Annotated in this window: 97 protein-coding genes, 1 pseudogene and 1 riboswitch (1 of these 99 running past the window's edge); of the genes and pseudogenes, 45 read left to right on the top strand and 53 right to left on the bottom strand. The window is 68.5% G+C overall.

Annotated features, from left to right (window positions below; all coding sequences use genetic code 11):
• Together J7654_RS02040 and J7654_RS02035 are read left to right on the top strand one after the other, a co-directional pair.
• Positions 1–112 carry the 3' end of an ABC transporter ATP-binding protein gene (locus J7654_RS02040; protein WP_209737773.1) on the top strand. Its footprint begins 680 nt before the window's first position, so the window shows 112 of its 792 coding nt (coding positions 681–792); its start codon lies off the left edge, out of view; its stop codon occupies positions 110–112.
• The gene (locus J7654_RS02035) at positions 109–930 is read left to right on the top strand and encodes an ABC transporter permease (RefSeq protein ID WP_209737771.1); all 822 of its coding nucleotides are present in this window, start codon (positions 109–111) and stop codon (positions 928–930) included. The genes J7654_RS02040 and J7654_RS02035 overlap by 4 nt, the downstream gene beginning before the upstream one ends.
• Before the next feature lie 67 nt (positions 931–997).
• Here the strand turns inward: J7654_RS02035 and J7654_RS02030 are convergent, their stop codons facing one another.
• A complete protein-coding gene (locus J7654_RS02030) occupies positions 998–1,429 on the bottom strand; it encodes an Lrp/AsnC family transcriptional regulator (protein WP_209737769.1) in 432 nt (143 codons plus the stop codon).
• Positions 1,430–1,551: 122 nt separating this feature from the next.
• On the opposite strand from J7654_RS02030, the gene J7654_RS02025 reads away from it, so the two are divergent.
• Together J7654_RS02025 and J7654_RS02020 are read left to right on the top strand one after the other, a co-directional pair.
• On the top strand, positions 1,552–2,637 hold the full coding sequence (locus J7654_RS02025) for a saccharopine dehydrogenase family protein (RefSeq protein ID WP_209737767.1): 1,086 nt from the start codon (positions 1,552–1,554) through the stop codon (positions 2,635–2,637).
• A gap of 139 nt (positions 2,638–2,776) precedes the next feature.
• Entirely contained in the window at positions 2,777–3,763 is a 987-nt protein-coding gene (locus J7654_RS02020) for a DUF808 domain-containing protein (RefSeq protein ID WP_209737765.1), read from the top strand.
• 12 nt (positions 3,764–3,775) lie between these two features.
• Here J7654_RS02020 and J7654_RS02015 read toward each other — a convergent pair whose 3' ends face one another.
• From J7654_RS02015 to J7654_RS01995, 5 genes are all read right to left on the bottom strand, one after another.
• The gene (locus tag J7654_RS02015) at positions 3,776–4,246 is read right to left on the bottom strand and encodes a nuclear transport factor 2 family protein (RefSeq protein ID WP_209737763.1); all 471 of its coding nucleotides are present in this window, start codon (positions 4,244–4,246) and stop codon (positions 3,776–3,778) included.
• Between the two features lie 79 nt (positions 4,247–4,325).
• Positions 4,326–4,814, bottom strand: a complete 489-nt coding sequence (gene cynS, locus J7654_RS02010; RefSeq protein ID WP_209737761.1) for a cyanase — start codon at positions 4,812–4,814, stop codon at positions 4,326–4,328.
• Positions 4,815–4,880: 66 nt separating this feature from the next.
• Positions 4,881–5,795 carry an ABC transporter ATP-binding protein gene (locus tag J7654_RS02005; RefSeq protein ID WP_209737759.1) on the bottom strand — a complete coding sequence of 305 codons (915 nt, stop codon included), beginning with the start codon at positions 5,793–5,795 and terminating at the stop codon, positions 4,881–4,883.
• A 73-nt stretch (positions 5,796–5,868) separates the two neighbouring features.
• Positions 5,869–6,711 (bottom strand): nitrate ABC transporter permease, encoded by an 843-nt coding sequence (ntrB, locus tag J7654_RS02000; RefSeq protein WP_209737757.1) that lies wholly within the window; start codon positions 6,709–6,711, stop codon positions 5,869–5,871.
• A 3-nt stretch (positions 6,712–6,714) separates the two neighbouring features.
• Positions 6,715–8,094: a CmpA/NrtA family ABC transporter substrate-binding protein gene (locus J7654_RS01995; RefSeq protein ID WP_209737755.1), complete on the bottom strand. Its 1,380-nt coding sequence runs from the start codon at positions 8,092–8,094 to the stop codon at positions 6,715–6,717.
• Between the two features lie 181 nt (positions 8,095–8,275).
• Here J7654_RS01995 and J7654_RS01990 point away from each other — a divergent pair, with 181 nt between their 5' ends.
• The gene (locus tag J7654_RS01990) at positions 8,276–10,156 is read left to right on the top strand and encodes a sigma 54-interacting transcriptional regulator (RefSeq protein WP_209737753.1); all 1,881 of its coding nucleotides are present in this window, start codon (positions 8,276–8,278) and stop codon (positions 10,154–10,156) included.
• Positions 10,157–10,313: 157 nt separating this feature from the next.
• Here the strand turns inward: J7654_RS01990 and J7654_RS01985 are convergent, their stop codons facing one another.
• From J7654_RS01985 to J7654_RS01975, 3 genes are read right to left on the bottom strand one after another with little or no spacing between them, the layout of a single operon-like run.
• Positions 10,314–11,099: an ABC transporter ATP-binding protein gene (locus J7654_RS01985; protein WP_209737751.1), complete on the bottom strand. Its 786-nt coding sequence runs from the start codon at positions 11,097–11,099 to the stop codon at positions 10,314–10,316.
• Positions 11,096–13,102, bottom strand: a complete 2,007-nt coding sequence (gene fhuB, locus J7654_RS01980) for a Fe(3+)-hydroxamate ABC transporter permease FhuB (protein WP_209737750.1) — start codon at positions 13,100–13,102, stop codon at positions 11,096–11,098. The genes J7654_RS01985 and fhuB overlap by 4 nt, the downstream gene beginning before the upstream one ends.
• Positions 13,099–13,971, bottom strand: a complete 873-nt coding sequence (locus J7654_RS01975) for an ABC transporter substrate-binding protein (RefSeq protein WP_209737748.1) — start codon at positions 13,969–13,971, stop codon at positions 13,099–13,101. Before J7654_RS01975 ends, fhuB begins: the two co-directional genes overlap by 4 nt.
• Before the next feature lie 390 nt (positions 13,972–14,361).
• Here J7654_RS01975 and J7654_RS01970 point away from each other — a divergent pair, with 390 nt between their 5' ends.
• Together J7654_RS01970 and ade are read left to right on the top strand one after the other, a co-directional pair.
• Positions 14,362–16,521, top strand: coding sequence for a TonB-dependent siderophore receptor (locus tag J7654_RS01970; protein WP_209737746.1), 2,160 nt, complete (start codon positions 14,362–14,364; stop codon positions 16,519–16,521).
• Between the two features lie 86 nt (positions 16,522–16,607).
• Positions 16,608–18,314, top strand: coding sequence for an adenine deaminase (gene ade / locus J7654_RS01965; protein WP_209737744.1), 1,707 nt, complete (start codon positions 16,608–16,610; stop codon positions 18,312–18,314).
• Positions 18,315–18,405: 91 nt separating this feature from the next.
• On the opposite strand, the gene thiD is transcribed toward ade, so the two are convergent.
• From thiD to thiC, 6 genes are read right to left on the bottom strand one after another with little or no spacing between them, the layout of a single operon-like run.
• Positions 18,406–19,203 (bottom strand): bifunctional hydroxymethylpyrimidine kinase/phosphomethylpyrimidine kinase, encoded by a 798-nt coding sequence (thiD, locus tag J7654_RS01960; RefSeq protein WP_209737742.1) that lies wholly within the window; start codon positions 19,201–19,203, stop codon positions 18,406–18,408.
• Positions 19,200–19,832 (bottom strand): thiamine phosphate synthase, encoded by a 633-nt coding sequence (locus tag J7654_RS01955; RefSeq protein ID WP_209737741.1) that lies wholly within the window; start codon positions 19,830–19,832, stop codon positions 19,200–19,202. Before J7654_RS01955 ends, thiD begins: the two co-directional genes overlap by 4 nt.
• A complete protein-coding gene (locus J7654_RS01950; RefSeq protein WP_209737739.1) occupies positions 19,829–20,602 on the bottom strand; it encodes a thiazole synthase in 774 nt (257 codons plus the stop codon). The genes J7654_RS01955 and J7654_RS01950 overlap by 4 nt, the downstream gene beginning before the upstream one ends.
• A 1-nt stretch (position 20,603) precedes the next feature.
• Positions 20,604–20,804 carry a sulfur carrier protein ThiS gene (thiS, locus tag J7654_RS01945; RefSeq protein WP_209737736.1) on the bottom strand — a complete coding sequence of 67 codons (201 nt, stop codon included), beginning with the start codon at positions 20,802–20,804 and terminating at the stop codon, positions 20,604–20,606.
• Positions 20,801–21,772, bottom strand: coding sequence for a glycine oxidase ThiO (gene thiO / locus J7654_RS01940; protein WP_209737734.1), 972 nt, complete (start codon positions 21,770–21,772; stop codon positions 20,801–20,803). Before thiO ends, thiS begins: the two co-directional genes overlap by 4 nt.
• Positions 21,769–23,601, bottom strand: a complete 1,833-nt coding sequence (thiC, locus tag J7654_RS01935; RefSeq protein ID WP_209737732.1) for a phosphomethylpyrimidine synthase ThiC — start codon at positions 23,599–23,601, stop codon at positions 21,769–21,771. The genes thiO and thiC overlap by 4 nt, the downstream gene beginning before the upstream one ends.
• A gap of 87 nt (positions 23,602–23,688) precedes the next feature.
• A riboswitch (TPP riboswitch) is annotated at positions 23,689–23,807 on the bottom strand.
• A gap of 207 nt (positions 23,808–24,014) precedes the next feature.
• Here thiC and J7654_RS01930 point away from each other — a divergent pair.
• The 9 genes and pseudogenes from J7654_RS01930 to J7654_RS01895 all read left to right on the top strand — a co-directional run bounded on the left by J7654_RS01930 (position 24,015) and on the right by J7654_RS01895 (position 35,095).
• Positions 24,015–24,773 carry an ABC transporter ATP-binding protein gene (locus tag J7654_RS01930; RefSeq protein ID WP_209737730.1) on the top strand — a complete coding sequence of 253 codons (759 nt, stop codon included), beginning with the start codon at positions 24,015–24,017 and terminating at the stop codon, positions 24,771–24,773.
• Entirely contained in the window at positions 24,766–25,467 is a 702-nt protein-coding gene (locus J7654_RS01925) for an ABC transporter ATP-binding protein (protein ID WP_209737728.1), read from the top strand. Before J7654_RS01930 ends, J7654_RS01925 begins: the two co-directional genes overlap by 8 nt.
• Before the next feature lie 23 nt (positions 25,468–25,490).
• Positions 25,491–26,366: pseudogene (locus J7654_RS18450) on the top strand (branched-chain amino acid ABC transporter permease); the annotation flags it as partial.
• Between the two features lie 87 nt (positions 26,367–26,453).
• Positions 26,454–27,407 carry a branched-chain amino acid ABC transporter permease gene (locus J7654_RS18445; protein ID WP_342451461.1) on the top strand — a complete coding sequence of 318 codons (954 nt, stop codon included), beginning with the start codon at positions 26,454–26,456 and terminating at the stop codon, positions 27,405–27,407.
• 96 nt (positions 27,408–27,503) lie between these two features.
• Entirely contained in the window at positions 27,504–28,715 is a 1,212-nt protein-coding gene (locus tag J7654_RS01915) for an ABC transporter substrate-binding protein (protein WP_209737724.1), read from the top strand.
• 61 nt (positions 28,716–28,776) lie between these two features.
• Entirely contained in the window at positions 28,777–29,460 is a 684-nt protein-coding gene (locus tag J7654_RS01910; protein WP_209737722.1) for a helix-turn-helix domain-containing protein, read from the top strand.
• Positions 29,461–29,465: 5 nt separating this feature from the next.
• Positions 29,466–30,449: a bifunctional Delta(1)-pyrroline-2-carboxylate/Delta(1)-piperideine-2-carboxylate reductase gene (gene lhpI / locus J7654_RS01905; RefSeq protein WP_209737721.1), complete on the top strand. Its 984-nt coding sequence runs from the start codon at positions 29,466–29,468 to the stop codon at positions 30,447–30,449.
• Positions 30,450–30,460: 11 nt separating this feature from the next.
• A complete protein-coding gene (locus J7654_RS01900; RefSeq protein WP_209737719.1) occupies positions 30,461–33,772 on the top strand; it encodes a molybdopterin-dependent oxidoreductase in 3,312 nt (1,103 codons plus the stop codon).
• 42 nt (positions 33,773–33,814) lie between these two features.
• Positions 33,815–35,095 carry an NAD(P)/FAD-dependent oxidoreductase gene (locus tag J7654_RS01895; RefSeq protein ID WP_209737718.1) on the top strand — a complete coding sequence of 427 codons (1,281 nt, stop codon included), beginning with the start codon at positions 33,815–33,817 and terminating at the stop codon, positions 35,093–35,095.
• Between the two features lie 28 nt (positions 35,096–35,123).
• Here J7654_RS01895 and J7654_RS01890 read toward each other — a convergent pair whose 3' ends face one another.
• Both J7654_RS01890 and J7654_RS01885 read right to left on the bottom strand, forming a co-directional pair.
• On the bottom strand, positions 35,124–36,122 hold the full coding sequence (locus J7654_RS01890; protein ID WP_209737715.1) for a sensor histidine kinase: 999 nt from the start codon (positions 36,120–36,122) through the stop codon (positions 35,124–35,126).
• A 195-nt stretch (positions 36,123–36,317) separates the two neighbouring features.
• Positions 36,318–36,935 (bottom strand): DUF6766 family protein, encoded by a 618-nt coding sequence (locus J7654_RS01885; RefSeq protein ID WP_209740129.1) that lies wholly within the window; start codon positions 36,933–36,935, stop codon positions 36,318–36,320.
• 223 nt (positions 36,936–37,158) lie between these two features.
• Between J7654_RS01885 and J7654_RS01880 the strand changes: the two genes are divergently transcribed.
• A complete protein-coding gene (locus J7654_RS01880; RefSeq protein WP_209737713.1) occupies positions 37,159–37,788 on the top strand; it encodes a pyridoxamine 5'-phosphate oxidase family protein in 630 nt (209 codons plus the stop codon).
• A gap of 121 nt (positions 37,789–37,909) precedes the next feature.
• Here the strand turns inward: J7654_RS01880 and recQ are convergent, their stop codons facing one another.
• From recQ to J7654_RS01840, 8 genes are all read right to left on the bottom strand, one after another.
• Positions 37,910–39,763 carry a DNA helicase RecQ gene (gene recQ, locus J7654_RS01875; RefSeq protein WP_209737711.1) on the bottom strand — a complete coding sequence of 618 codons (1,854 nt, stop codon included), beginning with the start codon at positions 39,761–39,763 and terminating at the stop codon, positions 37,910–37,912.
• 69 nt (positions 39,764–39,832) lie between these two features.
• The gene (locus tag J7654_RS01870; RefSeq protein ID WP_209737709.1) at positions 39,833–40,759 is read right to left on the bottom strand and encodes a pseudouridine-5'-phosphate glycosidase; all 927 of its coding nucleotides are present in this window, start codon (positions 40,757–40,759) and stop codon (positions 39,833–39,835) included.
• Positions 40,760–40,767: 8 nt separating this feature from the next.
• Complete coding sequence (locus J7654_RS01865) at positions 40,768–41,886, bottom strand: carbohydrate kinase (RefSeq protein ID WP_209737708.1); 1,119 nt, start codon at positions 41,884–41,886, stop codon at positions 40,768–40,770.
• A gap of 82 nt (positions 41,887–41,968) precedes the next feature.
• A complete protein-coding gene (locus J7654_RS01860; RefSeq protein WP_209737705.1) occupies positions 41,969–42,475 on the bottom strand; it encodes a hypothetical protein in 507 nt (168 codons plus the stop codon).
• The gene (locus tag J7654_RS01855; protein WP_209737703.1) at positions 42,472–43,299 is read right to left on the bottom strand and encodes a DUF3100 domain-containing protein; all 828 of its coding nucleotides are present in this window, start codon (positions 43,297–43,299) and stop codon (positions 42,472–42,474) included. Before J7654_RS01855 ends, J7654_RS01860 begins: the two co-directional genes overlap by 4 nt.
• A 306-nt stretch (positions 43,300–43,605) precedes the next feature.
• Entirely contained in the window at positions 43,606–45,147 is a 1,542-nt protein-coding gene (locus J7654_RS01850) for an aldehyde dehydrogenase family protein (protein WP_209737701.1), read from the bottom strand.
• A 30-nt stretch (positions 45,148–45,177) separates the two neighbouring features.
• Complete coding sequence (locus J7654_RS01845) at positions 45,178–46,068, bottom strand: NAD(P)-dependent oxidoreductase (protein WP_209737699.1); 891 nt, start codon at positions 46,066–46,068, stop codon at positions 45,178–45,180.
• A gap of 129 nt (positions 46,069–46,197) precedes the next feature.
• Positions 46,198–47,106, bottom strand: coding sequence for a LysR family transcriptional regulator (locus tag J7654_RS01840; protein ID WP_209737697.1), 909 nt, complete (start codon positions 47,104–47,106; stop codon positions 46,198–46,200).
• 144 nt (positions 47,107–47,250) lie between these two features.
• On the opposite strand from J7654_RS01840, the gene hglS reads away from it, so the two are divergent.
• Positions 47,251–48,645, top strand: a complete 1,395-nt coding sequence (hglS, locus tag J7654_RS01835) for a 2-oxoadipate dioxygenase/decarboxylase HglS (RefSeq protein WP_209737695.1) — start codon at positions 47,251–47,253, stop codon at positions 48,643–48,645.
• Positions 48,646–48,730: 85 nt separating this feature from the next.
• Here the strand turns inward: hglS and J7654_RS01830 are convergent, their stop codons facing one another.
• A complete protein-coding gene (locus tag J7654_RS01830; RefSeq protein ID WP_209740127.1) occupies positions 48,731–49,627 on the bottom strand; it encodes a LysR family transcriptional regulator in 897 nt (298 codons plus the stop codon).
• Positions 49,628–49,744: 117 nt separating this feature from the next.
• Between J7654_RS01830 and amaB the strand changes: the two genes are divergently transcribed.
• The 4 genes from amaB (at position 49,745) to J7654_RS01810 (ending at position 54,886) form a co-directional block, all read left to right on the top strand.
• Positions 49,745–51,307 (top strand): L-piperidine-6-carboxylate dehydrogenase, encoded by a 1,563-nt coding sequence (amaB, locus tag J7654_RS01825; RefSeq protein WP_209737693.1) that lies wholly within the window; start codon positions 49,745–49,747, stop codon positions 51,305–51,307.
• Complete coding sequence (locus tag J7654_RS01820; protein ID WP_209737692.1) at positions 51,304–52,524, top strand: pyridoxal phosphate-dependent aminotransferase; 1,221 nt, start codon at positions 51,304–51,306, stop codon at positions 52,522–52,524. Before amaB ends, J7654_RS01820 begins: the two co-directional genes overlap by 4 nt.
• A gap of 247 nt (positions 52,525–52,771) precedes the next feature.
• Positions 52,772–54,079 (top strand): flagellin N-terminal helical domain-containing protein, encoded by a 1,308-nt coding sequence (locus J7654_RS01815; protein ID WP_209737689.1) that lies wholly within the window; start codon positions 52,772–52,774, stop codon positions 54,077–54,079.
• 213 nt (positions 54,080–54,292) lie between these two features.
• Positions 54,293–54,886: an exopolysaccharide biosynthesis protein gene (locus J7654_RS01810; RefSeq protein ID WP_209737687.1), complete on the top strand. Its 594-nt coding sequence runs from the start codon at positions 54,293–54,295 to the stop codon at positions 54,884–54,886.
• A gap of 45 nt (positions 54,887–54,931) precedes the next feature.
• Here J7654_RS01810 and J7654_RS01805 read toward each other — a convergent pair whose 3' ends face one another.
• From J7654_RS01805 to cyoA, 9 genes are all read right to left on the bottom strand, one after another.
• On the bottom strand, positions 54,932–55,321 hold the full coding sequence (locus J7654_RS01805; protein ID WP_209737685.1) for a response regulator: 390 nt from the start codon (positions 55,319–55,321) through the stop codon (positions 54,932–54,934).
• Between the two features lie 96 nt (positions 55,322–55,417).
• Positions 55,418–56,011: an SCO family protein gene (locus J7654_RS01800; protein WP_209737683.1), complete on the bottom strand. Its 594-nt coding sequence runs from the start codon at positions 56,009–56,011 to the stop codon at positions 55,418–55,420.
• A gap of 71 nt (positions 56,012–56,082) precedes the next feature.
• Positions 56,083–56,613 carry a response regulator transcription factor gene (locus J7654_RS01795; RefSeq protein WP_209737681.1) on the bottom strand — a complete coding sequence of 177 codons (531 nt, stop codon included), beginning with the start codon at positions 56,611–56,613 and terminating at the stop codon, positions 56,083–56,085.
• Positions 56,610–57,929, bottom strand: a complete 1,320-nt coding sequence (locus tag J7654_RS01790) for an ATP-binding protein (protein WP_245195598.1) — start codon at positions 57,927–57,929, stop codon at positions 56,610–56,612. Before J7654_RS01790 ends, J7654_RS01795 begins: the two co-directional genes overlap by 4 nt.
• Complete coding sequence (locus J7654_RS01785) at positions 57,926–58,615, bottom strand: SURF1 family protein (RefSeq protein ID WP_209740125.1); 690 nt, start codon at positions 58,613–58,615, stop codon at positions 57,926–57,928. Before J7654_RS01785 ends, J7654_RS01790 begins: the two co-directional genes overlap by 4 nt.
• A gap of 86 nt (positions 58,616–58,701) precedes the next feature.
• Entirely contained in the window at positions 58,702–59,103 is a 402-nt protein-coding gene (gene cyoD / locus J7654_RS01780) for a cytochrome o ubiquinol oxidase subunit IV (RefSeq protein WP_209737677.1), read from the bottom strand.
• Positions 59,100–59,735, bottom strand: a complete 636-nt coding sequence (gene cyoC, locus J7654_RS01775) for a cytochrome o ubiquinol oxidase subunit III (RefSeq protein ID WP_209737674.1) — start codon at positions 59,733–59,735, stop codon at positions 59,100–59,102. The genes cyoD and cyoC overlap by 4 nt, the downstream gene beginning before the upstream one ends.
• Before the next feature lie 5 nt (positions 59,736–59,740).
• Positions 59,741–61,744 (bottom strand): cytochrome o ubiquinol oxidase subunit I, encoded by a 2,004-nt coding sequence (gene cyoB, locus J7654_RS01770; RefSeq protein WP_209737672.1) that lies wholly within the window; start codon positions 61,742–61,744, stop codon positions 59,741–59,743.
• 57 nt (positions 61,745–61,801) lie between these two features.
• Complete coding sequence (gene cyoA / locus J7654_RS01765; protein ID WP_417281927.1) at positions 61,802–62,992, bottom strand: ubiquinol oxidase subunit II; 1,191 nt, start codon at positions 62,990–62,992, stop codon at positions 61,802–61,804.
• 180 nt (positions 62,993–63,172) lie between these two features.
• Between cyoA and J7654_RS01760 the strand changes: the two genes are divergently transcribed.
• The 4 genes from J7654_RS01760 to J7654_RS01745 all read left to right on the top strand — a co-directional run bounded on the left by J7654_RS01760 (position 63,173) and on the right by J7654_RS01745 (position 68,033).
• Complete coding sequence (locus J7654_RS01760) at positions 63,173–64,504, top strand: MFS transporter (RefSeq protein WP_209737670.1); 1,332 nt, start codon at positions 63,173–63,175, stop codon at positions 64,502–64,504.
• 121 nt (positions 64,505–64,625) lie between these two features.
• A complete protein-coding gene (locus tag J7654_RS01755; RefSeq protein WP_209737668.1) occupies positions 64,626–65,795 on the top strand; it encodes a winged helix-turn-helix domain-containing protein in 1,170 nt (389 codons plus the stop codon).
• A gap of 318 nt (positions 65,796–66,113) precedes the next feature.
• Entirely contained in the window at positions 66,114–66,335 is a 222-nt protein-coding gene (locus J7654_RS01750) for a hypothetical protein (RefSeq protein ID WP_209737666.1), read from the top strand.
• Between the two features lie 36 nt (positions 66,336–66,371).
• Positions 66,372–68,033, top strand: a complete 1,662-nt coding sequence (locus J7654_RS01745; protein ID WP_209737664.1) for a GMC oxidoreductase — start codon at positions 66,372–66,374, stop codon at positions 68,031–68,033.
• A 28-nt stretch (positions 68,034–68,061) separates the two neighbouring features.
• On the opposite strand, the gene J7654_RS01740 is transcribed toward J7654_RS01745, so the two are convergent.
• Positions 68,062–69,504, bottom strand: a complete 1,443-nt coding sequence (locus J7654_RS01740) for a DUF6056 family protein (protein ID WP_209737662.1) — start codon at positions 69,502–69,504, stop codon at positions 68,062–68,064.
• A 202-nt stretch (positions 69,505–69,706) separates the two neighbouring features.
• Positions 69,707–71,452: a hypothetical protein gene (locus tag J7654_RS01735; protein ID WP_209737660.1), complete on the bottom strand. Its 1,746-nt coding sequence runs from the start codon at positions 71,450–71,452 to the stop codon at positions 69,707–69,709.
• Between the two features lie 258 nt (positions 71,453–71,710).
• Between J7654_RS01735 and J7654_RS18410 the strand changes: the two genes are divergently transcribed.
• On the top strand, positions 71,711–71,839 hold the full coding sequence (locus J7654_RS18410) for a hypothetical protein (protein WP_280842349.1): 129 nt from the start codon (positions 71,711–71,713) through the stop codon (positions 71,837–71,839).
• A gap of 91 nt (positions 71,840–71,930) precedes the next feature.
• Here J7654_RS18410 and J7654_RS01730 read toward each other — a convergent pair whose 3' ends face one another.
• The 7 genes from J7654_RS01730 to J7654_RS01700 form a co-directional block, all read right to left on the bottom strand.
• Entirely contained in the window at positions 71,931–72,596 is a 666-nt protein-coding gene (locus J7654_RS01730) for a sugar transferase (protein WP_245195597.1), read from the bottom strand.
• Between the two features lie 609 nt (positions 72,597–73,205).
• Complete coding sequence (locus J7654_RS01725; protein WP_209737656.1) at positions 73,206–74,201, bottom strand: glycosyltransferase family 2 protein; 996 nt, start codon at positions 74,199–74,201, stop codon at positions 73,206–73,208.
• Entirely contained in the window at positions 74,191–75,246 is a 1,056-nt protein-coding gene (locus tag J7654_RS01720) for a glycosyltransferase family 2 protein (protein ID WP_209737654.1), read from the bottom strand. Before J7654_RS01720 ends, J7654_RS01725 begins: the two co-directional genes overlap by 11 nt.
• A gap of 322 nt (positions 75,247–75,568) precedes the next feature.
• Complete coding sequence (locus tag J7654_RS01715; protein ID WP_209737652.1) at positions 75,569–76,798, bottom strand: glycosyltransferase family 4 protein; 1,230 nt, start codon at positions 76,796–76,798, stop codon at positions 75,569–75,571.
• Positions 76,799–77,082: 284 nt separating this feature from the next.
• The gene (locus J7654_RS01710; protein WP_209737650.1) at positions 77,083–78,057 is read right to left on the bottom strand and encodes a glycosyltransferase family 2 protein; all 975 of its coding nucleotides are present in this window, start codon (positions 78,055–78,057) and stop codon (positions 77,083–77,085) included.
• Positions 78,058–79,209 (bottom strand): UDP-galactopyranose mutase, encoded by a 1,152-nt coding sequence (glf, locus tag J7654_RS01705; RefSeq protein ID WP_209737648.1) that lies wholly within the window; start codon positions 79,207–79,209, stop codon positions 78,058–78,060.
• Between the two features lie 55 nt (positions 79,210–79,264).
• Positions 79,265–80,569: an O-antigen ligase family protein gene (locus J7654_RS01700; RefSeq protein ID WP_209737646.1), complete on the bottom strand. Its 1,305-nt coding sequence runs from the start codon at positions 80,567–80,569 to the stop codon at positions 79,265–79,267.
• Positions 80,570–80,934: 365 nt separating this feature from the next.
• Here J7654_RS01700 and J7654_RS01695 point away from each other — a divergent pair, with 365 nt between their 5' ends.
• From J7654_RS01695 to J7654_RS01685, 3 genes are all read left to right on the top strand, one after another.
• Positions 80,935–81,711, top strand: a complete 777-nt coding sequence (locus J7654_RS01695) for a family 16 glycosylhydrolase (protein WP_209737644.1) — start codon at positions 80,935–80,937, stop codon at positions 81,709–81,711.
• 65 nt (positions 81,712–81,776) lie between these two features.
• Positions 81,777–84,086: a GumC family protein gene (locus tag J7654_RS01690; RefSeq protein WP_209737642.1), complete on the top strand. Its 2,310-nt coding sequence runs from the start codon at positions 81,777–81,779 to the stop codon at positions 84,084–84,086.
• Positions 84,087–84,159: 73 nt separating this feature from the next.
• Positions 84,160–85,626, top strand: coding sequence for a lipopolysaccharide biosynthesis protein (locus J7654_RS01685; protein ID WP_245195596.1), 1,467 nt, complete (start codon positions 84,160–84,162; stop codon positions 85,624–85,626).
• A 221-nt stretch (positions 85,627–85,847) separates the two neighbouring features.
• On the opposite strand, the gene J7654_RS01680 is transcribed toward J7654_RS01685, so the two are convergent.
• Complete coding sequence (locus J7654_RS01680; RefSeq protein WP_209737639.1) at positions 85,848–87,740, bottom strand: peptidoglycan-binding protein; 1,893 nt, start codon at positions 87,738–87,740, stop codon at positions 85,848–85,850.
• A gap of 206 nt (positions 87,741–87,946) precedes the next feature.
• On the opposite strand from J7654_RS01680, the gene J7654_RS01675 reads away from it, so the two are divergent.
• A complete protein-coding gene (locus J7654_RS01675) occupies positions 87,947–88,855 on the top strand; it encodes a glycosyltransferase family 2 protein (RefSeq protein ID WP_209737637.1) in 909 nt (302 codons plus the stop codon).
• A gap of 10 nt (positions 88,856–88,865) precedes the next feature.
• Here the strand turns inward: J7654_RS01675 and J7654_RS01670 are convergent, their stop codons facing one another.
• Positions 88,866–89,624 carry a hypothetical protein gene (locus J7654_RS01670; RefSeq protein ID WP_209737635.1) on the bottom strand — a complete coding sequence of 253 codons (759 nt, stop codon included), beginning with the start codon at positions 89,622–89,624 and terminating at the stop codon, positions 88,866–88,868.
• Positions 89,625–90,535: 911 nt separating this feature from the next.
• Between J7654_RS01670 and rfbC the strand changes: the two genes are divergently transcribed.
• The 4 genes from rfbC to J7654_RS01650 are packed head-to-tail and all read left to right on the top strand — an operon-like array spanning position 90,536 to position 93,999.
• Entirely contained in the window at positions 90,536–91,096 is a 561-nt protein-coding gene (rfbC, locus tag J7654_RS01665) for a dTDP-4-dehydrorhamnose 3,5-epimerase (protein WP_209737633.1), read from the top strand.
• Between the two features lie 10 nt (positions 91,097–91,106).
• Positions 91,107–92,183 (top strand): dTDP-glucose 4,6-dehydratase, encoded by a 1,077-nt coding sequence (gene rfbB, locus J7654_RS01660; protein ID WP_209737631.1) that lies wholly within the window; start codon positions 91,107–91,109, stop codon positions 92,181–92,183.
• Positions 92,180–93,058, top strand: coding sequence for a dTDP-4-dehydrorhamnose reductase (gene rfbD / locus J7654_RS01655; RefSeq protein ID WP_209737630.1), 879 nt, complete (start codon positions 92,180–92,182; stop codon positions 93,056–93,058). The genes rfbB and rfbD overlap by 4 nt, the downstream gene beginning before the upstream one ends.
• Positions 93,055–93,999, top strand: a complete 945-nt coding sequence (locus tag J7654_RS01650) for a glycosyltransferase family 2 protein (protein WP_209737629.1) — start codon at positions 93,055–93,057, stop codon at positions 93,997–93,999. Before rfbD ends, J7654_RS01650 begins: the two co-directional genes overlap by 4 nt.
• 61 nt (positions 94,000–94,060) lie before the next feature.
• Here J7654_RS01650 and J7654_RS01645 read toward each other — a convergent pair whose 3' ends face one another.
• The 3 genes from J7654_RS01645 to rfbA are packed head-to-tail and all read right to left on the bottom strand — an operon-like array spanning position 94,061 to position 96,546.
• Positions 94,061–94,810, bottom strand: coding sequence for an ABC transporter ATP-binding protein (locus J7654_RS01645; RefSeq protein WP_209737628.1), 750 nt, complete (start codon positions 94,808–94,810; stop codon positions 94,061–94,063).
• Positions 94,811–94,814: 4 nt separating this feature from the next.
• Complete coding sequence (locus J7654_RS01640; RefSeq protein ID WP_209737627.1) at positions 94,815–95,651, bottom strand: ABC transporter permease; 837 nt, start codon at positions 95,649–95,651, stop codon at positions 94,815–94,817.
• Positions 95,652–95,667: 16 nt separating this feature from the next.
• Positions 95,668–96,546: a glucose-1-phosphate thymidylyltransferase RfbA gene (gene rfbA, locus J7654_RS01635; protein WP_209737626.1), complete on the bottom strand. Its 879-nt coding sequence runs from the start codon at positions 96,544–96,546 to the stop codon at positions 95,668–95,670.
• Between the two features lie 194 nt (positions 96,547–96,740).
• Here rfbA and J7654_RS01630 point away from each other — a divergent pair, with 194 nt between their 5' ends.
• Entirely contained in the window at positions 96,741–97,100 is a 360-nt protein-coding gene (locus tag J7654_RS01630; RefSeq protein ID WP_209737625.1) for a GtrA family protein, read from the top strand.
• Positions 97,097–98,044: a glycosyltransferase family 2 protein gene (locus tag J7654_RS01625; RefSeq protein WP_209737623.1), complete on the top strand. Its 948-nt coding sequence runs from the start codon at positions 97,097–97,099 to the stop codon at positions 98,042–98,044. Before J7654_RS01630 ends, J7654_RS01625 begins: the two co-directional genes overlap by 4 nt.
• A gap of 78 nt (positions 98,045–98,122) precedes the next feature.
• Here J7654_RS01625 and J7654_RS01620 read toward each other — a convergent pair whose 3' ends face one another.
• The gene (locus J7654_RS01620) at positions 98,123–99,088 is read right to left on the bottom strand and encodes a glycosyltransferase family 2 protein (protein WP_209737621.1); all 966 of its coding nucleotides are present in this window, start codon (positions 99,086–99,088) and stop codon (positions 98,123–98,125) included.
• 317 nt (positions 99,089–99,405) lie between these two features.
• On the opposite strand from J7654_RS01620, the gene J7654_RS01615 reads away from it, so the two are divergent.
• Entirely contained in the window at positions 99,406–100,194 is a 789-nt protein-coding gene (locus J7654_RS01615) for a Crp/Fnr family transcriptional regulator (RefSeq protein ID WP_209737619.1), read from the top strand.
• A 6-nt stretch (positions 100,195–100,200) separates the two neighbouring features.
• On the opposite strand, the gene J7654_RS01610 is transcribed toward J7654_RS01615, so the two are convergent.
• From J7654_RS01610 to selD, 3 genes are all read right to left on the bottom strand, one after another.
• Positions 100,201–101,910: a methyl-accepting chemotaxis protein gene (locus J7654_RS01610; RefSeq protein ID WP_245195595.1), complete on the bottom strand. Its 1,710-nt coding sequence runs from the start codon at positions 101,908–101,910 to the stop codon at positions 100,201–100,203.
• A 181-nt stretch (positions 101,911–102,091) separates the two neighbouring features.
• Complete coding sequence (locus tag J7654_RS01605; protein ID WP_209737617.1) at positions 102,092–102,538, bottom strand: hypothetical protein; 447 nt, start codon at positions 102,536–102,538, stop codon at positions 102,092–102,094.
• 120 nt (positions 102,539–102,658) lie between these two features.
• A complete protein-coding gene (gene selD, locus J7654_RS01600; protein ID WP_209737615.1) occupies positions 102,659–103,705 on the bottom strand; it encodes a selenide, water dikinase SelD in 1,047 nt (348 codons plus the stop codon).
• 220 nt (positions 103,706–103,925) lie between these two features.
• On the opposite strand from selD, the gene fdnG reads away from it, so the two are divergent.
• The 7 genes from fdnG to selB are packed head-to-tail and all read left to right on the top strand — an operon-like array spanning position 103,926 to position 113,831.
• Positions 103,926–107,006 carry a formate dehydrogenase-N subunit alpha gene (gene fdnG / locus J7654_RS01595; protein WP_209737613.1) on the top strand — a complete coding sequence of 1,027 codons (3,081 nt, stop codon included), beginning with the start codon at positions 103,926–103,928 and terminating at the stop codon, positions 107,004–107,006.
• Between the two features lie 14 nt (positions 107,007–107,020).
• Positions 107,021–107,977 carry a formate dehydrogenase subunit beta gene (gene fdxH / locus J7654_RS01590; protein WP_280842348.1) on the top strand — a complete coding sequence of 319 codons (957 nt, stop codon included), beginning with the start codon at positions 107,021–107,023 and terminating at the stop codon, positions 107,975–107,977.
• Positions 107,974–108,690 carry a formate dehydrogenase subunit gamma gene (locus tag J7654_RS01585; RefSeq protein ID WP_209737611.1) on the top strand — a complete coding sequence of 239 codons (717 nt, stop codon included), beginning with the start codon at positions 107,974–107,976 and terminating at the stop codon, positions 108,688–108,690. Before fdxH ends, J7654_RS01585 begins: the two co-directional genes overlap by 4 nt.
• A 55-nt stretch (positions 108,691–108,745) precedes the next feature.
• A complete protein-coding gene (gene fdhE / locus J7654_RS01580) occupies positions 108,746–109,666 on the top strand; it encodes a formate dehydrogenase accessory protein FdhE (protein WP_209737609.1) in 921 nt (306 codons plus the stop codon).
• A gap of 4 nt (positions 109,667–109,670) precedes the next feature.
• Positions 109,671–111,083, top strand: a complete 1,413-nt coding sequence (gene selA / locus J7654_RS01575) for an L-seryl-tRNA(Sec) selenium transferase (protein WP_209737607.1) — start codon at positions 109,671–109,673, stop codon at positions 111,081–111,083.
• Positions 111,070–111,843 carry a tetratricopeptide repeat protein gene (locus J7654_RS01570; RefSeq protein ID WP_209737605.1) on the top strand — a complete coding sequence of 258 codons (774 nt, stop codon included), beginning with the start codon at positions 111,070–111,072 and terminating at the stop codon, positions 111,841–111,843. Before selA ends, J7654_RS01570 begins: the two co-directional genes overlap by 14 nt.
• Positions 111,840–113,831, top strand: a complete 1,992-nt coding sequence (gene selB / locus J7654_RS01565; RefSeq protein ID WP_209737603.1) for a selenocysteine-specific translation elongation factor — start codon at positions 111,840–111,842, stop codon at positions 113,829–113,831. Before J7654_RS01570 ends, selB begins: the two co-directional genes overlap by 4 nt.
• Positions 113,832–114,065: the final 234 nt, after the last annotated feature.

Genomic DNA, 114,065 nt, shown 5'->3' with positions numbered 1-114,065 from the left:
TCCGACCTCGCCCGACTTCGCGCGCGTGCAGCGCGCGCTGCGCGAGATCATTGCCGACGAGGTGCGGCGCGCCATGGGCGAGCAGCCCGGCATGGCGGGAGCGGCCGCATGAGCGAGGACGCCGCGCCCCTCCCGCGCGCCGGGGCGCGCGATGGCGCGGGCCGGCTCCGGGGGATGGCGCTGGCGCGGCGCTTCGCCGTGCCGACGCTCTCCGTGCTGGCCGGCCTCCTCGTCTGGCAGCTCGCCAGCATGACGACGACGCCGCTTTTCCTGCCCTCGCCTTTGCGCACCCTGGAGGCGCTGGTGGCGCTGTGGCGCAGCGGCACGCTGGTGGATTCCGTCCTGGCCTCGGCCCGGCGCATCTTCATCGGCTGGGCGGCCGGCGTGGCGGTGGGGGTCGTGCTCGGCCTGCTGATGGGCACCTTCCGCCCCGTGCGCCAGGCGTTCGAGCCCTATATCGAGTTCTTCCGCTTCGTGCCGCCCACCGCCTTCGTGACGCTGGCCGTCATCTGGCTGGGGCCCGGCGATGCCTCCAAGATCGCGCTGATCTTCTACGCCACCGTGTTCATCGTAACGCTGAACACGATGGCGGGCACGATGGCGACCTCGCCATTGCGCATCCACGCCGCCGCCTCGCTCGGGGCCGGGCCGCTGACCATCCTGACGAGCGTCATCGTCCCCTCGGCGGTGCCCTACATCGTCACCGGCACGCGCATCGCCATGGGCAACTCGTTCCTCACCATCGTCGTGGCGGAGATCGTCGCCGCGCAGGTGGGCCTCGGCGCGCTGATCTGGAACGCGCGCAACTACGCGCGCACCGACTGGGTCTTCGGGGGGATCATCGTCCTCGGCCTTCTCGGCTTCGCCTTCGACCGCCTGCTGCGGCTGGTGGCGGTGCGCGCGTTGAAGCGCTACCAGCTCAACCTGTAGGCCGGCACCCTTCGCCGACGACGCTGCGTCGCGCGTGGCGAGCGGCCGAGCGCGATGGTGCCGCCCGCTACCGGTCGATCTTGGTGGCGAGGATGATGGAGGTCTGCGTCCGCTCCACGCCGTCCAGCTCTCCTATGCGGTCCACCACGCTGTCGAGCGCGGCGACCGAGCCGGCGGCCACCATCGCGATCAGGTCCACCTCCCCGCTGACCGAATGGAGCGTGCGCACCTCGCGCATCTCCTTGAGCTGCGCGATCGTGCGGGCGGCGTGCTTGGGCTTCACCGTCATCAGGATATGGGCGCGGATGAGGGCGCGCTCGGCCGCCTCGCTGATGCGCACCGCATAGCCGGCGATCACGCCCTCCCGCTCCAGCCGCTCGATGCGCGCCTGCACCGTGGTTCGCGAAAGGCCGAGCCGGCGGGCCAGCTCCGCGACGGGCGCGCGTGCGTTCTCCGCCAGAAGCGCGATCAGCAGCTCGTCTTTTTCGGTTCTGGACAATTCGTCGATTTTCCTCGTCGTTTCGTGCAAAGATGATAGTGTATATTGCCAGATTCGCAGTTTGAAGCGCAAAGCCGTTCGTGGCCTTCTCCCGGCTCCATTGCAGAGAAGGGGCTTTCCCAATGAAACAGATCGCAGTCGTCGGCGCCGGGAAGATCGGAAGCACGATCGCGCTCATGCTGGCGGAGACGGGGGATTACGCGGTGGTGCTGGCCGACCGCGACGCCGCGCAGCTCGAGCGCGCCGAGAAGCACGAGGCCATTGCGACCCGTGCCGTGGACATCGCCGATGAAGGCGCGCTGCGCGACCTCCTGTCCGGGGCCTATGCGGTGCTCAGCGCCGCGCCCTTCCACCTGACGACCGCCATCGCCGAGGCCGCGGCGAAAACCGGCACGCATTATCTGGACCTCACCGAGGATGTGGCCTCCACGCGGCGGGTGAAGGAACTGGCCCGGGAGTCCCGCTCGGCCCTCATCCCGCAATGCGGCCTTGCGCCCGGCTTCATCTCCATCATGGCCAGCGATCTGGCGAGCCGTTTCGACACGCTCGACACGGTGCGCCTGCGCGTCGGGGCGCTGCCGCAATATCCCTCCAACGCGCTGAACTACAATCTGACCTGGAGCACGGACGGGGTCATCAACGAGTATATCGAGCCCTGCGAGGCCATCGTGGACGGGCGCCTCACGCAGGTGCCGGCCATGGAGGAGCGCGAGGAGTTTTCCCTGGACGGCGTCGCCTACGAGGCCTTCAACACCTCTGGCGGCCTCGGCACGCTGTGCGAGACGCTGGAGGGCCGCGTGCGCACGCTCAACTACCGGACGATCCGCTATCCCGGCCACGCCGCCATCATGAAGGTGCTTCTCAACGATCTGGGCCTGCGCCATCGCCGGGATGTTCTGAAAGACCTGCTGGAGCATTCCCTGCCCACCACCCCGCAGGACGTCGTCATCGTCTTCGCCACCGTGACGGGGCAGAAGGGCGGGCGGCTGACGCAGGAGACGCACGCCCACAAGATCTATAGCGGGCTCGTCGCCGGCCTGCCGCACAGCGCGATCCAGATCACCACCGCCGCCGGCATCTGCACCGTCCTCGACCTCCTGGCCGCCGGCGCGCTGCCGCAGGCGGGGTTCGTTCGCCAGGAGGAGATCGCGCTCAAGGACTTCCTCGCCAACCGGTTCGGCCAGCGCTACGCCGCCCGGGCGGCCTGAGGGGGAGGCCGTGGGGGCGGGATCGCCCGCCTCCACGAAAGGCCCTCGCCGCGATTGTGCCGGGGCGATGCGGGACCGGCCTATCCAAGGGGCATGGCAGCCTCTATGTCTGGCGCGGACCTCAACTCGGAAGAATCTCATGAGCATCGGACTGATCGCTCTTCTGGACGATGTCGTCGCGCTGACCAAGGTCGCGGCGGCCTCGCTGGACGATGTGGCCGCGCAGGCCGCCAAGGCGGGCGCCAAGGCCGCGGGCGTCGTCATCGACGACGCGGCGGTGACGCCGCGCTACGTGGTGGGCTTCACGGCGGACCGCGAGCTGCCCATCGTCTGGCGCATCGCGCGCGGCTCGCTCATCAACAAGCTGGTCTTCCTCCTGCCGGGCGGCTTGCTGCTCAGCAGCTTCGCGCCCTGGGCGATCACGCCCCTCCTCATGCTCGGCGGCCTGTATCTGGCCTATGAAGGCGCCGAGAAGGTCTATGAGATGATCGTGCCGCACAAGGCGCAGGCGCATGAGGCCAAGATCGGAACCGTCGCGCCGAACGCGCAGACGCTGGAGGACGAGCGGGTGGCGAGCGCCATCAAGACCGACTTCATCCTCTCGGCCGAGATCATGGCGATCACCCTCTCGGGGCTCGCCGCCGACACGGTCTGGATGCAGGCGGCCGTCATGGCGGTGGTCGCCATCGGCATCACCGTGGCGGTCTACGGCGCCGTGGCTCTGATCGTGAAGGCGGACGATGCGGGTGTGGCGCTCGCCAGGCGCGGCAGCGGCGCCCTGGCCGCCCTCGGGCGCGGGCTCGTGCGCGGCATGCCCGGCTTCCTCAAGGGGTTGGCCCTCCTGGGCACCGCGGCCATGGTCTGGGTCGGCGGCGGCATCATCGTCCACAGTCTGGCCGGCTACGGGCTCGCCGGCCCCGAGCACCTGATCCAGGCTGTCGCGGCGGCCGCCGGCGGCGCCCTTCCGGCCGCGTCCGGGGCGGTGGAATGGCTGGTGACGGCCATCGGTTCGGGCATTGTCGGCCTGCTGGCGGGCTTTGCCCTGATCCCCATCGTCGGCAAGCTGCTCGCGCCGCTCTGGAAGGCGGTGACGGGGCTGCGCTCGGTGCAGGAGAAGCAGGCCTGAGGCCGGCGGCGTCTAGAGACCGAGCGCGGACAGGCCGGGGAAGCCCGCCGGGCGCACCGGCCCGTCCCACAGGAACCTGCGCTCGCCTTCGGCGATCGGCACGTCGTTGATGGAGGCCTCGCGGCGGCGCATCAGCCCGGCCTCGTCGAACTCCCACTGCTCGTTGCCGTGCGAGCGGAACCAGTGCCCCTGCGCGTCGTGCCATTCATAGGCGAAGCGCGCGGCGATGCGGTTCTCGTGGAAGGCCCACACCTCCTTGATCAGCCGGTAATCGAGCTCGCGCTCCCATTTGTGCGTCAGGAACGCGACGATGGCCTCGCGCCCGGACAGGAACTGCGAGCGGTTTCGCCAGACGCTGTCCTGCGTGTAGGCCAGCGAGACGGCGAGGGGATCGCGCCCGTTCCAGGCATCCTCGGCCTTGCGGGCCTTGATCGCCGCCGTCCGGGCGTCGAAGGGCGGAAGCGGGGGTCTGTGCTCTGCCATGGGCCCGTGTCGCGTTCGAGGGGGGCGGCCGGCCCGGCAGGACGCGCGCCGGCCCGTTCGGCCGCCGGAATTGCGGCGATCAGTCCTCCTTGTAGCCGAGGGCGGGGAAATTGCCTTCGGGCTGGTGGTAGCGATAGGGCAGGAACTTGCCGGACATGGTGATGCGCACGCGGTCGCCGGCCTCGTTCGGCTCGCGCTCCATCTGGAGGTCGAAGTCGATGGCCGACATGATGCCGTCGCCGAACTCCTCGTGGATGTATTCCTTCATGGTCGGCCCGAAGACCATCATCGCCTCGTGGAAGCGGTAGAGCGTCGGGTCGGTGGGCGGCACGAGGCTCTGCTCGCCGCGATAGGGCACTTCGCCCAGCATCTTTTCCTCGTTCTCGGTGAGGCCGAACAGGGCGGCGGCCTTGGCGGCCTGGGGCTTGGGCAGACGCATCTGCCCCATCAGCGCGGTCATGAGGTAGAGCTGGGAATAGCCGCCGATCTCCTCCGCGATGGCCTTCCAGGTGAGGTTCTTCTCGCGCTTGACGTCGAAGATCTTCTCGACGAGCTCGGTGCGTTTCATGGGAACGGTCCTTTCGATGCAAAGAGGGGTGGGGCGGCGCGCCTCGCCGCCCCATGGTTGGGGAGGTCAGGAGGCGGTGCGCCCGGTCTCGGTTTCGATGGCTTGGGCCAGCGCCGGCGCGGCGTCCGAGACCGGCTGGACGAGCGGCGGGGACCGGGCATCCCATTCGAGCCCGTTTTCCAGCTCCTGCGCGAAGGTCGCCGAGCGCGTGACGAGGAAGTCCATCAGATGGTTGCGCAGCTCGTAATAGCCCGGCAGCCGGTGCAGCTCGCCGCGCAACCGCTCGCGCGGCAGCGTGTTCTTCACCACCTCCGCCACACGCGCGCCCGGCCCGTTGGTCATCAGCACGATCTTGTCGGCGAGGTAGATCGCCTCGTCGACATCGTGGGTGATCATCAGGACGGTCTGGTCCGAGGTCACGCAGATGCGCCGCACCTCGTCCTGCAACGTGCCGCGCGTCAGGGCGTCGAGCGCGGAGAAGGGCTCGTCCATCAGAAGTGTCTTGGGCTCCAGGCTCAGCGCGCGGGCGATGCCCACGCGCTGCTTCATGCCGCCCGAAAGCTCGGCGGGCCGGCGGTTCGCCGCAGCCCCAAGCCCCACCAGCTCGATGAAGCGCATGGCGTGCTCGCGCACCTTCGCGCGGCTCCATTTCGGATGTCGTGCCGAGACGGCGTAGGCGACATTGCCCAGAACGCTCATCCAGGGCAGCAGCGCGTGGCCCTGGAAGATGACGGCGCGGTCGAGCGAGGGACCGTCTATCTCCTTGCCGTCCACGATGACCACCCCGGCCGAGGGCGTGTCGAGCCCGGCGAGGATGTTGAGGACGGTGGTCTTGCCGCAGCCCGAATGGCCGATGATGCAGACGAACTCGCCCCGGTCGATGGAGAGCCAGAGATCCTCGAAGATCGTCAGCTCGCCCTCCCCCTTGCGGGGATAGCGCCTGGCGATGCCTTCGATGGAGATCAGTCTGTCGCCGGGCATGGGGGCTCCTGTCCGGTTGGCGTTCGGGCGCGCCTGGCGCGTCAGGGATAGGACGTTGCTCATCGCCGCCGCCTCATTCCGGGAAGGTGACGAGGCGCGCGGCGCCCGCCAGAAGCTGGTCGAGGATCATGCCGATCGTGCCGATGGCCAGGATCGCGACGATCACGTTGACGATGGAGAGGTTGTTCCACTCGTTCCACACGAAATAGCCTATGCCGGTGCCGCCCACGAGCATCTCGGCCGCGACGATCACCAGCCAGGCGATGCCGATGGAAATGCGCATGCCGGTGACGATGGTGGGCGCGGCCGCCGGCAGGATGACGGTGAAGGCGCGCTTCAAGGACGAGATTTCCAGCGTGCGCGCCACGTTCAGCCACTCCTTGCGCACATTCGCCACGCCGAAGGCCGTGTTCACCAGCATCGGCCAGATGGAGCAGATGAAGATGACGAAGATCGCCGAGGTGGCGGAATCCTGGATCGTGTAGAGCGCCAGCGGCATCCAGGCCAGCGGCGAGACCGGCTTCATGATCTGGATGAAGGGGTTGAGCGCCCTGGAGAGAAGCGGCGACATGCCGATCGCGAAGCCGAGCGGCACGGCGACGAGGAAGGCAAGCGAGAAGCCCAGGAGCACGCGCCCCAGCGAATAGGCGAGCTGGAGGCCGATGCCCTTGGAGTTCGGTCCCCGGTCGTAGAACGGATCGGACAGATGGCCGGTGAGCGTCTCGAACAGGTCGAGCGGCCCCGGCATGGCCGAGGCGCCTTCCGTCACCTGTGCGCCCATGAGAGCGGCATATTCGGGGTCGAGCCCCTCCACGCCCGTCCCACCGCCGCCGACGGCGAAGTGCCAGGCGAGAAGCAGGGCCGCCAGGATGGCGAGCGACAGCGCGCCCGCCTTCAGGTTCAGCGAGGCCGCCACGGCTCAGCTCCGGCGGATGGCGAAGGAGGAGAGGTAGCCTTCCGGGTCGGCCGGGTCGAAGGTCTTGCCCATCACCTCGAAGCTCCGGGAGTTTTCCGCCGGGGCCTCGAGCCCGGCCTCCTCCATCAGGCGCCGGGCGTCGGTGGCCAGATAGACCTCGCGGGCGATGCGCTGGTAGTCGATTTCGCCGGAAACCTGCCCCCAGCGCTTCATCTGCGTCATGATCCAGACCGCGAAGCTCTCCCACGGGAAGGAGGTGAAATCGATGCGGTGCGGGTCGCGCTGCACCTGGCCCAGCCCGTCGGCATAGGTACCGGTCAGCACCTGCTCCACCACCGTCGCCGGCTGGTTCAGATATTCGCTCGGCGCGATGGCGGCTGCGATCTCCGGGCGGTTGTCGAGGTTCGAGGCGTAGGCGCTGGCCTCCAGGATGGCCCGCAGGAGCGCGGCATAGGTGTTGGGCGCCTCGCGGGCGAAGGCGGCCTTGGCGGTGAAGGCGCAGCAGGGATGGCCGTCCCACATCTCCTTGGACAGCATGTGGATGAAGCCGACGCCGTCATAGACCGCGCGCTGGTTCATCGGGTCCGGGGCCAGGAAGCCGTCGATATTGTCGGCGCGCAGATTGGCGACCATCTCCGGCGGCGGCACGGCGCGGATCGAGACGTCCGCGTCCGGGTCGATGCCCGCCTCGGCCAGATAGTAGCGCAGGAGGTAGTTGTGCATCGAATAGTCGAAGGGCACGGCGAAGCGCATCCCGGCCCAGTCCTTCGGGTCGCGCCGGTCCTGATGCTTGAGCGCCAGAGTGATCGCCTGGCCGTTGACGTTCTGGATGGCGGGGATGGCCATCGGCACCGGACTGGAGCCCACGCCCATGGAGATGGCCAGCGGCATGGGCACCAGCATCTGCGCCGCGTCGTATTCGTCGTTCAGCGTCATGTCGCGGATCACGGCCCAGCCGGCGGTCTTCACCACGCTGACATTGAGTCCCTGCCGCTCGTAGAAGCCCATCGGGTGGGCCATGATGATCGGGGTGGAGCAGGTGATGGGGATGAAGCCGACATTCAGGTCGGTCTTCTCCAGCGGCCCGGTGCCCTGCGCCAGCACCTCCGAGATCATGCCCACGGGCAGGAACTGCGCCAGCGCGGCCGCCGCCGTCGAGGCGCCCACCGCCTTCAGGAAGGCGCGACGCGAGCGGTCCTGCGGGAAGAGCGCGCGCATCAGGCCGTTTTCCACCACCCGCGTGATGCGGGCCTCCTCCTGCGAGGCGACGGCGGTGGCCTCCAGGCGCAGGGCGCGTTCGTGCTCGCCCTGGCTCGCATGGCGCCCGCAGGAGCAGGCCGAAAGGCGCGTCGCGGCTTGGAAGGGATTGTCGAAGAGACCCATGGGTGCGGCCGTCCTGTTCAAGGGTGGGACTATCCACCCATCAGCAAGCGGCGTGCCAACTCGCCACGAACCGGGCCGGGGCCGGCGGGGCGGGGCTCGCGTCAAACACCCTCCCGCCCCTCTGGCGCAGATCACGAGATTTCGTTTCGTAAAATCACGACTTTCCGTTATTTCCCGGCAGATGAACGCCCTGCCTCCCCTCGCGCCTCCCTCGCTGGCCATCCTTGCCGTCGATCCCGCCGCCGACCGCGTGGTGGGCGCCAACGGTGCCGCCGAGGGCCTGCTCGGGCTGGCGGAAGGCAGCCTTGCGGGCCGCCGCTTCTCGGCTCTGCATCCCGGCCAGCTTCCCGCCCTGATCGTGTTCTCCGAAGCGGTGCTGTCGCTCGGGCGCTACTGGACGCGCGGCCTGACCCCGCGCCATTCGGGCGAGGTCGACCTCAAGGTCGAGTATCGGGGCGACCGGATCGAGGCGCCCGACGGGCGGGCGCTCCTGCTTATCACCCTCATCGACCTGGCCGAGCAGGAGCGGCACGCGACCGATACGGCGGCCAACCGGTTCCAGACCTCGGGCATCGCGGAGTGGCAGCGCGTCGATCGCATCTTCCGCGACATCGAGCGGGAGAACCAGCTCATCCTGCGGGCCGCCGGCGAAGGCATCTACGGCGTCAACGCCGATGGCAAGACCACCTTTCTCAACCCCGCCGGCGAGAAGCTGCTGGGCTGGCGCGCCGAGGAGCTGGTGGGGCACGACATGCACGAGAACGTCCACCACCATCACGCGGACGGGCGCCGCTACCCCAACGAGGCCTGCCCCATCTACGCGGCCTTCCGCGACGGCGCGGTGCACACGGTCGACGACGAGGTGTTCTGGCGCAAGGACGGCACGTGCTTTCCGGTGGAATACACCTCCACGCCCATCCGCGAGCGCGGCGAGGTGGTGGGGGCCGTCATCGTCTTCCGCGACGTGACCCAGCGCCGCCGCGCCGAGGAGGAGCTGCGCCGCGCGCTGGCCGAGAACGACGCGCTGCGCGAGCGGCTGGAGCGCGAGAATGCCTATCTCCAGGAGGAGATGCGCCTGGAGTTTCGCGACCACGGCATCGTGGGCAAGAGCCCGGCGGTGGAGACGATCCGCCAGCGCATCCGCCTCGTCGCGCCCTCCGACGCCGCCGTTCTCGTCACCGGCGAATCGGGCACGGGCAAGGAGCTCGTCGCCCGCGCCATCCATGAGGCGAGCGGGCGGGGGGACCGGCCGCTCATCCGCGTCAACTGCGCGGCGGTGCCGCGCGAGCTGTTCGAGTCGGAGTTCTTCGGCCACGCCAGGGGCGCGTTCACCGGGGCGCTGCGCGACCGCATCGGCCGGTTCGAGCTGGCGGATGGGGGAACGCTGTTCCTGGACGAGGTGGGCGAGATCCCGCTCGAGCTTCAGTCCAAGCTCCTGCGCATTCTGCAGGAAGGCCAGTTCGAGCGCGTGGGGGAGGAGCGCACGCGCCATGCCGACGTGCGGATCGTGGCCGCCACCAACCAGGATCTGGAACGGGACGTGGCGTCGGGCCGCTTCCGCTCCGACCTCTATTTCCGGCTGAACGTCTTTCCGATCCACTCCGCGCCCTTGCGCGAGCGCCGGGAGGACATCCCCCTTCTGGTGCGCCATTTCCTCGACAGGCCCGGCCGCAAGGGCGCCTCGGCGGCGCTTCAGGTGCGCTCGGGCGACATGGAGCGGCTGATGGCCTATCACTGGCCCGGCAATGTCCGCGAGCTCCAGAACGTCCTGGAACGGGCCGTGATCCTGGCGCGGGAGGGGGTGCTGACGATCGACATGCCCGACCAGACCCCTCCCGGCGCGCCTCCCGTTCCCTCCGCGGCGCCGCCGCGCCCCGCGCGCCTCCGCACCGAATCCGACCGGCGGGCGGCCGAGCGGCGGGATATCGAGTCCGCCCTCTGCGCCTCGGCCGGCAAGGTCTCCGGCCCCGGCGGGGCCGCGGAGCTGCTCGGCCTTCCTCCCACGACCCTCGCCTCGCGCATCCGCACCTTCGGCATCAAGCCCTGGACGTTCCGGGGCTGAGGGGCCAGCTGCGGCCGAAAGGATTGCCCGCGCGTCGAGGCGGGGCACTTATCGCTGCGGCGAGGGACGGCCCTGCGGGTCTTTTCCGCCGCCGCTGCGTCACGGACGATGAAAAATTCCTCGCAGGCGCTCCGCCGCCGAATTCTCAAACGGTCTCTCAGGTCGGAACGGCCACGCCCACATCGTGGGGCGGATGGGCGAGAATCCGCATGTCCAGCCCGTAGACGGCGCGCAGCGATTGCGGCGTCATGAACCGGCCGACACTCTCGTCCACGGCCAGCCTGCCGCCCCGAAGGGCCACGATCCGGTCGCAGAAGCGCGCGGCCATGTTGACGTCGTGAAGCACGATCACCACGCAACGCCCGCCCTCGCGGCTCAGGCTGCGCACCAGCGTCAGCACCTCGATCTGGTGGGCGATGTCGAGCGCGGAGGTGGGCTCGTCGAGCAGGAGGCATTGCGCATCCTGCGCCACGAGCATGGCCAGCCAGACGCGCTGGCGCTCGCCGCCCGAAAGCGTGTCGAGGTCGCGCTCGGCCAGCGCGCTCGTGCCGGTCCTCTCCATCGCCGCGCGCACGCGCTCCCCGTCCTCGGTGCCGAAGCGGCCGAACGGGCCGTGCCAGGGGTAGCGGCCGAACGCCACCACCTCGCGCGCCGAGAGCCCGGTGCCGGTGGCCGGGTGTTGCGGCAGATAGGCGATGCGGCGCGCCAGATCGCGCGAGGCCCAGCGTTCCAGCGGCTTGCCCTGATAGCGCAGCTCGCCGCCCGTGGGCGTGAGCTGGCGCGCCAGAAGCTTGACCAGCGTGGACTTGCCCGAGCCGTTCTGGCCCACCAGCCCGATCACCTCGCCGCCCGCCAGCTCGACGGAAAGAGGATGCAGGATGGGGGTGCCGGCGATCTCGTAGCCGACATTCTGAAGCGCGAAGCCTTGCGCGCAGGCACTCATGCCGTTCGCCTTTGCAGGAGCCAGAGGAGGATGGGTGCGCCGACCAGCGAGGCGACGAGCCCGGTGGGGAGCTGGAAGGGAAAGGCGACCGAGCGCGCCAGCCAGTCGGCCGCAACGAGGATCGCGGCGCCCGCCAGCGCGCTTCCCAGGAGCGAGGGCACCGCATGGCGCACGCCCGCGAGCCGCACGAGATGGGGCGCCAGAAGGCCCACGAAGGTGATCGGCCCGACGATGACGGTGGCCGCCGCCGTGGCGGTGGCCGCCAGGAGGATGAGGATCGCGCGCGCCGCGCCCAGGGGCACGCCGAGGCTGGCGGCGCCCTGCGCCCCCAGCGGCAGAAGGTCGAGCCACCGCGTGAGGCAAAGGGCAAGGGTGATGGCGAGGGCGGCGAGGACGAGCGAGAGGATCGCGCCCGAGGGCTGCACGGACTGAACCGCCCCCGTCATCCAGGCCAGCAGCAGGAAGGCGCGCGGATCGCCCGCGGCCGAGACGACGCCGATCAACGCGTCGAGGAGCGCCGAGAGGGCGATGCCGGCCAGAAGCAGGCGCTCGGGCTGGAAGCCGGTGCGGCGCGCCAGAAGCAGCATCAGGACGAGGACGAGCGCCGAACCGCCGAGCGCGGCCAGCGTCGCGCCGCCGGTGGAGACCGAGCCGACGGTGAACAGTGCGATCGCCATCGCGAAGGTCGCGCCGGCGCTGATGCCGAGGATCTCCGGGCTTGCCATCTCGTTGCCGGTCAGGCGCTGGAGCAGGAAACCGGCGGTGGCCAGAAGGACGCCGGCCCCGGCCACGGCCGACAGGCGCGGCCAGCGCCAGGGCAGGATGTCCGGCATTTCGGAAAGCGTGAGAACATGCCAGCCGCCGCCCGGCGCACGGCCGACGAACAGGCCGAGAAGCACGAGGGCGGCAAGCCCGGCCGTTAGAACGAGGGGCAGCCGCCCTGCCAGCCCCGGGCCCTTGCTCCACAGAGCCCGGCCGGGCGGGATGGCAGAGCGGGCGCGCAGTTGCGTGCGCACGCGCGGCAGCAGCCACAGCAGGATGGGCGAGCCCAGGAGGGCGGTGACGGCGCCCGTGGGCAGGAAGTCGGCCGCCGCGCCCGCCAGGAGCTGCACCGCGAGATCGGTGACGAGCAGCACGAGCGCGCCGATGGCGGTGGCGAAGAAGAGCCGGGCGCGGAAGGAGCGCGCGCCCGCCAGTTGCGCCAGGATGGGGGCGACGAGCCCCACGAAGCCGATGACGCCGACGGCGCTGGCGGTGAAGGCCGCCAGCAGCACCGCCAGCGCGAGCGCGCAAAGGCGCAGGGCAGCCAGCGGCAGGCCGAGCGAACGGGCGGTCTCCTCCCCCAGATCGAGCAGCGACAGCGGCCGCACGAGAAGGAGCGCGAAGGGGGCCAGAAGCGCGAGGCGCAGCGACAGGTCGATGGTGGGCTGCCAGCTCTGCTGGCTGAGCGAGCCCGAGCCCCAGATGAAGAGGCTGGCGAGGTAGCGGCTCTCCACCAGGGTCAGCGCGGCGGCCAGCGCCCCGCAATAGAGGCTGACGAGGAGGCCGGAGAGGATCACGGCCACGGGGGAGAAGTCCTGCCGGCGGCTGAGCGCGAAGACGAGGCTGGCGGCAAGGCCCGAGCCGGCCAGCGCCACGAGGTCGCGCCCCCAGCCAAACAGGGCGGGAAGGAACACGGTGGCGATCGCCAGCGCAAGGCGCGCGCCCGCGTCGATGCCGAGGGTCGTGGGCGAGGCCAGCGGGTTGCGCAGTGCCTGCTGGAGAAGCGCGCCGGAGGCCGCCAGCGCGCCCCCGCACAGGATCGCCATCGCGAGCCGGGGCAGGGTGGAATAGACGAGCACCATGCGCTCGATGTCGTAGGCGTCGGCGGGGCGGGCGAGGAGCGGCAGCGCCGGGCCGAGAAGCAGTCCGCCGAGGAGAAGCGCGGCGAGGCCGAGCAGGATGGTGAGCCACGCGGCGCCGCGCGAGCGCCCCGAAAAGGGGCGGCCGGGTGCGAGGGTCATGCCGCCTGGCCTTCGAGCGTTTCGACGAGGAGCCCGGCCAGACGCCGCGCCGCCGGAACGCCCCCGAAGGAGAGGACGGGAGGCAGGACGGGGATCGGCCCCCGGTCGCGGCGCAGCGGCAGCGAGCGCCAGAGCGGGCTCGCCTCCAGCACCACCCGGACATCGGGCGGCAGGTGGTCTGCGATGGCGAGCGCCTCGCCCGCCTCGGCGAGGCGCTCTATGCCCACGCTGGCAAAGCCCCACACATTCGCGCCGCCCTGCCATGCGTTGCGAAGGCCGAGACGGTCCAGAACGTCCTGGTGAAGGCCGGGGCGGGCGTAGACGCGCACATGGCGCGGGTCGAGGAAGGACATGAGCAGCAGCGGGCGCTCGCGGAACGGCGCGGCGCGGGCGGCGCATTCGGCGAAGACGGCCTCCGTCTCCTCCAGATAGAGCCGCGCCTCCCGCTCGCGCCCGACAAGGGCGCCGATCCGCGTCATCGCCTCCATGGCCTTGGGCAGCGGCGAGCCGCCTTCCGAGAAGAGGGAGAAGCGCTCCACGGGCGCGATGCGGCCGACCTGCGGCTCCGACATGGCCGTGTAGTCGGTGGTGAGCACGAGGTCGGGCTCAAGCGCGGCGAGAAGCTCCAGATTGGGCGAGACGCTGGCGCCCAGATCCACCGTCTCGGCCGGAAGCGGGGGCTCCACGACCCAGAGGTTCCAGTCGCGCGCATCCGTGATGCCGACCGGCGTCACGCCAAGGGCGATCAGCGTCTGCGCGAGCGCATAGTCGAGCGAGGCGACCCGCAGGCCGCGCGCGCGCGCCGGAACCGCGCCGCCGAACGCCAGCGGCGTGCCGGCCAGCATCCCGAGGAAGCTGCGCCGCTTCATGGCCGCTGCGGGACCGGTTCGTATGGGGAGAGGGGCACGGTCACGCGGGACTCGGGAGGCTTTGGGAACGAAGGGCAGATACACCCGATCGCTAATATCATGATCCATAAAGTCAAGTTTATATCGGACGAGAGGGCCGGGCCGGGGAAAACGGAGCCGACCGTTGCGCGCGGGTGACGCCGCCGGGGCGATGTCTGTGGCGAAGCGGCAACGGCCCGTTAAGATGCGCGCGGCTCGCGGCTTAGAGCGATTTTAAGCCGATCGCCAAGTGGTTGAACCGGAATGGAAATCTGCGCCGATCCAGGGTTTTCGGCGGGGGCCGGCTATTGTTGACTATCAAACTCGCCTTTTCGTAGATCGCCGCCATCATCCGCTGCAGGAACCCTTTGCATGTCCCCCACCTCGCTCTCGCTGGCCGTTCTGCGGCACGGCCTTCTGTGCTGCTCGTGCCTGGGCCTTCTCGCCCCTGTCGCCGCCAGCGCCCAGGGCGTGGTCGAACTCGAGACCGTGGTCGTAGAGGGGGACGGGACGGCGGCGTCCTCCGCCGGCACGGGCGCCGGCGGCGGCCTGACGAGCCAGGGCTATGTGGCCCGCTCCACCACCACGGGAACCAAGACGGACACCGACATCCGCAAGGTGCCGCAGTCCGTGGGAACGGTATCGCGCGAGGAGCTGGAGGACCGCAACGTCCAGTCGCTGGTGGAGGCGGCGCGCTACACGGCGGGCGTGCGCGCCGGGCAGTTCGGCTTCGATTCGCGCTTCGACACCTTGTTCGTGCGCGGCTTCAATGTGGGCGACAGCGGCTTCTACCGCGACGGGCTGCGCAGCCTCGGCGGCTCGTTCTCGGTCTTCCGGCACGAGCCCTACACGTTGCAGGGCGTCACCATCCTGAAGGGCCCCAGCTCCGTGCTCTACGGGGCCGGCTCGCCGGGCGGCCTCGTGAACGTCATCTCCAAGCGCCCGACGGAGGCGCCCTTCCGCGAGGTCGAGGCGCAGGTCGGCTCCTACGACCGCTTCCAGACCAATTTCGATGCCTCCGGCCCGCTGGCCGGCAACGACAACGTCCTCTACCGCCTGACCGGCCTCTGGCGCTCGGCCGACACCCAGTTCGTCGCCGCCCGCGACGACCGGATCTCCATCGCCCCCGCGCTCACCCTGCGCTCGGACGATCGCAACACGCAGCTCACCCTCCTGGGCGAGTTCACCGACCTGACCTCGGCCGGCGCTGTGGGCTGGTACACCACGCCGCAGGCGCGCATCAGCCCCTACGAACATGGCGACCCGGCCTATCGCGATCTCGACGGCCAGCAATGGCGGATCGGCTACGAGTTCGAGCACCGCTTCGACGAGGCGCTGACCTTCCGCCAGAACCTGCGCTACCAGAATGTCGAGACCGACATGAAGTGGGTCAGCATCCTTGGCATCGCGCCCGACGGCCTGACCGCCTCGCGCTATAGCGGGCGCATCCTGGACGAGGCGAGCGGCGTTTCCGTCGACAACCAGCTCCAGGGGAATTTCGAGACGGGCGCGATCGCCCATACGCTGCTGGGCGGGCTCGACTATTCCTATGTGGACACCGACTACGGCTTCGCCTCGGGCCTGGCGCCGGACCTCGACCTCGTCAGCCTCAACTACGGCCGGCAGCCGGTGACGCCCGTGGGCTCGGTTCCCGTGCAGCGGAACCAGAAGCAGGACCAGATCGGCCTCTACCTCCAGAGCCAGAGCGAGTACGACCGCTTCGTCCTCACGCTGGGCGGGCGCTACGACTGGCTGGGCACCGAGACGGTCAACTTCGACACCCCCTCGCTGAGCCGCGACCACGACGACGAGCAGTTCACCGGCCGCATCGGGCTCGCCTATCTCTTCGACAACGGCATCTCGCCCTATGCGAGCTACTCCACCTCCTTCGCTCCGACGCTGGGCGCCTCCTTCGACGGCACGCCCTACGATCCCACCGAGGGCAGGCAGGAGGAGATCGGCGTGCGCTACATGCCCGACGACCTCAACCTCTCCGTGGGCGCGGCGCTCTTCCGCATCCGCCAGACCAACGTGCTGACGCCCGACCCCCTCAACCCGCTGTTCCAGGTGCAGCTCGGGGAGGTCGAATCGAAGGGCTTCGAGCTTCAGGCGACGGCCGGCGTGACGGATGCGTTCAAGCTGACGGCGGCCTACACCTATCTCGACATGGAGATCGTCGCGGGCGAGGATGCGGGCAATGTCCCGGCCGGCACGCCTGAGCACCAGTTCTCGCTGTGGGGCGATTACGACGTGTTGAGCGGGCCGGCGCAGGGCCTTGGCCTTGGCCTCGGCGCCCGCTTCATCGGAACGAACTGGGCGGACAACGCCAACACCTACCGCAACGAATCGCGGGTGCTGATCGACGCGGCCGTCTCCTACGACTTCAGCCATATCGATCCGAAGCTTCAGGGCGTCAGCGCGCAGATCAACGCGAAGAACATCTTCGACGACCGCAAGCCCCTCTGCAACGGCGGCTATTGCTACCAGGAGGAAGGCCGCAACGTCATCGGCTCGCTGCGCTACCGGTTCTAGAACCGGGCCTTCCCGGCCGGCGGGGGGGCCTTGCCAGCGCGGCGCGGCCTCACGACAATGGCGCCGTCAGGAAGAGGAATCGTCCAATGCCGGGAGCCGCCGGGCTTGCAAGAATGATCGAGGCGGGGCGCGGTGAGGCCCCGGCCGATCTGGTGATCCGCGACGTGCGCCTCCTCGACGTCGTCACCGGCGCCGTGACGGCCTGCGACATCGCGGTCGTCGGCGAGCGGATCGTGGGCACGCTGGATCGCTACGAGGGGCGCACGGTGGTCGAGGGGCGCGGCCGCTTCGCCGTGCCGGGCTTCATCGACACCCATCTCCATATCGAATCCTCGCTGCTCACCCCCTTCGAGTTCGACCGCTGCGTCCTGCCGCACGGCGTCACCACCGCCCTTTGCGATCCGCACGAGATCGCCAACGTGCTGGGGGCCGAGGGGCTGCGCTATTTCCTCGACTGCGCGCGGCACACGGCGATGGACGTGCGCGTGAACCTCTCCTCCTGCGTGCCGGCCACGCCCTTCGAGACGTCGGGCGCGGCGCTGGAGGTGGAGGACCTCCTGCCGTTCCGCACCCATCCCAAGGCGCTGGGCCTTGCCGAGGTGATGAATTTTCCCGGCGTCATCGCGCGCGATCCCGGCCTCCTCGCCAAGCTGGCGGCCTTCCAGGACGGGCATATAGACGGGCACGCGCCGCTCCTGTCGGGGCGCGACCTCAACGCCTATCTGGCGGCCGGCATCCGCACCGATCACGAGACGACGAGTGCGGGCGAGGCACGCGAGAAGCTGGCCAAGGGCATGGCGATCCTGATCCGCGAAGGGTCCGTCTCCAAGGATCTCGACGCGCTGGCCGAGGTGCTGGACGAGAACACGTCGAGCTTCATGGCGCTGTGCACCGACGACCGCAACCCGCTGGACACGGCCGAGGAGGGCCATCTCGACTCCTCCATCCGCCGGCTCGTCGCGAAGGGCTGCCCCCTCCATCACGTCTACCGGGCGGCGAGCCATTCGGCGGCGCGCATCTTCGGCCTGAAGGATCGCGGCCTGCTGGCGCCCGGCTGGCGGGCCGACATCGCGCTTCTGGACGACCTTGAGGCGTGCCGCGTGTCGGACGTGGTGGCGGGCGGGCGGCTGGTGACGCCCGGGCTCTTCGCCGCGCGCGGCACCGTGGAGCCCGTCGGCCTCGCCTCGGTCCGCTCGCGCCGGATGGAGCCGGCCGATTTCCACGCCGCGCCCAAGGCCGGCCGGAACGAGACGCCGGTGATCGGTGTCCGGCACGGGCTGATCCTCACCTTCCGCGAAAGCGCGGTGCTGGAGGTGGGGGAGACCGGGCTGCTGCCCGACCTGTCCGCCGACGTCATCAAGCTGACGGTGGTCGAGCGGCACGGGCGCAACGGCAATATCGCCACGAGCTTCGTCACGGGCTTCGGCCTCCAGCGCGGGGCCATCGCCTCCTCGGTCGGGCACGACAGCCACAACATCACCGTGGTGGGCGTCGACGATGCGGACATGGCCCTGGCCGTGAACCGGCTGATCGAGCTGCAAGGCGGTTTCGTGGTGGTGGAAGAGGGCCGCGTGAGCGCCGAGCTCGCGCTCCCGCTCGCGGGCCTGATGAGCCTTCGCCCCTACGAGGAGGTCACGGCCAGCCTGCGCGCGCTGCGCGAGGCCGCCTCGGCGCTCGGCTGCACCCTGCAGGAACCCTTCCTCCAGATCGGCTTCCTCACCCTGCCCGTGATCCCGCATCTCAAGATGACCGATCGGGGCCTCTTCGACGTGGACAAGTTCGACTACGTCTGACCGCTGCGGCGGGAGCGCGCGCGGGTCCGGGGGCGAGGAACGCGGCGGGCGATCCTGTTCGCCGGAAACCCGCGTCCCGCCCTGTGCCCGCTCACCAGAGCGCGTGGAAATGGTGGAGCGGGCCGTGTCCCCGGCCGACGTCGAGGCGGTCGCCCGCCGAAAGCGCCTGGTGGACGTAGGTCTTCGCCTCTCGCACCGCCTCCTCCACCGTCCGCGAGGGGAGGCGCGCGGCTATGGCGGCCGAGAGGGTGCAGCCGGTGCCGTGATCGTTGCGGGTTGCCAGGCGCGGCGCGGTGAGCTCCAGCGTCTCGCCCGCGCCGAGGAGAAGGTCGGTGCTCTGCGCGCAGTCCGGCAGGTGCCCGCCCTTCAGGAGCACCCATTCCGGCCCGAGTTCGGCGAGCGCCCCGATCCGGCGCCGCATCTCCTGAAGCGTCCAGTGCGGATCGATGCCGAGGAGAACCCCGGCCTCCGGCAGGTTCGGCGTGATGACCGTGGAAAGGGGCACGAGGCGCTCGCGGATCGCGGCGACGGCCTCCGGGCGCAGGAGGTGGTCGCCGCTCTTGGCGACCATCACCGGGTCGAGCACGATGTTGGCGGCGCCGTGATGGCGCAGGCACTCGGCGATGGCCTCGGCGATCGGGGCGGTCGCGACCATGCCGATCTTCACCGCGTCCACGCGCACGTCCTCGAAGACCGCGTCGATCTGCTGCGCCACGAAATCGGGATCGAGCGCGACGAAGCCGCGCACGCCTTGCGTGTTCTGCGCCACGACCGCGGTGACGGCGGCCATGGCATAGGCGCCGAGCGCGCAGAAGGTCTTGATGTCGGCCTGGATGCCCGCGCCCCCGGTCGGGTCCGTGCCGGCGATGGAGAGGATGTTGGGGATCATCGCGCCGTCTCCCGCGCGAGGCGCTCGCGCCGCTCCCGCGTCACCGCGATCCATTCGCGGGTTCGCGCTTGCGGGTCGGCGTTCAGCGCGATGTCGGTGACGACGCAGGCGATGTCCGCCCCGTGCGCGAAGACGCCCGGCGCGCGGGCCGGGTTGAGCCCGCCAATGGCCACCAGCGGCATGTCGCCGATGCGCTTCTTCCACTCGGCGATCCGCTCCAGCCCCTGCGGTGCCCATGGCATCGTCTTCAGGATGGTGGGCCAGATCGGGCCGAGCGCGACATAGTCCGGCCCGGCCGCAAGGGCGGTTTCCAGCTCCTCCTCGTCATGGGTGGAGAGGCCGAGCCTGAGCCCCGCCCGCTCGATCGCGCTGCGATCGGCGCTCGCCAGGTCCTCCTGCCCCAGATGCACGAAGCGGCATCCTTCCTCGATGGCGAGGCGCCAGTGGTCGTTGATCACGAGGGTGCAGCCATGCGCCTCGCAGATGTCCCGCGCCCTTCGGATTTCGCCGCGCAGGCGCGCCTCGTTCTCGTCCTTGATGCGCAACTGGACGAGCCGGACGCCCAGCGGCACGAGGCGGGCCGCCTGGTCGGCGCTGTCCACGATGAGATAGAAGGGGTCGAGCGTCACGAGAACACCGCCTTTCCGATGAGGGGCGTGGACGGGACGGCCATGTCGCGTGGCTCCAGGAGGCCGGCGGAAAAGCCCGCCCGCCCGGCCTCGACCGCATCGGCGAAGGCGCGCGCCATCGAGACGGGGTCGGCGGCGGCGGCCACCGCCGTGTTCAGGAGAACGGCGTCGAAGCCCAGCTCCATCACGGCGGCGGCGTGGGAGGGCCGGCCGATCCCGGCGTCGACGATGAGGGGCACGTCCGGGAAGTGGGCGCGCATGGCGCGCAGCGCCGCCGGGTCCGTGGGGCCGGCGGCCGAGCCGATGGGCGCGCACCAGGGCATCAGAACGCGGCAGCCGGCCTCCACCAGCTTCTCGGCCACCACGAGGTCGCCCGTCGTGTAGGGAAACACCTCGAAGCCCTCCTGCGTCAGGATGCGGGCGGCTTCCACCAGCGCGAACACGTCCGGCTGGAGCGTGCCGTGATGGCCGATGACCTCTAGCTTCACCCAGTTCGTCGAAAAGACCTCGCGCGCCATCCGCGCGGTCAGCACCGCTTCGGAAACGCCGTGGCATCCGGCCGTGTTGGGCAGGATGCGCACGCCCGGCGAGGCGATGCTCTCCAGGAAGGTGCCGCCGGTCGCTCCCCCGGCGCTCTCGCGCCGAAGCGACACGGTGACGACCTGCGCGCGGGAGGCCTCGATCGCCCTGGCGAGGATGGCGGGCGAGGGGTAGCGCGCCGTTCCCAGGAGCAGGCGCGAGCGCAGCGGGACACCGTAGAGGCTCAGCATGTCAGCCGCCCTCCATCGGCGAGAGGATCTCGATCCGGTCCCCGTCCCGCAGCATTTCGCGCGCGCGGTCCGGCTTGTGGACGATCCGGCCGTTCACGGCGGTCGCCAGCCAGGGGCCCTCGTAACCCAGCGCCGAGAGCAGCGCGGCAAGGTCCGCGCTGTCGACCCGGTGCTCCTCTCCGTTCACGATCAGCGTTCTCATGAAGCTCTCCCCGTCAGACATTCCACCGCCTGCCGCGCCAGGGCGGGCGCGAGCAGGAAGCCGTGGCGGTAGAAGCCGTTGATGTGGATGGTGCGGTCCTGCCGCGTCACGCGCGGAAGATTGTCGTCATAGGCCGGGCGCACGCCCGCGCCGGTCTCGCACACGCGCGCCTCGCCGAAGGCGGGGTGCAGCGCATAGGCCGTGTTCAGAAGCTCCATCAGGGAGCGGGCCGAGACCGGGCCGGCATCGTTCGCCTCGATCATCGTCGCGCCGACCATGAAGCGGCCTTGCCCGCGCGGCACGACATAGATCGGGTGACGCGGGTGGAGCAGCCGCACGGGGCGCGCGAAGGCGATCTCCGGCGTTTCCAGATACAGCATCTCGCCGCGCACGCCGCGCAGTCCGGGGCGCGCGGGGATGGCGGCCGCGCCGGTGCAGTCGATCACCGCGTCGAAGCCTCCCGCATCGCCCTCGTCCGGCGTGCCGAACCGCAGGCGCGCGCCCTCCCGCTCCAGCCGCGCCCGAAGGCCGGCCAGCGCGGCGCGGGGGTCGAGATGGGCCTCCTGGCGGAAGAACAGCCCCTTGCCGAACCGCCCGGCCAGGGCTGGTTCGAGCGCGGCGATCCCGTCCGCGTCGAGCCATTCGTGGCCGCTCGTGCGGGCGGCGAAGCGCGTCAGCTCGGCCGCATCGCGCGGCGGGGCGAGGACGAGCGTTCCCGCGCGGCCGACGAGGCCGGGCAGCGCCTCCTCCCACCAGTCGGCGGCGCGAAGGCCGAGGCGCGTCACCGCCTCGGGCGCGGATTCGCCCTCGCAGAAGGGCGCGAGCATCCCGCCCGCGAGGCCCGAGGCGCCGGCCCCCGGCGAGGCCGCGCGCTCGCGCAGCTCCACCGCGAGGCCGTGGCGGCAAAGCTCGCGGGCGGCCGCGAGCCCCGCCACGCCCGCGCCCCGCACCAGGACGCGCCCCGTCATCGCGCTGCCTTTGCCTCGACCGGCATGTAGAGATCGCCGTTCTCGCGATACTGGCTGGCCATCTCGGCCATGCCCTCGCGCGCCTTCGCCTCGGCGCGGATGTCGTGGCTGATCTTCATGGAGCAGAATCTGGGGCCGCACATGGAGCAGAAATGCGCCACCTTGTGCGCCTCCTTCGGCAGCGTCCGGTCGTGGAAGCCGCGCGCCGTCCCGGGGTCGAGGGAGAGGTTGAACTGGTCCTCCCAGCGGAACTCGAAGCGGGCCCGGCTGAGCGCGTCGTCGCGGATGCGGGCCGCCGGATGGCCCTTGGCGAGGTCGGCGGCGTGGGCGGCGATCTTGTAGGTGATCACCCCCGTCTTCACGTCGTCGCGGTCGGGCAGGCCCAGATGCTCCTTGGGCGTGACGTAGCAGAGCATGGCCGTGCCGAACCAGCCGATCATGGCGGCGCCGATGCCGCTGGTGATGTGGTCGTAGCCCGGCGCGATGTCGGTGGTCAGCGGCCCGAGCGTGTAGAAGGGGGCCTCGCCGCAGACCTCCAGCTGCTTGTCCATGTTCTCGCGGATCTTGTGCATCGGCACATGGCCGGGGCCCTCGATCATCACCTGGCAGTCGCGGTTCCAGGCGATCCTCGTCAGCTCCCCCAGCGTCTCCAGCTCGGCGAACTGCGCCGCGTCGTTGGCGTCGGCGATGGAGCCCGGCCGCAGCCCGTCGCCCAGCGAGAAGGTGACGTCATAGGCGCGGGCAATGTCGCAGATCTCCTCGAAATGCTCGTAGAGGAAGCTCTCGCGGTGGTGGTGCAGGCACCATTTGGCCATGATCGACCCGCCCCGGCTGACGATGCCGGTGACGCGGTCGATGGTGAGCGGGATGTAGGCGAGGCGTACGCCGGCGTGGATGGTGAAATAGTCCACGCCCTGCTCGGCCTGTTCGATCAAAGTGTCGCGGAAGATCTCCCAGCTCAGCGCCTCGGCCACGCCGCCCACCTTTTCCAGCGCCTGGTAGATCGGCACGGTGCCGATGGGCACGGGCGAATTGCGGACGATCCATTCGCGGATATTGTGGATGTTGCGGCCCGTGGAGAGGTCCATCACCGTGTCGGCGCCCCAGCGGATGGCCCACACCATCTTCTCCACCTCCTCGGCCATGGAGGAGGTGACGGCGGAATTGCCGATATTGGCGTTGATCTTCACCAGGAAGTTGCGGCCAATGATCATCGGCTCGATCTCGGGATGGTTGATATTGGCCGGAATGACGGCGCGGCCGCGCGCCACCTCCTCGCGCACGAATTCGGGCGTGACGGCGTCGGGGATCGAAGCGCCGAAGCTCTCGCCGTCCCCCGCCTCGCACGCGGCCTGCCGGCCGAGATTCTCGCGAATGGCGACGAACTCCATCTCCGGCGTGACGATGCCGGCCCGCGCATAGGCGAGCTGCGTGACGGCCCGGCCGCCCCGGGCGCGAAAGGGGCGCGGGAGGGCGGGGAAGGGGGGCGTCAGTCGGTCGGGCGCCACGAAGCCGTTGTCGGCGGGCGTGACGAGGCGCCCCTCATAGGCCTCCACGTCGCCGCGCCCCTCGATCCAGGGCCGGCGAAGGGGCGCAAGGCCGCGCTCGATGGCGATCCGGGCCGCCGGGTCGGTGTAGGGGCCGGAGGAATCGTAGAGGGTGACGGGCGGCTCGCCGGCGCTCGGATGAAGCGCGACCTGCCGGAACGGCACGCGCAGGCCCGGATGGATCGCCCCCTCCCGGAAGATCTTGGCGGATGCGGGCAGGGGGCCCGTCGAAACGGCCGGGCTCCCGGTTTCGAAAGGGGTCTTGCTTGGGTTCGACGTCATGGATCAAGGCTCCTCGCAGGCAGCGACGAGACCCAGCTCTGACGGAATGGGGAAAGAATGCGCGGCACGAACCACGCATGCGCGGCCGCCCGGCATTCGGCACCATCCCTACGCCAGTATGAACTGGATCAGGTTCAACGGGTCACTGCGCTGCCTTGCGGCCAGCAGTATCTCAGCCCCTTGTCGGGACCCCCCTGGTGAGGCCCACAGGATGCAGGGCGGGCGCGATGCTTGTCAACCGGAGCCGCCCCGGCGGGCGAAACGCCTGGAAAGCTCAACGCTTCGGCAAGTGACGCGGAAAGGGGCGGCGATCTGCCGCAACTACGGGCGACTCTTATCGGAAACATTGTTGACGATAGGAAACTTCAGGCGCAGGCTGCGTCCCTCATCCCCGGGACAGTGGAGCGCCCTCGATGGATCGTGCCGCCCATGCGCTGGAGGCCAGGAGCCTCAGTCGGGAGTTCAACGGCTTCTTCGCCGTGCGCGACGTCGACTTCCGGCTGCGACGCGGCAGCATGCATGCGGTGATCGGCCCGAACGGCGCGGGAAAGACCACGCTGTTCAACCTTCTCACCAAATATCTGGCGCCCTCGCACGGTTCGATCCTGCACGAGGGCGAGGACGTGACCCGGCTGGGCATGGCGGCCATGGCCAAGCGCGGCGTGGCGCGCTCGTTCCAGATCTCGGCTGTGTTCTCCGGGCTTTCGGTGCGCGAGAATGTGGAGCTGGCGCTCCTGCGCGGCCGGGGCCTCGGCTGGAGCCTTCTCGGCCGCATCTCCTCCCACCCGGCGCTGATCGACGAGGCCGACGCGCTGCTGCGCCGCTTCGGCCTTTCCGAGCAAGCCGATGCGCTGGCGGGAAACCTCTCCTACGGGCGCAAGCGGGTGCTGGAGCTGGCCACCACGCTGGCACTGGAGCCGAGCGTGCTGCTGCTCGACGAGCCCATGGCAGGGCTGGGGCGCGAGGACATCGAGCGCGTGACGGGCCTGATCCGCGAGATGGGCGAGGGGCGCACCGTGCTGCTCGTGGAGCACAACATGAAGGTGGTGGCCGAGCTGGCCGACACGATCACCGTGATGGTGCGCGGGCAGGTCCTGGCGGAGGGCACCTACGAGGCGGTGTCCTCACGGCCCGACGTCATGGCCGCCTATACGGGGGAAGCCCATGGCTGAGACATTGCGCGTTTCCGGGCTGGAGGCCTGGTACGGCGAATCCAAGGTCCTGCACGGCATGGAGTTTTGCGTCCGCGCCGGCGAGGTCGTCACCCTTCTGGGGCGCAACGGCGCGGGCAAGACGACGACGCTCAAATCCATCATGGGCCTGATGGACCGGCGCGCCGGCTCCATCCGCCTCGACGGCGCCGAGATCGTCGCCGCGCCCCCTTACGAGATCGCGCGCAAGGGCATTGCCTTCTGCCCGGAGGAGCGCGGCATCTTCTCCAGCCTCAGCGTGCGCGAGAACCTGATGCTGCCGCCAAGGGTCGCCGAGGGCGGCCTGCCGATCGAGCGCATCCTGGAGCTGTTCCCCAATCTGAAGGAGCGGCTGGACAGCCAGGGCACCAAGCTCTCGGGCGGCGAGCAGCAGATGCTGGCGCTGGGGCGCATCCTGCACACAGGCGCGCGCATCCTGCTCCTCGACGAACCGACCGAGGGGCTGGCGCCGGTCATCATCCAGGAGATCGGGCGCACCATCGCGGAGCTCAAGGCGCTCGGCTTCACCATCCTCCTGGTGGAGCAGAATGTCGGCTTCGCCTCGGCCCTGGCCGACCGGCACTACGTCGTCGAGCTGGGCCGCGTGGTGGACGAGATCCCCGGCTCGGAGCTGGAGAGCCGGCTCGGCACCATCAAGAGCTATCTGGGTCTCTGACGGAAAACCAAAGGACAGGCCGCATGACCACCATCCTCGGAGTTCCCTCGGCCGTGCTCTTCGGGCAGCTCCTGCTCGGGCTGATCAACGGTGCGTTCTACGCCATGATGAGCCTCGGGCTGGCCGTCATCTTCGGCATGCTGAACATCGTGAACTTCGCCCACGGCGCGCAGTACATGATGGGCGCCATGGTCGCCTGGGCCCTGCTCCACTTCCTCGGCATCGGCTACTGGCAGGCGCTCGTTCTCGCCCCGCTTCTCGTGGGCGCGACGGGGCTCCTGATGGAGCGCTTCCTCCTGCGCCGGCTCTACAAGCTGGACCATCTCTACGGAATGCTGCTGACCTTCGGCTTCGCGCTGATCGCGCAAGGGGTGGCCAGCAATCTGTTCGGCTCCTCCGGGCAGCCCTACGCCATCCCCCCGCAGCTTTCGGGCGGTACCAATCTGGGCTTCATGTTCCTGCCCAACTACCGGGCCTGGGTCATCCTGGTCTCGCTCGCCGTGTGCCTTGCCACCTGGTACGTCATCGAGCGCACCAAGCTTGGCTCCTATCTGCGCGCGGCCACCGAGAACCCGATGCTGGTGCAGGCCTTCGGCATCCGCGTGCCGCGCATGATCATGCTGACCTACGGGGCCGGCGTGGCGCTCGCGGCGCTGGCGGGCGTGCTGGCCGCGCCGATCTACCAGGTCACGCCCACCATGGGGGTGGACCTCATCATCGTCGTCTTCGCGGTGGTGGTGATCGGGGGCATGGGGTCCATCATGGGCTCCATCGTCACCGGCTTCCTCGTCGGCATCGTGGAGGGGCTGACCAAGGCCTATTATCCCGAGCTGTCGAGCACGGTGGTCTTCCTCGTCATGGCGGCGGTGCTGCTTCTGCGGCCCGCCGGCCTCTTCGGCTCCAAGCCCGAGGCCGCCCGGCCCCACCAGGGCGTGCCGGAAGCGGCGGAGCTGAAGGTGCGCACGCAGACCTGGCTCTTCCTCGCCATGGCCGCCTGCCTCGCGGTGGCGCCGCTCCTCGTCTATCCGGGCTTCATGATGAAGGCGATGCTCTTCGCCCTCTTCGCCTGCGCCTTCAACCTCATCGCCGGATACGGGCGCCTCGTCTCCTTCGGCCACGCCATGTTCCTGGGAACGGCGGGCTATGTCTGCGGCCACGCGGCCAAGGTGTGGGGCCTCTCGCCGGAGCTGGCGATCCTGGCCGGCACGGGCGCGGCCGCGCTCCTGGGGGCGGCGTCCGGCTGGCTCGCCATCCGCCGCAGCGGCATCTACTTCGCCATGGTCACGCTGGCCTTCGCGCAGATGATCTACTTCGTGGCCCTCCAGGCGCGCTTCACCGGCGGCGAGGACGGGCTCCAGGGCGTGCCGCGCGGCCATCTCCTGGGCCTCGTGGACCTGTCCGTCCCAGCCAATCTCTACGCCTTCGTGCTCGTCGTCTTCCTCGGCGGCTTCTACCTGATCATGCGGCTCGTCGGCTCGCCCTTCGGGCGCATCCTCAAGGCCATCGGCGACCATGAGCCGCGGGCCCAGTCGCTCGGCCTCGATACGGAGCGCTACAAGCTGGCGGCCTTCACCATCTCGGCGGCGCTGGCCGGGCTTGCCGGCTCCACCAAGGCCATCGTCAACCAGATCGCGACCCTCACCGACGTGCACTGGGCGATGTCGGGCGAGGTGCTGCTGATGACCTTCCTCGGCGGGGTGGGCACGCTGTTCGGCCCCGTGGTCGGCGCCTTCGTCGTCATCGCCATGCAGAACTATCTGGCGGCGCTCGGCCAGTGGGTCACGGTCATCCACGGCCTCATCTTCGTCCTGTGCGTCGTCGCCTTCCGGCGCGGCATCGTGGGCGAGCTGACGGCGCTGGCCCAGCGCCGGCCCCACCGCACCGCGCCTGCTCCTGCCTCTGCTCCTGCCCCTGCCGCGCGCGAGGTTCCGGGCGAGTGAGCTTGCCCGGTCCGGCCATGAGAGCCGGAAGCGTTTCCGCCTGCCGTGCAACCCGAAGGCCGCTCGCCGAGCGCCCCTTTCATGAGGAGACCTGAAATGGCCATAACAGCGTCCACCCTGCGCGGGCTCGCAGCCGCGCTTCTCATCGGCGCCACGCCCGCCCTCGCGCAGGTCAGCGACGATGTCGTGAAGGTCGGCGTGCTGACCGACATGTCGGGCCAGTGGGCCGACATGAACGGGCCCGGCTCGCTGCTCGCCGCCGAGATGGCGGCGGCCGATTTCGGCGGCACGGTGCTGGACAAGCCCATCGTCATCGTCGGCGCCGACCACCAGCACAAGGCCGATGTGGGCGTGGGCATCGCGCGCCGCTGGATCGAGAACGAGCAGGTCGACGCCATCGCCGACGTCACCAACAGCGCGATCGCGCTGGCGGTCCAGCAGATGACGCGGGACACCAACCGCATCGCCCTCTTCTCCTCGCCCGGCACCACGGAGCTCACCGGCGCGCAATGCTCGCCCACCGGCTTCCAGTGGGTCTACGACAATTATTCCAACGCCATCGGCCCGGTGAAGGCGCTGATCGAGCGGGGCGACGACACGTTCTTCATCGTCACGGCCGACTTCGCCTTCGGCCATTCGCTGGAGGAGATCGCGACCAAGGCCATCGAGGAGGGCGGGGGGCAGGTGCTCGGCACCATCCGCCATCCCTTCGGCGCCAACGACCTGTCGGCCTTCCTCCTGCCCGCGCAGGCTTCCGGCGCCAAGGTCGTGATGCTGGCCACCGCCGGGCGCGACATGACGACGGCGATCAAGCAGGCCAACGAGTTCGGCGTCACGGCCAGCGGGCAGGTCGTCACCGCCCCGGTGATGTTCATCTCCGACGTCCATTCGCTGGGGCTGGAGACGGCGCAGGGCATCTCCTTCATCGAGGGCTTCTACTGGGACAGGGACGAGGAGACGCGGGCCTTCGCCCAGCGCTTCTTCGAGGTGCGCGGGGCCATGCCCACGGCGCTCCAGGCCGGCGTCTACTCGGCCGTCGCGCATTATCTGAAGGCCATCGAGGCGGCGGGCACGGACGAGGCGGGCGCGGTGGCCGCCAAGATGCGCGAATTGCCGGTGGAGGACTTCTTCGCCCACAACGGACGCGTGCGCGAGGACGGGCGCATGGTGCACGACATGATGCTCGTGCAGGTGAAGGAGCCTTCCGAATCGACGGCGCCGTGGGATTATTACAATGTGCTGGCGACCGTTCCGGGCGAGGAGGCGTTCCTGCCTCTCGACCAGAGCGAGTGCCCGCTCGTGCAGTAATCGCGTCTCGCGGGCGGTGCCGACCCCGCCCCGCCCGCGAACGCCCCGTGCCGGAGACCAGATGACCGAGACGAAGAAGAAGGCCCGCCCGGCCAGGGACGCCGGGGCGCTCGCCCTTTCCGCGCCCCCGGAACCGGCCGGTTTCCCGCCGCAGGGCGGGCAGGAGGGGGAGGACAGCGCCGTCGATCTCGGCCAGAGGCTGAAGCGCATGAGGCTGGAGAAGAGCTGGACGCTGGAGGAGGTGAGCCGGCGCACCGGGGTGGCCCGCTCCACCCTCTCCAAGATCGAGAACGGCCAGATGTCGCCCACCTACGACGTGCTCCAGCGCATCACGCGCGGCACCGGGCTGGACATCGTGGAGCTGTTCGACACGCAGCGCCAGAGTACGCCCTTCGGCCGCCGCTCCGTCACGGCCAACCGCGAGGGCAAGTTCCACCCCACCGACGCCTATCGCTACGAGGTGCTGGCGACCGACCTGTCGCAGAAGCGGATGCTGCCCTTCAAGGCCCATGTGCGGGCCCGCAGCCTGGACGACTTCTCCGGCTGGGTGCGCCACCAGGGGGAGGAGTTCCTGTGCGTGCTGTCCGGCCGCATCGAGGTCTTCACCGAATTCTACTCGCCCGTCGTCCTGGAGGAGGGCGACAGCATCTATTTCGACAGCACGATGGGCCATGCGCTCGTCTCGCTGAGCGAGGAGGATGCGCAGGTCCTGTGGATCTGCACCGGCATCAACGCACTGGAATGAGAACGATGACGCAAAGCGCACCGCGCCACTACACCGCCGAGGAGGTCGAGGCCGGCCTTGCCTATCCCCGCCTGATCCGGGCCCTGGGCGAGACCTTCGCCAAGGGCGGAGAGCCCATGCCGGTGCGCACCGGCTACGAGGTGGGCACCGAGGCCGCGCCCGGCCGGCTCCTGACCATGCCGGCCTGGGAGCGGGGACGCGCGCTCGGCGTGAAGCTCGTCTCCGTCTTTCCGCGCAACACCGAAAGCGGGCTCGGGGCGGTCTCCTCGCTCTATGTCCTTCTCGACGGGCGGACCGGCCGGCCGCGCGCCCTGATCGACGGGGAGGCGCTGACGAACCGGCGCACAGCCGCCGCCTCGGCGCTCGCCTCGCTGCATCTCTCGCGGCCGGACAGCCGCACGCTGCTCGTGGTGGGCACCGGCCATGTCGCCGCACAGCTTCCGGCCGCGCATCGCGCGGTGCGGCCCATCGAGCGCGTCCTCCTGTGGGGCCGCAACCCGGACCGCGTCCTGCCGCTGGCGCGCGACCTGGAGGCGCAGGGCTTCGACGTGGCTCCGGTGAGCGATCTTTCGCGCGCTGTCGGCGAGGCCGACATCGTGAGCTGCGCAACGACCTCGACGGAGCCGCTGGTCCGGGGCGCGGACCTGCGGCCCGGCACCCATCTCGACCTCATCGGCGCCTTCACGCCCGCCATGCGCGAGAGCGACGATGCGGCGGTGACGGGTGCGCGCGTCTTCGTCGATACCTATGAGGGGGCGCTCGCGGAAGCCGGCGACCTCCTGCAACCCATCGCCGCCGGCGTCTGGCAGGCCGGGAAGGTGGTGGCCGACCTGCACGAGCTGGCCAGCGGCAAGAAGAGCGGGCGGCTGGGGCAGGCGGAGATCACCCTCTTCAAATCCGTGGGCGCTGCCATCGAGGACCTGACCGCCGCGCAGCTCCTGGCGGATGGCGAGCGGCCCGAATTGCGGCTCGCGGCCGTGCGGGGCTGAAGGAGAGCGGCATGGCAAGGGTCGAGAAGCCGGGCTTCTGCACGCTATGCCGCTCCCGCTGCGGCACGATCAACGTGGTGGAGGACGGGCGGCTCGTCGCCGTCCGGCCGAACCCGGCCCATCCGACCGGCAAGGCCATGTGCGCCAAGGGGCGCGCCGCGCCCGAAATCGCCCATTCCGCCCGGCGGCTGACGACGCCGCTGCGCCGCACCGTGCCCAAGGGGGCGCCCGACCCCGGCTTCGTGCCCATCTCCTGGGAGGAGGCGCTCGGCGAGATCGCCGGGAAGCTGGGGCGTTATCGCGAGGAGAGCGGGCCCGAATCGGTCGCCTTCGCCATCACCTCCGGCTCCTCCTCCTCCATCTCCGACAGCCTGGACTGGATCCAGCGCTTCGTGCGCGGCTTCGGCAGCCCCAACACGGTCTTCTCCACCGAGATCTGCAACTGGCACAAGGACAACGCCCACGCCTTCACCTTCGGCTGCGGCCTGCCCGTAGCCGACTACCGCCATTCGGACCTCATCCTCCTGTGGGGCCACAACCCGGCCAATGTCTGGCTGGCGCAGGCCGAGGCCATCGGCGCGGGCCGGGCGAAGGGGGCAAGGCTCGCCGTGATAGACCCGCGCAAAGCGGGCTCGGCGCGCGATGCCGATCTGTGGCTGCGCGTGCGCCCCGGCACGGACGGGGCGCTGGCGCTGGGGCTGGCCCGCTGGCTGATCGCGCATGGGGCCTATGACCGCGACTTCGTGCGGCACTGGACCAACGCGCCGCTTCTGGTGCGCGAGGATGACGGGCGTTTCCTGCGGCCGCGCGACATCGGCCTGGAAGGCGAGGGCTTCCTCGTGTGGGACGAGGGGGCCGGACGCGCGGCGGGCGCCGGCGCCGGGCTTGCCGCCGCCGCGCTGGAAGGGCGCTTCGAGGTGGCGGCGCCCGGCGGCCCGATCCCCTGCCGCACCGCCTTCGACCATTACCGCGCGGCCACCGATGCCTACGACCCCGCCACAGTGGAGCGCATCACCGGCATCGCCGCCGCGCAGGTGGAGGAGCTGGCGCGGGCGATCGCGGGGGCGAAATCGGTCAGCTATCATGGCTGGACCGGCGTCGGGCAGCACACCAACGCGGCGCAGACCGAGCGCGCCATCGCCACGCTCTATGCGCTGACCGGCCATTTCGACGCGCCCGGCGGCAATGTGCGCATGCCCGCCCTGCCGGCGCCCGCGTTGCATTCCATGGCGATGATCCCGGAGGAGACGCGGCGGCGCGCGCTGGGCCTTGCCGAGCGCCCCATCGGACCGCCGGCGGACGGCTGGATCACCTCGAGCGACTTCTACGACGCGGCGCTGACCGGCAGTCCCTATCGGGTGCGCGCCCTCATCGCCTTCGGCTCCAACCTCCTCGTCTCCCATCCCGCCCCGGAGCGAGGGCGAGAGGCGTTGAAGGCGCTCGACTTCCAGGTGCATTGCGACCTTTTCCTCAACCCCACGGCCGAGATGGCCGACATCGTCCTGCCCGTTTCCAGCCCCTGGGAGAACGAGGCGCTGCGGCTCGGCTTCGAGATATCGCCCGAGGCGCAGGAGACCGTGCAGCTTCGCCCGCGCATGATCGAGCCGCGCGGGCAGGCGCGGTCGGACATGTGGATCGTCTTCCAGCTTGCCACGCGGCTGGGCATGGGCGAGCTGTTCTTCGGCGGCGACATGGAGAAGGGCCTTGCCCATCTGCTCGAACCGCTCGGGCTCGATCCTGCCACCCTGCGCCGGAGCCCGCAGGGCGTGCGCGTGCCCCTTGCCCACGCCTATCGCAAATATCGGGAGGCGGGGTTCGCCACGCAGACCGGCAAGGCGGAGCTCTACTCGGAGCTGCTCCACCGCCACGGCTACCCGGCCGTGCCCCAATTCGTGCCGCCCGCCGAGGCGCAAGACCAGCGCTTCCCCCTGCGGCTCTTCTCCTTCAACAGCGGCTATTTCTGCCACAGCCAGCATCGCGGCATCACCGCCCTGCGCCGGCGCCGGGAGGAGCCGACGGCCGGGATCCACCCCGAGCTTGCCCGGCGCAAGGGCATCGCGCCGGGCGACTGGATCCTCCTCAAAAGCCGCGTGGGCGAGGTGCGCATGAAGGCGGAGCTGGACGAGACGCTGGCCGAGGACGTGGTGGCGAGCGACTATGGCTGGTGGCAGGGCGCGCCGGATCTCGGCCTGCCCGGCTACAGGCCGCAGGGGCCGCTCGGCTCCAGCTTCAACGCGCTGATATCGGAGCGCGAGCGCGACCCGCTCAGCGGCTCCCTGCCGCTGCGCTCCTTCACCTGCGACGTGGAGCGGCTGGAGGCGGCGGGCTGGGCGGGCTGGCGTGCCTTCACCGTGGCGGCCCGGCAGGCGGAGGGGGCCGATGTCGTCGCTCTCACCCTCGCGCCGGCCGACGGCGGGCCGCTGCCTCGTTTCCGGCCGGGGCAATATGTTTCACTGCGCCTTTCGGGCGCGGTTCGCTCCTATTCGCTCACCGGCCCGGCTCTCGCCGCGCCGGCGAGCTACACCATCGCCGTGCGCCGGATCGAGGGCGGGCTCGTCTCCGGCCTCATCGGGCGCGAGCTGGAGGTGGGGGCGAGCGTGGACCTTCAGGCGCCCAGGGGCGGGTTCGTGCTGCCGGTGGAGAACGAGTTCCCGCTGGTGCTGATCGCCGGCGGCATCGGCATCACGCCCTTCCTCTCCTATCTGGAGACGTTGCGCGGAGTGCCGGGCGAGCCCGAGGTGACGCTGCATTACGGCTGCCGCGACGCCGCGCACCAGCCCTATCGCGAGCGCCTGGAGAGCCTGAGCCGGCGCCTGCCCAACCTGACCCTCGTCACGCATCTGAGCCGCCCGAACCCGGGTGAGCGCTGCGACCGGCGGGGCCGCTTCACGGTGCGGGACATCGACCCGGCCCTTCTGGCGCGTCGGGCGCGCTTCTACATCTGCGCCTCCGACGAGATGATGGGCGAGGTCCGGCAGGGGCTGGCGGGGCTGGGCGTGCCCGCCTTCGAGGTCTTCGCCGAGCGCTTCCGCTCGCCGCCGCCGCCCGCGCTCGGCGATCTCGCCCCGCGCCGCATCGTCTTCGCCCGCTCGGGGCGCACGGTGGAATGGCGCCCGGACGCGGTGCCGGCGGGCATCCTGTCGGTGGCCGAGCGGGCGGGCCTTGCCCTTCCCAGCGGCTGCCGTGTGGGCCAGTGCGAGAGTTGTGCGGTGCCCATCAGGGAGGGGCTGGTGCAGCATCTGGTGGAATGCGACGACCTGGAGGCGGGCCAGTGCCTCACCTGCCAGGCGGTGCCGCTCACCGATCTCGTTCTCGACGCCTGAACGATCGGCCAATCCATGAAACCCAGGAAGGGAAAGACGAGCATGTCCTTGTCGGCGCAATCTCACGGCCTTTGGGCCCGCACCGCCCCGCCGGCCCCCGCCCTCGACGCGTTGGCGGGCGAGGCGAGCGCGGATGTCGCGATCATCGGGGCCGGCTATACGGGCCTGTCAGCCGCGCTGCATCTGGCCGAGGGCGGCGCGCGGGTGGTGGTGCTGGAGGCCGAGGAGCCCGGCTTCGGCGGCTCGGGCCGCAATGTGGGCCTCGTCAATGCCGGCATGTGGGTCATGCCGGACGACCTGCCGGGCGTGTTGGGAAGCGAGCATGGCGAGCGGCTGCTCCGGTGCCTGGGCAACGCCCCCTCGCTGGTCTTCGAGCTGATCGAGAAACATGCCATCGCCTGCGAGCCGGTGCGGGCCGGCACGCTGCATTGCGCGGTGGGGGAGGAGGGGCTGGCCGAGCTTGCCCTGCGCGAGCGGCAATGGCGCAGCCGGGGCGCCGATGTGCGTCTGCTCGACGCGCGCCAGACCGAGGAGAAGGTCGGTAGCGCCGCCTATCCCGGCTCGCTCCTCGACATGCGGGCCGGCACGATCCAGCCGCTGGCCTATGCGCGCGGGCTCGCCGCCGCTGCCATCGCCGCCGGCGCGGCCATCCACGACCGCAGCCCGGTCCTCTCCGCCGAGGATACGGGCGCGGGCTGGCGGCTGCGCACGCCCTCGGGCTCGCTCACCGCCAAATGGGTGGTGGTGGCGGGCAACGCCTATGTGCACGGCCCCTGGTCGCAGGCCCGGCGGCAACTGGTGCAGCTTCCCTATTTCAACCTCGCCACCGCGCCGCTGCCCGAGGATGTTCGCGCCGGCATCCTGCCCGAGCGGCAGGGCGCCTGGGACACGCGCGCCGTCCTCTCCTCCTTCCGCATGGACGCGGCGGGACGGCTGGTCTTCGGCAGCGTCGGCGCGCTGCGGGCCGGGGGCGCACGGGTTCACGCGGCCTGGGCCAAGCGCGCGCTCAAGCGCCTCTTCCCGCAATTGCCGCCGGCCGAGTTCGAGACGGGGTGGTACGGCATGATCGGCATGACGGCCGACAACCTGCCGCGCTTCCACCGGTTCGGCCGCAACGTGATCGGCTTCTGCGGCTATAACGGCCGGGGCATCGGCACGGGCACCGCCTTCGGGAAGATCCTGTCGGGCCTCGTGCTGGGCGAGGCGGACACGGTTCTTCCCCTGCCCGAGAGCGCCGTGGCGCCGCGCCGCTTCAGCCGCCCGCTCAGCGCCTTCTACGAGGCGGGCGCGCAGGCCACGCACCTCACCTCCGACCGGTTCTGAGCAAGGGGCGGGGACGGGCGCGGCACCGTCAGGCGGCGTGCGCAGCCTCGAACTCCAGCCGCATGGTCGTGCCCCCCTCGTTCAGGTAGAGGATCGAGCCGCCGAGCTGGGCGGCCAGGCTCCTGACGATCCTCTGGCCGAGCGAGGCGGATGACACGCCGGCCTGCGGATCGAAGCCCACCCCGTCATCGGCGATGTCGAGCTGGAAGCGGCCCTGGGCGAGGGGGCGCAGCGTGATACGGATATGGCCGCCCTCGCGCCCGGGGAAGGCGTGCTTGAGGGCGTTGGTCAGCCCCTCCACCACGATCAGCGACAGGGAGGTGAGCGTCCTGAGGTCGAAGCGCAGGCCGCACGCCTCCACCCGGCAGGTGACGGCGCCCTGGCCGGCGGCGCTCAGCACATCCTCGCACAGGGCCTGGAGATAGCCGTCGAAGGGCTGGTCGACCGTGTCGGGGTCGTAGAGCCGGCGGTGGACGCGCCCGATCGTGTCGAGCCGCGCGCGGGCCTCGTCGAAGGCGGCTGCGGCGCTTGCCGGGTCGGCCGCGACCCTGCGCTTCTGGAGCCCTAGCAGGCTGGAGACGAACTGCATGTTGTTGGCGACGCGGTGCTGAAGCTCCTGGAACATCACCCGCTGCTGGTCGTAGAGCGCGCGCGTGACGCCGCGCTCGGCGGCCAGCCGCTCCACCGCGCGGTGCATGACGTGGATCAGGAGGATGTCGACGGCCACGATGCAGGCATAGAAGGCGAGCGCGATGGTGACGGCGGAATCGACCGCGAAGGTTTCGACGGGCGGGATGAACCAGTACCAGGCCGCCAGCCCCGAGGCGAGGGCGCAGGCGAGGCCCGGCCAAAGCCCGCCGAAGAACGCGGTGAGGATGACGGCGGGGAAGAAGGTGAGGTAGGGAAAGCCGGGCGGGAGCTGGTGGTCGACCAGGAAGCGCACGGCGACCGCCACGAGGAACGCGGCCAGCGACAGCCCCCAGGCCAGAAGCGCCCTGTGGCGAATATACTCGGCTGCCGCAAACAAGGCTCGATCCGGTCTCTCTCATCTGATGCGCCCGGCGCAACGGCCCGCTGCAACGCGGCGGCGTTGCCTCTAGCACCGTTTCGGCGCGGGCGGGGCGCAATCGAGAGGCGCCTAAGCGTTAAAAGGGGCATGGACGGCGGTGGAGGCGAAGGAGGGAGGACCTGCTCAAGACGCTTTCGGCCGTGAGCGCGAGACTTAATCCCCCGTTTGGCCGTGCGGTGCCGCGACGGGCTTTGACTCGGGGGATTCACGCTGGCGCAGATAGATCGAGAGAACGACGAGAAGGGCGGTGGAGAGGAATTCGCTCTGCCAGTTCTGGAACGACTCGAACCAGAGCTGCGGGTCGAGAAGGTAGCCGAGTATCGTGACGGGCCCCTCGCCATGTTCAAGCGCGTCCTGAGAGGCGACGCGCGCGCTTTGCGTCCAATGAATGACAAAGGAAATCGCGAACAGGAGGCCGAGCACCATGCCGAGCGAACGCGCATAGAAGGCGCGCCACAAAGGCCCCCATCGCAGGATGGCCGGCGCGCCGGGCGCATGCGCCTGTGCTGCGAGGTCGGCATCCCTGGGAGGCGCGTCGGGATCCTTCGATTCGGAGGAGCCGCGCTGGAACAGGACGGCCGTGAGCATGACATAGGCCGACATCTGCAGGAACTCGCTCTCCCAGTTCTCGAACACGGGAGAAAGAAATTCAGGGCTGATGGTGTAGGCGGCCAGCGAGAGCATCGGTTGCCCATGCCTTGCCGCATCCTCCAGCGCCACACGCCAGCCCGTGAGCCATTGTCCCAGGATGCTGCCGGCGAAGAGCAGCATGAGGACGAGCGTCAGGCCGTTGTCTTTCAGGAAACGTCGCACCGGCTGCCCTCCCGAGATTTCCGAGATCCTGGCAGGCAACGTTTCGCACGCGGGCCCGCTCCCGACCGCGCCAAGAAAACCGAGGATGCCGGCTTTTCAATCGAGCGTTCCCTTGTGGGAACGGCAGGATTGCTTCTATTGACCCCTTTACGCAAAATCCGATGAACTTGTGGGGAGAGCGATGGCGGCAATCGACCGCGACAGGCGCATCAGCACGGTAGAAGACCTTGAGGCGCTGTACGGGGCTGTCGCTTCGCCTTCCGTCATGAAGGAAGTGGATCACATCCACCCGATCTATCGCCCCTTTATCGAAGCCGCACCTTTCGCCGTTCTGGCAACGGCGGGATCAAAAGGTCTCGACGCGACACCACGCGGCGACCCGGCGGGCTTTATCCATATCGAGGACGAAAAAACGCTGATCCTGCCCGATCGGCGTGGGAACAACCGCATCGATAGCCTGCGCAACATCATCAGCGATCCGCGCGTGGCGTTGTTGTTCATGGTGCCTGGTATCGGAGAGACATTGCGGGTTAACGGCACCGCGGAGATACTGGCGGGGGCCGACCATCTCGCGCGTTTCGCAGTGGCCGGACAAGCACCGAAAACGATTCTCCGCGTCACCGTGAGCAGCGTCTTCTTCCAATGCAGCCGGGCGGTGATCCGCGCCGGACTATGGAAACAAGATAACCAGGTTGCGCGAGACACGCTTCCCAGCGCAGGGGCTATCTTGCGTACGCTGTCTCAGGACGAGATTGATGGGGACGCTTATGATCGTGCATTGCCCCGGCGCCTCGCTGATACCCTTTACTAACGCAACGTGATCGTTTGTCTGAAAGCCAACGGCAGCTTGCCAATGGCACCTTACTGCTAACACGCGCCTGAAGCAGACCGTCCCCTTCCCACCCCTCCAAGCCGCTCCATCGCCCATCGCCCTATCGCGGATGGGCGCGGATGACGGTGAGGAAGGCTTCGCCGTAGCGTTCCAGCTTGGACTGGCCGACGCCCGAGATGCCGAGCAGGGCCTGGGGGCTCGTCGGGCGCTGGGTGGCGAAGGCGAGGAGGGTGGTGTCGGGGAAGACGACATAGGGCGGGACCGACAGTTCCCGGGCGATGGCCATGCGGGCGGTGCGCAGGGCTTCGAACAGGGCCGCGTCGGCCTCGTCCAGCGCGGACTTCGCGCCCGAGGCGGGGGAGGCGCGGCGGGCGGCCTTGCCGGCCGTGGGCCGGTCCTTGCGCAGGCGCACCTCCCGCTCGCGCCGGAAGACGGCGCGCGCCTCCGGCTCCAGCTTCAGCGCGCCGAAGGCATCGTGATCGACCCGCACGAGGCCGGCGGCCAGGAGCTGGCGGTAGATGGACTGCCATGTGCGGGCCGGCATGTCCCTGCCCGCGCCGAAGACCGGCATGTCGGCATGGCCGAAGCGGGCGGTCTTCTCGTTCTCGGTCCCCGTCAGGACATCCACGAGGTGGCCGGTGCCGAAGCGCTCGCCCGTGCGGTAGACGGCGGCCAGCGCCTTGATGGCGGCCTCGGTTCCGTCGAAGGTCTCCACCGGTTTCAGGCAGGTGTCGCAATGGCCGCACGTGCCCGGATGGGCCTCGCCGAAATGGGCCAGGATCGCCTGCCGGCGGCAGCCCGGCGTCTCGCAGATGGCCAGCAGCGCGTTGAGCTTGGCGCGCTCCACACGCTTGACCTCGTCGGCCGAATGGCCGCCGTCGATCATGCGGCCGCGCTGGATGACGTCGGCCATGCCGTAGGCCATCCAGGCCTCTGAGGGCAGCCCGTCGCGCCCGGCGCGGCCGGTTTCCTGGTAATAGGCCTCCACCGAGCCGGGCAGGTCGAGATGGGCGACATAGCGCACATTGGGCTTGTCGATGCCCATGCCGAAGGCCACCGTAGCCACGAGGCACAGATCCTCCTCCTTCAGGAAGGCGTCCTGATGGGCATCGCGCATCTCGCGCTCCATGCCGGCATGGTAGGCCAGCGCGCGCACGCCTTGCGCGTTCAGCCAGGCGGCCGTCTCCTCCACCTTGGCGCGCGACAGGCAGTAGACGATGCCGCTCGACCCCTTGTGGCGGGAGAGGAAGCGCAGGAGCTGCTGGCGCGGCTGGTCCCGCTCCACGATCTCATAGGCGATGTTCGGCCGGTCGAAGGAGGTGGTGAAGACAGCGGCCTCGTCCAGGCCGAGCCTTTCGATGATGTCGTCGCGCGTGTGCGGGTCGGCCGTGGCCGTCAGCGCCATGCGCGGCACGCCGGGGTAAAGCGCCCCGAGCTGGCCCAGCTCGCGATATTCGGGCCGGAAATCATGGCCCCATTGGGAGACGCAATGGGCCTCGTCTATGGCGAAGAGGGCGATGCGCGCCTCGCCCATCATCTCCCGGAAGGCGGGCGTGACGATGCGCTCGGGCGTGACGTAGAGAAGATCGAGTTCGCCACGTGCGATGGCGCGGCGCACGTCGAGAAACTCCTCGCGCGTCAGCGAGGAGTTGAGCGCGGCGGCGCTGACGCCGAGCTGCTGGAGCGCCTGCACCTGGTCGCGCATCAGCGCGATCAGCGGCGAGACGACGACGCCCACCCCCTCGCGGGCGAGCGCGGGGATCTGGAAGCACAGCGACTTGCCGGCGCCGGTGGGGAACAGGACGACCGCATCGCCCCCCGCCACGACCTGCCGGACGACGTCGGCCTGCCGGCCCCGGAAGGCGTCGTAGCCATAGACGCGCTTCAGGATGGCGAGCGGATCGCGCGAGGCGCCCTCGCTCATGGGGGCGATGCGGTCCTGAGGTTGCGGCATGAATCGGCTCCCGTCACCAAGGGCCGCCTTATGGCACGGCCCCGCCGCGCGCGACACCGGCCGGATGGATCAGCCGGCGCGCTTCAGCTTCGCATGGGCCTCGGCCATCCGTGCGGCGAGGGCGGCGTTGTTCTTCACGAGCGCGATGTTGGCGGCGAGGCTGCGCCCCTGCGACAATTCGTTGATGCGCTGGAGCAGGAAGGGCGTCACCTCCTTGCGCGAGATGCCGCGCGCCTCGGCCTCGCGCACCGCATCGGCGATGGTGGCGTCGATGAAGTCGGGCGAGAGCGCGTCCGCCTCCGGGATGGGGTTGGCGATCAGGATGCCGGTGCCCGAGCCGAGGCTGGCATGGGCGATCATCAGGCGGGCGATCTCCTCTGGCGAGGAGAGGCTGTGGTCGGCCTTCAGCCCGCTCGAGCGGGTGAAGAAGGCGGGGAAATCCTCGCTGCCATAGGCGACGACCGGCACGCGCTGCGTCTCGATATATTCCAGCGTCTTGGGGATATCGAGGATGGACTTGACCCCCGCGCAGACCACCGTCGTGCCGGTCTGGCCGAGCTCGGTCAGGTCGGCCGAGACGTCGAAGGTCTCGCCCGCGCCGCGATGGACGCCGCCGACGCCCCCGGTGGCGAAGATGTCGATGCCCGCGAGCGCGGCGATGCGCATCGTCGCAGAGACGGTGGTTCCGGCCGTGCCGCGCCGGACCATGAGGGCGGCCAGGTCGCGGCCGGAGGCCTTGGCCACCCCTTGCGCGCGCGCCAGCCGCTCGAGCCGGGCATCGTCGAGGCCGACATGGATGTCGCCGTCGATGAGCGCGATGGTGGCCGGCACCGCGCCGTTCGCGCGCACCACGTCCTCCACCGCCCGCGCCGTCTCCAGATTGGCGGGGAAGGGCATGCCGTGGGTGATGATGGTCGATTCCAGCGCGACCAGGGGATCGCCGGCGGCAAGGGCCTCGGCGACGGCGGGGCTGAAGGTGAATTGAAGCTTTGTCATGTGGTTCCTCAGGCGGGGATACGGTGCCTGCCGGCGGCGAGGAGGCGCTGCGACAGATCGGGATGGACGCTGGAATCGCTTTCGGTGGTGAGCGTGGCCAGGAGCGCGCCGGTCCGGGTGGCGGCCGGGGTCTCCTCGCCCTGCAGGATCTGGTAGAGCGTGCCGGCGATCATCGCGTCGCCCGCGCCGGTGATGTCCACCGGATGGGCCGGGACCGGGCGCATCAGGGCCGCGCCCGCCCGCGAGGCGACGGCGTAGCCGCCCGCCCCCAGGGTGACCACCGCCTCGCGCGCGCCGCGCCCCACCAGCGCCGAGGCCGCCTCGCACGGCTCGAGCGGCTCACGCGGCGCCCGTTCGCCCCCGGCGGCCAGAAGCGCGTTCGCCTCGTCGTGATTGGTGAAGAGAAGGTCGATGCCCGACAGGTCCGCCGGCAGGCGCAGGGCCTTGGGCGAGGAGACCGTGTCCACCGCCAGCTTGTAGCGCGCCGCCGCCTTGCGCGAGATCAGCGCCTCGATGACCGCGGCGGGCATGTTGCAGTCGCAGAACACCCAGCTCGCCGAGGCCAGATGCGGCCAGGCCCGGTCGAGCCAGGCGGGCTGGAAGAGGTTGAAGATCTCCATGTCCGCGATGCCGAGCACGAGATCGTTGCCCGGGCCGAGGATGGCGGCGTATTCGGCGGTGGGGCGCTCGGCGGTGGTGACGACATGGCTGACATCGGCGCCCAGGTCGCGCAGATGGCGGGTGAGCGCGCGCCCCGTCTCGTCGTCGCCCACGATGGAGACGAAGCCGACATCCACGCCCAGCCGCGCCAGGTTCTCGGCCACGTTGCGCGCCACGCCGCCAAAGCTGCGGTGGCCGTCCACCGGGTTGGAGGTCTCGAAGATCAGCGGCTCGCGGGCATGGTACTTGCGGTCGAGCACCGCCCCGCCGATGCAGATGGCGCGCCGGGCGGCGGGCAGCACGTAGCCCCGGCCCAGGATGTAGCCCTTGTTGACGAGCTGGACGACATGCGCCGCGACCGTCGAACGCGCCAGACCCAGAGCGCTCGCAATCTCCTGCTGCCCCGCAAACGGATTGGCCGAGATCAGAGCCAGTACCGCACGCTCCTGCGCTCCAAGATCGTCCATGATGGGTCCGGCCTCGACTCCGATGGTTCGGGCCGGACTATTCTAAACATAAGTCGATCCTGTCAACTGCTGTTTATGTGCCTTACCCCGTGATGCGCAGGGTGAGATCGGCGATGATGACGGAGCCGATATAGGTGCCGAACATCACGCAGATCGCGACGATGACGATCTTCCAGCCCGAATGGCGCGCGATGGAGAACTCCTTCTGCGTCAGGGCAAGGCCGCCATAGGCGAGGGCGGGAGTGGCCAGCGCCAGGAAGTTGAGCTGCCCGACCGCCTCGGTGATGAAGGCCGCCCCCGGCATTCCGGGGATGGTGATGAGGATCGCGATGAGCGAGACCCAGGCCACCGCCGGCAGGCGCAGGGGCACGATCGCGGCCAGCAGGAGGCCGGCCAGCGAGGCGGCGAAGAGGATCGCCATGCCGGGCAGCGCCGCGAGCGGCGCGGTTCCGGTGGCCGCCCAGTTGGCCGCGAGGCCGATGAGGCAGGCGACGAGGAGCATCGCGGTCTTCTCGACCAGGCCGATGGACGTGTCGTCCTCGTCCTTGACGATCTCGGAGAGCTGGACGTGGGCGGAGGGGCGGTTCATCGACGGTCTCCTCCGGCGGCGGGGCGGGCGTCCGCCGGGCGGCTGACGCGGTAGAGCCATTCGGTCAGGGGCAGGGCGACGAAGATGCCGACATAGAGCCCGGTGGCGTAGGTGAGGATGTTGCTGGCCGCCGCCAGCGCCAGGATGAGCTGCTCCTGGTCCGGCACCACGGCCACGAGGCTGCCGGTGCAGGCCGCCAGCATGGAGCCCGAGCCGACGCCGCAGGACATGGCCAGCGCGCGCACGTCGAACCAGCCGAGCGCGTGGATCAGCGGCGGCATGATGGCGAAGACGAAGGTGCCGATGATGGTGCCGGTGGCGTAGACGCCCATGGCGCCGGCCCCCTCCGGGCTGTTGAGCCCGTATTTCTCCGCGATCAGCGCCAGGTTGGGCTCCCGGTCGATGGAATAGGAGGCGCCGATGGCCTCGCGGCCCATGCCCAGGAGGAAGACGGCCACGGGAAAGGCGACGGCGATGGTGCCCAGATTGCCGATCTCCTGCAGGATCAGCGCCGGCCCCGCCGCGACGATGGCCTCGATCTGGGGGCCGACCGTGGTGCCGAAACGGGCGATGAAGGGCATGATCGCGATGGTGATCATGGAACCCGAAATCTGCACCGAACGGCGGGTGAGGAAGCGCCCGGACGCCCTCCAGATGTTCGGGTTGAGCAGGATGCCGAGCGCGAAGGCGTAGAGGATCGGCAGGAGGATGACCGTGCCGATGCCGATGGGCACCCGCACGAGGCCGATGAGATCGGCGATGACGACGATCAGAAGCGCCGTCAGATGAAGCGCGAGCGCGTCGCGGGAAAGAACCCGGTTCATGCCGCTGGCCCCGTTACGCTGCACAACATGCGAACAACCCCTCGTATCGCCGGCAATTTGCGCAGCCTAACCCCGGGCCCGGCCCGGTGTAGTGGAGGAATGCGCAACTGCGTGTTGCCAGTCCGGCAACCCTTTCTCAAGCCCCGGCGGCGACGAAACGAGACGAGCTTGCCGAAACGCGGGGAGGGCGGCGCGCCTCGTGCGACGCGGCCGGACCGGAGGCGCTTGGGATGGGGGCCGTCATCCCCCGACGTGGCCCCCGGAACGATGGGAGCTACCAGCCGGCGTGGCCCCCCGGGGACGGCCTCAGTCGGCGGAATAGCCGAAGCTCACCGCAGGCTCGGCGGCCGTCTCCACCCACACGCTCTTGACCGCCGTGTAGGCCAGCAGCGCCTCCTTGCCGCTGGAGCGGCCGTAGCCGCTGCGCCCGAAGCCGCCGAAGGGCGACATGACGTTGATGGTCTTGTAGCCGTTGATCCAGAACGTGCCGGCCCGCACCTGCGCGGCCACGCGGTGTGCCCGCCCGACATCGCGCGTCCAGACCGCGCCGGCCAGCCCGTAGGGCGTGCCGTTGGCCAGCGCCACGGCCTCCTCCTCCGTGTCGAAGGGCGTGACCGCCACCACGGGGCCGAAGATCTCGGCCTGCGCGATGCGCGCGGCGGGGTCCACCTCGTCGAGGATGGTGGGGGCGTAGTAATAGCCGCCCGTGGCGGCCAGCTCTTGCGGCTTCTCGCCGCCGGCGGCCAGCCGCGCGCCGGCGGCCAGCCCTTCCTTCACCATTTCGTCGATCTTGGCCCATTGGCGTGCGTTGTTGATCGGGCCGATCTGCGTGGTCTCCAGAAGGGGGGAGCCGACGGGGATCCTGCGCGTGGCGCGGGCGTATTTCTCCACGAACTGCGCATGGATGGAGCGGTGGACCAGGAGCCGCGAGCCGGCAACGCAGCTCTGACCCGCGCCGCCGAAGATGGCCGACTGCGCGCCCAGGATGGCGCGGTCGAGATCGGCATCGGGAAAGACGATGTTGCCGGACTTGCCGCCCAGCTCCAGGATGCAGGGCACGAGGTTGCGCGCCGCCGCCCCCGCGATGGCCGAGCCCGCCCCTTCCGAGCCGACGAAGACGACAAGCGCGGTGCGCGGATGGGTGACGGCGGCATGGCCCGAGGTGCTGCCCTGCCCGGCGATGACGTTGACGAGGCCGCGCGGCGCCCCGGCCTTCTCGCACAGGACGCCGAGGACGAGCGTTGCCAGCGGCGTCAGCTCCGAGGGCTTGATGACGACGCCGTTGCCCGCCGCGATGGCCGGCGCGATCTGCCAGCCGCCGGTGAAGAGCGGCGCGTTCCAGGGCGTGATCTGCGCCACCACGCCCAGCGGCTCGTGGCGGGTGTAGTTCAGGTGCGAGGAGGGGACGGGAATGACCTCGCCATGCAGCTTGTCGCACCAGCCGCCGTAATAGTCGAACATGTCGGCGACGCGCCCCGCCTCGCCGCGCACGTCGCGGATGGGGCGGCCGGCCGAGCGGCATTCGAGCTCGGCGATCGCCTCCGCGTTCTGCCGGATGAGGCGGGCGATCTCGAAGAGGACGCGCCCGCGCGCCGAGGCGCTCATCGCCGCCCACTGCCCTTGCGCGCGCGCGGACGCCTCCATGGCCGCGTCCACCACCTGCGCCCCCGCGTCGCGGAAGCTCGCGAAGGCTTGGCCTGTCGCGGGGTCGGTCAGCGCCAGCATCTCCCCGGCGCCCTCCACGGTTCGCCCGTCCACGAAGCTTGCGACGGTGCGCGAGCCGGTGAAGCCGGAGAGGAGGTCGAGAATGCGCGCGCCGGCATCGGGGTGAAGGGTCAGGTCGGTCATGGCTCGATGAATCCTTTTTCCGGCAAAGCGTCAGCGGCCGGCGGGCTTGAAGGCGCCCATACGGGTGAAGTCGTCCGTGTCGGCCAGCGCCCCGGCGCTCTCCTCCCACAGGCGGGCCGCCTCGGCTGTGAGGGGGAGCTCGACGCCGCTTTCGCGCGCCAGCGCCTCCGCCAGGCGCACGTCCTTCTTCATCAGCCCCATGGAGAAGCCGCTGTCGAAACGGCCGGACATGATCCAGGTGGGGAAATGCACCTCGGAGAGGAAGGTCTTGCCGGAGGCCGCGTTCAAGACGCGCAGCACCGCCTCGGGCTCCACCCCGGCGGCGGCCGCGAGCTTCAGCCCCTCGGCCGTGGTGATCATGTGCGCGGCGACGAGCAGGTTGTTGACGAGCTTGGCGACATTGCCCGCCCCGCTGGGGCCGACATGCAGGATATGGGCGGCCAGCGCCTCGATGACCGGGCGGGCGAGCGCCAGGTCGCCCTCAGCGCCGCCGATCATCATGGCGAGCTTGCCGGCGGCGGCCCCGGCCGGGCCGCCACTGACGGGCGCGTCGAGGAAGCCGTGGCCGGCCGCATCGAGCCGCGCGGCCAGATCGCGGCTGACGCCGGGCTCGGAGGTGGAGGTGTCCACCACGATCACCCGCCCGCCCGCGCGCGAGCCGATGAGCGGCAGATGCGCCTCGACGACCCCGGCCACATCCCGGGCGGTGGGCAGGGAGAAGACGATGAAGCGGGCGGCGGGAAGCGCCTCGGCCAGATCGGCGGCCGGCCGCACGCCGAGCGCGGCGGCGGCTTCCAGCCGGGCCGGCGAGAGGTCGAAGCCTGTGACCGAAAAGCCTTTGGTGGCCAGCGTGCCGGCCATGCCGAGCCCCATGCTGCCGAGGCCCACCATCGCCACGCTGGTCTCGTTCGGGACGCTCATGGGCTTGTCTCCTGAAAGGTTGGCCGGGCGAGGATCGCGCAGCCGGGGACAGGGCGGCAGAGGGCCAGCGCGCAACAGAGCGTTGCGGGCGGCAAAACGCTTGCGGTCCCGGTTCGCGCATGGGCGCTCTTAAGAGCGCAGCGCCACCATCTCCTGCGCGAGGCAGCCGGCCAGCCGCTCCACCGAGGGCGGCAGGCGGCGATGGGCGCGCACGATGAGATGGGCGCTCGCCTCGCTGAGGAGCCTGTCCGTCAGCTCGACCGCGCCCACCGCCCCGCGCGCGACCTCCGTGGAGACAGCGAAGCGCGGCAGGAAGGTGACGCCGAGACCGGAGGCGACGAACTGGCGCAGGGCGTCGATGGAGGGCGTTTCCAGGACGGGCGCCAGGGCCAGCCCGCAATCGGCGGCCACGCGCCCCACGAGCTGGCGCACGCCGTGGCCCTTGGTCATCAGGGCGCAGGGGTCCTTCAGGCATGCGGCCAGGGCGATGTGCGGGCGCCGCAGGGCGGCGTGGCCGGGCGGCGCGATGAGGCACAAGGGCTGCCGGCGGATGGCCAGCGAGCGGATGCGCGTGTCCATGACGGGGTTGTAGACGATGCCGATATCGGCCTCGCCATTGGTGACGGCGTCGATGATGGCCTCGGTGCTGCCCAGCGCCAGCGCGTGGCGGATGGCGGGATGGAGCGCGAGGAAGGCTTTCAGCCCATGGCCGATGTAATCGGCCACGAGCCCCTCGCCGCAGATCACGCGCACGCGCGTCTGCTGCACGCCCTTCAACTGGTCGAGCTGCTCGGCCAGAAGCCCGTGATCCTCCACGACGCGCTTGGCGTGCTCCAGAACGAGACCGCCCGCCTCCGTCAGGATCACGCCGCGCGCCGTGCGCTCGAAGACAGCAAGGCCGAGCCGGTGCTCCAGATCGGCGATCTGCCGGCTGACGGCGGAGGGCGCGACGTTGAGCTGCTCGGCCGCGCCCCGGATCGAGCCGGTGCGCACGACGGTGAGGAAGTGCTTCAGGGCCTTGGCGTCGAGAGTTTCCATCCCGTCCTCACGAGGTCAGCGGCGCGGCGCGACGAACCGGTGGAGCCCGTATTCCATTCCGGCATATCGCGATGAGAAAACATCGCTGACGGCGCGTGGCTCATGCCTTAACATGAGGGGAATTCCAGACAAGGAGCTGCCGCCATGTCCGCCCGCCCGACGCTTTTGTCCCCCGACGCCATCCGCACCCGGTTCTCGCGCGCCATGTCGGATATGTACAAGGCCGAGGTGCCGCAATACGGCACGTTGATGGAGCTGGTGGCCGACGTCAACGAAGAGACGCGCAGGGCCGACTCCCGCCTCGACCGGCGCCTGGTGGAGAACGGGGAGGTGGAGCGGCTGCATCTCGAGCGCCATGGCGCGATCCGGCTCGGCACGGCGGACGAGCTTGCCACCATGCGCCGCCTCTTCGCGGTGATGGGCATGGTGCCCGTGGGCTATTACGACCTTTCGGTGGCCGGGGTGCCGGTGCATTCCACCGCTTTCCGGCCGGTGGAGCCGGAGGCGCTGCGCCGCAACCCCTTCCGCGTCTTCACCTCGCTCCTGCGGCTCGACCTGATCGAGGACGAGGGCCTGCGCGCGGAGGCGGCGGAGATCCTGTCCCGCCGCCGGATCTATACGCCGGGGTGCCTGGCGCTGATCCACACCGCCGAGGTCCAGGGCGGGCTTGGCGAGGAGGAGGCGGACCGCTTCGTGGCCGAGGCGCTGGAGACCTTCCGCTGGCACAGCGCGGCGACCGTTTCGGCCGATGTCTACCGGCGCCTGCGCGGCGCGCATCCGCTGGTGGCGGACGTCGTCTGCTTCAAGGGCCCGCACATCAACCACCTGACGCCGCGCACGCTCGACATCGACACGGTGCAGGCGAGGATGCCCGAGCGCGGCATTTCGCCCAAGGCGGTGATCGAGGGCCCCGCGCCGCGCCGCGTTCCGATCCTTCTGCGCCAGACGAGCTTCCGCGCGTTGCAGGAGCCCATTGCCTTCAAGGGCGCGGACGGAGAGGGCGTGGAGGACGGCACCCATACGGCGCGCTTCGGCGAGATCGAGCAGCGCGGCGCGGCGCTGACGCCCAAGGGCCGCGAGCTCTACGACACGCTGCTGGCGCAGGTGCGCGGAGACGTGCAGGTGAAGGGCGACGGCTCGAACGCCGCCGACTACATGGCCGCGCTCTCGCGCCGCTTCGAGGGGTTCCCGGACGACGAGGAGACCCTGCGCCGCGAGGGCCTGGCCTTCTTCCGCTACACGCCGACCGGCAAGGCCGGCGCGCCGGCGACGGACGATGTCGAGGCGCTTCTGGCGGGTGGCTACCTGAAGGCCGAGCCCATCACCTACGAGGACTTCCTGCCCGTCAGCGCGGCGGGCATCTTCCAGTCGAATCTCGGCGACGAGAGCCAGCAGAACTTCGCCGCCCGCGCCAACCGCGCCGCCTTCGTGCGCGACCTGGGCGCCGACCCGGCCGACGAGATCGCGCTCTATGCGAGGGCCGAGGCGCAGTCCCGCGAGGCGGCCCTCGCGGCGCTGAAGGTCGAGGCCGCCGCCTGAAGGGCAGAGGCGATGGCGATGGCCGGGAGCGAGGGCCCGGCCCGCCGGCGCCCCTTGCCGCCGCCCGCAGCGGGCTGAAAATGCCCTACCGCCCCACCTGCGCCACCACCCACCGGACGAAGCTCATCACCACCGGGCTGTGCTGCACGCGCAAGGGGGTGACGACGTAGTAGGCGCCGGCGCCGGAGAAGGGCAGCTCGTCCAGCATGGCGAGCTGGCCGCCGGCCAGTTCCTGCTCGACCAGGAAGGTGGGCACGAGCGCGACGCCCATGCCGGCGACCGCCGCCTGCGCCGTCATGGCGAACTGGTCGAAGATGGGGCCGCGATAGGGGTGGGGGTGCTCGGCGCGCGTGGCGGCGAACCAGTCCTGCCACAGGCTGGGGCGCGAGGCCTGCTGGAGCAGGACGGCGCGTTGCAGGTCCGCCGCCCTGCCCAGCCCGTGGCGGCGCAGATAAGCCGGGCTCGCGACCGCCACGATGCTTTCCCGGCACATGAAGACGGCCTCGCCATGCGGCCAGTTCGGCTGGCCGTAATGGATCGCCACGTCCACCGACTTCTCGGCGAAGTCGAAGGGGCGCGGCTCGGTCGTCATCTGGATCGTCAGGTCGGGATGGGCGGCCAGGAAGGCGGGCAGGCGTGGCACCAGCCAGCGCGAGGCGAAGGTGGGCAGCACGGCGATCTTCAGCGTCGTGACGCTGCCGCCGAAGGCGATGACGGCGTGAGTCTCCGCCTCGTAGTCGCTCAGGATGCGCTGCGCCGAGCGCAGGTAGCGCTCTCCCAGCGCGGTGAGCACGACGCGCCCGCGCGCCCGCTCGAACAGGACGACGCCCAGCGTCTCCTCGAGCTGGCGGATCTGCTTGCTGATCGCGCTCTGCGTCAGCGACAGCTCCGCCGCGGCGGAGGTGAAGGTGCCGTGCCGCCCGGCCGCCTCGAAGGCGGTCAGCTCCTGAAGGGACGGCATCTGCTTGCGCGACAGGGCCATCTTGGCCACCCTATTCCAAACCGGCATGAGCAGATGACATAGCATCCCTTGAAACCCTGCGCCAAAGCATGGTCACGCTCTCCTTCGCAACGCGCATCGAACGACGAGGATACCGACATGGCCGACGCTTCCCGCCTGACCGAAACCGTGCAGGAGGTCCTGCGCTCGCTGGGCGTCGATCCCCGCCTGACCGAGGGCGGCAACCGGCCGGTGCGCTCGCCTTTGACCGGCGAGATCGTCGCCCATGTGCACGATTCGACCGCGCAGGAGGCGCGCGCCGCCATCGGGAGCGCGCACGAGGCCTTCCTGCAATGGCGCAAGGTGCCGGCGCCGCGCCGGGGCGAGTTCGTCCGGCTGCTCGGCGAGGAGCTGCGCGCGGCCAAGGACGATCTCGGCCGCCTCGTCACCATCGAAGCGGGCAAGATCGTGTCCGAGGGACTCGGCGAAGTGCAGGAGATGATCGACATCTGCGATCTCGCGGTCGGCCTCTCGCGCCAGCTCTACGGCCTGACCATGGGCTCGGAGCGCGCCGACCACCGCCTGCAGGAGCAGTGGCACCCGGCCGGCGTCGTGGGCGTCATCTCGGCCTTCAACTTCCCCGTGGCTGTGTGGAGCTGGAACGCGGCGCTGGCCTTCGTGTGCGGCGACGCGGTGGTGTGGAAGCCCTCCGAGAAGACCCCGTTGACCGCGCTGGCCGTGCAGGCGCTGGTGGAGCGCGCGGCGCGCAAGTTCGGGCCGGACGCGCCGCAGGGACTCTCCCGCGTCCTGATCGGCGCCCGCGAGGTGGGCGAGGTGCTGGTGGAGGACGCGCGCGTGCCGGTCGTTTCGGCCACCGGCTCCACCGCCATGGGCCGGATCGTGGGCCAGAAGGTGGCCGCGCGCTTCGGGCGCTCCATCCTGGAGCTGGGCGGCAACAACGCCTCCATCGTCACGCCCTCGGCCGACCTGGACCTGGCGCTGCGCGCCATCGCCTTCGGGGCCATCGGCACGGCGGGCCAGCGCTGCACCACGCTGCGCCGCCTCATCGTGCATGAGAGCGTCTACGATACGCTCGTCGCCAGCCTGAAGCGCGTCTACGCCTCCGTCTCCATCGGCAATCCGCTCGAAAGCGACGCGCTGGTGGGCCCGCTGATCGACGAGGCGGCGTTCCAGGGGATGCAGAAGGCGCTGGCCGAGGCCAGGGCCGCAGGCGGCAAGGTGCAGGGCGGCGAGCGCTTCACCGAGGGCGTTTCCGCGAACGCCTTCTATGTCCGCCCGGCGCTGGTGGAGATGGCCGGGCAGACCGGCCCGGTGGTGCACGAGACCTTCGCGCCGATCCTCTACGTGCTGAAATACAGCACGCTGGAGGAGGCCATCGCGCTGCAGAACGGCGTGCCGCAGGGCCTTTCCTCGTCGATCTTCACCACCGACATGCGCGAGGCGGACCGCTTCCTTTCCGCCACGGGCTCCGATTGCGGCATCGCCAATGTCAACATGGGCTCGTCCGGCGCGGAGATCGGCGGGGCCTTCGGCGGCGAGAAGGAGACCGGGGGTGGGCGCGAGAGCGGCTCGGACGCCTGGAAGGCCTATATGCGCCGCCAGACCAACGCCATCAATTACGGCACCGCGATGCCGCTGGCGCAGGGGGTGAAGTTCGACATCGACGCCCCGGCCGAGGACAAGGGTTCCGCAAACGCATGAGCCGGGCAGCCGACGCCTTCCGGCCGGCCGCGCGGCTGGGCTCGATCGGGGTTTCGCAGATCCTGAGGATCACGGCGGAGGCGGGCGCGCGCAAGCGCGCCGGCCGGCCCATGATCATCCTGGGGGCGGGCGAGCCGGATTTCGACACGCCCGACAACGTCAAGGAAGCGGCGGCGCGCGCCATGCGCGCGGGCGCCACCAAATACACCGCGCTGGACGGCACACCCGAGCTGAAGGCGGCGGTGGCGGAGAAGTTCGCCCGCGACAACGCGCTGGAATTCTCGGCCGACGAGATCACCTGCGGGGCGGGCGCCAAGCAGATCCTCTACAATGCCTTCATGGCGAGCCTCGACCCCGGCGACGAGGTCATCATCCCCGCGCCGTTCTGGACGAGCTACGCCGATATCGTGGCCATCTGCGGCGGGGTGCCGGTGGTGGTGCCCTGCGGGCAGGAAACCGGCTTTCGCCTGTCCGGCGAGGCGCTGGAGGCGGCCATAGGCCCGCGCACACGCTGGCTGCTCCTCAACTCGCCCTCCAACCCCTCCGGCGCGGCCTATGGGGCGGGGCACCTGCGCGAGCTGGCCGAGGTGCTGCTGCGCCACCCGCATGTGTGGGCGATGTCGGACGATATGTACGAGCATATCCTCTATGACGGCTTTTCCTTCGCCACGCTCGCCGCCGTGGAGCCGGCGCTGAAGGCGCGCACGCTGACTGTGAACGGCGTTTCCAAGGCCTATGCGATGACGGGCTGGCGCATCGGCTATGGCGGGGGACCGAAGGCGCTCATCGCGGCCATGGCCGTGGTGCAGAGCCAGTCCACCTCCTGCCCATCCTCGGTGAGCCAGGCGGCTGCCGTGGAGGCGCTGAGGGGGCCGCAGGCCATCGTCGCGGAGCGCCGCGTGGCCTTCCAGGCCCGCCGCGACCTCGTGGTGAAGGCGCTGAACGCCGTGGAAGGGCTGTCCTGCCGCGTGCCGGAAGGAGCCTTCTACACCTATGCCGATTGCAGCGGCCTTCTCGGCCGCCGGACGCCGGCCGGCGAGATCCTGGCCAGCGACACCGATTTCTGCCGCTATCTGATGGACACGGTGGACGTGGCCGTGGTGCCGGGCTCCTGCTTCGGCCTGGCGCCCTTCTTCCGCATCTCCTACGCCACGAGCGAGGCGGAGCTGACGGAGGCCTGCCGGCGAATCGCCGGCGCCTGCGCGGCGCTGAGCTGACGCCACCCGGAACGGGAAGCGGGACGGGCGCGTGCCGCCCGCTTCCCCGGGAAACAGGGCGTAGCGCCCCGGCAGGCCCGATTCACAGCAGCGATCGCGCCGGCGTTAGCGTTTCCTTCAATCCCCGCTGTCATTCTCCCTCTTGCAGCAGCGATCGAACCGGCGAGGCCGACGACCGCGAGGCATGATGCCGGTGCTGTAGGCGGCAACGCCATGTCCCTCCCGTATCTCGTTTTTGGGGACTACAATGACTTCGATCAATACCAATATCGCCGCGCAGACCGCTCTTCGCACCCTCCAGTCGACGAACGCCGACCTCGACGCGACGCAGGGCCGCATCTCGACCGGCCTGAAGATCGCCGAGGCGAAGGACAACGCGGCCTACTGGTCCATCTCCACCACGCTGAAGTCGGACAACAAGGCGCTCTCGACCGTCAAGGACGCGCTCGGCCTCGGCGCCGCGACCGTCGACACCGCCTATCAGGGCCTCAACGAGACGCTTTCGGTGCTCGACGAGATCAAGTCGAAGCTGACCGCCGCCACGCAGGAGAACGTCGACAAGGACGCCGTCCAGGCCGAGATCGCCGAGTTGCAGAAGCAGCTCAAGGCCATCGCGACCTCGGCCACCTTCTCGGGCGAGAACTGGCTCTCGGTGAATTCGAGCGCCGAGGGCTACACCTCCGACAAGTCCGTGGTTTCGGCCTTCAACCGCAATAACGGCGTCGTCTCGCTCGACACGATCAACGTCGCCATCAGCTCCTTCGTCCTGATCGACGCGAACGAAGAGGTCACCGGCGTTCTGGAGACGGGCACGCTGAGCGACGAGGTCGACGCGCTGGCCACCGCCATCACCGGTATCACTGCGGTTGACGGCGCCGACGAGACCGCGGCTGATGCCGGGGACGCCGAGGGCGGTAGCGCCACGATGGCCTTCGCCGGCCCGCTGGTGTTCGGCAAGGACGACCAGCTCACGCTGAACGTCGGCGTCAACGGCGGCACTGCTGTCGAGCTCGTCATCGACCAGGCCCTCGTCAACAGCGCCCTGGCTGGCGTGACGGACGGGACCATCGCCGACGAAGACGCGATGAAGACCGTGATCGAGAAGGCGTTGGAGAACGCCGGTGTCACCAACGTGACGGTCACGACCGGGACGGACGAGGTGATCCTGACCGGCGCGCCGGTCGACGGCGCGACGGGCGGCACCATCGCCGTCGCGGCCGAGGCTTCCGCGAAGGCGGGCGTTCTCGAGCTCGACATCACGGGCCTCGACCGCGCCGGCATCGAAGCGCTCATCTCGAAGGTCAGCCAGGCGGCGGACTCGGTCACGGCCGGTGCCGCGAACCTCGGCGCGGTCGCCTCGCGCATCGAGTTGCAGCAGACCTTCGTGTCGAACCTCATGGACACGATCGACCGTGGCGTTTCCGGCCTCGTCGATGCGGACATGAACGAGGAGTCCACGCGCCTCCAGGCTCTGCAGGTCAAGCAGCAGCTCGGCGTGCAGGCGCTCTCGATCGCCAACCAGTCGGCGCAGAACGTCCTGCGTCTGTTCCAGTAAGCCGATAGCGAAAGCGGGGCTAAGTGAGGGCGGCAACGCCCGCACACGGCCCTTCGGCAACGAGGCCCCGGCATCGCACGATGCCGGGGCCTTTTCGCGCCGGGACACGGCGCGCCGACGCTCATCTTCCGCCTTCGCCACTTGGCCGGAGCGCGATCTTGCCGTGCAACATGAGGCTTCCAGATTACGGGCGAGCAGCAGCGGAGCGGGGCCTTGGCGCGGAACGAAGACTTTCAAAGCCTGATGGAGCTTCTCGACACGATCGAGGAGCGCGCGCGGGGGGACGGCGAGGTTTCGCTGGACACGATCCAGGACATGGCCGGCGAGAACGCCTTCGGCCCGGTCATCCTCGTTCCGGGGCTTCTGGCCGTCTCGCCCCTGACGGGCATTCCGACCATACCCTCCATCATCGGGCTGCTGGTGGCGCTGATCTCGATCCAGCTCGTGGTGGGGCGGCGAAAGCTCTGGCTGCCGCGCCGCATGTCCGGGGCGGCGCTGAACCGCTCGCGCGTGGAAAAGGCCATCTCGTTCCTGCGGCCCATCGCCCGCTGGGTGGACAAGGGGGTGGGGCCGCGCCTCTCCTTCGCCACCGAGGAATGGGCGGTGCGCGGCGCGGCCCTCATCTGCTTCCTCGTCGCCATCACCATGCCGCCGCTGGAGATCGTCCCCTTCCTGGCCACGACCGCCGGGCTGGTGATCTCGCTCTTCGGCCTTGCGATCACCCTGCGCGACGGCGTGCTGATGATCTTCGGCCTCATCGTCTTCTTCGGGCTGATCGGGGGAGGGGTCTATTTCTGGCTCTTCTGAAAGCCGAAAGGGCGGGCCGCCCTTCCTCCCTCGCCCGGCTCCGCCTCATGCACGCTCGCGAAGCATCATCTCGTGCAGGGCCTCGATGATGTCGTCCGGCACATAGGGCTTGCCGAAGAAGCGCGCATTGGGCGGCAGCTCGCCCGAGCCGGGCCGCTTGCGGCCGGACATGACCACCACCGCCGCATCGGGATGGCGCTCATGCGTGATCCTGGCAAGCGCGATCCCGTCCACCGGGCCGGGCGTCTCGACATCGGTCAGGAGGCCGACGATCTCGGGATGCCGGTCCAGCTCGCGCACGCCTTCCACAGCCGTTTCGGCGGCATGGACGCGAAATCCGGCCTCCTCGAGCACGTCCACGAGCATCATGCGGACCAGCACTTCATCTTCGACCACCAGCACGGAGGGCGGATGGAGTTCTTCTGCGGCGCTCATTGTCTGTCCCTTCCCGATGTTGTTGCAAGGCACAACCATCGGGACGGTCGATTCGATCCGGCGCCGGGTGTTCGCGATATCGCCTCTCGCGGGGTTTCAGGAGCGCGCGGGGGCGAGCAGGACGTCGCGGATCTTGCCCATCGCCTCGTCGGGGCCAGTGCCGTAGGGGATGAGGCCGGCCAGGCGCCCGTTCGCGCCCACCAGCAGGAGCGAGGTGGTGTGGCGCATGCTGTAGCTTTCCGGCGAGCTTTTCTGCTCGGCCGTGACGAGCCATCCCTCGGTGAGCTTGCGCACCTCCTGCGGTGAGCCGGTGATGCCCAGAATCCGGTCCGAGAAGGCCGCCACATAGGGCGTGAGCACATCCAGCGTGTCGCGTTCGGGGTCGATGGTGAAGAACAGCGCCTGAAGCGATTCCCCTTCCGGCCCGAGCTCCTCCAGCCAGTACGCCATCTCGGCCAGCGTCGTCGGGCAGACCTCGGGGCAGTGAGTGTAGCCGAAATAGACGATCGAGGGGCGGCCCGTGAAAATGGATTCGTCGACCGTGCCGCCCTGCGTGCTGGTGAGCTGGAAGTTCGTATTCGGCGAGCCTTGCGGGCGCGCCATGGCCGTCCAGCCGATGATCCCGAGCAGGACGGCGAGAAAGGCGCCGACGGCGCCCAGGGCGAGAATGCGGTTGGCTCCCTTGGTCATGTCGGTCTCCTGCGGGAGGGAAGGGGGGATCTCATGCCGGACGGCTTTTCCATGGCGCGCCGGGCCGGGACTCATCGCACGGGCCGCTTGAGAAGCTTGCGCGCGAGGGTGCGGCGGTGGAGCCCGAGGCGCCGCGCCGCTTCCGAGATGTTGAAATCCGTCTCGGCGAGCACTTCGTGGATGCGCTCCCATTCCAGCGTCTTGATGGATGTGGGCCGGTTCGTGAGCGGAACGTCGGCGTCGCCCTCCGCCCGGCCGAAGGCATTCTCGATATCGTCGGTGTTGGACGGCTTGGCAAGGTAGTGGCAGGCGCCGAGCTTGATGGCCTCCACCGCCGTGGCGATGCTGGCGAAGCCGGTGAGCACCACGATCAGCATGTCCGGGTCGTGGGCATGAAGCGCCTGCACGCAGGCCAGGCCCGAGGCCCCCTCGAGCTTGAGATCGACGACGGCGTAGCCGGGCGTTTCCGTTTCCAGAAGCGCCATGAGAGAGGGCAGGTCCGGCGCGATCCGCACCACGTAGCCGCGCCGCTCGAAGGAGCGGGCCAGCGTGCTGGCGAAGGCGGCGTCGTCGTCCACGACCACGAGGAGGCGCTCCGTCATCGCAGCGTCTCCGGCGCGATCATGAGCGGCTCCAGCGGTAGAAGCAGCGTGACGGCGGCTCCGCCTTCGCGGCCGTTGACGGCCTCCACATTGCCGCCGAGCTTGCGCAACGTGTTGATGGCGAAGAACAGGCCAAGACCGCGACCCGGCCGCTCCTTGGTGGACTGGTAGGGCCGGCCGAGGGACTTCAGGATGGCGGGGTCGAAGCCGGGCCCCTCATCCTGCGTCCTGACCTTCAGCGTGCCGCCCGCGCGCGAGACATCGAGGCCGATCCTCCCGGGCGAGACCTCGAAGGCATTGTCCAGGATGTTGGCGATGGCCTGGCGCAGGGTGGAATCGAGCACGATGGCGATATCGCCCTCCACCCGGCGGGAATAGTCGAGGTCGACGCCCGGATGCCGCTCGGCCCATTCCTCGACCAAGCCGTCGAAGAACTCGGCGATGGTCGTCTCCTGCGCCGATTCGCCTCTCGCCTCGCCCGCCGACAGAAGGATGCCGCTGACGATCGACTTGCAGCGCTGGACCTCGGCCTGCATCGTCTCGATCTCCCCCAGGAGGCCCGGCGTCTCCTTCACGAACGGCATACGCCGCCAGTCGCCCAGGATGATCGCCACGGTCGAGAGCGGCGTGCCCAGTTCGTGCGCGGCGCCGGAGGCCAGAAGGCCCATGCGCACGATATGGTCTTCCTCCGCCGCGCGCTGGCGCAGGTCGGACAGGCGCGCGTCGCGCTCGCGGATGTTGGCGGCCACGCGGGTGACGAAGAAGACGATCAGCCCGGCATTGATCGCAAAGCAGATCACCAGCCCGACCGTTTGCAGGGTGATGGAAGAGGAGACGGCCGTTTCCAGCATGTCGAGCGGGACGTGGGCGACGCTCAGCGCCACGAAGCAGAGCACCGTGGTGAGAAACAGGATCATGGTGGAGCGCACGTCGAGCATCACCGCCCCGAGCGCGACCTGGAGAAGATAGAGGAAGGCGAAGGGATTGCCCGCGCCGCCGCTGAGATAGAGCTGCATGGTGAGGGCGCCGACGTCGAGCAGGAGCGAGGCGAACAGCTCGGCATTGCGCACGGGCCTGTCGAGCCGCAGGCGCAGGAGGCTGAGGAGGTTCAGGGCCACCAGCGCAACGACGACGAAGGCCATCCACCGCCAGGGAAGCTCGGCGCCGAAGAGAAGGACGACCGCTGCGATGCTGGCGACCTGGCCGGCCACCGCGATCCAGCGCAGATGAACGAGAAGGCGAAGGTTGCGGCGCCCGGTGGGGTCGTCCTGCGAGGCCAGGAAGCCGCCGGCCGCGTGCTCGCGCGGGCCGCTCAATGCCCGGCCTCGCGCGCGGGCGCGGCGCGCTGCCGACGCTCGTAACGCACGACGTAAAGGGTGGCGCCGGCGACCATCAGGGCGAGCGCGAACCATGTCAGCGCGTAGACCAGATGGTGGTTGCGGAAGGAAACGACGGTGAGGCCGCCCACCGGGAGGCCGCCCGGATTGGGCGTGGCGTCGGCATCCACGAAGAAGGGCGCGGCGCGTTCCAGCCCGCGCGCCGCCGCGATGGCGGCCACGTCGCGCGAGAACCAGCGATCGGCCTGCGGGTCGTTCTCGCGCAGGAAGCCGCCACCCGGCTCGGAGATGCGCAGAAGGCCGGTGACGGTGGTCTCGCCCTCCATCCGGCCCTCGGCCCGCGTGGCCGGGTCGCGCCGCTCCGGCGGCACGAAACCGCGATTGACGAGGATCGCATGGCCATCGCCCTGCACCATCGGCGTGAGCACCCAGAAGCCCGCGCCGCGCTCGGTCAGCGCCTGGACGAGCGTTTCCTGCTCATGCAGAAAGCGGCCTGCCAGCCGCAGGTTCCGGTACTCGTCCGACGAGGCCGCGATATCGGCCCAGCGCTCGGGCCCGGGCGGCGGAGCGGGCTCTGCATGGATGCGGCTGTCTACCCGCTCGATGAGGTCGAGCTTCCAGAACAGGCGCTGCACCTGCCAGGCGCCGAGCCCGGCAAAGGCCATGGAAAGAAGCGCGCCGGCCGCCAGGACGGCGAGGACGGCGCGCCTGGAGCGCGCGCCGCGTTCTCCGCCCGCCGCCCGCGCCTCGCTCACGGTATCGCTTGATCCGCGACGCCGCCCATCGGCATCATCATGTTGACGTTCAGATGGTACATGACCCAGAGCGAGCCGGCGAGCATGATCACCGTGATGACGATGGTGAACATCAGCGCCAGGATGTTCCACCCGCCTTCCGAATGCGTGTTCATGTGCAGGAAGTAGACCATGTGGACGACGATCTGCACCACGGCAAAGCCCATGATGACGAGGCCGATCACCTGGCTGTCGATGGCGAAGTCGCCCATGACGAGGGCGAAGGGAACGGCGGTGAGCAGAACCGAAAGGGCGAAGCCGATCAGGTAGCCCTTCACCGTTCCATGGGCGTGCTCGTCATGCCCGTGCGCCCCGTGGGCGTCGGCATGGGCGGAGGCGGAGTGGGAATGATCGCTCATGCCAGGGAGCCCATCAGGTAGACGAAGGAGAAGACGCCGATCCACACGACGTCGAGGAAGTGCCAGAACATGGAAAGGCACATCAACCGGCGCTGGTTTTCCACGATCAGGCCGTGCCGGGCTATCTGCACCATCAGCACGCCGAGCCAAAGGCTGCCGAAGGCGACATGCAGGCCGTGCGTGCCGACCAGGGTGAAGAAAGCCGAGAGGAAGGCGCTGCGCTGCGGGCCCGCGCCGATCTCGATGAGATGGACGAACTCGTAGATTTCCAGGCCCAGGAAGACGAGGCCGAGCACGCCCGTGAGGGCGAGCCACATCATCATCGCGCCCTGGCGCGCCTTCTGCATGGCGATCATGGCCATGCCGAAGGTGAGCGAGGAGAGAAGCAGCATGGCCGTGGCCACCGCCACCAGGTTCAGGTCGAACAGGTCGGCGCCGGAGGGGCCGGCCGCGTAGGACCGGCCGTAGACGCCGTAGCAGGCGAAGAGGACCGCGAAGATGAGGCAGTCGCTCATCAGGTAGATCCAGAAGCCGAGCAGGGTGCCCCCGTCGGAGGCGCCGTGATGGTCCTCCTCCGCGTGGAAGCGGACCGGCTCCCCGGGGGCCGTCGATGCGATATGCGCGTTCGCCATGGCGTTCAGGCTCCGGCTGCGAGGGCTTGGGTGCGGCGGTTCTCCTCGCTCACCACGTCTTCCACGGGGATGTAGTAGTCCCAGTCGTAGTTGAACGTGTGGACGATGGCGACGACCACGATCGCGGCGAAGGACAGGGCGGCGAGCCACCAGATGTACCACACCATGCCGAAGCCGAGGGCGAGGGCGAGGGCCGAGAGGATGACGCCCGTGCCCGTGTTGCGAGGCATGTGGATGGGCGCGAAGCGCTGGAGCGGACGCTGGTAGCCGCGCCGCTTCATGTCCCACCACGCATCCGACTCATGCACCAGAGGCGTGAAGGCGAAGTTGTATGCCGGCGGCGGCGAGGAGGTCGCCCATTCCAGCGTGCGCCCGTTCCAGGGATCGCCCGTCACGTCCTTCAACTGATCGCGCCGGCGGATGCTGACGAAGATCTGGATCAGGAAGGCGGCGATGCCGACCGCGACCAGCACCGCGCCGAAGGCGGCGATGATGAACCATATCTGGAGCGAGGGGTCGTCGAAATGGTTCACGCGGCGCGTGACGCCCATCAGGCCGAGCACGTAGAGCGGCGTGAAGGCGAACCAGTAGCCGACGAGCCAGAACCAGAAGCTCACCTTGCCCCAGAACTCGTCCAGCCGGAAGCCGAAGGCCTTGGGGAACCAGTAGTTGATGCCGGCGAAGAGGCCGAACACGACGCCGCCGATGATGACGTTGTGGAAGTGGGCGACGAGGAAGAGCGAGTTGTGGAGCACGAAGTCGGCGGGCGGAACGGCCAGCAGCACGCCCGTCATGCCACCCACGGTGAAGGTCACCATGAAGCCGATCGTCCACATCATGGGCAGCTCGTAGCGGATGCGGCCCTTGTACATGGTGAACAGCCAATTGAAGATCTTCGCCCCCGTCGGGATCGAGATGATCATCGTGGTGATGCCGAAGAAGGAATTGACGCTCGCGCCCGCTCCCATGGTGAAGAAGTGGTGCAGCCAGACCAGGTAGGACAGGATGGTGATGACCACGGTGGCGTAGACCATCGACACATAGCCGAAGAGCCGCTTGGTGGAATAGGTGGAGACCACTTCGGAGAAGATGCCGAAGATCGGCAGGATAAGGATGTAGACCTCGGGATGGCCCCAGATCCAGATGAGGTTCACGTACATCATCGGACTGCCGCCGAGATCGTTCGTGAAGAAGTTCGTTCCCACGTAGCGGTCGAGCGTCAGCAGCGTGATGACCACCGTGAGCACGGGGAAGGAGGCGACGATCAGGACGTTGGTGCAGAGCGAGGTCCAGGTGAAGATGGGCATCTTCATCATGCCCATGCCTGGCGCGCGCATCTTCACGATGGTGACGATCAGGTTGATGCCCGACAGGGTGGTTCCCACGCCCGCTATCTGTAGCGCCCAGAGGTAATAGTCGACGCCCACGCCCGGACTGTAGGCCGCGCCCGACAGGGGCGGGTAGGCGAGCCAGCCGGTGCGCGCGAACTCGCCGACGAAGAGCGAGATCATGATGAGGATGGCGCCCGCGGCCGTCATCCAGAACGAGAAGTTGTTGAGGAACGGGAAGGAGACGTCGCGCGCGCCGATCTGCAGCGGGACGACGTAGTTCATCAGTCCCGTGACCAGCGGCATGGCCACGAAGAAGATCATGATCACGCCGTGCGCCGTGAAGATCTGGTCGTAATGGTGCGGGGGCAGGAAGCCCTCGTTGTCGCCGAAGGCCATGGCCTGCTGGGCGCGCATGAGAAGCGCGTCCGCAAAGCCGCGCACGAGCATCACGATGCCCAGGATCATGTACATGATCCCGATCTTCTTGTGATCGACGGTGGTGAACCATTCGGTCCACAGATAGCCCCACAGGCGATAGCGCGTGATGGCGGCGAGCACGGCGATGCCGCCGATCGCCACACCGATGAACGTGACCAGAATCACCGGGTCGTAGAAGGGGATGGCACCGAGGCTCAGTCGCCCGAAGATCAGTTCCTGAAGGCCCACATTGGGAAACATGGCGGAATCCGGTTCCTTGCGCTTTCGGTTGCCGGGGGCCGTGCCCCGGCGCGGGCGTCAGTTGTTCAACTGGTCGGGTGCGGGGGAGGCGTCGTCGTCCTCGGGCGCCTCCGGCGCCCCGTCCTCGGGCGGCGCCTCGCCGGGCGAGCCGGACGTGCCGGGGGCCGGCTCGTCCGAGCGGGCCGGACGGTCGGTCGCCGGGAAGGTCGCGCCGGGCGCCTCGCTCTCCTCGGACCCCGCGCCGGCATAGCCCGAGGGGCCGTAGCCGGCGGTCTCGCCGTGGGAGCGGTTGCCGTCGTAGATGAGGCGCTCGAGATTGTGGACGCTGTCCACGCCCGCACCGCCCTGCATGTCGATATGCATCATCTCGTCGGCGCACATGCGCCCAGCCTCGGCGCACATGTTCACGATGGAGCGGTAGAGCCCGTCCTCGACCGACGAATAATAGTGGACCGGCTCGAGCTCGCTGGGTTGCTCGACCTCCAGGTAGCGGGCACGGTCGAGAGGCTGGCCCTCGGCGCGCACGCGCTCCACCCACGCCTCGAAATCCTCGTTCGAGAGGCCGAGGAACTGGAAGTGCATGTTGGAGAAGCCGGAGCCCGAATAGTTGGCCGAGAACCCGTTATAGACGCCTTCGCTGTTGATCACCGCGTGCAGCCGCGTCTGCATTCCGGGCATGGCGTAGATCATGCCCGAGAGCGCCGGCACGTAGAAGGCGTTCATGATGGAGGAGGAGGTCAGCCGGAAGTTGATGGGGGTATCGACCGGGGCGGCGAGCTCGTTCACGGTGGCGATGCCGAGCTCGGGGTAGATGAACATCCACTTCCAGTCGAGCGCCACGACCTGCACGTCGAGGGTGGGCGTCTCTTCCGTCACCGGCGTCGCCGCGTCGATCCGGTCGAGCGGGCGATAGGGGTCCAGCAGGTGGGTGAAGAGCCACGTCATGGCACCGAGCGCGATGATGATCATCAGCGGCGCGGTCCAGATCAGCACCTCCAGATGCGTGGAGTGATTCCATTCCGGATCGTAGGTGGCGTCCTTGTTGGACGCGCGATAGCGCCACGCGAAGAACAGCGTGAAGGCGATGACGGGCACGATGATGAGCAGCATCAGGCCCGTCGACCACAGAATCAGGCTGGCCTGGCGCGCCGCGACATCGCCTGAGGGATTCATCACGACCATGTTGCAGCCCGCCAGGACGGCAAGGAGGCTGACAAGGGTCGCGGTGCGGAACGCTTTGAATGGCAAGGCGGGACCTCGGCCTGATCGCTAGGGTTGGGCGGCTCTTAGAAGTTCTGCGTTCGCACAGGGATTGGACGTTTTGTCCACCCCATCTCCCTTTGACGGATCAGCCGCGCCATGCCTATTGCCTCGTTCGGAGGCCGAACTGCGATAGGCGAGCGTTTGCGGCCGTCAGGAGAGACACCGATGACGACCACCGGTTTCCAGACCGCATCTCCCGGAGACATCGAGCACGATGCCCGGCAGATATCTTCCGATCACCGCATCTCCCCCGGGGAGATCGCGCTGGGCGTGATCGTGGGGCGCGCTTCGGAAGCGTTCGACTTCTTCGTCTTCGGCATCGCCTGCGTGCTGGTGTTCCCTGCGCTCGTCTTCCCTTTCGCCGAGCCGCTGACGGGAACGCTCTATTCCTTCGCGATCTTCAGCCTCGCCTTCATCGCGCGGCCCATCGGCTCGATCCTGTTCCTGAAGGTCGACCGCATCCACGGGCGCGGCATGAAGCTGACCATCGCGCTCTTCCTTCTCGGCGGCTCGACCGCCGCCATCGCCTTCCTGCCCGGCTATGCGACCATCGGCGTCTTCTCCATCGCGGCGCTGGTGATCTTCCGCCTCGCGCAGGGATTCGCGCTCGGCGGCGCCTATGACGGCCTCGCCTCGCTGCTCTCGCTGAACGCGCCGGAGAAGCACCGGGGCTGGTACGCGATGGTGCCGCAGATGGGCGCGCCCATCGGCTTCATCGTGGCCAGCGCGCTCTTCGCCTTCTTCTACCTCAACCTGACGGCGGAGGATTTCCTCGGCTGGGGCTGGCGCTATCCGTTCTTCGTGGCCTTCACCATCAACGTCGTGGCGCTCTTCGCCCGGCTGCGCCTCATCGCCACGCAGGAATACGCCGCGCTCTACGAGAGCCGCGAGCTGGTGCCCGTCCGCGTCTCCGAGCTTCTGGAAACGCGGGGCCGCGAGGTTCTGATCGGCGCCTTCGTGCCGCTGGCGAGCTTCGCGCTGTTCCATCTCGTGACGATCTTCCCGATCTCCTACATCGACCTGTTCTCGGACCGCTCTCTGGGCGAGTTCCTGCTGACGCAGATTGCGGGCGCGGTGCTGTGCCTCCTGTGCGTGGTCCTGTCGGGCGTGCTGGCGGACCGGATCGGCCGGCGCAAGCATCTGGGCTATTGCGCCGCCGCGATCGCGGTCTTCAGCGTGGCGACACCCTTCCTGCTGATGGCGGGAACGGCCGGGCAGACGACATTCATCCTCGTCGGCTTCGCGCTTCTGGGCCTGTCGCACGGGCAGGCCTCCGGTGCCGTCGCCTCGAACTTCGCCGATCGCGACCGCTACACCGGCTCGGCCCTCACCTCCGACCTCTCCTGGCTGATCGGCGCGGGCTTCGCGCCGCTCGTCGCCCTGTTCTTCACCTCCACTTTCGGCGTGGCCTCCATCGGCGTCTACCTGTTCTCCGGCGCGGTGTGCACGCTCCTCGCCCTCTCCTGGAACAGACGGCTTCGGCTGAACGGCGTATAAGGCGCCCGGCGCGGCTCCTCCGCGCCCGCCGAGGGGCCGGCGCGGGAAATATTGCCCTTGCCGGCGGCGAATCGGCTAGGCTGAACCGGGAGCATCGGCGCGGGGAGGCGGGGCGTCGCGGATGAAGGATCGTTTCAGCCCGGCCGAGGCCCGCCGCATCGCGCTCGCCGCGCAAGGATTCGGCGTGGCGCGCCCTTCGGTGGTGCACCAGGGCCATCTGAGGCGCACGGTGGAGCGGCTCGGGCTGCACCAGATCGACAGCGTCAACGTTCTCTCCCGCGCTCATTACCTGCCCGCCTTCTCACGGCTCGGCGCCTATGATCGCACGCTTCTGGACAGGGCGGCGTGGGGGCGCCGGAGCGAGCGTCGGCTCTTCGAATACTGGGCGCACGAGGCTTCGCTCCTGCCTCTTTCGCTGCACCCCCTTCTGCGCTGGCGCATGGCGCGCGCCGACCGGGGGGAGGCGGGCTACGCCGGTATGCGCGTTTTTGCGCGCGAGCGCCGCGAGGAGGCGATGGCGGTGCTGGAGCGCATTCGCCAGGACGGGCCGCTCGCGGCCTCCGACTTCGAATCGAGCCGCGCGGGCTGGTGGGAATGGAGCCAGTCCAAGCGCATGCTCGAATGGCTCTTCTATGCCGGCCACATCACCACCGCCACGCGGCGCCGCAGCTTCGAGCGCGTCTACGATCTGACCGAAAGGGTGATCGCGCCCGCGGTCCTCGACCTGCCGGCGCCGACAGAAGAAGAGGCCCATCGCGCGCTGGTCGAGATGTCGGCGCGCGCGCTCGGCATCGCGACCATGGGGGAATTGCGGGACTATATGCGGCTCGGCGTGGCCGAGACGCGGACCGCCGCCCTGCAACTGGTGGAGGAGGGGCTGCTGCGGCCGGTGGCGGTGCCCGGCTGGCCGCCGGCCTTCATGCATCGCGACGCCCGCCGGCCGCGTCGGGTGGGCGGCCGCGCGCTGCTTGCGCCCTTCGATCCGCTGGTCTGGGAGCGGGCGCGCGCCGAGCGGCTGTTCGGCTTCCGCTATCGCATCGAGATCTACGTGCCGGCGGCGCGGCGCCAGCACGGCTATTATGTGCTGCCTTTCCTCCTCGGCGAGCGGCTCGTGGGGCGTGTGGACCTGAAGGCGGACCGCAAGGCCGGCCGCCTCATCGTCCACGCCGTGCATCTGGAGCCGGATGCGCCGGGCGAGACGATGGAGGAGCTGGCGGCGGAGCTTGCCATCCTCGCCGGCTGGCTCGGCCTCGACGACGCCCCCGCCATGCCGGTGCCGGAGCGCGGCTGAGGGAAGATCCCGGCGCTACGCCGCAGGAGAAGGCGACAGGCGGCGCGGCCGGGTCCTCGGCGGCGCAGCACCGGCGGCCTCGTTGCCATCGCGTGATTTGTTGCGCCCCCATGCCCGATTTCGCGCGCTGTCTTCGACATGGAATGCGCATCGAAAAGTGCCGAACGGTAAGAGGCCAGTTCGACATGCGGAGGGGGCGCGCGCATCGCGAGAACGCTTCCGCTTCCCGAGCGGAGGATCCGTTGAACCCGTGTATAGGGATTTTCTTCCCTAAATGAAATCGAGAGATATTCGCATGGGATGACGGACCGGTTTGCGATGACGATTGCTACAGGCGCCGAAACGATCCGTGAGGACTTTTGGTCTCTTAATAAAAGACTGGACTATGTTCGCCTGCCTGCATGGGAAGGTTGGCACACGGCAAGGATTGAACGCGGCTGCGAAGTCGAGGCCCATCCCATGCGCGGCAAAGGGCCGCTTGTCGATTTGCATGGCACCCACTTTAATCCGAGAGACAAGCACTTCATTCCGCGCTACTGATCATCGCGCTGCATCGATTTCTGTTGGAGCCCGACCTTGCCCATTTTCACTCTCGACAAGGCTGAAGGTGGTGCCGATTCTGCCTCCGCGGCCTTCTGCATTATCGGCGGAGGGGTCGCCGGCCTTCTCGTCGCCAACCGTCTCGCGCAGGCCGGCCAGCGGGTGATCGTCATCGAAAGCGGCCTGGAGGTGTTCGACACCCAGGCCGACGGGTTGAACGAGATCGAATCCTCGGGCCGAAGCTATGTGGGCGCGCTGACCGGCCGCTCGCGCATCCTGGGGGGCAGCTCCTCGCGCTGGGGCGGTTGCATGGTGCCGCTGACGGCGCACGATCTTGGGCCGCGACCCTACATCTCCCTGCCGGCCTGGCCCCTGGCGCCGGGCGAGCTCGAGCGCCACCAGCCCGAGCTGGACCGCCTGTTCCACCTTGACCACAGCCCCTACGACTCGCTCGACGAGCCGGACCTGCCGCCTCCTTACGAGGATCTCGTCCGCCGCTGGCCCAAATGGATCGCCCCGAAGCACCGCAACGTGGCCGTGGTGCTGAGGGAGACGATCAGGAAGAACAAGAACCTGACCGTCTGGCTGGGCGCGACGGCCCAGGACTTCGTGACGAACACCGAGAGCGGGCGGCTCGAATCGATCGTGGCGCGCGGCTTCAATGGGCGGGCGATCACGGTGCGCGCCGACAGGTTCGTCTTCGCGGCCGGATCGCTGGAGACGACGCGGCTGCTCCTGTTGATGGACCGCTATTCCAACGGGCGCATCTTCGAGGGGTGCGATGCGCTGGGGCACTATTTCCAGGACCATCTCAGCCGCCAGCTCGGCGAGGTCGAGCCGATGGACCGGGATGCGACGAGCCGGCTGTTCGGGCGGCGCTACAGCGCGCATGTGCGCCGCAGCCTGCATCTCGAACTCTCCGCCGAGGCGCAGCGCAAATACGCCGTTTCGAGCGCCTACGCCCGGATCGAGGCGGATGTCGCCGCGCAGCGCTCGATCCGCTGGATCAAGTCGAATTTGAAGACCGGCGGCAACAGCTTCACCATCCGGCAATTGATAAATGTCGTGGAGGATGCGGGCGATATCTCCCGCCTCGTCTTCGACCGCTTCGCCAAGAAGCAGCTCTTCATGCCGAAGGACGTGCCGATCACGCTCAGCTTCGTCGTGGAGCAGGTTCCCCAATGGGAGAACCGCCTCTATCTGTCGCAGGAACGCGACGCGCTCGGAATGCCCAAGGCGCATCTCTCCTGGCGCACCGGCGAGGTGGAGGAGCGGACCTTCCGAACCTGCATGGAGGTTACCCGCGCCTATTGGCGCGCTTGCGGGCTCGACAAGATCTGCTCCATCCGCTGGGACGCCGATCTCAGCGATCCCGTCTCGCTCGTCGCGGAGCGGGCGGGGGACTGGGCGCACCCCTCCGGCACGACCCGCATGGGGACCGATCCGAGGACATCGGTGGTGCGGCCCGATCTCGAGTGCCACCACATTCCCAATGTGAGCGTCGTCAGCGCCTCGACCTTCCCCACGGCCGGGGCTTCGAACCCGACGCTCACGCTCATGCGGCTCGCCCTCAGATGCGCGGACACGCTGCTTGCCGAAAGCCGCAAGATCGCCATGCCGCTGGCGGGGGGAGTGCTTTCGACCGCCGCGACGGCGGGGCGGCCGTCCGGCGGGCAACTCGCGGCCAGCTCGCGATAGCGCCCGGCCGGCGAAGGAGGCGTGCGGCCTACGGCCGGACCGCACCGTCCTCGGACAGGCGCACGGCGGGGACGCCGAGATACCGGGCGTAGCAATCGTTGGTCCAATGGCCGGGGTCGGTCGTGATGTCGCCCATCATGACGAATGCCGGCTGGGGCCGCAGGGGGGCAAGGTTCAGGACGCCGCCGACATCCGCCGCGAGGATGGCCTGGCGGCGGGCCTCGATCTGGCGCATCGTCTCGGGCAGGTGCACCACCTCGCGCACCGCATCCAGGAAATTCTGGGAACCGGCCACTGAAAGGGCGATGCCTGCCGCCGAGGCGAGGAGAAGCGACCGGGGGGCGATGCTGCGCCAGCGAAGGAACTCGTTCGCCAGAAGGCAGGCAAGCGCGATCCACACCAGCAGGAACAGGGTGTAGGCGGTGTTGATGATGCGATTGTAGGGCAGACCCCCCAGCGCATAGACGACGGGCAGGGCGACGACGAAGACCGTGGCCCACAGGGCCACACCCAGGAGCGCGACCTTCACCCATGCGGTGCGGTCCTGCACGAGGGGCAGGAGGCGCCCGGGCGCGACATGGTGGGCGCCGAGCAGCAGGGCCGCCGGAATGGCGAGCGCGAACAGGCTCACATCCGACATCCAGCGCAGGGTTCTGAGGAGCGACCATTCCAGGGAAGCGGCGGCCGCGCCGACGATATTCTGCCGGCCCTCGGCGCTCTCCCAGCCGACCCGCGCCATGTTGCCCGGCGCGAGGACCGAGACGAGCGAGGTGGCGACGAGAAGGGCGAGTGCGAGGGCGAAGAGCCAGCGCGCGGGGCTGCCCCTGGCGAAGGCGACGAGGACGAGGCTTCCCACCAGCGCGAGCGAGAAGGGCACGAACAGCTCGTTCACGCCGGGCAGCAGGAGGACGGCCACAAGGAGGACCGCGCCCGCCCAGAAGGCGCTGCGGCCACCCGCACCCTTGAGCAGGCGGATCGAGGCGCTGGACGCGGCGATGAGGAGCAGGACGCCGAACTGATAGCTGAACAGGCCGGGCAGCCAGTAGAAGATCTGCGCGGGCGTATCGGACTTGCTGAGGATGAGAAGAAGGACGGCCAGGGACAGCCAGAGCAGATCGCGCGGGCGAAGAGCACCCGCGCTGGACGCGTTCATGGCCGTAAAGAGGGTCCAGAGCGCCAGCACGGTCAGCGCCAGCCCGGCCACGACCAAAGCGGGATAGATATGCTCGAAGGCGCCCCCGATCTCGGAGAGATTGAGGAGGAAGGTCGCGACGTAGCGCCCGCCCTTCTCCTGATAGACCCAGAGCTGATTGTCGAAAAAGCTGCGATCCGACAGCCAGGTGGCGTAGCAGAAATCATCCTGCGCGGGCTGTGCGAACAGGCTGAGCAGGAGGTAGGGAAGCAGCAGGACAAGCACGGCCAGCCACTGCGCGGCTTCGAGGCGATGGTGCCTGTCGATGCCCATGGTCATTCGCAACGTTCCCCCGGCCGTATTATGCACCGCTCTATCGGTGCCGCGATGGCCGGGCAAATGACGAATGCTTGTCTGTATATGGATATATTCAGATTCTTTGGAAGGTAATTGCTGTAAAATTTATGTCTAAAAGTAATGATGACGGTGCCGTGTCACATCGACTTGATCTGATGGCGGGCCGCTTGCGACGGCCCCGCCGTCAGAAACCGTCCGGGACGAAGAGTTCCAGGGCGAGCGGGCCGGGGTGGCCGAGCGTCGCCAGGGTCGTCTGGCCGGGGCTCCAGTTCAGCCCGGTCAGGCCCGCCAGGACCGGCTGGGCCGCATCCAAGGCCATGGAGCCTGCGGCGTCCTGCCTGCCGCCGGCCGGCGCCGGCAAAGCGGACGAGGGCGGGGCGGCGTCCAGCGAGGCCCGCTCCGGCGCTTGTCCGGCGGCAGGCTCGGGCGAAGGGGGAAGGAGGGAGGCGGAGAGGGGCGGGGCCTGAGTCGGCACAAGGCCGCCGGGCGTGACCTCATCCACGGACACCACCCCGTCCGTGAACTCCAGTTCCTCGACGTTCCAGATCATGTCCGTTCCGTCGGCGCCGGTCTTGTCCCTGACGACCAGGTGTTCGCCGCGCGAATCCTTGGCGGCCGTGATTTCGTAATTCGCCCGCTCGCCGCTGAACACGACCCGATCCGTATCGCCATAGCCGAGATCCAGCATGTCGTCGCCCGGGCCGCTGTGGACGATATCGCTCTTGCGCCCCGTGCTGATCACCGCCCCGCCTTCGGCGGCCCGCACCACGTCCGGCTTGTTGTCCGAGACGAGGTAGCGGAAGAAGACGAGGTTGGTGGACATGTCCGTAGGCGGGCCGTAATGCGTGCCCGCTTCGTTGAAGAACAGGGCAGGATACCACGAGACGCTGGCGATCGAACTGTCCACCGTGACGGTGTTGTGATGGTCCTGGCCGCCGTGGAAGTTGATGTCCCGGTCCGTGGAGGCGATGTGGATGTCGTTGAACGCCTCGGCATCCCAGCTCGAGAACACCAGGCTGTGGCGCATGCCGACGTCCGAAAGGCCGGTGAAGCTGCTGCGGTAGACCTCCTGCAGCAGATAGGGATAGCCATGGCCTCCCTCGCCCTTGTTGTGCGCGCCGTCCGCGCTGATGTCGGAGACCTTCGCCTCGAGCAACTGATAGAAGCGGAAGCCAATGCTGGCCACATCCTTCAGCGCGATATCTTCCACCTTGGCCTCGTAAACGCGCGCCACGTAGATCGCCGACGGGTTGAGGCGCGATTCATGGGGCAGGGTGGGAATCGTGTTGCTGAAATCCTGCGGGTCGGCCCGGCCGAGGGCATATTCGACCGAGAAGCCGCCGATCTCGACATTGCGCAGGAGATCGGCCTTCTGGACCTTTGCCAATTGCGCGTCGAAGGCGACGCCGACGGGGTGTTTCAAGGTGATGTCGCTGCCGGTCACGGCCGCAACCTCCACGAGAATCTCGCGCTGCGGCGCATCCGTCGTCAGGCGAAAGGCCGTGTCGCCGATCGCGTCGAGATAGGCCGGATCGTTCGCCTGCTGGAGGAACAGGACATCGCCGGGCGCGATGCCGTGATCGCCCTCCACGCGGATCGTCTCGCTCGTGGCCGAAACCGGTTCGGCGAGGGTGCCGATGGGCTCCATCCACGGCCCGGCCACCGCGAAGGCCGAACCGTCGGGGATGCCGTCCGCGGGCGCGAAGACGAAGCTCGTCTCGCCCGAACCCTGCCCCCTGACGGTGATGTCGCTCCGCCCGACCTTCACGTGGTCTGTCAGGGTGAAGGCGCCGGCGGCAAACTCGACGCGCGAGCCCGCCGGCGCTTCATCGAGCACCGCCTGGATGTCGGCCGTCGAGGTGTCCGGGTGGACCAGATAGCGAATGGCGGACGGGTGGTCGGCGGTGCCGATGGGCGTCTGTTCGATCATCGTGATCCTCGCATGAAAGGCCGGCATCCAGGCCGCGGGGCCATCCGGCTCCGTGCGGCCCCGGGACCGGCGCGGGCGATCGGGCGCCCGTGCCTGCGCGCCGGGCCGTGGTGAGCCGAGCCTCCATGATGGCATGAAGACCGACCGTTGAAGCCAGTGCACCACCTGCCTTGGACTGGCCGGATTGGTGGAGTACACGATAGCTTGGTGCCAATACTCGTAAGTTGCCGGTTTCCATTGCGCTGGAAGAGGCAGGAGATGAGTATCCTGCATGTCGAGGAGCTTTTGAACCCGGAACGGGAGGTTCCCCGGTGGCTCATCCGAGCCATCGCATTCGGCTTTTGCGCGGCGTTCTGGCTGGTCGTGGCGTGGCTGGTCTTCGCCTGACTTTGAAGCGGACGTGGGCAGGCTTTGCCCGGACACGCCGGAAGGCGCCCCGCTGAAGGGCGCCTGACATGCGGGCCCGGGCGAGCGGGCTTCAGTGGTCGCCCGCGCCGGTGAGCACGATGCGGACCGTCTTCAGCAGAATCTTCGCATCCTTCGCCGGCGAGATTCCCCCGACATATTCCACGTCCATCGTCACGCGCTCATTGTAGCTCACGGAGTTGCGGCCGCTGACCTGCCAGAGCCCGGTGACGCCGGGGCGAACGGAGGTGTAGTGCGCGATCTGGGCGCCGTAGCGGCTCATCTCCTCGTGGACGATGGGGCGGGGGCCGACGACGCTCATGTCCCCCTTCAGGACATTCATGAATTGCGGAAGCTCGTCCAGGCTGGTCCGGCGCAGGATGCGGCCGAGGGGGTGGATGCGCGGATCGCTTGCCAGCTTCCGGGACGCTTCCCATTCGCGGCGGCTCTCCTCCGACACGCTGAGAAGGTCGTGCAGCCGGGCATCGGCGTCCTTGGCCATGGAGCGGAACTTCAGGCAGCCGAACTCCCGGCCCCGGTAGCCGATGCGCTTCTGCCTGTAGAAGATGGGCCGGCCATCCGCGATGAGCAGCCCGGCCGCGATGATGAGGAGGAGAGGGGCGATGAAGAGGAGCATGACGAGGGCGAAGGCGACGTCGAATGCGCGCTTCCAGAGATGCCGCGGCGGCGCGGGCGTGGCCTCCCGCCTGCGGTCGATCGCGTATGCGCGGCCGCTCAACGAGCTGGAAACGGCCGATGCCCCGGCATGCCCGTCCATTTGACGCCCCCATATTACCTTAGGTCAGGATGCAAATCAGAGCGAAGGCGAAAGGCCGCTGCTCAAAGATTTTCTATAGCTAGTTTTCACGTTTTACATCTACTGTCAATAAAGACTCAACCATCTCTCCGGCCGAACTTGCGGTAAAGATTCGGATTTTGGCTATTCAGGCGGCGGGCGGCGGTGCCTTGGCCTCGTTGGCGAAGGGCCCGGCCGGCGCTTTTTCCTGCCGCGATTCCCTTCGGGCAGTGATCTGCGGATGCGACGTAAATTCGGCCGAAAGCCTTTATTTGCAAGGGCGGCGCCGTCGTGCCACGGCAGTGCGTCTTGCCGAGGGGCTGTGCGCGGCATGATGCCGTGCCCCTCTCACCGCAGCGGGAGGCCGCGATCCTTGTGTCCCCGGCGCTTGGACGAAAGGCGCGGAAGGTGAGAGTCTTGGCGCGGTAAAACTCTATTTCTTCCGTAGGGTAATGTCATCGGCTGCCGCTGGCTCGCGGGCGTCGGTCCATCAATCGCGGTTCGGCGGCCCGCAGCTACGGGCGCTCGCCGACGGGCCGGCCCTTGTCCGCCTCAGCGCCCGCCGAAGGCGGGAAGGCGCCTCGTGACCCGCTCGGTGCGGCGTCGATAAGCCTGGAGCGTCTTGAGCGCATTTGCATAATCGGACGGCGCGCGCCGGGTCCAGACGACGCCCATGCGAAGGAGAACGGTCGGCGAAAGCGGGTCGCGCCGGAAGGCGCCGAGCATGAGGTTCCGCGCAAGCTTCGTTCTGCCGAGATGCATCAGGCAATCGGCGATATAGAGGCGGAAGGCGGCGGCCTCCCGCCTGTCGCCTCGCAGGAAGGCGCGGCGATGCTTGGCGTAAACGCGCAGGTGCCCGCGCATCCGCGAGCGGGGATTGGTGGAGATGCGCTCGGAGCGGTCGTCCAGATAGTCGAGCAGGCAATCCCTGACATTGGCAAACCGCGTGACCTTGGCCAGCTTCAGGTAGAGATCCCAGTCCTGGCAGGCCTTCAACGCGGGGTCGAACCCGCCCACCTCCAGGATTCTCGCGCGGCTGGCGAGGAAGGCGGATGTCGTGCCGATGAAGTTTTCCCGCACGAGCGCAGCGTGAACGTCGCCCTCCAGCGACGATGAGCGGACATAGAAGGGCTGGCCGCTGGAATTGACCGAGGCCCAGCCGCAGAAGCAGGCCTCGTAACCGGGGCCGAGCGCCTTCAGCCGCCGCATCTGCCGGGCAAGCTTCTCGCCGTGCCAGACATCGTCGCTGTCCAGGAAGGCGACATACTCGCCGGAGGCGGCCGCGATGCCCGTGTTGCGTGCCACGGCGCCGCCCTGCCGGGCCTCGTGAAAGAGCACGACGACTGGAAAGGGCAGGTCGAGGCCGTTCAGGAACTCGCGGGTTCCATCGCTCGATCGATCGTCCACGATGACGAGCTCGATATTGGCGTAGGTCTGGGCGCGCACGCTTTCGATGGTGGCCGGAAGCGTTGCCATGCGATTGTAGGTGGGGATGACGATCGAGACGAGGGGCCCGTCCTGCGCGGGGCTTTCTCCGTCAGCGTTCATGGGACTCCTCCATCGCCGAGGATGTCAGGGCCGCGCGGGAGCGCGCGAAAGCGGGCGCGATGGGCGTGACGCGCTCCACCTGGGACGTCTGCGCCGGTTGCGCGCGGTAATGGCGCGATTCGTGCTCCCAGATATAATCGAGCGTCTTCTGCGACAGAAGATGCTCGGCACGCCGGCCGCGGGCGAGAAGCCTGAGCCCTTTCCAGTGGCCGGCGACGAGGCCGCGCAGGCCCGAGGCGAGGAGACCCTGCCCCGCGGCCTTGGTGAGGAAGATGCGCGACAGCCGTATCTTGCTCCGGATGGGCTTGTTGAACTTGTAGTCGAGATAAAGCACGTTCCGGCACATGTAGAACATACGTCCGCTGGACCAGTGCACGCGCGCCTCCGCCGAGATCTTGTGCGAGATCACGATAGCGGGCTCGTAGGCGATCAGATAGCCCCGGTCGAGGATACGGTAGGCGAGATCCTTTTCCTCTTCCATGAAATGCAGGCTGTCGTCATAGCCGCCGACCGCCTCGAAGGCCGCGCGGCGGATGGCGTGGCCCGCCCCGACGAAGCGCGTGGCGGGAAAGGGCCGCTCGGCGAAGATGTCCGGGTCGTAGGGGTAGTTCCACGATGTCCGGTCGAGCGCGCCGGTGTGGTGGTTGACGATGCGAAAGCCCAGAACGCCCAGGCCCGGCTCGTCCGCGAACCGCTCCGCCGTGCGGGCGAGGCACGTCTCGTCGGCGAACTCCGCGTCGTTGTCGATTGCCACGATGATCTCGGCGGCGCCCAGGAAGGAGGCGATGTTGCGGCCGCCCGGAACGCCCGAATTGTAGGTCAGCCGCTGGATCGTCACATTGGCGTGACCTGCCGCGAAGGCCTCGATGCGCCCGATCTGCTCGGGCTCGCTGCCCTGGTCGACGACCCAGATCCTCGGCGCGACGCCCGTCTGGCGCAGCGCGCTGCGGATGGTCTCGATCGTATCGTCCGCCCGGTTCCACGAGAGGATGATGACGTCGATCTCGCGTGGGGTGTCCGCGATGACGGAAGGGGAGGCGCTCATGAAGTCGATCCGTTCGTGATCGGGAGTTGCGCGGCGGTTTGGGGCCCTGCGACCGGTGGCCCGCCAGGCGTGGGGCGGCGCCGCAGCCGGAGCCCTCCATGGCGGTGGATCGGAAAGGGTGTGTGAGAGGGGATGCGCCGTGTTCCGGGCGCGGGAGGGCTGGCCGGAAGGCAATCGCCGCCTCGTCGCACGAAAAGAGAAGCAAGCATCATGCCGTCTCGCCGGTTGACCCATCCCCGGAGCGTTTCAGGCGAACCGGATCGCCGTTGATGCTCCGCCTGCTATGTCCGGAGCCGGAAAGCCGGCTTTGCCTGGCGCCGGGCTAGTCGGCGCTGGGCCGCGTGGACGGCGCGGCGATGTCGAGGTGCGGCGCGCTGGTCTTCTGCGCCAACGAGGCCCTCGTGCCCCTGTGGCGCGAGATCAGGCGCTCGATGCGAACGACGTTGCCCGCCCAGGTGAAGCCGCGTTCGGCGATCGTGCGCCGGGCGTTCTCCCCCAGGCGCTCGCGCAGGGCCGGATCCTCGCACAGGCGCAGGATGGCCCGGCCGAATGCGTCACAATCCTGCGGGTCGAACAGGAGCGCCTGGTTCTCATGCGCCAGGATTTCCCGGATATTGGGCTGGTCCGGCGCGATGATCGGCTTGCCGAAGGCGAGATACTCGAACACCTTCAGCGGAGAAGCGTAGGAGGTGACGCGCGGCTGGAGGGCGATGTCGAAGGTGGCGACATAGGCCGCCACGCTCTCACGCGGGACGACGCCGGTGATCGACACGCGCCGGCCCACGCCCATCGCCTCGGCCTTCTGCCGCAGAGCGGAGAGAACGTCGCCATCGCCGACGACGAGAAGATGCAGATTGTGCTTCTCCCCGTCGCGCGCCAGCACGTCCACCACCTGGTCGAGCCCGTGCCAGGCCTTGGCGAAACCGACGAAGCCCAGGATGAGCCGGCCGTCCAGGCCCAGCTCGCGCCGGCGCACCGTGCCGTCGTCCTCGCCCGAGAAGCGCTGTTCGTTGATGCCGTTGTGGATGACGTGGATGCGCTCGGCCGGAACGCCGGCCTCCCGCACGTCGCCGGCCAGCACCTGCGTGACAGGCAAGGCGAGGTCGGCCGACTTCCACGCGACACGCTCGGTCCAGCGGGCGAAGGCCTTGAGGGCGAGCCCTCCATCCGCCGAGCGCTCCGCATAGAGGGGCGCGTTGATCTCCAGCAGGAACGGAACACCGTAGCGGCGGGCGAAGAGGCAGCCGGCGAGCAGGAAGAGGCTGTAGCGCTCGTAGATCACATCCGGGCGGTGGGCGAGATAGGCCTTCCGGAGCTTGAAGAAGGCCAGGATCGAGTAGCAGAACTCCGCCAGCTCGGAGAGCGGGCGCGGCATGAAACGGCGCAGCAGCGTGACGGAAAGGCTCTTGGAGCCGAACTTGTCGTGATCACCCTCGTGCGGGCCGACGACGACGACTTCGTGCCCCCGATCGCGGAAGGCGCGCAGCATTTCCTCGATATGGACGAACTGGCCTTCCTTGGCCTTCGTGCGGTGATGGTACAGAATTTTCACGCGCAGTACTCCGTCCACTCGCGTGCAGCGTGCGCCGCAGCAAGGCGGTTAGTAAAACCGCTGATTTACGTAGGGTAAGCGTTAGTGAGAGATGCTTATCCGAAAAAACGGCGCTCTGCAAATACAATGTTACGCAAGGGAACGGTCTTAACTATCCATAATCAATAAAATTTGAAGTATCGGGCGCATTTCCCCATTCGCGTGTCGCGGGTGCCACGCGCGCCGTCTCAGCGGTCCGCGGGCCGGCGAGGAATGATGCCGGTGTGCGTGGCGGCCGGCGGCCCTCAGGCCGCCTGCGTTTCCCGCTCCGCCTTGCCGATGCGCGTGATCTCGACTCCGAGAGATCGCGGGGAGGAATCCGCTCGCTCGACGGGCGGGCGGAACCGCAGGCCCTCGGCGATCCCCCCGGCCAGCACGCGGGCCTTGCCGGCCTGGCCCGCGCGCAGCAGCTTGAGAATGGTTCGGGCTTCCTTCCTCAAATGGCGAAGGAGCGCCTTGCGGCCGAAATGCGTGCGCACGACATAGACCATGTTGCGCGCCAGCAGCCGGTGGAAGCCGATTCGCACGGGATTGTCCTCCGTGAGCAGGCTGATGTTTCCGGCCATGGCCCGAACATGCGTGACCCTGCTCGCGCCGACCACGAAGCCGGGAATGCGCCTGGTGACGCGGATCGTGTACTCCGTGTCGTCGGCCCAGATGAACATGGGGGCCAGCGGCAGGCCGTGCTCCTCAAGGGCGCGGCGCGGAAACAGGATGGACACGAAGGTGGCGCGCGTCACCGGCGCGGCGGTCAGGTCGAGGCAGGCCGTCCAGTTCTCGTAGTCGATGCGGTTGGGCCGCCGGTCTATCTCGGGTACGTTGGTGGCCATGCCTTCCGGCGTCCAGATGGTGGAGGCCAGGAAGGCCCGCTCGACCCCGCGCTCCTCCAGCGCACGATCCGCCTCCAGGAGGCGCTCCAGCGCGTCCGGCTCGCAGATGACGTCGTCATCCATCACCCAGATGAAGTCGGCCGAGGCCTGAAAGGCCGTGCGCAGGCCGAAATTGAAGCCGCCCGCGCCGCCGATATTGCGCGACAGGCCGTAGGCCTCGGTTCCCTCCCGGTGGTTCTCGCCGAGCCAATGCGCCGTTCCGTCCGTGCTGGCATTGTCCACGACGATGATCGCATCGCAGGGCCGCGTCTGCGCCTCGAGCGCGCTGAGGCAGCGTTGCAGGAGCTCCTTCCTGTTGAAGGTGACGACGACCGCGATCACCTTGGCCATTCAACCGACCTCCATTCCGAGGGCGGCCGGGGCCAGTTCCTTCTCGAACAGGGAAAGCCCGCGCGCGCAGGCCTGGTCCATGTTGTAGTAGACGTAATCCGCCAGCCGCCCGGCAAACCAGACTTTCCCCTTCAGCTCCTGCGCCATCTGCCTGTAGGGCTGAACGCGCGACTTGGTCTCGGGCGAGGGCACGGGATAATAGGGGTCGTTCTCCCCGGCCACGTAGGCCTGCGGAAACTCGCAGACGGTGGTGGTGTGGGAATGCGTCTCGCCCGTCAGGTGCGAGAAATCCGTGATGCGGGTGAAATCGAATTCGTTGGGATAGTTGACCGTGCCCACCGGCTGCACGCGCCCGCCCGCATGGGTCTCGAACTCGAAGCGCAGGCTGCGATAGGGCAGGGCGCCCTCGCAATGCCCGAAGAACTCGTCGATCGGCCCCGTATAGACGATCCGGTCCGCCGGCGGGGCGTCCTTCAGATGGGCGAAGTCCACCCCCAGCTCGATGTCGATATTGGGGTGGTCCAGCATCCGCTCGAACATCGCCGTGTAGCCGTCCACGGGCATGGCCTGGTAGATGTCGCCGAAATAGCGGCTGTCGCGGCTGATGACGATGGGGACGCGCGCCGTCACGCTCGCGTCGAGCTGCTCGGGCGTGCAGCCCCATTGCTTCATCGTGTAGTTCAGGAACAGCTTGTCGTAGATGTAGTCGGCGAGGAAGGACATCTCGTCGCCCTCGGCCTGCCTCAGCTTGGTGATCGGCACTTTGGTGCCGAAGCCGAAATGCGCCACCAGCGCGTCCGCCATCCGTTGCGCCATGGCTTGGGGAAAGAGCTGATCGAGGGTTTCCAGATTGAACGGAACGGGCACGAAGCGCCCGTCCACATGCCCCAGCACGTGATGGAAATAGGGCCGCCAGCGGGTGAACCGGCTGAGATGGTGGAACACCTTCGGGCTGTTGGTGTGGAAGATATGCGGCCCATACAGGTGGATGAGGTTGCCGGCCTCGTTTCGCGTGTCGAAGGCGTTGCCGGCGATGTGATCGCGCCGGTCGACGATGAGGACCCTCTGGTCCAGTTGCGTGGCAATGCGCTCGGCAATGACCGCGCCGGTGAACCCGGCCCCGACGATCAACCAATCGTACTTCTTCGGCATCGACTGCGCTTTCTCTGTTGTCTCTATGAAGGGGCGGGGTGCATCGGGCGGCGGATCAGAAGCCGCGCCGCGCAAGGGGGCCGGGCTGGGCTACAAGGCCGGGCGGCAGGGAAAGGCCGCGATACGGGCCGGCGAAGGCAGCCGCGCTGCCCGCCCGCGCGTTTCGCGCCGCCTCGCGGCTCGCTGTGACCTTGGCGCCCACGATGACGAAGAGGAGTTGCATCGGCGCGTGATTGACGAAGAGCGGGTTTTCCACGAGCGTCTGGATCAGGAGATGGGCCATGAACATCACCGGCCAGATCGCCTCGATGGCCGGATCGCGGATGAAGTTGCCGATGGTGCGCACCACGACGAGCGCGATGACCGAGAGGAAGACCACAAGGCCGATGAGCCCGAAGGCGACGGCGACCTCGAGATAATTATTGTGGAAATGCCAAAGCTCCTGGCCGATGACCTGGCGCACATAGGAGCTGATGGCCGGCACTTCCCAATAGGCCTTGAAGCCGACGCCGAGGATCGGGTTCTCAGCGAACGAGGCCTCCGCGAAGTCCCATAGCACCCGCCGGCCGGTAAGCGTCGAATCCTTGCCGAGGCCGGCGAGCGCCCCGCTCACGAGGTCGGTGCCCGAGAGGGCGAGGAGGAAGACGACGCCGCAGATCGCGACCATGGCCATGCTGACATAAAGGCCGGCCATCACGGGCTGGGCGCGGCGAATGATCAGGATGCTGAACAGGCCAGTGGAGACGAGCACCGCCAGGAGCGAGGTGGCCGACTGGGACCGCACCACGAGGAAGACCGCCAGCACCATGGCGAGCGTCGTCAGCTTTCGCCGCCAGCCCATGCTGAACAGGATCAGGCTGGTGTAGAACAGAATCGTCATCTGCTGGCCGAGGACGTTCTTGTGGGCGAAGATCCCGCGCCATTCGCCGAACTTGTAGAAGGCGAAGGGCAGCGACAGGAAGGCGGCCGCGAGCGACAGGAACTGCGCGGCCAGCAGCGTCCAGAAGATCGCCTTCAGCAGATCCGGCAGGGCAAGGCGCTGGGATATGGCCAGCGCCACCAGCACCGTCATGGCGAGCTGGAAGCCGTGATAGAGCGAAAGGCCCGGTTGCAGCGACCACTGATAGGAGAGGATCGCCACGGCCGGCCAGAGCAGGAAGAACGCGTTTCGCACGATCGTGTCGGAGAATTCACGCGGGAAGAACACCAATACGGTCAACGCGAAAAGATATCCCGTCAGCCAGATCAGGATCTCGAACGGGATGCCGCCGAAAAAATAGGAGATGAACGCCGTCGCCTGGAAGGCGCCGAAGAAGAAGATCGACCAGAAGAATTTCTCTGCAAATAGAAATAATTTCATCTACACCGACCGCCCCTCGTGCGGATTCTTCTCGCGGCGCTTTCAAATGCCGGGCTGCGGATTTCGTTCTGGTCGATGGTCGAGCCCCCGCGGCAGACGGTACAAGCTCTCTCCCCTGTGGAAAAGACAGGTCCATTGCGCCCGCCGCGAAGACGTCATAGCATCGATTCTAGGCTAGTCGAAGAGCCGGCAAGCGGTAAATCGCTTTATGCCGCATTATTTCATTGTATCATGCCCTAAGGGAAGTTAGTCGTATCGGGGCTGGGGCGGGACGTGCGCGAGGCAGGCTCCGGCCGGCAGATGTCGCGAGGCGCCCGGGTGCGGAGAGGCCGATGGGAATTCCATGCGTTCTGCGGACATTCGTCATGCTCGCGGCGGCAGCCTCGGGTGTCGGTCTTCATGCGGGGGAAGGCAGGGCCGGGGAGGGCTCGTCCTTCTTCGAGGACTTCCACGTTCTCGACAATGATCTGTGGGCGATGTCCGACGGGTGGAGCAACGGAGCCGAGTGGAGCTGCGGCTGGAATGCCAAGGCCGTAGCCATCCAGAGCGAGGCGGCACTTTCGATCATCGAGGTGCCGGCGGGCGAGAAGCCGCTTTCCTGTGGAGAGCTGCAGACGCGGCAGACATATGGCTACGGCACGTTCGAGGTTCGAATGCGCCCGGTGGAGCTGCCCGGCGTGACGAGCGCGTTCTTCGTCTATACCGGGCCACATGCCGGCGACCCGAAGGACGGCATCGACATCCGCTTCGTGGGGGAATCTCCCACGGAGCTGCGCGCCGCGCACTCGGCGGCGGGCCGGACGAGCCAGAGCGCCGTGGATTTGGGCTTCGAGGCCACGGGCGGGTTCAACGACTACGCGTTCCAGTGGTCGAGGGAGGGGATCCGCTGGTACGTGAACGGCCGCATGGTGCACGAGGTCACGGCCGCGGGGGGCGACGTGCCGACGCATCCGGGCCGCATCTACCTTCATCTGTGGCCGGGCGGGCACCCGGACGGGTCGTCCGGCCTTTTCGCCTATCCCGGCCAGAGGCTGAGCGCGAAGTTCCAATATGTCGCCTTCACGGCGGAGGGGGACGGATGCCAGTTTCCGACCTCCATCATCTGCCCGGCGGAGGCCGGCCATGCACCGATGGGCAATTGACGTGATGCCGGGTCCGACTCGCGCCTTTCCTTCTTCCACTCTCTAGAATTCGCGGGTTCGGGGTCATGAACAAGCCAGATCTGAACTTCGGCATTCCCGGCGCGCCGCTGGCCGCCCTGACGCCGTCCCGGCAGCCTTACGATTCCGACCAGTCGGCCATCGGCTCGCTGATCCAGATGCTGTGGCGGCGCAAGTTCGTCATCGGCGGGGTGGCCGCGGCGGTCTGCCTGCTCTCCCTCTTCGCCATCCTGCGCATTCCTCCCGTCTACACCGCCACCGCGACGGTGCTGATCGAGACGCGCAAGACGAACCTGCCCGATTTCCAGGCCATCCTTTCCGGCCTGCCGACCGACCTCAGCACGCTGGAGACGGAGCTGACGGTCATCCGCTCGCGGCGCCTGGCCGAGCGCGTGATCCGCAAGATCAACCTGGAGGCGCTGCCCGAGTTCAACTCCGACCTGCTTCCTCCCGAGGAGCGGCCGCGCCCCAACCCGCTGGTCGCGGCGGTGGGGTGGTTCGGGGGGCTGCTGCAGTCGGCGCTTGGCCCCGGCAGCGAAGGCGGGCAGGGTTCGGGCCCCGTGGTGAGCTACGAGGAAGAGGCCCGCCAGAGGCATGAGGATCTGCTGCGCGCCTTCCAGTCGCGTCTTTCGGCACGGCTGATCGGGCGCTCCTACACGATCTCGCTCTCGTTCGATTCCGACAGCCCTGAGGTGGCGACGACCATCGTCAACACCATCGCGGACGAGTATATCGCCGCGCAGGTGGACGACAAGATCCGCGCCGTGGAGCAGGCGAACAGGTGGCTGAGCGACCGCATCGCGGGCCTTCAGGACCAGGTCACCGTGGCCGACCGGCAGATCGAGACCTTCCGCGCCGAGCATGGGCTGATCGTCACCACGGACGCCAGCCCGTCGCTCGTCTACCAGCAGCAACTGGCCGAGATTAACACGAAGCTGACGGAGGCGCGGGCCAAGAGAAGCGAGCTGCAGGCTCGCCTTTCCGCCGCGCAGGAAGCGGCCGCCGGCATCACCAACCCCTCGGGAATCGCCAGCGACCTCCTGACCTCCCCGATGATGCAGGTGAACCGCGAGAGCATGGCGAACCTGACCGCGCAGATCGCGCAGACGCGCCAGCAGTTCGGCGAGAACCATCCCGCCATGACGGCGCTGCTGGCGCAGCGCGCCGAGCTGGTGGAGGGCATCGCCGGGGAAGCGCGCCGCATCGTGCGCGAGCTGAGCAACGACCTGGTGGTGGCCACGGCCAACGAGCAGGCCATCAGCGCGGACCTGGCCGCCGCCGACGCGCAGATGGTGCGCATCAACATGGCCAATGTGGACCTGCGGGCCATGGTGCGCGAGGCGGACGCCAAGCGCGAGCTTCTCCGCGCGCTCCTGTCGCAGTCGCTGGAGACCAGCGCCCAGGCCAGCTTCCAGCCGGCCGACGCCTCCATCCTGTCCTACGCCGCCCTTCCCAACAGTCCCTCGCGCCCGGACCGTAAGGTGCTGGCGGCGCTCAGCCTCGTCTTCGCCGGGGCCGTCGGCCTGGGCCTGGCCTTCCTGCTCGAGATGCTGGACGGCAGCTATCGCACCATCGGGCAGATGGAGCGTGAAACGGGTCTCAGGACCCTCGGCGTCATCAAGCCGCTTTCTCGTCGCGACCGGCGGCGGGGCCTCCTGCACTTCCTGCGCTCCAGTCCCGATTCGGAGTTCGCCGACGCGGTTCGGCAGACCTTCACCAGCGTCGTCCTGGCCTGCAAGCGCCCGGATTCGCCGCAGGTCGTGCTCATCGCCTCGGCCGGGGCCGCGGAGGGGCGCAGCTCGGTGGCCGCGCTCCTGTCCTTCGCCTCCGCCGCCCAGCGCCGGCCGACCGTCCTCGTCGATTGCGGCGCCCGGAGCCCCGGCGTGCCGGCGATGCTGGACATCGAGCCCTCCGCCGGGCTGACGGAGCTTTGCGAGGGCCGGGCGCGGCTGGAGGATGTCGTGCACCACTCGCCCCTCATCGGGGCCGATGTCATCGCGCTCGGCGGCGCGGACGAGGAGCGGGCCATCGCCCTCTTCGACAGCCACGCCTTCGCCGACCTGATGGGCGAGCTGAAGGCGCGCTACGACTTCATCTTCCTGGACAGCCCGCCGGCCGTGGCGACGCCCGAGGCGCGCGTGCTGGCCCAGCACGCCGATCAGACGCTCTTCGTCGTGCGCTGGGGGAAGACCGCCCAGCAGCTTCTCCTCGCCGGCCTGCGCCAGATCGAGGGCGGGCGCGGCAGCATCGGCATCGTGGTGAACGATCCGGACGCCAAGCTGCGCGGGGTGGCGGTGCACAAGGACCGGAAGCTGCGCTGGCCCCTTCCGTGGACCCTGCCGTGGGCGCGCGCCTGATGCGCCCCGCCGCCGCCTGCGCGCCCGTGGTTCCGCACCGCCTGTGAGCGATTTCCTGTCCCGGCCATCGGCCTTGAATCTCAGGGGCCGGGCGGCGAGGGGAGCCGCCATCACCGGCCTGTCCCAGGGCGTGCGCCTGCTCGTCCAGATCGGCTCGGTGATCGTTCTGTCGCGCCTTCTGGAGCCGGCCGATTTCGGCCTCATGGCCATGGCCGCGCCCGTGTTCGGTTTCGTGATGATGTTTCAGGACCTCGGCCTGACGCAGGCCACGATCCAGAAGAACGACATCACCCAGGCGCAGGTCAGCGCCCTGTTCTGGGTCAATCTGGCGGCGAGCTTCGTGCTGGCCGTGGCCATGGTGGCCGCCGCGCCGCTGGTCGCGATGTTCTACGGCGATCCGAGAGTGGAAAACCTCGTGGTCGCCTTCGGCATGCTCGTGCTGGTGGCCGGCCTCGGGTCGCAGCACATGGCGCTTCTGAACCGCAAGATGCGCTTCGGCGCGCTGGCGGCGATCGACGCCTCGGCGGTCGTGTGCGGCTTCCTCGCGGGCGTCCTGTTCGCGCAGGTCAATCCGAGCTACTGGGCGCTCTATGTGGCGAGCCTCGTCACCATCGCGATTCCGGCCGTGGCGGCCTGGATCTGCACCGGGTGGCTTCCCGGCGCGCCGCGCCGGGCGGCCGAGGTGAGGGAGCTTCTGAATTTCGGCGCCGGGATCACCGGCTTCAACTTCATCAACTTCTTCGCCCGCAATGCCGACAACATCATGATCGGCCGGGTCTGGGGGGAGCATTCCCTCGGCGTCTACGACAGGGCCTACAAGCTGCTCCTGCTTCCGCTCCAGCAGGTTTCCAGCCCGCTTGGCCGCGTCACCCAGCCCATCCTCTCGCAGCTCCTGGACGAGCCGGAGCGCTACCGGCGCGCTTATGTGAAGACGCTGCACCAGATGCTGCTCATCGTGCTGCCGGGCGTGGCCTTCATGATCGGCACCTCCGACATTCTGGTGCCGACGCTGCTCGGGCAGAAATGGGTGGAGGCCGCCGCGATCTTCTCGGCGCTCGGCTTCGCCGCCATCCTCCAGCCGGTCAACAACACGACGGGCTGGCTCTTCATCAGCCAGGCGCGGGGGAAGGACTACTTCCAGGGCGGCCTCTTCGGCACCTGCATGGCCGTGTTGGGGATGCTCGCCGGCCTGCCCTGGGGCGCGTTCGGCGTGGCCGTGGGCTATGCGGTGAGCGAGTATCTGAAGACGCCGGTCATCTGGTGGTGGGCGACGCGCAAGGGGCCCGTGGCGCTCCGCGACTTGGCCGGCGCGTCTTTCGTACATCTGGCGGGCGTGGCCGTATCGCTGGCCGCCATCATGGTCCTGCGCCGGGCGTTCGAGGGCGGGCCGTTCGAAACCATGCTCCTGTGCCTCGTGGCGGCCTACGCCGTGGCTTTCGGCACGGTCTTCAGCTTCGCCTCCGGGCGTGCGGCGATCGGCGAGAGCATGGCTCTCCTGCAATCGGGACTGGGCGTCGTGGCCAAGCGCCGGCCGCACTGACACGGCGCGGCGGCCTCGCCCGGCCCCCGTCATGAAAGATCCTTGTAAGGATGGCCCATCGGGCGCTGCTTGCCGGCCCCGGCGCGCGTGGCGCTCCGCCAGGTCTTGCGGGGCCGTATAGAGCATTTTCCGGGTGAAGCGGGATCGCCTCCAATGCTCTATCTATTTGTTCTCATGCAACTCCGGGCTCAAAGCCGGTTCCTGCTTTTGATGGAATGCCTCTACCGTTCCGCGACCGGGCCGGGATTGCGTGATTCCAGGCTGGCCAGCACATCGCTCGTCAGCATGCCGGTCTCGGCCAGCCCCGCCGAGCGCTGATAGGCTCGCAGGGCGTTGACGGTCTGGGGGCCTATCAGTCCATCGGCCACGCCGTCGCCGTAACCGAGTTCCGCCAGGATGGCCTGGGCTCTCTGGATGGTGGCGGGGTCGGAGACCGGAGCGATCGCGGTCCGGTCCGTGAAGGCCTCCGGTTCCGCCGCCTCGGCCAGGGGGGCCCCGGCCGCCTCGCTCGAAACCGCGCCGAAAACGGTCGAGGCCGAGGCCATCAGCGGTTGCGGGGCGATGGTGGGGGCGGGGTCGAGAAGGAAATGCGACATCGCTTCCACCCCTTCGCCGGCCGGCCCGGCGTCCGGAGCCGGCCGCACGGCCTCCTCGAGCGGAGGCGGAGGGGCGGCGGGCGTCTCCCGCGCCGCGGCGGCCGGGGACTCGGGAGCGGCGGGCTCGGGCGCTGCGCTTTGTTGCAGCATGTCGGGCGTGATGGCGAAACGCTCGTTGAGGCTGGCGCTCGGCCCCGTCTCGTGGCGCAGCACCTGGTCGACATAGATCACGTCGGCGGGGCGCAGTGCCGTGGCCTGGCCGGCGTCGATCACCTGATGGGCCTCGCCGCTGCCGCGCTCGATCCGGTATTGATTGTCGTAGTCGTCGGAGTTCAGCGCGAAGCTCGTGCCGTCGTTCAGGAGCGCGAGGACGTTCTCCTGCGAGGCGACCTTCGACTTGAGGTCGGCCAGGGTGACGTCGACATCCTGCAGCGCGGTGTAGATATTCGCGATCCGGTTATTGTAGAGGTTCAGGATCCGCTCGTCGATCTCGCTGATCCTCTGGCGCGCCCGCGCCAGATAGGAGGCGACTTCCAGCCCCACGCGCTGGACGCCGAACAGCTCCCGCTCGGCGGAGCGAAGCTGCGAGCCCGGGGTCAGCGCCCGCTCGACGAGGGCGCGGACCGAATCCACCTCCTCCTTCATGGAGCGCTCCTCCTCGGTGATGAGGCGGATGCTCTCCTCCAGGGAGGCGACCTCCTCGCGGAAGAAGGTCTGCTGCCGACGCAGGTTTTCCACGTTCAGCGCAAGCTGCTCGATGCCGCTGCGCAGGATCCGGCGCTCGTTCTCGATGATCGAGCCGGCCACCGTGTCGCCCACGGCCTGCGTCACGTCCGGCCCGGCGGCGGCCAGCGCGCTCGCCACCCAGGTCCGGTCCTGCTCGGCCAGGCTTTCGGCCTGAGCCGCGCCCTCGGTGCGCTCGTCGATGGACTGCTCCAGGGCGAGGCGAGCCTTGCGGGCCTCGGCCGCGAGGATCTGGATCTTCAACCCGCGAATGCTGCCCCCGACATCGGCGCGCTTCATGCGCAGGTCGAGCCGGTCCAGCGTGTCGTTGCGCAGGCCGCCGGCCAGCGCGACGGCCTGCACGGGGGTGATGCCCGGCTGGAAGGCGTAGGAGCCCGGGCTCTGCACGTCGCCCAGGACGAAGATGGGCCGCCGCTCCACGATCTGCAGGCCAAGCGAGGGAGCGGTGAGAATCTGAGAGGACTTCAGGCGGTCGATCAACTCGCCGCGCAACTCGTCCTTGGTCTTGCCGGTGGTGGCGATGCTGCCGAGAAGGGGGAGGATGAAATCCCCGTCCGCATCCACGGAGAATTCGCCGGTCAGTTCCGGCAGCTCGCGCACGATGAGCGACAGCTTGTCTCCCGGTTCGATCAGGTCGGCGGCGCGGGCGGCCGGCGACAGCGCGCTCATCGCCATCAGGCCCGCCAGGAGCCCTGCGCACAGGCGGCCCGCGCGCGAGCGCGGCGCCGGTTCCCCATAGCGATCGAAGGAGGGCTGGAAGCGCGAATCTGTCATGATGGGGGTGCCGATGACTAAGGAAAGTCGTAGACAAGAATGTTGCATACTTCATCAAGACATGTAAACACTTATAACTTCCCGTGCGGCAGGCGTTCTTCGCCGGCCGGAGCTTCAAGGCTTCTCTCCAGCATCGAGCGCACCCGTTGAACGCACAATCGCCATCGTCGGTCTCATCAGCGCCCGGCTCGCAAAACGTGGCCGCCGTGCCGATCTCGCTCATCATCTGCACCCGAAACCGGGGCCCCCAGCTCAAGCAGGCGCTGGAACGCCTGCCGCATTCGGACATCGCCGCCCATGGGGCGGAGGTCGTCCTGGTGGACAACGGTTCGACCGACACGACGCAGGAGGTCGTTCGCGCCTTTCAGGCGGGCGCGGCCTATCCCGTGGTGCTCGTGCACGAGGCGCGCAAGGGGCTCAGCAACGCGCGCAACGCGGGCCTGCGCGCCTCGCGGGGCGAGATCATTCTCTTCACGGACGACGACTGCTACCTCGCGCCCGACTATGTGACGAAGGCGCGCGCGGCCTTCGCCCGGCGGGAGTTCGACTTCTGCGGGGGGCGCATTCTCCTGCACGACCCGCAGGACTACCCCATCGCCATCTATGACGAGCCGCTGGCCAAGCGCTATCCCGCCCGCAGCGTCGTGGAGGCGGGATATTTCCAGGGCGCGAGCCTCAACTTCCGGCGTAGCGTGTGGGAAGCGATCGGGGATTTCGACGCGGGCCTGGGCGCGGGAACGCCGTTTCGCTGCGAGGACATCGAATGGGTGGCTCGCGCACTGATGGCCGGGTTCACGGGCGCGCACGAGCCCTCGCTCGTCGTCCATCACCATCATGGCCGCCAGGACCCGCACGAGGTCCGGGCGCTGGAGCGTGATAACGACCTGGCCCGGGGCGCCTTCTACATGGTCATGATGCTGGGTGGCCACCTCTCCTACGGGCGGGCCTTCGCCAAAAGGCTGGCCCGCACCGTGAAGAAGCCCGCCACCGCCGGCCGGACCTTTCGCGAGATCGGTGGTGCGGCGGCCTATCTCGCCCACCAGCCCCGCCGCATCCTGTCCCGCGCCTCGGGGAAGGGCGCCCAGCCCGCAATGAGGCACGGGCGCCGCTCCTGAAAGCGGCGGCTCAGGCGCGCATGTTGGCTGTGGCGGCCGGCGCGCTGGCGGCCGAGGCGCCGAAAATGGCGTCTCGGCCGGCCACGGCGAAGAAGGCCAGCCAGAAGAAGAAGCCCCATTGCTTCATCGGCTCTTCGAGCACACCCACCGCCGGCACGATCTTCTCGAGCACCACGTCGATCCCCGCCGAGGCTCCGAGCCCGAACAGGGCCAGGCCCAGGATGATCACGGCCTGGACGCCCGTCGCAAGCAGCCTGCGATGGAAATAGACGATCCAGGCCGCCATGAAGACGGCATAGGTGATCTGGGTGACTTCCTCCGGAATGCCGATTCGGCCGAAATAGCCGTCATGCAGCAGGAGGAAATCGTCCACCGCGAAGATGGCCGAGACCACGCCGCCCCAGAGAAGGAAGCGGTTCTTCTGCCGATGGGCGGCATCGAGCGAGGCATAGGCGAAGAGCGCGCAACTGGCCGCCGCCGTCATCAGCATGCAGCCGATATTGGACAGCAGTCCCGAGTGCAGGGGCAGGCGGCCGATGGCGATCGTGTCGCGGTAGAGGTCCACATAGGAATGGCCCCGCATCTCGATGGCGAGGGAGATCGCCGCCTGGAGGAGCATCCAGGCCAGGCCGAGCGCGACCGCGACCCAAAGGACGCCCCATCGCGAGCCCGCATAACGGGAAAGCCCTCCGCCGCCGGCCTGCGGGAAGAGCGACGACGTGCCGAGCCCACCCGTATCGCCCGTTTGCAAGGACAGCAGCTTACGCATCGATTTCCCCTCCTTGTCGCCTGACTCGCGGCCGCCTCGCGCGGCGCGGGATGTCTCGCGAAGCCCCCTCGGCCGGGCCTGTGTTCGGTCCCGCCGACAGCCTCATACGCCCGCGCAGCCGAGTGGCGGGAGCCTGGAGAGCACGCGGAACAACATGCCGGTGCGTGGATGCCACGCACCGCCGATCGCGGTTCGAAACCGCAGCCCGCGACGGAAGAGTTTCAGGCGATCCTGAAGATTTCCGCGCGTCGCCGATATGTCATTATTCTGTCATGTTTTCAGCAAAGACAAAGGTTGTCAAGGAATTATCCACCTTCCCATGCGGTATGTTCCGAGCATTGTCGCAGATCATTCGGCAGTGCCTCGCTCGTTCCGGCCGCCGGGCAGAGGCGCCGGGCGCCTTTCCCCGGCGCGGCGGGCCGCGCCCCGGGCTGCGGTGTCGCGGCGAGGGGCAAGCGGCGGATGCGCGTCCATAGAGCTTCCGCGCCTTGTGTCATGATCGGCCGGAGGAACGGTGTGGGAAAGACGGGCAGGAAGATCGGCGGAGCCGATCCGGCTTGTCGCAACGGGCGACACGACGGCCTCGACATTCGCGCGTCCGCGCCGCCGCCGTGTCGAACGCGCCGGAAAGGGCTGGTGATTTTCCTTCTTTCCGCAAGGCGGGCTTGTGCACAGTCCGGCGCGAAATCGACGCCACGGAATATGCGCGCTTTGCCGCGTCTCGCCGCTCTGCATCTCCCTTCTCGCGAACAGGAGGACGTGCCGGCCCGCCGCCGAGGGGTCTCGCCGCCATTTTGCCGAGATCGGGCGTCACGTCCCGCTCGCGAGAATGGCCGCGCAGGCGCTTTCAAATTGCCTCCGGCCCCATTCGACCGTAGAAGTGGGCCCGCAATCCGAGCAGAGGGAATTGTATGCTGGAGGTCAAAGCCCTGGCGATCAACGAGGTTTTGTCGTTGACGCCCAGGAAATTCGGCGACGATCGCGGGTTTTTCTCCGAAACCTTCAACGAGGCCCGGTTCCGTGAGGCGGGTGTCGATACACATTGGGTGCAGGACAACCAGTCCTATTCGGCCGATGCGCTGACGCTTCGCGGGCTGCATTATCAGGAGCCGCCCTTCGCGCAGGCCAAGCTCGTGCGCGTGCTTCGCGGCCGCATCCTGGACGTGGCCGTGGATATCCGCGAGGGCTCCCCCACCTTCGGTCGCTGGGTCTCGCTGGAGCTGTCGGCGGCCGCTTTCAACCAGATCCTCGTGCCGGTCGGCTTCGCGCACGGCTTCCTGACGCTGGAGCCGGATACGGAGGTCTTCTACAAGGTCTCCGCGCCCTATTCGGCCGAGCACGACCGGTCGATCCGCTTCGACGATCCGTCCTTCGGAATCGACTGGCCCCTGGGCGGCCGGTCGCCGTCGCTCTCGTCCAAGGATGCCGACGCGCCGTTCTTCGACGCCGCGCGGACTCCGTTCCGTTTTTAAGGGTTCGCGCTTGAAGATCCTCGTCACCGGCGGTGCCGGCTTCATCGGCTCGGCGGTCTGCCGCCACCTGATCAACGACACCGAGCACAGCGTCGTCAACCTCGACAAGCTGACCTACGCGGCCACGCTCGGCTCGGTGGCCTCGTTGGAAGGCTCGCCCCGCTATCGCTTCGTGAAGGCCGACATTCTCGACAGGGCCCTCGTGCTCGACCTGATGATGGCCGAGGGCGTGGACGCGGTCATGCATCTGGCGGCCGAGAGCCATGTGGACCGCTCCATCGACGGGCCGGGCGACTTCATCCAGACCAATATCGTGGGCACCTACGAGCTTCTGGAGGCGGCCCGCGCCTACTGGTCGCAACTGCCGCCCGCCCGCAAGGAGACCTTCCGCTTCCACCACATCTCGACCGACGAGGTCTATGGGGAACTGCCGCTGGAGGGCGGGCTGTTCACGGAGGAGACGCCTTATGCGCCCTCCTCGCCCTATTCGGCCTCCAAGGCCTCGTCCGATCATCTCGCCGTCGCCTGGCACCACACCTACAAACTGCCGGTGGTGCTCTCCAACTGCTCCAATAATTACGGGCCCTTCCACTTCCCCGAGAAGCTGATCCCGCTCGTCATCCTCAACGGGCTGGAGGGCAAGCGCCTGCCGGTCTACGGGCGGGGAGAGAACGTGCGCGACTGGCTCTTCGTGGAGGATCATGCCCGGGCGTTGGCGCTCGTCGTCACCCAGGGCGAGCCGGGCCGTTCCTACAATATCGGCGGGCGCAACGAGCGTTCCAACCTGACGGTGGTGGAGACGATCTGCGATACGCTGGACCGTCTCGCCCCGTCCGCCGACGGGCGCCCGCGCCGGGAACTGATCGACTTCGTGAGCGACCGGCCCGGCCACGATCTGCGCTATGCCATCGACGCGACGCGGATCGAGCGCGAGCTGGGCTGGCGCGCGCAGGAAACCTTCGACACCGGGTTGGAGAGGACCGTCCGCTGGTATCTCGACAACGAGGCCTGGTGGCGCCCCCTGCGGGAGGGCCGCTACGGGGGCGAGCGGCTGGGCGGCGCGGTGGCGGCGGGGCAGGGGCGGTGAAGCTTCTCGTCACCGGCCGCGAGGGGCAGATCGCGCGCTCGCTCCTGGCGCTGTCGGGCGGGCCGGTGGAGATCGTCGCGGTGGGACGGCCCGAGCTCGACCTGCTCGACCATGCCAGCCTGCGCCGTGCGCTGGAGGTTCATCGCCCCGATCTGGTGGTGAGCGCCGCCGCCTATACGGCGGTGGACAAGGCCGAGAGCGAGCGGGACGCCGCCTTCGCGGCGAACGCCGACGGGGCGGCCGCGCTCTCGAGCGCGGCGGCTGCGCTGGACATGCCGATCGTCCATATCTCCACGGACTACGTGTTTCCCGGCGACAAGGCCTCGTCCTATTCGGAAGAGGACGCGACGGGGCCCCGCACCGTCTATGGCGCCTCCAAGCTGGCAGGGGAGGCGGGCGTCGCCGCGCAGAACCCTGCACATGCCGTCCTGCGCGTGGCCTGGGTCTACAGCCCCTATGGGCAGAACTTCCTGAAGACCATGCTGCGTCTTGCGGCCGACCGCGAGGAGGTGCGCGTGGTGGCCGACCAGGTCGGCACGCCGACCTACGCGCCCGATATCGCAAAGGGCATCCTCGCCGTCGCCCGGCATATCGCGGCGGGGCCGGAGAAGGGGGACTGGCGGGGCCTCTTCCATCTCGTCGCCGGGGGCGAGACGAACTGGGCCGAATTCGCGCGCGAGATCTTCCGCTGCTCGGCCGAGCGCGGCGGCCCCTCGGCCCGGGTGGTGGACATCCCCACCGACGCCTACCCCTCGCCCGCGCCCCGGCCGGCCAATTCACGCCTCGACACGGCCCGCTTCCAGCGGACCTTCGGCCTTGCCCTGCCGGCCTGGCAGGACGGAACGCGCCGCTGCGTGGACGAGCTTCTTCGGTGAGCGACGGCGCGCCGGAGCGCTCGTGCCTGCCTCACGCCGTCGTCGTGACCTATCAGCCGGACCTCCAGACGCTGGCGCGGATGCTGGCGGCCCTGTCACGGCAGGTGGCCCGGGTCGTGATCGTGGACAACGGCTCCTCCAGCCGCGCCGGGATCGCCGCGCTGGCGGAGGCGAACGATGCGCGGTTCCTGCCGCTGGGCGCCAATCTCGGCATCGCCGAGGCGCAGAACCGGGGCATCGAGCAGGCCCTGGAGGACGAGGCGGGGAACGTTCTCCTGATGGACCAGGACACCGTCCTTCCCCCCCACGCGGTGCGTACTCTCCTCGCCGATCTCGCCGTGCTCCTGGAACAGGGCGTCAAGGTGGGCTCGCTGGGCTGCGCCTATCGCGACAGCCATGACGGCCGGATCGCGCCGATCTCTCGCGTGGCGTCTTCGGGGCGCCGCATCGAGCGGGTTGCGGTGGATGGGGCCTCCGGGCCGGTGGAGGCCGACTTCGTCATCGCCTCCGGTTCGCTTTTGCCCGCCGACGTGCTGCGGCAGGTGGGCCTGATGGAAGCGCCGCTCTTCATCGACCTCGTCGATATGGAGTGGGGCTTTCGTGCCTCGGCCAAGGGCTTCCGGCACTTCCAGTGCCCGGCGGCGGTGATGGAGCATACGCTGGGCAACGGGCGCATCCGCATCCACTCCCGCTCCATCGCCCTCCACGCGCCGATCCGCAACTACTACTCGGTTCGAAACGCCCTTTTCCTGGCCCTGCGCAACTATGTGCGCCCGGCCTGGCGAATCTATTTCGTCCGGCAGGCGCTGGCCTACACCGTGGTCTACACATGGAAAGGCGACCGCCGCCCGACCCGCCTGGGCTACATGCTCCGCGGCCTGGCCGACGGCCTTCTGGGCCGCGCCGGAGCGTATCGGCCGGGACGTATCTCTCAAGCCTGAAGCTCGCGCGCTGCCTTCGGAGCGATCCTGCTCCGCTTTCGCTCGAATTTCGAGATGGGCCTTAGGTACTTCGTCCGTAGGCTTCCAGCGTTTCTTCGATCGGGCCGAGATGGCGCAGGCGGCCATGTTCCATCCACAGGCCGGTGGTGCACCATTGGCGCAGCAGGTCGTTGGAATGGGAGGCCATGACGAGGAGGCCGGCATCGCCAATGAAACTCTCCAGCCGCTGCTTGGCCTGCTCGAGGAAGGCGGCGTCGCCGGCGCCGATTCCCTCGTCGATCAGGAGAATATCGGGCTTGATGGAGGTCGAGACGGCGAAGGCCAGGCGCGTGGCCATGCCGCTGCTGTAGGTGCGCAAGGGCATGTTGAGAAACTCCCCCAGCCCCGTCGCCAAGCCGATCTCCTCGGATCGGGCCTCGATCTCCGGGCGCGTGTAGCCGATCAGCATGCCGCGCAGGATGATGTTCTCCCAGCCCGTCGCCTCGGGGTCCATGCCGAAGCCGATGTCGAACATGGCGGCGACGTCGCCTTCCACGCGCACCGTTCCCCCCGTCGGCTCGTAGATACCGGCCATCACGCGCATGATGGTGGACTTGCCGGCTCCGTTGTGGCCCACGAGCCCGAGACGCGCGCCGTGCCGAAGTTCGAGCGACAATTCGTCGATGGCGCGCACCGAGACCTTGCCGCCCCCCTCGCGCGGGCGAATCTGCCCGCCCGTGGCGGCGGCCAGGACGTTGTTCTTCAGCGAACGGCTGCCCGCGTCGAAGATGGGGATGTCCACCGACACCTTGTCGAAGATGATCGCAGCCATCGGATCAGGCCCAGTACGCAACGCGCGCGCGGAAGCGCGCAAAGAAGAGAATCGCAACGACGCCGATGGCGGCCGTCATCCCGATGGCCGCGACCCAGTTCGTCGGGTCTACAGCCTGGCCCAGCAGCGGGCCGCGGGATATCTCGATGAAATGATAGAAGGGATTGAGCTGCACGAAATGCGCCCGCTCGGGGAGTTGCTCCGCGCTCCAGAGGATGGGCGTCATGAAGAAGGCGACCTGGGTGACGCTGGCGACGATCATCGGAATATCGCGGAAGCGCGCGCAGAACGGGCCGAGGATCATGCACACGAACACGCAGTTCAGCGTCAGCAGGCAAAGGGCCGGGATGAACAGAACCGCGTTCCAGCCCGGATTGAGGCCGAAGGCGACAATGACGATCAGGTAGATGATGAAATTGTGCCCGAAGGCGATAAGCTGGGACCAGGCGAACTGGAGAATGTGGACGCTCAGCGGCAGGCGGATCTGCCGGATGGACGCGGCCGCGTTCGAGAAGACCATGCAGGCGCCGTTTAGGGAGCCGGCGATCAGGCCCCAGACGATGAAGCCGAGCGCGAGGGAGGGCAGGTAAGTGGAGATCTCCATCTGGAAGATCTGGGCGTAGAGGAAACCGAGGCCCCCCACCGTTATACCCATCGAGAGAGTGAGCCAGAGCGGCCCCAGGACCGAGCGGCGATAATGCTTCTGCACATCGCGCCAGCCGAGATACAGCCAGAGTTCGCGCAAGGCGATGCCCTGCCGGACATCGGACAGCAAGGCGGAAAGGCGCTCGGCCTGCGACTGGGCGGCCTGTGTGACGGACACCGTCGATGAAATTGTCATGAGAAAACCTGCCGGCCTAAAGCGTGCCGCGCGCCAGGCGCTGGAGATAGCGGCCGTACTCGCTTTTTCCAAGCTCCGTACCGAGCGCCATCAGGGCGTCGGCGTCGATGAAGCCCATATTGTAAGCGATCTCCTCGGGGCAGGAGATCTTGAAGCCCTGCCGCTGCTCGAGCGCGCGCACGAAGATGGCCGCTTCCAGCAGCGAATCGGGCGTGCCCGTGTCGAGCCAGGCAAAGCCGCGCCCCATCCTCGCGACGTTCAGCAGGCCCTCTTCGAGATAGACCTTGTTGAGATCGGTGATCTCCAGCTCTCCGCGGGCGGACGGCTTCAGGGACCGCGCGATCTCGGAGGCGCGCCCGTCATAGAGGTAGAGGCCCGTCACCGCCCAGTTGGATTCGGGCCGGGCCGGTTTCTCCTCGATCGAGAGGGCCCGCCCGTTCTCGTCGAAGGAGACGACGCCGTATCGTTCGGGGTCCGTCACGTGATAGGCGAAGACCGAAGCGCCCCCTCTCGTGGCGCCCGCGCCCGCCTCGGCGAGCAATTCCGGAAGGCCGTGGCCGTAGAAGAGGTTGTCGCCGAGCACGAGGGCGGAGGGCTCGCCGCCGACGAACTCCTCGCCGATCAGATAGGCCTGCGCCAGTCCGTCCGGGCGGGACTGTTCGGCATAGCTCAGCGACAGGCCCAGGCGGCTGCCGTCGCCCAGAAGCGCGCGGAAACGGGGCAGATCGTGCGGCGTCGAGATGACGAGGATATCCCGGATGCCGGCAAGCATGAGCGTCGACAGCGGATAGTAGATCATCGGCTTGTCGTAGATCGGCAGCAATTGCTTGGAAGCCGTCAGCGTCATGGGATGAAGGCGCGTGCCGCTGCCCCCGGCCAGAATGATACCCTTCATGGAAATCCTTGCTGTCGATCCGCCCGGCGCAGGTCTCATACTACCGATGCACAGCGAATGCCAGACGACATCCGCCCGGGCGCTCGCCGGCGGCCTCGCCAAGGAGGCTCCGGTTCGTGTAACAAGCAAGCCGGCTGCCGCCGCCATCCGCGGCGGCCGGCGATGGGATTTTCCCGCCGAATTGGATCGGTGCCATGTTCGGTCTCTTCTCCCGTTACCTGTCCGTCGGCGTCGTCAACACGGCCCTGCACTGGCTGGTCTTCGCGCTGCTTCTGGCAGCCGGCGCGACACAGGCCCTGGCGAATTTCCTCGCCTTTTGCGTGGCCGTGACCTTCTCCTTCTTCGCCAACGCGCGCTGGACGTTCCGCTCGGCCGCGACACCTTGGCGTTATGTACTCTACGTGTGCTTCATGGGTGCCCTGGCGGCGCTGGTGGGGTGGGGAGCGGACCGGGCGATGCTCCATCCCGTCATGACGCTGGTCGCCTTTTCTCTCGTCAGCCTCCTGTGCGGTTTCGCCTATTCGAGATTGATCGTCTTCAAGGTCTCCAGATGAAGCTCTCCCTTGTGGTTCCCGTCTTCAACGAGGAGGAAGCGATCCCGCTGTTCCATCGGACGGTGCGGGATTTCTTCAAGGACGGCGCGGACGAGGTCGAGATCGTCTTCGTGGATGACGGAAGCACGGATGCGACCGACGCGGTCCTGCACGATATCGCGCGGGGCGACCCGCTCGTCACGGTCGTCCGCTTCACCCGCAATTTCGGCAAGGAGCCCGCGCTCGTCGCGGGAATCGAGCATGCGAGCGGTGCGGTCGTCATCCCGATCGACGTTGATCTTCAGGATCCGATCGATGTCATTCCCCGTCTGGTCGAGCGATGGCGGGCGGGGGCCGACGTCGTTCTGGCCAAGCGGGTGGACCGCTCGTCCGACGCGCGTTTCAAGCGCAAGTCGGCCGAATGGTTCTACCGCCTGCACAACCGGATCAGCACGCCCAAGATCGAGGAGAACGTCGGCGACTTCCGCCTCATGTCGCGCGAGGTGGTGGAGAACATCAAGCTCATGCAGGAGCGCAACCTCTTCATGAAGGGGGTGCTGAGCTGGGTGGGCGGCGACGTCGACATCGTGGAGTACACGCGCGCCGAGCGCGCGGCCGGCACGTCCAAGTTCAACGGCTGGAAGCTGTGGAACCTGGCGCTGGAGGGGATCACGTCCTTCTCTACCTTTCCCTTGCGCATGTGGACCTATATCGGCCTCAGCGTGGCGGCGCTTTCCTTCGGCTATGGCGTGTGGATGATCATTGAGAAGCTCCTATGGGGCAACGAGGTGCGGGGCTATCCCTCGCTTCTGGTCTCCATCCTGTTCCTGGGCGGCATCCAGCTCATCGGCATCGGCGTCCTGGGCGAATATATCGGGCGCATCTACATCGAAACGAAGCAGCGTCCCCGCTATGTCATCCGCAAGGGCCGGACCGAGCGGGCGCGGCTTTCCGAGGCCGACTGATGCTCACGGGGCCAGCGGTTCGATGCGCAGCGCGGCCAGAGCTTCCTATGGCGCCTTGTGCAGGTGCGGCGCGGGGCGTTAGATCTTTTTCAGGATAGAGGCGACTGAGAGTTCGAGGAAGCCTCGGTCCTCCTGCCTGTAGACCTTGTACTCGCGGATGGCCCGCACACGGCCGGGCAGGCCCCGCGTTCGGGTGGCCTGGATAAAGGGCAGCGTCGCGCGCGCGTCCTCGTCCAGGAGGTCGGCGCACAGCTCGAGCCCCCGCAGGTTCCGCGTCATCCAGGAGGCGAAGCCGCCGCGCAGGAGGAAGCGCACCCGCACGATTCGCGCGCGCAGCGAGTTGTTGGCGCCCACGACATTGTTGCCGTGCTGCCGGTAGAGGAGGCGCGGCTCGGGATCGTAGTGCACGATGCCGCCCGCGCCCGAGACGATGAGGTAGGTCCACCAGTCGTGGCTGACGAAATCGGTCCTGCGGCAGCTTTCGGCCAGGATGCCGAAGGCCCGCCGGTTCATCACCATGGTGTTGCCGCCGGCAAGGCTCTGGACGATGGCATTGCGAAAGCTCGGCGGCCGATAAAACAACGGGGACAGGCCGATCTCGTGGCCCTCCTCGTCGATCGTGCGCGTGCGCGAGCCGTAGAGGCAGGCCTGCCCGTCCTTCGCCAGGGAGGCGATGGTCTGAAGTGCGTGCGAGAGCTTGTCGGGAAGCCAGATGTCGTCCTGGTCGCAGAAGGCGACATAGGGGGCGTCGATCGCGGGATCGAGAATCAGAGAGCGGTAGTTCTCGGAGAACCCGCGCCCCGGCCCGTCCACGATGGAAAAACACCCCTTGCCCCAGGATCGCGCCGCCTCTTCCAGGATCGCCCGCGTTCCGTCGCTCGATCCGTCGTCGGAGGCGAGGATGTCGATGGCCGGATGGGTCTGCTCCTCCAGCGAACGGAGCTGCTCGCGCAGGAAGCGGGCCCCGTTATAGGTGCCGAGCAGAATCGCGACGCGCTCCGGCCGGCTTTCCTCGGCATGTGTCTGCGGCTTGGTCGACTGCACGGCGCCTTCGATTCCGTCTTCGATTTCGAGCGCTTCGCCGTGCGAAGCGGGGTCTCTCTTACATCCTGCGATCGCAGACGCAAAAAGCGCGTTCGGCCGGCCATGCGCGCGAGGTGAGGCCAGGGCTGTGCGGGCGCCCGCCCGTGCTGGACGCTTGGCTTGCAGGAAGTGATCCGTCTCCGCTTGCTCGATTCCGACCGCCTTTGCCGCACGATCTTGCGCGAAAGCCCGGTAATCAGGGCAAATACGGGCTTGCGGCGCGGCGCATTTGGCGTCCTAAAGGAGCAATGTTCGGTCGATCCCGCAAAGGGAGAAGAATGCCTTTGGACAACCACCCCATCATCCGCAAGATCGAGAGCATCGCCAGATTGTCCGACGAGGAGCGGGAGGTGCTTCGCCATCTGCCGGTCTCCATCCGCGACTATGAGCGGCGGCAGGAGATCGTGCGGGAAGGGGAGAGCCCCGTCCATAGCTGCCTCCTGATCGAGGGCTTCGCCAGCCGCTTCAAGCTGCTCGAGGACGGGCGCCGCCAGATTCTGGGCCTCCATGTGCCCGGCGACATTCCCGATCTTCAGAGCCTGCATCTGCATCGTATGGACCATCACTTGGCGACGGTATCTCCTTGCAGGCTGGGCTTCATCCGCCATCACGATCTCAACGAGATGAATGCGCGCAATCCGCGCATCGCCGCGATCCTTTGGCGCGTGACGCTCATCGACGCGGCCATCCATCGCGAATGGGTCGTCAGGGTGGGGCAGCGCTCGGCGCGCCAGAGGATGGCGCATTTCCTGTGCGAGATGTTCCTGCGCCTCGAAGCGGTGGGCCTTGCCGTCAACGGGCGGTGCGTCCTGCCGCTGACGCAGGCCGACATGGCCGACGCGCTGGCGCTGACCAACGTGTCCGTCAACAGAATGCTGGTGCAGCTGAAGAAGGACGGGTTGATCGCGCTCGAAGGGCGGTTGCTTCAGGTTCTGAACTGGGGCGGCCTCATGCGCTCCGCCCATTTCGATCCTGGCTACCTGCATCTCAACCCCGAGCGCGTGATCTCCACCTTGAGCGTGCCGCGGGTCCACTCCGGCGATGCCGGAGCGGCCGCATCCCGATAGCGGCCCTCAGGCCGAACGGCGCTGGACGGCGTTCGCGATCTTGCGATTGAGAGCGTGGACGGCCGTGGGGGCCGGTGCGCCGAGGCGGAAACGCGAGACCAGCTGCTCCATGGCCGCCGCCTCTCCCGCCAGCGTGTTGCTGGCGGCGGTCGATTCCTCCACCATCGCGGCGTTCTGCTGCGTTCCCCGGTCGAAGGTGCCTACCGCCACATTGATCTCGCCGAGCGCGACGGCCTGGGCGCGTGAGGCTTCCACGATGTCGCGCACATGCTTGTGGACGCCCGAGACCTTGCGGGAGATGCCCTCCAGCGCCGCGCCGGTCTCGCCCACCATGGAAACGCCGGCCTCCACCTGCTCGTGCGAGGTGGAGATCAGGCTCTTGATCTCCTTGGCGGCCTCGGCCGAGCGCTGGGCGAGCCCGCGCACCTCCTGCGCCACCACCGCAAAGCCCCGGCCCGCCTCGCCCGCACGCGCCGCCTCGACGCCCGCGTTGAGGGCCAGAAGGCTGGTCTGGAAGGCGATCTCGTCGATTACGCCGATGATCTTGCCGATCTCGTCGGAGGAGTGCTTGATGAGGTTCATCGCCTCCACCGCGCGGGCGACGACGCGGGCCGAGCGCTCGGCGTCATCGCGCGTCTGGTCCACCATCTTCCCGGCATCGCCCGCCTGGTCGGCGGAGGTTCGAACCGAGCCGGTCAGCTCCGAAAGGGCGGCCGAGGTCTCCTCGATGGCGGCGGCCTGCTGCTCGCTGCGATGGGCGAGCTCGTCGGCGGAATGGCGTATCTGGTCGGCGCCCGAGCGCATGGATGAGGCGTTTTCCGCCACCTCGCGCAGGGCCTCGCCGAGCTTGTCGAAGGAGGCGTTCAGGCTCAGCCGGATCGGATCGAGCGCCGGGATGAAGGGCTCTTCCAGCCGCTGGTCGAGATTGCCCGCCGCCAGCTCGTCCAGCGCGGAGCCGATCCGTCGCACGGCGCGCACGCGCGGCGTGACGTCGGTGGCGAATTTCACGACGCGCGTGACCTGCCCCTTGTCGTCGAAGATCGGATTGTAGGAGGCCTGGATGAAGACCTCGCGCCCGCCCTTGCCGAGCCGGCAGAATTCGTCCGAGACGAACTCGCCCGCGCGCAGCCTGTCCCAGAAGGCGGTGTATTCGGCCGAGGCCGCGTAGGCCGCGTCGACGAACATGGAATGGCGGCGGCCTTCGATCTCGGAAAGCTCGTAGCCCAGGGCCGTCAGGAAATTGTCGTTGGCGGTGAGGATCTTGCCGCTCGTGTCGAACTCGATGACGGCCTGAGCGCGGGAGATCGCGGAAATCTTTCCGGCATCGCGCATGGCCTGCAACCTGGCCTGTGTGATGTCGGCGGCGACCTTGACCACCTTGTAGACCTTGCCCGTGCGCCCGAACACCGGATTGTAGGTCGCCTGGATGAAGACCTCGCGCCCGCCCTTGCCGATGCGGCGGAACTGGTCGGACATGAATTCGCCGCGAGCCAGCTTCTCCCAGAAATCCCCATAGGCCGGAAGGGCGGACTCCTCCGGGTGGATGAACATGCGGTGATGCTGGCCGGCGACTTCGGATCGCTCGTAGCCGAGTATCTGTAGAAAGGTTTCGTTGGCGTCGAGAATCCGCCCCTGCGGATCGAACTCGATCATCCCCATCGAGCGACCGACAGCCTCAAGGACCCGCGAGGAATCCGCCTGCAAGAAAGACACCATGGAACACGACCTCTGGGGAACATCCGCGTATGGCCGATCCTACGAAAGAATCGTCAACTAAATACGAATGATGCGCCCTCTATCGGTCAAAGAAGAGATTCGTGTGGTTGGAGTCAGGAGTCGATGATGCTTGGCGTGGTGCCGCGCGCGGCTCCCCCCGTTCCATGCGATGACTTGGCGTCTAGCAGGGATCGGTGGCGTCTTCCTGCGGCTCGTCGGCGACGGGCGGGGGCGAGGCCGGCCCGGTCGTGGCCGTTTCGCCCGAGATAGGGTCGAGACCGCCGGCGACCTGCGGGTGCTCGCCGCGCTGTACCGAATCCGGCGAGGTCTCGGACTGGCTCGTTCCGATATCGGAGCCGCCGAGGCCGCCGGTCCAGCCGGAAGAGCCCGAGCCGCCCGGCGCGGTGCCGGAACTGGCCCCCTCCACGGGCTCGGTCTCCGACGACGATTCGCCTTCCTCCGCCTCGCAGCCCGGGCGAGGGGCCGCCGGCTGCGCACCCGCGCTCGCCGGTACGGGCGGCGAGTCGCTCTCGTTCACGTTCCCGCCGAAGGGCTCGGGGGTCGGCGGGGCGGTCACGTTTCCCGGCGAGGTGGGCGTCTGTGCGAGCACGGCACCGGCGGACAGCATGAGGGCCACGAAAGTCGTTCGCAGAAGGGGGCTTGGCATCGTCGTTCCTCGCCTTGCGGCCCCGACGGGCCGCCTGTGATCGCGGGAAGAACACGCGGCCCGGCTCTCGCGTTCCATCTCCTACGGCTCGAGGTGGATGCGCGGCTCGCCCTGTGCCACCTCGCCGACGATCCGCGCGGCCGGGTAGCCGCCGGCGCGGATACGCTCCAGCAGCCCTTGCGCGGCGGGAGCGCGGCAGGCGACGAGAAGGCCGCCGGAGGTCTGCGGGTCGGTGAGAAGATGGCGCTGCCACTCGGGCAGATCGGCCGGCAGCACGACACGCTCGCCGTAGCTGTCCCAATTGCGGTGCGAGGCGCCCGTGACGAAGCCTGCCTGCGCCAGCGCGCGGGCCTGCGACAGACAGGGCAGCTCGGCGGCCCGCAAGCGCACCGCAAGGCCCGCCCCGCGCGCCATCTCCAGCGCATGGCCGAGGATGCCGAAACCGGTGACGTCGGTGATGGCGTGGACGTCCTCATCGCCCGCCAGCTCCGCGCCGATGCGGTTCAGGAGCGTGGTGGAGGCCACCATCTCCTCGTAGGCGTCCACCGGCAACTGCCCCTTCTTGAAGGCGGCCGAATAGATGCCGACGCCGAGGGCCTTGGTCAGGATCAGCGCGTCACCGGCTTGCGCGGCCGAGTTGCGGCGGATGGCGCGGGTGGGGCAGGTGCCGATGACGGCCAGGCCGTAGACGGGCTCCGGGCAGTCGATGGAATGACCGCCGGCGACGGGAATGCCCGCCTCGGCGCAGATCGAGGCCCCGCCGGCCAGGATCTGGCGGATCGTGCCGGGAGAGAGCTTGTCGATGGGCATGCCCAGGATCGCGAGCGCCATGATCGGGCGCCCGCCCATCGCATAGACGTCCGAGATCGCGTTGGTGGCCGCGATGCGCCCGAAGACATGGGGGTCGTCCACCATCGGCATGAAGAAGTCGGTGGTGGCGATCACGGACGTCTCGCCGTCAAGATCCCAGATGGCGGCGTCGTCGCCGGTCTCCGTGCCGACCAGCAAGCGCTCGAACGGGCCGCCCGCCGGCAGTTCACGAAGAAGTTCCTGAAGCACGGAGGGCGCGAGCTTGCAGCCGCAGCCGCCACCATGGGCCAGGCTCGTCAGGCGCGGATCGGTGTTCATGGGGCCTCCCTTTTCCATGCGCAGCCCCGGTTTGCTGCCCGATGCCCGCGTCGCGCGCAAGGCAAAACGCAGCGGACGAGGGATGACGCTTTCGTGGCCAGCGGGCGCCGCCAAACCGGGCAGTCCGCTTTGACTTTAGAATGGGTGCAAATTATTCTCGTTCCAGACAAGATATTCCGCGCTGGGCGTGGTGCCCTTGCAGGGAGGCAATTCGAATACGATGAACATGGAACTCTCACGGCGCACCTTCCTGAAGGGTGTGGGCGTGGGTGTGGCGGCGACTTCGATCGGGGCCTTCGGCTTCGGCGAGGCGGAAGCGGCGTTCGTGGAGGGGCTTCGGCCCTACAAGCTCGCCGGCACCACCGAGGCCCGCAACACCTGCCCCTATTGCTCCGTCGCCTGCGGCATCATCCTTTATTCCAAGGGCGATCTCTCGCAGGGAACGGCCGAGGTCGTCCATCTGGAGGGCGATGTCGATCACCCGACGAATCGCGGCACGCTGTGCCCGAAGGGCGCTGCGCTCCTAGACTTCATCAAGGCCGATACGCGCCTGATGGTGCCCAAGGTTCGCCGCCCCGGTTCCGATCGCTTCGAGGAGATTTCCTGGGACGAGGCGCTGGACGGCATCGTCCGGCACATGAAGGACGACCGGGACGCGAACTTCATCGAGCGCAACATGGACGGCGTTCCGGTCAACCGCTGGACGACGACGGGCTTCCTGGCCGCGTCCGCGACGACCAACGAAACGGCGTTCGCGACCTGGAAGGTCGTGCGCTCCACAGGCATGGTGGCTTTCGACAACCAAGCGAGAGTCTGACACGGCCCCACGGTGTCCAGTCTGGGCCCAACATTCGGTCGTGGTGCAATGACGAACCCGTGGACGGATATCCGTAACACGGACCTCGTGGTCATCATGGGCGGCAATGCCGCCGAAGCGCATCCGTGCGGCTTCAAGTGGGTTACGGAGGCGAAGGCCAACCGTGGCGCGAAGCTTATCGTCGTGGATCCGCGCTACACGCGCTCGGCCTCCGTGTCGGACTACTACGCGCCGATCCGCCAGGGCTCGGACATCGCGTTCCTGCTCGGCGTCATCAACTACTGCATCCAGAACGACAAGGTGCAGTGGGACTATGTGCGCGCCTTCACCAATGCGGCCTACCTGATCAAGGACGGCTTCGCCTATCAGGACGGGCTGTTCACCGGCTACGACGCGGAAAAGCGCGAGTACGATCGTGCGACCTGGGACTATGTGATCGGCGAGGACGGCTATGTCGTCACCGACGAGACGTTGCAGCATCCCCGCTGCGTGTGGAGCATGCTCAAGGAGCATGTCTCGATCTACACGCCCGAGATGGTGGAGCGCATCACCGGCACGCCGAGGGACAAGTTCCTGAAGGTCGCCGAGATGATCGGCGAGTGCTCGACGCCCACCCGCACGATGACGAGCATGTACGCGCTCGGCTGGACGCAGCATTCCAAGGGCGCGCAGAACATCCGCTCCATGGCGATGCTCCAGCTCATCCTGGGCAATATCGGCGTGCGCGGCGGGGGCATGAACGCCCTTCGCGGCCACTCCAACATCCAGGGGCTGACCGATATCGGGCTCATGTCGAACATGATGCCCGGCTACCTCAATATCCCGACCGAGCGGGAGGTGGATCTTTCCACCTACCTGTCGAGCCGCGGCTTCAAGCCGCTGCGGCCCAATCAGGTCAGCTACTGGCAGAACTATCCGAAGTTCTTCATCTCGCTCATGAAGGCATTGTGGGGTTCGGCCGCGACGCCGGAAAACGACTTCGCCTACCACTACCTGCCCAAGCTCGACCTGCCGGCCTATGACGGGATGCGGGCCTTCGAGATGATGAACCAGGGGCAGATGCACGGCTATTTCTGCCAGGGCTTCAACCCGATCCTCTCCTTCCCCAACCGGGGCAAGGTGACGGCGGGCCTGTCCAAGCTGAAATATCTCGTCACCATGGACCCGCTGGAGACGGAGACCTCGCGCTTCTGGGAAAACCACGGCGACTACAACGACGTGGACCCCGCCTCGATCCAGACCGAGGTCTACCAGCTCCCCACGAGCTGCTTTGCCGAGGACAACGGCTCCCTGGTCAATTCCGGGCGCTGGCTGCAATGGCACTGGGCCGGCCAGAACATGCCGGGCGAGGCGAGGCTGGACACCTGGATCATGGCGCAGATCCACTTGCGGCTGAAGAAGCTGTACCAGGAGGAGGGCGGCGCGTTCCCGGACGCGATCCTGAACCTGCACTGGCCCTATGCCGACCCGGAGGAGCCTTCGGCGGAAGAGCTGGCCAAGGAGATGAACGGCTACGCCGTGACCTCGCTGGCCGATCCGAACGATCCGGCGAGGCTGGTGCTCGAGGCGGGCAAGCAGATCCCGAACTTCGCCGCCCTGCGCGATGATGGCTCGACGGCCTGCGGCAACTGGATCTATGCCGGCTCCTTCACCGAGGAGGGCAACATCATGGCGCGGCGGGACAATGCCGACCCCGACGCCACGGGCACTTACCCGAACTGGACCTTCGCCTGGCCGGCCAACCGGCGCATCCTCTACAACCGCGCGTCCGCCGACATCAACGGCCGGGCGTGGGACCCCTCGCGCAAGCTGATCGAGTGGGACGGGGAACGCTGGAGCGGCTACGACGTGCCCGACATTCCGCCCACCGCGCGTCCGCAGGATGTCGGCCCGTTCATCATGAACCCGGAAGGCCATTCGCGGCTCTTCACGCGGGGGATGCTGCGCGACGGGCCGTTCCCGGCCCATTACGAGCCGTTCGAGTCCCCCATCGCCAACGTCATCGCCCCTGCGATCCGCGGCAACCCGGTCTCGCGCGTTTTCGAATCGGACCGCGCCACCTTCGGCGACGCCTCCGAGTTCCCCTATGCGGCGACCTCCTACCGGCTGACCGAGCATTTCCACTACTGGACCAAGCATGTCTGGGTGAACGCGGTGCTCCAGCCCGAGTTCTTCGTGGAGATCTCGGAGGAGCTGGCGGCCGAGAAGGGCATCGAGAAGGGCGGCTGGTGCCGCGTCTGGTCCAAGCGCGGCTCGGTGCAGGCCAAGGCCGTCGTCACCAAGCGCATCCGGCCGCTGGTCTGCGACGGCAAGACCGTCCACGTGGTGGGCATTCCGCTGCACTGGGGCTTCACCGGGGCCGCCCGCAACGGCATGGGCCCCAACACGCTGACGCCCGCCGTCGGCGACGCCAATATCGAGACGCCGGAGTTCAAGGCGTTTCTGGTCAATATCGAGCCGTCCACCGGGCCGGCGGTTTCGTAAGGGAGGATTGAGTCATGACAATCAACGTCAATCCTCCCGTCGCGCCCGACACCGAGATGCTCATGGGGCCGCAGGATTACATCCGGCGGTCCGCCTCCTCCGTGCCCGCGCCCCAGCGGCAACTGGAGGAGGTGGCCAAGCTCATCGACGTGTCGAAGTGCATCGGCTGCAAGGCGTGCCAGTCGGCGTGCCTGGAATGGAACGACCTTCGCGAGGAGGTCGGCGTCAATGCGGGCGTCTACGACAACCCGCACGACCTGACGCCGAACACCTTCACGCTCATGCGCTTCACCGAATGGGTGAACCCGGAGACGGACAATCTGGAGTGGCTGATCCGCAAGGACGGCTGCATGCACTGCGCCGATCCGGGCTGCCTGAAGGCCTGCCCGGCGCCGGGCGCCATCGTGCAGTACTCCAACGGCGTCGTGGACTTCATCAAGGACAATTGCATCGGCTGCGGCTACTGCGTGAAGGGCTGCCCCTTCAACATCCCGCGCATCTCCAAGGTCGACAACCGCTCCTACAAATGCACGCTCTGCTCGGACCGCATCGCGGTGGGGCAGGGGCCGGCCTGCGCCAAGGCGTGCCCCACCAAGGCCATCGTGTTCGGCACCAAGGAGGAGATGAAGGCCCATGCGGCGGACCGCATCGAGGATCTGAAGTCGCGTGGCTACGCCAATGCCGGGCTCTACGACCCGCCGGGCGTGGGCGGAACGCACGTGATGTATGTGCTGCACCACGCCGACAAGCCCTCCATCTATGCGGGCCTGCCGGACAATCCGCGCATCTCGCCGCTGGTGGAGGCCTGGAAGGGCGTCACCAAATATGCCGGCCTTGCGGTGATGGGCTTTGCGGCGGCGGCCAGCGTGCTGCACATCGCCGTGGCGGGGCGCAACAGGGTCTCGGCGCATGACGACGAGGAAGCGGCGCGCATCGCCAAGGGCGCGCCCGAGGAAAGAGACCACCCGTGAGCCGCAACCCCGTCATCGATCGTGGCGACGCCCTTCATACGGAGAAGGGCGTCGTCGTGAACCGCTATACAAGGTCGGCGCGGATCAACCACTGGATCACCGCCTTCAGCCTCGTGGCGCTGGCGATCTCGGGCCTTGCGCTGTTCCACCCCTCGCTGTTCTTCCTCACCGGCCTGTTCGGCGGAGGGCAGCTCACGCGCGCCATCCATCCGTGGATCGGCGTCGTCCTCTTCGTCTCTTTCTTCCTCCTGTTCGTGCGCTTCTTCCGCCTGAACCTGCCGAAGCGCGAGGACGCCCAGTGGGTGGCCCATATCGGCGACGTTCTGAAGGGCGACGAGGAGAAGCTGCCCGAGGTGGGCAAATACAATGCCGGCCAGAAGTTCGTGTTCTGGGCGATGTCGATCCTGATCGCGGTCCTGATCGTCTCCGGCATTCTCATCTGGGAGCGGTATTTCGGCCAGCTCATCTCGATCGAGGGGCGGCGGATCGCGGTGCTCGTCCATGCCGTCTCCGCGGTCGCGATCATCTGCGTGTGGATCATGCATGTCTACGCCTCCTACTGGGTGGAAGGCACGATGAGCGCCATGACACGTGGCAAGGTCACGGGCGGCTGGGCCTACCGGCACCATCGCAAGTGGTTCCGGGCGCTGGCCAAGGAGCCGCAGGGCGGCCAGCCGGAAAAGAGTTCGTCCGGAACCACCCCGGCCGAGTGACATTGAAAGCAACGGGCGACCCCGCGTGACCCGGGCGGTTCGTGGAGAATAAAGAATGGCGCGAAAGATCCCCATCGCGGGAGACATGACGGCGATCGGCGAGGTGAAGACCCCGCCCTTTGCGCGTACGCCCGATCCTACCCGCCTGTTCGAGCGGCGGGCGGCCCGCTTCCGGGCCTTGGCGGACGATACCGGCATCGGCCCCTATCTCGGTTTCCTGGCCGGCCTGGTCGCAGCCCAGCACGAGGTCGCGCGTGAGCTGCCGGAGGCCGAGCCGGTGGCGGAAGAGGCACTGGCGCGCGCTGTCGACCACGGTATGCCCCCGCTCGACCGCAACGGCTTTGCGCCGGACGCGCTGCTCGGAACCATCACCGACCACCTGTTCACGCGCGCTCGTACGCTCGACATGCCGGAACAGGCCGCGCGGGCGCTGGAGCGCGTGGCGACGGGCCGGGCCGAGACGCGTCTCCACATGATCGGCAACGTTCTGGCCGACTCCATTCCCGTGGAGGCCATGGCCGAGCATGTCTATGTCGCGGCGGCTCTTCAGGTGCGCTTCACGCACGCCGCATCCGCGCTGCCGGAGCGGCGGCTGAAATCGGTGGCCGACGGCGCGGCCTGCCCGGCTTGCGGCGGCCCGCCGGTCTCCTCCGTGATCGTGGGATGGCCGCAGGCGGGCGGCACGCGCTTCTGCGCCTGCGCGCTCTGTTCCACGATGTGGCACCATGTGCGCGTCAAATGCGTCCTCTGCTCTTCCACCAAGGGCATCAAGTATCAGGAGATCGAAGGCGGCCCAGGCTCCATCAAAGCCGAGACCTGCGACAATTGCGGCTGCTACGTGAAAATCCTGAACCAGCAGAAGGACGTGTCGCTGGAGCCGCTGGCCGACGATGTCGGAAGCCTGGCCATCGATCTCCTGATGAAGGAAAGCCGGTTCCGGCGCGGGGCGTTCAACCCTTTCCTCCTCGGATATTGACCCGATGGATTCACCCCTCGGCCGGCTTCCATCCGTCGATCTGGTGCTGCGCTCCTGCGTCGGCGCGGCCCTGATCGAGCGTTTCGGCCGCGCCAGCGCGACGCAGGCCGTGCGCCAATCGCTCGCGCGGGCGCGGGAGGTCGTGCGGCAGGGCGGCGAGCCATCGGACGCCGAGGTCATCGGCGCCGAGGCCCTTGCGCGGCTGGAGGGCGAGGCGGTTTCGACCCTGCGCCCCGTCTTCAACCTGACCGGGACGGTGCTCCACACCAATCTGGGCCGCGCGCAGCTTGCGCAAGCCGCGATCGAGGCGGCGGTCCGGGCCATGCGAGAGGCGGTGGCGCTCGAATTCGACCTGTCCAACGGCAAGCGCGGCGAGCGCGACGAGCATCTTCGCGCTCTGGTCTGCGAACTGACGGCGGCCGAGGACGCCACGGTCCTCAACAACAACGCCGCCGCCGTGCTCATCACGCTCAACACACTGGCCGGCCGGGGGCAGGGCGCCGTCGTCTCGCGCGGGGAACTGATCGAGATCGGCGGCGCCTTCCGCATGCCCGACATCATGGCCCGCGCCGGGGCGCGGCTGGTCGAGATCGGCACCACCAACCGCACCCATGCCAAAGACTACGAAGCCGCGCTGGCTGAGGGCGATATCGGCCTCGTTCTGAAGGTCCATACATCGAACTACCGCGTGGAGGGCTTCACCAAGGAGGTCCCGGCCCCCGAACTGGCGGCCATCGCGCGGCGCGCCGGCGTGCCGCTCGTCAACGATCTGGGGTCCGGCACGCTGCTCGATCTTTCCCGCTGGGGCCTGCGGCACGAGCCCACGGTGCGCGAGGCGGTGGCCGAGGGCGCCGATCTCGTCACCTTTTCGGGCGACAAGCTGCTCGGCGGCCCGCAGGCGGGCTTCATCGTGGGGCGAAGGGACCTGATCGCCTCCATCAACCGCAACCCGATGAAGCGGGCGCTGCGCGTCGACAAGATTCGCCTTGCGGCGCTGGAGGCCACGCTCAAGCTCTACCGGGACCCGGACCGGCTGGCCGAGCGCCTGCCGACGCTGCGCTTTCTCTCCCGTAAGGCCGAAGATATCGCGAGAACGGCGCAGGCTCTGGAGGCGCCTCTCGCCCGCGCCCTCGGGCCCGGCTACGCGGTGAGCGTGACGGAATGCGCCAGCCAGATCGGCTCCGGCGCGCTGCCGCTCGATACTTTGGCCAGCGCGGGCCTTGCCATCCGCCCCGTGGACGGGCGTGGCAGTGCGCTGGAGCGGCTGGCGAGCGCCCTGCGCCGCCTGCCCGTGCCGGTGATCGGGCGCGTCAGCGAGGGCGCGCTCGTGCTCGATTGCCGCTGCCTGGAAGAGTCCGAGGCCTTTGCGCGCAACATTGCGGCGCTCGACGCGGGGGCGGTCGATGCGCTGGCTTGAGCGCTCGCGGCGGGCCGAACCCGATCCGATGCACCAGGCGCTCACCGCCGCGAGGGCGGGCGACTACGCCGCCGCGCTGGCCATATGGGAGCCGCTGGCCCGCTCGGGCCATGCGCGCGCGCAGAACAATATCGGCGCCTGCTTTGCCGAGGGGCTGGGTGTCGCGGCCGATCCGATGCTCGCCTTCAAATGGCTGAAGCTCTCGGTCGATGGCGGCGACCCGGTGGGACGGCGCAACCTCGCCGCGCTCTACTTCCGCGGCGAGGGCGTGCCGCAGGACGATATCGAGGCGATGCGGCTCTACCGCCTTGCCGCCGAAGAGGGTGACGGCCCGGCGCAGGACATGCTGAGCTGGATGCTGCTGGAGGGCGAGGCGCCGGATCTGGCGGAGGTGAAGCGCTGGGCGGAGCTGGCGGCCGGGCAGGGCGTGGCCGCCTCCATGACGCGGCTCGGGATGCTTCACCACAACGCGCTGGGCGTGCCGCGCGACCCCGCCGAGGCCGCGCGCTGGTGGCGCATGGCGGCCGAGGCCGGCGACGCGGACGGGCAGGCCATGCTGGGCGCGGCGTATCTGACAGGCGGCGGCGTGGCGCGCGATCCGCTGGCGGCCCTCGAATGGCTGCTGCGCGGGCGGGCGGGCGGCTCGGCGCTGGCGCAGAATTTCGTGGAACCGGCGCGCGCGCAACTCTCCGAGGGGGAGCAGGCCGAGGCGCGCCGTCGCGCCCGCCTGCCGCTGGCGCAGGAAGGCCCGGCGGCATGATCGTCGGCACGGCGGGCCATATCGACCACGGCAAGACCTCGCTGGTGCGCGCGCTGACGGGCGTGGAGACGGACCGGCTGAAGGAGGAGAAGCAGCGCGGCATCTCCATCGACCTCGGCTTCGCCTATCGCTCGCTGGAGGGCGGCGGGCGGATGGGCTTCGTGGACGTGCCGGGCCATGAGCGCTTCGTCCACACCATGCTGGCCGGGGCGGGGGGCATCGACTTCGCGCTTCTGGTGGTGGCGGCCGACGACGGCGTCATGCCGCAGACGCGCGAGCATCTGGCGATCCTCGATCTCTTGGGAATCGAAAAGGGACTGGTCGCCCTCACCAAGACGGACCTGGTGCCGCCCGAGCGGCTGGAGGAGGTTCGCGCCGAGCTTCACGTGCTTCTGGGCGACACGGGCCTTGCGGGCGCGGACATCCTGTCGGTCTCCACCACCACGGGCGAAGGCGTGGACGCGCTGCGGGCGCGCCTCGACACCGAGGCCGCGCGCTTCCATGTACGCTCCAGCGCGGGACGTTTTCGCCTCGCCGTGGACCGTTCCTTCGTTCTGGCGGGGGCGGGCACGGTCGTCACCGGCACGGTGCTGTCCGGGCGGGTGCGCGTCGGCGATGCGGTGACGGTGAGCCCATCGGGCCTCTCGGCCCGCGTGCGCTCCATCCATGCGCAGGATCGCAAGGCCGAGGAGGGCGTGACCGGCGACCGCTGCGCCCTCAACCTCGCCGGCGAGAGCATCGCGCGCGATGCGGTGAAGCGCGGCGACATGGTGGTCGATCCCGCGCTTCACGCGCCCACGAGCCGGATCGACGCCACCTTGCGGGTGCTGGCCTCCGAGCCGAAGCCCATCGGCCAGTGGTTCCCGGTGCGCCTGCACCATGGCGCCGAGGAGATCGGCGCGCGCATCGTGCTTCTGGGCGAGGAGCCGGTGGCGCCCGGCGGCCAGGCGCGGGTGCAGCTCGTGCTGGAGAGGCCGGTCGCGGCCGCCAGCGGCGACCGCTTCGTCATCCGCGACACCTCCGCCCGGCGCACCGCCGGCGGCGGGCGCTTCATCGACCTTCGCGCCCCGGCGCGCCGCCGCCGCACGCCCGAGCGCCTCGCCCAGCTAAGCGCGATGGCCGAGCCCGACCACGGCCACGCGCTGGCGCGCCTTCTCGACACCGCGCCCTACCATGCCGAGTTCTCCGCCTTCCTGCGCGATCGGGCGGCCGGGGAGGGGGAGGCAAGCGCGCTGGCCGAGGCGCAGGGCTTCGTGACGATCGCCGGCGATATGGTGATGGCCCCGGCGCATTGGCTGCGCCTGACGCGCGCGCTGGCGGCGGACCTTGAGGCCTTCCACGCCGAGAACCCCGATTTGCCGGGCATGGGCATGGAACGGCTGCGGCTGCAAAGCGAGCCGCGCCTGCCCGCCCCCGTCTTCCGCGCCGCGCTTCAGGCTCTCGCGCGGCAGGGCGTTCTCTCGCTGGAGGGCGCCTGGGTGCGGCTCGCCGGCCACGAGGCGCGGCTTTCGGACAAGGACGAGGCGATCTGGACGATCGTGGAGCCGCAGCTTGCAGGCGAGGAGCGCTTCCGACCGCCGCGCACGCGCGACCTGGCCGCTCTTTTCGGCATCGCCGAGGCCGACATGCGGCGTGTCCTGAAGACCGTCAGCCGCATGGGCCGGACCTACGAGGTGGCGCAGGATCATTTCTTCCCGCGCGCCGTCGTTGCCGAGATCGTCGCCATCATGCGCGACATCGCCGCCGCCGCCCCCAAGGGCGAGTTCACCGCCGCCGACCTGCGGGACCGGCTTGCAAATGGCCGCAAGGTCGCTATCCAGATCCTGGAATTCTTCGACCGGCACGGCCTCACCCTTCGCAGGGGTGACCTGCGCCGGCTGAACCCGCACCGGCTCGACCTCTTCGGCGAGCCCGGTCATGGAAGAGAAGCGTCCCCGGTGGGGCGTCCGGACTTCAAATCCGGGAGGGGCCATTCGGTCCTGTATTGATCCGTGTGCTATAAGCCCAATCTGTTAGCCTAGGCTATCTTACCGTGATCGTGATGCGCTTAAGCTGGAGGTTGTGATGCGGATGATGGCTACGAGGTTCGAGTGATTGTGGCCAAAGCCTGGGAGTCCTTGGATTCGTCACGATGCGAGCATCAGCAATAACGCCACTCTCGCCGTTCTCGCTGCAAATCACCGATTCGCCTGACCTCAATTCGCCTGCTGCATCCATATTCC

Origin of the sequence: Aureimonas populi, from assembly GCF_017815515.1 — a bacterium.
Taxonomy (GTDB): domain Bacteria; phylum Pseudomonadota; class Alphaproteobacteria; order Rhizobiales; family Rhizobiaceae; genus Aureimonas; species Aureimonas populi.
Note: the sequence above shows the minus strand (reverse complement) of the source record. Positions and strands in the feature narration are given on the sequence as shown.

What these genes read in the sequence shown, in the direction of transcription:
- J7654_RS01670 (WP_209737635.1), bottom strand. Translation starts at nt 89,624, where the DNA reads ATGCGTAAGCTGCTGTCCTTGCAAACGGGCGATACGGGTGGGCTCGGC.
- J7654_RS01625 (WP_209737623.1), top strand. Translation starts at nt 97,097, where the DNA reads ATGAAGCTCTCCCTTGTGGTTCCCGTCTTCAACGAGGAGGAAGCGATC.
- glf (WP_209737648.1), bottom strand. Translation starts at nt 79,209, where the DNA reads ATGCCGAAGAAGTACGATTGGTTGATCGTCGGGGCCGGGTTCACCGGC.
- selD (WP_209737615.1), bottom strand. Translation starts at nt 103,705, where the DNA reads ATGAACACCGATCCGCGCCTGACGAGCCTGGCCCATGGTGGCGGCTGC.
- J7654_RS01615 (WP_209737619.1), top strand. Translation starts at nt 99,406, where the DNA reads ATGCCTTTGGACAACCACCCCATCATCCGCAAGATCGAGAGCATCGCC.
- J7654_RS01725 (WP_209737656.1), bottom strand. Translation starts at nt 74,201, where the DNA reads ATGAACGCTGACGGAGAAAGCCCCGCGCAGGACGGGCCCCTCGTCTCG.
- thiS (WP_209737736.1), bottom strand. Translation starts at nt 20,804, where the DNA reads ATGAGAACGCTGATCGTGAACGGAGAGGAGCACCGGGTCGACAGCGCG.
- J7654_RS01815 (WP_209737689.1), top strand. Translation starts at nt 52,772, where the DNA reads ATGACTTCGATCAATACCAATATCGCCGCGCAGACCGCTCTTCGCACC.
- J7654_RS01910 (WP_209737722.1), top strand. Translation starts at nt 28,777, where the DNA reads ATGACCGAGACGAAGAAGAAGGCCCGCCCGGCCAGGGACGCCGGGGCG.
- thiD (WP_209737742.1), bottom strand. Translation starts at nt 19,203, where the DNA reads ATGATCCCCAACATCCTCTCCATCGCCGGCACGGACCCGACCGGGGGC.
- selB (WP_209737603.1), top strand. Translation starts at nt 111,840, where the DNA reads ATGATCGTCGGCACGGCGGGCCATATCGACCACGGCAAGACCTCGCTG.
- fdxH (WP_280842348.1), top strand. Translation starts at nt 107,021, where the DNA reads ATGACAATCAACGTCAATCCTCCCGTCGCGCCCGACACCGAGATGCTC.
- J7654_RS18445 (WP_342451461.1), top strand. Translation starts at nt 26,454, where the DNA reads ATGGCCGCCTGCCTCGCGGTGGCGCCGCTCCTCGTCTATCCGGGCTTC.
- fdhE (WP_209737609.1), top strand. Translation starts at nt 108,746, where the DNA reads ATGGCGCGAAAGATCCCCATCGCGGGAGACATGACGGCGATCGGCGAG.
- J7654_RS01970 (WP_209737746.1), top strand. Translation starts at nt 14,362, where the DNA reads ATGTCCCCCACCTCGCTCTCGCTGGCCGTTCTGCGGCACGGCCTTCTG.
- J7654_RS01870 (WP_209737709.1), bottom strand. Translation starts at nt 40,759, where the DNA reads ATGACAAAGCTTCAATTCACCTTCAGCCCCGCCGTCGCCGAGGCCCTT.
- J7654_RS01690 (WP_209737642.1), top strand. Translation starts at nt 81,777, where the DNA reads ATGAACAAGCCAGATCTGAACTTCGGCATTCCCGGCGCGCCGCTGGCC.
- hglS (WP_209737695.1), top strand. Translation starts at nt 47,251, where the DNA reads ATGTCCGCCCGCCCGACGCTTTTGTCCCCCGACGCCATCCGCACCCGG.
- J7654_RS01795 (WP_209737681.1), bottom strand. Translation starts at nt 56,613, where the DNA reads ATGACGGAGCGCCTCCTCGTGGTCGTGGACGACGACGCCGCCTTCGCC.
- J7654_RS01820 (WP_209737692.1), top strand. Translation starts at nt 51,304, where the DNA reads ATGAGCCGGGCAGCCGACGCCTTCCGGCCGGCCGCGCGGCTGGGCTCG.
- J7654_RS01930 (WP_209737730.1), top strand. Translation starts at nt 24,015, where the DNA reads ATGGATCGTGCCGCCCATGCGCTGGAGGCCAGGAGCCTCAGTCGGGAG.
- J7654_RS01720 (WP_209737654.1), bottom strand. Translation starts at nt 75,246, where the DNA reads ATGAGCGCCTCCCCTTCCGTCATCGCGGACACCCCACGCGAGATCGAC.
- J7654_RS01995 (WP_209737755.1), bottom strand. Translation starts at nt 8,094, where the DNA reads ATGGGTCTCTTCGACAATCCCTTCCAAGCCGCGACGCGCCTTTCGGCC.
- rfbC (WP_209737633.1), top strand. Translation starts at nt 90,536, where the DNA reads ATGCTGGAGGTCAAAGCCCTGGCGATCAACGAGGTTTTGTCGTTGACG.
- J7654_RS01610 (WP_245195595.1), bottom strand. Translation starts at nt 101,910, where the DNA reads ATGGTGTCTTTCTTGCAGGCGGATTCCTCGCGGGTCCTTGAGGCTGTC.
- J7654_RS02015 (WP_209737763.1), bottom strand. Translation starts at nt 4,246, where the DNA reads ATGGCAGAGCACAGACCCCCGCTTCCGCCCTTCGACGCCCGGACGGCG.
- J7654_RS01845 (WP_209737699.1), bottom strand. Translation starts at nt 46,068, where the DNA reads ATGAGCGTCCCGAACGAGACCAGCGTGGCGATGGTGGGCCTCGGCAGC.
- J7654_RS01865 (WP_209737708.1), bottom strand. Translation starts at nt 41,886, where the DNA reads ATGGACGATCTTGGAGCGCAGGAGCGTGCGGTACTGGCTCTGATCTCG.
- thiC (WP_209737732.1), bottom strand. Translation starts at nt 23,601, where the DNA reads ATGACGTCGAACCCAAGCAAGACCCCTTTCGAAACCGGGAGCCCGGCC.
- J7654_RS01925 (WP_209737728.1), top strand. Translation starts at nt 24,766, where the DNA reads ATGGCTGAGACATTGCGCGTTTCCGGGCTGGAGGCCTGGTACGGCGAA.
- J7654_RS01885 (WP_209740129.1), bottom strand. Translation starts at nt 36,935, where the DNA reads ATGCTGCTCTTCGCCGGCAGCATCCTGGGACAATGGCTCACGGGCTGG.
- J7654_RS01630 (WP_209737625.1), top strand. Translation starts at nt 96,741, where the DNA reads ATGTTCGGTCTCTTCTCCCGTTACCTGTCCGTCGGCGTCGTCAACACG.
- J7654_RS01640 (WP_209737627.1), bottom strand. Translation starts at nt 95,651, where the DNA reads ATGACAATTTCATCGACGGTGTCCGTCACACAGGCCGCCCAGTCGCAG.
- J7654_RS01785 (WP_209740125.1), bottom strand. Translation starts at nt 58,615, where the DNA reads ATGGCCTTTGCCGGGCTCGGCGCCTGGCAGGTGCAGCGCCTGTTCTGG.
- J7654_RS01915 (WP_209737724.1), top strand. Translation starts at nt 27,504, where the DNA reads ATGGCCATAACAGCGTCCACCCTGCGCGGGCTCGCAGCCGCGCTTCTC.
- amaB (WP_209737693.1), top strand. Translation starts at nt 49,745, where the DNA reads ATGGCCGACGCTTCCCGCCTGACCGAAACCGTGCAGGAGGTCCTGCGC.
- J7654_RS01900 (WP_209737719.1), top strand. Translation starts at nt 30,461, where the DNA reads ATGGCAAGGGTCGAGAAGCCGGGCTTCTGCACGCTATGCCGCTCCCGC.
- J7654_RS01750 (WP_209737666.1), top strand. Translation starts at nt 66,114, where the DNA reads ATGACGATTGCTACAGGCGCCGAAACGATCCGTGAGGACTTTTGGTCT.
- cyoB (WP_209737672.1), bottom strand. Translation starts at nt 61,744, where the DNA reads ATGTTTCCCAATGTGGGCCTTCAGGAACTGATCTTCGGGCGACTGAGC.
- J7654_RS02005 (WP_209737759.1), bottom strand. Translation starts at nt 5,795, where the DNA reads ATGCCCGGCGACAGACTGATCTCCATCGAAGGCATCGCCAGGCGCTAT.
- J7654_RS01880 (WP_209737713.1), top strand. Translation starts at nt 37,159, where the DNA reads ATGGCGGCAATCGACCGCGACAGGCGCATCAGCACGGTAGAAGACCTT.
- lhpI (WP_209737721.1), top strand. Translation starts at nt 29,466, where the DNA reads ATGACGCAAAGCGCACCGCGCCACTACACCGCCGAGGAGGTCGAGGCC.
- J7654_RS01840 (WP_209737697.1), bottom strand. Translation starts at nt 47,106, where the DNA reads ATGGAAACTCTCGACGCCAAGGCCCTGAAGCACTTCCTCACCGTCGTG.
- cyoD (WP_209737677.1), bottom strand. Translation starts at nt 59,103, where the DNA reads ATGAGCGATCATTCCCACTCCGCCTCCGCCCATGCCGACGCCCACGGG.
- J7654_RS01850 (WP_209737701.1), bottom strand. Translation starts at nt 45,147, where the DNA reads ATGACCGACCTGACCCTTCACCCCGATGCCGGCGCGCGCATTCTCGAC.
- rfbA (WP_209737626.1), bottom strand. Translation starts at nt 96,546, where the DNA reads ATGAAGGGTATCATTCTGGCCGGGGGCAGCGGCACGCGCCTTCATCCC.
- J7654_RS01950 (WP_209737739.1), bottom strand. Translation starts at nt 20,602, where the DNA reads ATGCTGAGCCTCTACGGTGTCCCGCTGCGCTCGCGCCTGCTCCTGGGA.
- J7654_RS01760 (WP_209737670.1), top strand. Translation starts at nt 63,173, where the DNA reads ATGACGACCACCGGTTTCCAGACCGCATCTCCCGGAGACATCGAGCAC.
- J7654_RS01985 (WP_209737751.1), bottom strand. Translation starts at nt 11,099, where the DNA reads ATGAGTGCCTGCGCGCAAGGCTTCGCGCTTCAGAATGTCGGCTACGAG.
- J7654_RS01860 (WP_209737705.1), bottom strand. Translation starts at nt 42,475, where the DNA reads ATGAACCGCCCCTCCGCCCACGTCCAGCTCTCCGAGATCGTCAAGGAC.
- J7654_RS01805 (WP_209737685.1), bottom strand. Translation starts at nt 55,321, where the DNA reads ATGAGCGCCGCAGAAGAACTCCATCCGCCCTCCGTGCTGGTGGTCGAA.
- J7654_RS01645 (WP_209737628.1), bottom strand. Translation starts at nt 94,810, where the DNA reads ATGGCTGCGATCATCTTCGACAAGGTGTCGGTGGACATCCCCATCTTC.
- J7654_RS01740 (WP_209737662.1), bottom strand. Translation starts at nt 69,504, where the DNA reads ATGACCATGGGCATCGACAGGCACCATCGCCTCGAAGCCGCGCAGTGG.
- fhuB (WP_209737750.1), bottom strand. Translation starts at nt 13,102, where the DNA reads ATGACCCTCGCACCCGGCCGCCCCTTTTCGGGGCGCTCGCGCGGCGCC.
- J7654_RS01895 (WP_209737718.1), top strand. Translation starts at nt 33,815, where the DNA reads ATGTCCTTGTCGGCGCAATCTCACGGCCTTTGGGCCCGCACCGCCCCG.
- J7654_RS01855 (WP_209737703.1), bottom strand. Translation starts at nt 43,299, where the DNA reads ATGAACCGGGTTCTTTCCCGCGACGCGCTCGCGCTTCATCTGACGGCG.
- J7654_RS18410 (WP_280842349.1), top strand. Translation starts at nt 71,711, where the DNA reads ATGAGTATCCTGCATGTCGAGGAGCTTTTGAACCCGGAACGGGAGGTT.
- J7654_RS01700 (WP_209737646.1), bottom strand. Translation starts at nt 80,569, where the DNA reads ATGAAATTATTTCTATTTGCAGAGAAATTCTTCTGGTCGATCTTCTTC.
- J7654_RS01975 (WP_209737748.1), bottom strand. Translation starts at nt 13,971, where the DNA reads ATGAAGCGGCGCAGCTTCCTCGGGATGCTGGCCGGCACGCCGCTGGCG.
- J7654_RS01570 (WP_209737605.1), top strand. Translation starts at nt 111,070, where the DNA reads ATGCGCTGGCTTGAGCGCTCGCGGCGGGCCGAACCCGATCCGATGCAC.
- J7654_RS01800 (WP_209737683.1), bottom strand. Translation starts at nt 56,011, where the DNA reads ATGACCAAGGGAGCCAACCGCATTCTCGCCCTGGGCGCCGTCGGCGCC.
- selA (WP_209737607.1), top strand. Translation starts at nt 109,671, where the DNA reads ATGGATTCACCCCTCGGCCGGCTTCCATCCGTCGATCTGGTGCTGCGC.
- J7654_RS01830 (WP_209740127.1), bottom strand. Translation starts at nt 49,627, where the DNA reads ATGGCCCTGTCGCGCAAGCAGATGCCGTCCCTTCAGGAGCTGACCGCC.
- J7654_RS01605 (WP_209737617.1), bottom strand. Translation starts at nt 102,538, where the DNA reads ATGCTGTCCGCCGGTGCCGTGCTCGCACAGACGCCCACCTCGCCGGGA.
- thiO (WP_209737734.1), bottom strand. Translation starts at nt 21,772, where the DNA reads ATGACGGGGCGCGTCCTGGTGCGGGGCGCGGGCGTGGCGGGGCTCGCG.
- J7654_RS01710 (WP_209737650.1), bottom strand. Translation starts at nt 78,057, where the DNA reads ATGGCCAAGGTGATCGCGGTCGTCGTCACCTTCAACAGGAAGGAGCTC.
- recQ (WP_209737711.1), bottom strand. Translation starts at nt 39,763, where the DNA reads ATGCCGCAACCTCAGGACCGCATCGCCCCCATGAGCGAGGGCGCCTCG.
- cynS (WP_209737761.1), bottom strand. Translation starts at nt 4,814, where the DNA reads ATGAAACGCACCGAGCTCGTCGAGAAGATCTTCGACGTCAAGCGCGAG.
- J7654_RS01695 (WP_209737644.1), top strand. Translation starts at nt 80,935, where the DNA reads ATGCTCGCGGCGGCAGCCTCGGGTGTCGGTCTTCATGCGGGGGAAGGC.
- J7654_RS02035 (WP_209737771.1), top strand. Translation starts at nt 109, where the DNA reads ATGAGCGAGGACGCCGCGCCCCTCCCGCGCGCCGGGGCGCGCGATGGC.
- cyoC (WP_209737674.1), bottom strand. Translation starts at nt 59,735, where the DNA reads ATGGCGAACGCGCATATCGCATCGACGGCCCCCGGGGAGCCGGTCCGC.
- J7654_RS01735 (WP_209737660.1), bottom strand. Translation starts at nt 71,452, where the DNA reads ATGATCGAACAGACGCCCATCGGCACCGCCGACCACCCGTCCGCCATT.
- J7654_RS02020 (WP_209737765.1), top strand. Translation starts at nt 2,777, where the DNA reads ATGAGCATCGGACTGATCGCTCTTCTGGACGATGTCGTCGCGCTGACC.
- J7654_RS02025 (WP_209737767.1), top strand. Translation starts at nt 1,552, where the DNA reads ATGAAACAGATCGCAGTCGTCGGCGCCGGGAAGATCGGAAGCACGATC.
- J7654_RS01990 (WP_209737753.1), top strand. Translation starts at nt 8,276, where the DNA reads ATGAACGCCCTGCCTCCCCTCGCGCCTCCCTCGCTGGCCATCCTTGCC.
- J7654_RS01680 (WP_209737639.1), bottom strand. Translation starts at nt 87,740, where the DNA reads ATGACAGATTCGCGCTTCCAGCCCTCCTTCGATCGCTATGGGGAACCG.
- J7654_RS01755 (WP_209737668.1), top strand. Translation starts at nt 64,626, where the DNA reads ATGAAGGATCGTTTCAGCCCGGCCGAGGCCCGCCGCATCGCGCTCGCC.
- ade (WP_209737744.1), top strand. Translation starts at nt 16,608, where the DNA reads ATGCCGGGAGCCGCCGGGCTTGCAAGAATGATCGAGGCGGGGCGCGGT.